Here is a 91,624-nt window from a genome sequence, read left to right on the forward strand (position 1 = left end):
TTTGCGGTGTCCACAGATCCGGTATTCGCCACACATTCCTGTGGGAGCGGGCTTGCTCGCGAAAGCGTTGTGTCAGTCGACATCAATGCTGGCTGACCTGACGCCATCGCGAGCAAGCTCGCTCCCACAGTGGTTTTGTGCAAGATGCAGAGTTTGTATCCGGGCTCAGTCCGGGCGCACGACCTTGCCAGTAGCCAAGTCACGAATCACACTGGGGTTCTTGCGCCCGCCCAGGTTGCCGCCCAGCACCAGATCGATCTGCCCGCGGAAATACTGCTCGACGCGAATCCGCGTGCGCGCCGCCGGGCGCCCTTGGGGGTTGGCCGAGGTGGACACCAGCGGCCCGACCAATGAGCACAAATCGCGCACGGTGGGATGATCGCTGACCCGCAGCGCGACGGTGTCGTGCACGCCGGTGATCCATTCCGGCAGCAGGTTCTGGTGCGGCACCAGCCAGGTATTGGGCCCCGGCCAGGTGCTGGCCATGCGGTCCATCCAGGTTTCGGGGAAGTCTTCGAACAGGAAGTCGAACTGGTGGATGTTGTCAGCCACCAGGATCAGGCCTTTGTCGGGCAGCCGCGATTTGATCGCCAGCAGGCGCTCCACCGCCTCCTCGTTCCACGGGTCACAACCCAGGCCCCAGACCGCTTCGGTTGGATAGGCAATCACCGCCCCGGCGCGAATTTCTCGCGCGGCTTGTTGCACACGCCAACTGTTGACCATGAAAGATTCTCCCGCAACGCAAATAAGGCTGTGGGCAGTTTACCGATCTTCCCCATAAAACCTAGCGTGCAAACCAGCGCCCGTTGTCACAGGTGGCGCGTCCTTCCATTTCCAGCTCGGTCAACGCCGCCAACACTTTGGGCAAGCCCCAGCCGCTGGCGTCGGCCAAGGCCTCGCTGCTCAACGGCGCGGCATGCAGCAGGCGCAGCAGCGGATGGGTCACCGGCTCAGGCGTTGCGGCCAGCGGCAACCGCTGCCAACCGCGCAACGCTTCGAGGATGTGCTCGACGGTTTCCACCAGCGCCGCACCGTCGCGGATCAACTGATGGCAGCCCCGGGCTCCGGGGTGATGGATCGATCCAGGAATGGCATACACCTCGCGGCCCTGTTCCGCCGCCAGTCGGGCGGTGATCAGCGAGCCGCTGGCGACACTGGCTTCCACCACCAGCACCCCCAGGGACAAGCCGCTGATGATCCGGTTGCGGCGCGGAAAGTTGCTGGCGTGGGGCGGCGCGTCCAACGGGAACTCCGACAGCACCGCGCTGCCTTGGGCAATCATCGCGTCTGCCAGCCGACGATTGCGCTGTGGATAAAAATTTTCCAGGCCGGTGCCCAACACGCCGACGGTGCGCCCGCCAACGTCCAGCGCCGCCTGATGGGCCGCCGCATCGATGCCCAACGCCAGGCCGCTGGTGATGACAAAACCGGCCCCGGCCAGGCTGCGGGAAAACGCCGCCGCAATGTCCATGCCCGGCCGCGATGCCCGGCGACTGCCGACCATCGCCAGTTGGGGTTTTTCCAGGATCGAGGTGTCGCCAGCGACGAACAGCAGCGGCGGCGCGTCGCTGATCTGTGCCAGCAGCGCCGGGTAGTCGGGTTGGTCCCACATCAGTAAATGCTGGCCCGCACGCTCTAGCCAGGCCAATGCATGGGCGGCGCCGTCACGCACATCCGGGTTGCGTCGCGCCTCGGCGCAGGCGATGGGCAGGCCCAGCGCTCGCCAGGCACTGGCCGGTGCACTGATAGCTTTGGAGGCCGAGCCGAAGGCCTCCATCAGGGTCATGAAACGCTTGGGACCGAGTTCCGGCAAGCGGTGAAGGCGTAGCCGAGCTTCCAGTTCCGCAGGGGAAACCGGAGCAGATTCAGGTAGTGACATGCGATCATCCTTGACCGTTATAAGCCCCGTACAAACGGGAACAAGCTGTGGATAACTCTGTTGGTAACTTGTGAGACCCGTTATGGGTTACGGACCTTGTCGAGCACCGACAGCGAGCGCGAGGCGTACAGCACCAGGCCGTAGCTGAGCTTGTCGTAAGTGCGGAACACCATCAGCAGGCCGGCCCGTTCATCGGGGATTTTCACCGGCTCGCCGGTGATGCGGTCGCGCACGGTTTCACCGGTCTTCATCACCGCCAGCACGTTGCCTTCGATCAGCCCATCGCGACGGCCCTTGTTCAGGGTAACCACGTCCAGCGCGCCGATCTGGGTCACGCCCCGGGGCACGTCCAGGATCAACCCGTTGATGTCCGTTTTTGGCGCGCTGGGCATGAAGGTCGAGTTGATCGAGCGCTCTTCGCCGCTGAACAGGCGATCACCCAGGCGCACTTCCTGGGTGGTGCGTTGCAGGGCCAGGGTGGTGACATCGCCCTCGGTGGCGACCACTTCGCCGCCGCCGATGTCGTCGGCGTTGATGCCTAGAAATTCCTTGGTCTCTGGGTCGGTGTAGACCTTGCCCTGGCGGAAGATGCCATAGGCCGACTGGTTCGAGTCGAATGTGCCACGGGCAAAGACCCGATCCCCCATGCCACTGAGCACCCGCTCGGCATTGCCGGCGACGACGTAGGGCGCCTTGTCGAAATCCTCAGGCGTGTCGACGATGCGGTTGCTCAGCAGGAAGCTGTTGATGGCTTGCAGCGGAATGCTCGGGATGGCGTCGGCCACCGGCGAACTGCGAATGCGCGGCGACAGCTTGATGGTGCCCCGCGAGGCGCCGCGATTGAGGGTCAGGCGCGGCTGGCCGTTGACGTAGACCAGCGACAGGGTATCGCCCGGATAGATCAGGTTGGGGTTTTCGATCTGCGGGTTGGCCTGCCAGAGTTCCGGCCATTTCCACGGCTCGCGCAGGTATTTGCCGGCAATGTCCCACAATGTGTCCCCCGTCACCACCGTGTATTGCTGGGGAAAACCTTCCCGAAGTTGCACTTGCCCATGCGCGATACCGGCCGAAGCCAGGAGCAGCAGGGCGAGTAGTGATTTCCTCATGCGGTGAATCCCTTTATTATGTGCGTTCGCGTAAAACGCCAGAGCCCCCGTGGCTCGCTGCCCTGTGGAGCTGTTTTCCCAAGGGCAACGTTTTACAACGGTAGCCTGCATCCCAAGACACGCCAGGCCAGCCACCCGACTTTACCTCACACGTGCATTTATCAAGCTTATGGCCATTTTGAACATTCTCGAATTTCCGGACCCGCGCCTGCGCACTATCGCCAAACCGGTGGCCGTAGTGGACGACGAAGTGCGTCAGTTGGTCGATGACATGTTTGAAACAATGTATGAGGCGCCAGGCATCGGCCTCGCCGCGACCCAGGTCAACGTGCACAAGCGTATCGTCGTGATGGACCTTTCCGAAGACCGCAGCGAGCCGCGGGTGTTCATCAACCCCGAGTTCGAAACCCTGACCGACGAGATGGACCAGTACCAGGAAGGCTGTCTTTCGGTGCCAGGCTTCTATGAAAACGTCGACCGTCCGCAGAAGGTCAAGATCAAGGCCCTGGACCGTGACGGCCAGCCTTATGAACTGATCGCCGAAGGCTTGCTGGCGGTGTGCATCCAACACGAGTGCGACCACCTCAACGGCAAGCTGTTCGTGGATTACCTGTCTACCCTCAAGCGTGACCGGATCAAGAAAAAACTGGAAAAACTTCATCGCCAGAATGCTTGATGCCCTCTCTTCAAAGGCTTGCCGCGGCAAGCCTTTTTCTTTTTGCGACTGCTTTGTAATTGAGAGCTTCCCATGACTGAGCCCCTGCGCATCGTCTTTGCCGGCACTCCCGAATTTGCCGCCGAACACCTCAAGGCCCTGCTGGCCAGCCCCCACGACATCGTCGCGGTCTACACCCAGCCGGACCGGCCGGCCGGTCGCGGGCAAAAACTGATGCCCAGCCCGGTCAAGCAGCTTGCCCTGGAACACGGTATACAGGTGTTGCAGCCGCCGACCCTGCGGGACGCGCAGGCCCAGGCCGAACTGGCGGCGCTGCAGCCGGACTTGATGGTGGTGGTCGCCTACGGCCTGATCCTGCCCCAAGTGGTGCTGGATATCCCGCGCCTGGGCTGCATCAACAGCCATGCCTCGCTGCTGCCGCGCTGGCGCGGTGCCGCGCCGATCCAGCGTGCGGTGGAAGCCGGTGATGCCGAGAGCGGCGTGACGGTGATGCGCATGGAAGCCGGCCTGGACACCGGGCCGATGCTGCTCAAGGTCAGCACCCCCATCAGCGCCGAAGACACCGGTGGCAGCCTGCACGACCGCCTCGCGCTGATCGGCCCGCCCGCTGTGGTCGAGGCCATTGCAGGCCTGGCTGCCGGTACGCTGGAAGGCGACGTGCAGGATGACAACCTTGCCACTTACGCCCACAAACTGAACAAGGACGAAGCCCGCATCGACTGGAGCCGCCCGGCCATCGAGCTGGAGCGCCTGGTGCGCGCCTTCAACCCGTGGCCGATCTGCCACAGCACCTTGAACGGTGAAGCCCTGAAAGTGCTGGCGGCCAGTCATGCTGAAGGGAAGGGCGCACCGGGTGAAATCCTCAGCGCCAGCAAGGACGGCCTCGTCGTTGCCTGCGGTGAGCAAGCGTTGTGTTTGACCCGTCTGCAATTGCCCGGTGGCAAGGCGCTGAGCTTCAGCGACCTGTTCAACAGCCGCCGTGAGAAATTTGCCGTCGGCACCGTCCTCGGCCAAGCGACGGACGCCTCATGAACCCGCGTCTGGCCGCCGCCAAGGCACTCGCCGCGGTACTCAGTGGGAAAGCCTCGCTGAACAGTTCCCTGCCGACCCAACTGGACAAGGTGGAAGACCGTGATCGCGGTTTCACCCAGGACCTGGCGTTCGGCACCGCTCGCTGGCAGCCGCGGCTATCGGCCCTGGCGGCCAAGCTGTTGCAGAAGCCGTTCAAGGCCGCCGATGCCGACGTCGAAGCGCTGCTGCTGGTGGGGCTCTATCAACTGCTCTACACCCGCGTCCCGGCCCACGCCGCTATCGGCGAAACCGTGGGCTGCGCCGACAAGTTGAAAAAGCCCTGGGCCAAAGCCCTGCTCAATGCCGTGCTGCGCCGCGCCCAACGGGAAAGCGAAGCCCTGCTGGCTGAGCTGGAACACGACCCGGTGGTGCGCACCGCCCACCCACGCTGGTTGCAGAAATCCCTGAAGGCCTTCTGGCCCGAGCAATGGGAAGCCATCTGCGCCGCCAACAACGCCCACCCGCCGATGATCCTGCGGGTCAATCGCCGCCACCATACCCGCGATGCCTACCTGGCGTTGCTGGGCGAGGCGGGCATCCCGGCCATCCCGTGCCAGTACAGCCGCGACGGCATCGTGCTGGAAACCCCGGGCGACGTACGAGCACTGCCGGGCTTTGCCGACGGTTGGATCAGCGTTCAGGACGAAGCCGCCCAACTGGCCGCCGACCTGCTGGAGCTGGCGCCCGGGCAACGGGTACTGGACGCCTGCTGCGCGCCGGGCGGCAAAACCTGCCACATCCTTGAGGTCGAGCCGAAGCTGGCCGGCGTGGTGGCAGTGGACCTGGAGGCCAAGCGCCTGGTGCGGGTGAAGGAGAACCTCGAACGTCTGGGTCTGGAGGCCGAGCTGATCGCCGCCGACGGCCGCGACACCGCAACCTGGTGGGACGGCAAACCGTTCCAGCGCATCCTCCTGGACGCGCCGTGCTCGGCCACCGGGGTGATCCGTCGGCATCCGGACATCAAGCTCACCCGTCAGCCGGACGACATCGCCGCACTGGCCACATTGCAGGGCGAATTGCTCGATGCCCTGTGGCAGACCCTGGAAGTGGGCGGCATGCTGCTCTACGCCACCTGTTCGACCTTGCCCACCGAGAACACCGAAGTGATCGAGGCCTTCCTCGCCCGTACCCCGGGCGCCCGGGAACTGGAGATCGCCAGCCAGGCCGGGCTGAAGCAGCCCCATGGTCGCCAGTTGCTGGCCCAGGAAGGCGGGCACGACGGCTTCTACTACGCCAAGCTGATCAAGATCGCCGCCGCACGCGGTTAAGACCGATTCGATAGGAGTGACTGGATGAAAATCATCATCCTCGGCGCAGGGCAGGTCGGCGGTTCGCTGGCGGAACATCTGGCCAGCGAGGCCAACGACATCACCGTGGTCGACACCGACGGCGAACGCCTGCGCGACCTCGGCGACCGTCTCGACATCCGTACTGTACAAGGCCGGGGCTCTTTGCCTACGGTGCTGCGCCAGGCCGGTGCCGACGATGCCGACATGCTGGTGGCCGTGACCAACAGCGACGAAACCAACATGGTCGCCTGCCAGGTCGCCCACACCCTGTTCCACACCCCGACCAAAATCGCCCGGGTGCGCGAGGCCGCCTACCTGACCCGCGCCGACCTGTTCGACAACGAAGCGATCCCGGTGGACGTGCTGATCAGCCCCGAGCAGGTGGTGACCAACTACATCAAGCGCCTGATCGAGCACCCCGGCGCCCTGCAGGTGATCGACTTCGCCGAAGGCAAGGCGCAACTGGTGGCGGTCAAGGCCTACTACGGCGGGCCGCTGGTGGGCCAGCAACTGCGCCAATTGCGCGAACACATGCCGAACGTGGAAACCCGGGTCGCGGCGATTTTCCGCCGGGACCGGCCGATCCTGCCCCAGGGCGATACGGTGATCGAAGCGGACGACGAAGTATTTTTCATCGCCGCCAAGGCGAATATTCGCGCGGTGATGAGCGAAATGCGCCGCCTCGACGAGAATTACAAACGCATCGTCATCGCCGGTGGCGGGCAGATCGGCGAGCGCCTGGCCGAAGCCATCGAAAGCCGCTACCAGGTCAAGATCATCGAGATGAACCCGTCCCGCTGCCGCTACCTTTCGGACACCCTCGACAGCACCGTGGTGCTGCAGGGCAGTGCCTCGGACCGCGACCTGCTGCTGGAAGAAAACATCGCCGACGCCGACATCTTCCTGGCCCTGACCAACGACGACGAAGCCAACATCATGTCGTCGCTGTTGGCCAAGCGCCTGGGGGCGAAGAAGGTCATGACCATCATCAACAACCCGGCCTACGTCGACCTGATCCAGGGCGGCGACATCGACATCGCCATCAGCCCGCAACTGGCGACCATCGGCACCTTGCTGGCCCACGTGCGCCGCGGCGACATCGTCAGCGTCCACTCCCTGCGCCGCGGTGCGGCCGAAGCCATCGAGGCCATTGCCCACGGCGATGCCAAGTCCAGCAAAGTCATCGGCAAAGCCATCCGCGACATCGGTCTGCCGCCGGGCACCACCATCGGCGCGATCATCCGCGACGAAGAAGTCCTGATCGCCCACGACGACACCACGATCAAGACCGGCGACCATGTCATCCTGTTCCTGGTGGACAAGAAGCACATTCGCGACGTCGAGAAGCTGTTCCATGTGGGGTTGAGCTTCTTCTGATCTGGGATGTGCAGTGACAGAAAGGGCCTCATCGCGAGCAAGCTCGCTCCCACAAAGGGTTCAATGTCGTTCACAAGATTTGTGTTCACCCTAGATCCCCTGTGGGAGCGAGCTTGCTCGCGATAGCTATCTAGCAGCCAACTGATCAACCCCTGAGACAACAGATAAGGACGCCGCCATGCTCGACTCCCTGGAAAAAATGCTCGCCAAGGGTGTGGATAACGCCCTGCTACGCTTCGGCCTGGGCAAAGGCTACCTGGACCTCGGCGAATTCCCCCGTGCCGCCGAACACTTCCAACGCTGCGTCGAACTCGACCCGAAATACTCAGCCGCCTGGAAACTCCTGGGCAAAGCCCACCAAGGCCAAGGCGACCTACCGGCCGCCCGCCAAGCCTGGGAGCAAGGCCTCGAAGCCGCCCGCGCCCATGGTGACAAGCAGGCCGAAAAAGAAATGACCGTGTTCCTGAAGAAGCTGGATCGCCATTCCTGAATTCACACAAAAACCGCTTTTTGTGGCGAGGGAGCTTGCTCCCGCTTGAGTGCGAAGCACTCATATTCAATACCAGCCCCCCAAGCAACCGACACACAACGCCCTGTGGCGAGGGGATTCATTCCCGCTAGGCTGCGAAGCAGCTTCAAAACCCCAACTCATGGGCGATCCGAATTCACGTATTGACATATCGAAAAATCTCGATATCCTCGCCACATGGACCTACTCGAAATATTCAAAGCCCTCTCAAATCCGACACGTCTCCAAATCCTGAAAGGTTTGAAGGATCCGGCAAAGAACTTCCCCCCGCAGGATGAGGGTGACGTTCACACGGTCGGCGTCTGCGTCAGCAGTATTCAGGAAGGGATCGGCCTGTCGCAGTCAACGGTGTCCGGTTATCTGGCCACGTTGCAACGGGTGGGTCTGGTCGAAGTCAGGCGCATCGGCCAGTGGACCTATTACAAACGCAATGAAGCCACCATCAGTGCTCTCGCCGAGATCATTGGGAAAGACCTATAGCGTTTTTTTACCACAGGATATCGAGATATTCCGATATCCCTTTTTATCGATACGAGGATTTACTTATGAAAGCGATAATTCTTAAATCATTCGGCGGTCCTGAATCGTTCGAACTCCGCGACGTGCCCAAGCCCGTGCCGCAAGCGGGGCAAGTCCTGGTCCGGGTACACGCCACTTCCATCAACCCGCTGGATTACCAGGTTCGACGCGGCGACTATCCCGACCTGGTACCCCTGCCGGCCATCACCGGCCACGACATCTCCGGCGTGGTCGAAGCCGTCGGGCCCGGTGTGACCTCCTTCGCGCCTGGAGACGAAGTCTGGTACACCCCGCAAATATTTGAAGGGGCAGGCAGCTATGCCGAGTACCACGTCGCGGCCGAAAGCATTGTCGGGAATAAACCGCCCGAGCTGAGCCATCTTGAGGCCGCAAGCCTGACCCTGGTGGGCGGGACGGTGTGGGAAGCGCTGGTGGTGCGCGCGGCGCTCAGGGTCGGGGAGACCATTCTTGTCCACGGCGGCGCTGGAGGCGTCGGGCATGTCGCGATCCAAGTGGCGAAAGCCATGGGCGCCCGGGTGTTCACCACTGTGCGCGAAGCAAACACGGAGTTCGCCCGCAACTTGGGTGCCGACGTGATCATCGACTACGAGAAAGAAGATTATGTCGACGCTGTCCTTCGGGAAACCGCTGGCCACGGCGTGGATGTCGTATTCGACACCATCGGCGGCAACACACTGTCCCGCAGCCCCGACGTCCTCGCGCAACTGGGTCGCGTCGTCTCGATCGTGGACATCGCCCAGCCACAAAACCTCGTCCAGGCCTGGGGCAAGAACGCGAGCTATCACTTCGTGTTCACCCGACAAAACCGCGGCAAGCTCGATGAGCTGAGCGCATTGATCGCCCGCGGTCAGCTGCGCCCCCACGTCGGTGCCGTCTATTCGCTGGCTGACATTCCCCTGGCTCACGCCCGGTTGGAAAGCCCCAACAACGGTCTTCGAGGAAAAATCGCCATTGCCGTCGAGCCATCGCTCATTCCGTAAATGCGATCTTTTAGCCAACTCAGAGGTGCGTCATGGTTTATGAAATCGCTGTGCTTCCTGTTCGCAAAGAACGCATTGAAACGTTCCGACATGCATTTGCCGAAGTCGCTCCATTGCTCACACGAGCCAAGGGTTACGGCGGCCACATGCTGGCGCAAGGGATCGAAACCCCCGAGCAGTTCAACCTGATCGTGCGGTGGCAATCACTGGAAGACCACACACCGGGCTTTGAAGCGAGTGAAGACCATCGGCTGTTCATGATGGGGTTGGAGGAATATTTTTCGGAGGAGCCGAGGGTTTACCATGTTGAAGGGGGCAGCTTTTAGGGCTGACGAAGGGGGGCAGAAAATAAATCTGTTCCCCCTATTTTTTAGTAAAAATCATAATAAAGCGCCCACTCCCCAGTCTCGTTGTGCTTCCAGAACATCAGGCTCCCACTGTCTACCACGTTCAGATTGATCTTCGCGTCCGATGAGATCTGGAACACAAACTCGAAGCCTTCACCCGGATCAACACCCGACTGGCAAAACGAAGGGTAACCGCCGAACTTGTGCTCGTAGGTGTGGGTGACCAAGTCGTAATAGCTCTGTATCTCGCCCGCGCGTTCCAGCGTGAGGATTGCTTGCTCAAGATCCTCCGGGACACCACCGCCATCCCACAGTGGAAAGTCCTCCGGCACCGCTTGCGCTTTCAGCGGGAAGGGTTTGAGAAACGCACCTGCCACCGGCAAAGACTTGCGCACCAACACATCATCCGGCCCATATTCGCGGATGACCCAATTATTCCCCATGGGCTCAAAGTGCTCGGGGAACGGGTTTGAAATGAACACCGTCAATACACGAACTCCCGCCAGCAGCGGGCTGTGGACGGGCAGGGCAGGCAGGTAAAACTGCGCATAGGGGAGCAATGGTTGCCCCGCCTGGTTGGTGGGTACATCTTCATCAGGCCGGAACAGGAAGACGTTGCCCAGCCAGCTCTCTTCATCGGTACCGGCAGGACGAAAGCCGCCGGCAATGAGCTTCACGGCGGGGCGGGCCAGGCGTTGATTGATTTCCTGGATGTCCATGGCGATGTAAACCTCCTTTTTACTACAGGCATCAAGGCCGCAGATTGGCAGTGTACGAGAGTGGATAGCAGCGCTTTTCTGCCCGAGCTAGGCCACATTAGTGTGCTTCACGGAATAAGAGGGTGGGCCTTCCTCCACTCCCCCGGGCCAATGACTTTCCCGAGGGTTCCTAGCGTACCTGAGTGTCATCGATACCGGCTCGGCCAGTGGTAAGGAAACGATAGAGCCTGAGGGCAAGGCTGCAAAGCCGGCGGATTCTGGTGCAGTTGTAGGCAAAGGCGCAAGGATAGGTGGCTTGGAGGCGCGGTGCTCAGGTCCTGGCTTGGCCCACAGAAGGTGGGGAAGCAGGAGCAAGCATTCATGCGAATGCTTTTGAAGGGGTGAATCTGAAATAATTCTGTCCCCTTATTTGGGTCCCTTATTTGGTCCCTTACTTGCCCTTATTTGGACGGACCATAGGTCACCATAAACGAAGGAGTCTTTTTAGTGAGCCACCATAACAACGATTTGAGGGCCGATTTCGTAGAGGCGCTCAAGGAAGTCTCGACGTTGATGTCCATCGCATACGAACAGCTTGGCCCGGTACCGGACGACCATGCATTGGCTCAGGCAGGTCTAGAGAATGGCGCTGAGATTGTCTGGGATTATGTCGATCACAACGAGGCCGGAGTAGCGTTCGAACACCTGCTCTACATGATCAATGAGCCTCCGCTTGTTGTGTCTGACGAGTGCACGAGTGTTTTAACCCGGATCGCAAAGACCCTACAGATGCCAGTTACGGTGCACGGTAAAAGCATTTTTCCCTGATTTTCTCTCTGAGCCTGTAAGAGGTGTTAACCGAGGTCATGACACTTGTCGAAGGCGATTTTATAAAGTTGACCCGCGTCGATTCTACAAAGGCTCTGTACGTTGATTGGATAAATGTTCGTGATGCAATGCCAGGAGATATAGCAGCCGTCAAAGAAATCTTTAATACGGATTCCGGACTTATCGTCCATCTATCATGCGAGCCCCGATCGGGCTTTCAAGAATGGTGCGCCACATTTCATGAGGCAGATCTGACCTATGAATTATTGCGCCGAGCAGACCCAATCACTCCCCAGCCTCACCCCCCAACCGACTCCGCCGCAACGACATAATCTGCGGAATCTTCTCCTCGATCCAATTCACCATCACCTCAAGATGCTCCGCCGCCTCCCGACCCAACGGCGTCAAGCGGTACTCCACATGCGGCGGCACCACCGGTAACGACTTGCGGTTGACCAACCCATCCGCCTCAAGCTCCTGCAACGTCTGCGAAAGCATCTTCTCGCTGACCCCGCCGATCTTGCGGCGCAGCTCGCTGAAGCGGTGCATCCCGCCCAGCAGGATGACCAGCACCAACACGCCCCAGCGGCTAGTCATGTGCTTGAGGACTTCACGAGAAGGGCAGTCGGCGCTCAGTACATCGCCGCGTCGGAGAGCGGCGCTAAACGGCTCGGAAATTTCGGTGGTGATGTCCACGATACTTACCTTTATGTATGTACTTACAAAAAGTTACTTAGGACCCTAGGATGACTTCACCTCCTTTTCCCATCAAGGTATTTGTCATGATCGCCATCACCGGAGCCTCCGGCCAACTGGGCCGTCTCGTTATCCAATCCCTGCTTGAACGCGTGCCAGCCGAGCAAATCGTCGCCCTGGTCAGAGACCCCGGCAAAGTCCAGGACCTGGCCGCCCGGGGCGTGGTGGTACGCACCGCCGACTACAACCAACCGGCCACATTGACTGCCGCGCTCAAAGGCGTCGATAAACTGCTGTTGATCTCCTCCAATGAACTGGGCAGCCGCGTCGCCCAACACCGCGCGGTGATCGATGCCGCCAAGGCCGCGGGTGTCACGCTCCTGGCCTACACCAGCGTCCTGCACGCCGATACCTCCACCTTGGGCTTGGCCGCTGAACATCGCGATACCGAAGCCGCGTTGAAAGCGTCGGGCGTGCCCCACGTATTACTGCGCAACGGTTGGTACACCGAAAACTACCTGGCGAACGTACCGAGCGCCGTGGAACATGGCGTCCTGCTCGGCAGCGCCGGCGAGGGCCGCATCAGCTCCGCGCCCCGTGCCGACTACGCCCAAGCCGCAGCGGTGGTGCTAACCACTGAAGGGCAGGCGGGCAAAGTCTATGAACTGGCGGGGGATAGCAGCTACACCTTGACTGAGCTGGCTGCGTTGATCAGCGAGAAAACCGGTAAGCCGGTGGTTTATCAGAATTTGCCGCAGGCTGAGTTTGAGGGGGTGTTGGTCAGTGTGGGATTGCCGGCGGGGTTGGCGGCGTTACTGGCGGATTCTGATGCGGCGGCGGCGAAAGGGGCGTTGTTTGATGAGAGTGGGGTGTTGGGGCGGTTGATTGGGCGGGGGACTACGTCGGTTGCGGAGTCTTTAGGTTAAGCAGATAGTCGCTGTGCTTCAGCGCTTGCGCCCGGTTTTCGCTGCTGCAACCGACACTGCCGAGGTGGTTTTTCGAATACTGCACCGACCTCACGCTGCGATTGGTCGAGTTGCGCATGCCAGATCTGCTTTTCTGAAAGCAGATCCGATTAGTCCTTTTTGCGTCGGCTAGCACCTAGCTTAGCTGCTGCCCCGGGCAAAACTGCACGTTTCCCTGGTGCTGGTCACAGTTTGGGCTTTACTCACGCAGATGAGGTGGCAAGGTTGATCGGGAGGCATCTGCGGGATGCTTGGCGCTATTGCGTCAGGAAGAAGGGAGCCAGATGCATTTGAAAACTGCGTCTGTCCCCGTTTCTCGAAATACCACCCCTTTTCTCTATAAAAAAACTGTAGTGATGTCATATTGACATATTCGGAGCTGCGTGCAGATAATCTGATCACTCTGCACATCGCTGGTTCATCAGCATCTATGGGACGCGGAACTTAAAAATCTAAAGGAGTAGGTAATGACAACTTCTGCAAAGCCAACAATCAAAGCGACCAAAGAAGAATTCGAGAATCGAATATTTGAATTGGCCGCTCCCCTCCTAGAAAAGCTCTACAATTCTTACACCAGAATTCCAGACCAAAAAGATAGCCCTGACGCCGCGATTCTCCTATCCAAGCCACCCAAGCGCTTTGGTATAAAGGCTTCAGTGAAAATAGGCATTGAGATAACTTCGGTTGATCCCCATTGGTATCTTGCTTACGCCAACGATAAAAAATACGGAGCTGAGTTGGTAAGTGAGCAGAGTTCGCGAACGTTCGACCAAGGCATTGTAGATGATAACCCTACCAAAAAAGTAGATGTACCGATTCCGCAAAACTTCATATTTGACGGAGTTATAGGGAAAGCTGAAAAATTTGAATCGTATAAGTCGAAATCAAAATTTGATGAAACAATCCTGATATGCTTCAGTGATGTGATTTGGGTAAGAAACGAAATTTTCAAATATGGCCTCTCTGCCTGGACCGATTACCTGTTAAGTCAAGTAAATTTCCCATTTGACAAGGTCATTTTTGTAAGCCCTGCAGATTATGATCCCCTCCCAGTCCAGGTGTACGATAAAAAAGTTAAAAAGAACAAGCAGCCGTCCCCTTATCAATACCCGGACGCAACAATAACGTGTATTCAGGGGCAGCCACTGCTTACCGGTGTCGATTACAAGTTGGATGAAAAGTTTTCAGGCGATCCGCTCATCTCGCCACGGGTAACACCGCCTAAATAGCAGTATATATAAGGCGCACAGAAAAGGTGGGACAGGTTTATAGTTAAATTAACATGCCTGCTTTTCTAGGAGTTAATCAATGGGGTTCGGGAGTTTACCAGTGAGCGAGATGGAAGTTAACGACGGTATCGATATTCCTGACGAAGAAAAGGAAGACTTTTACAGCGATGACGATTTATTTGACATCTCTTCGTGGGGGGCTGACCTAAGTTTTAGGGAGCTAATTGCACGGTATGATGACGATGAGTTGGTAAAGCCCGAACTCCAGAGAAATTATGTATGGGATAAGGCCGAAGCTTCTAGATTTATAGATTCAGTATTACTTGGTCTTCCGGTTCCAAGTATATTTCTTGCAAAAACTAACGACGAAAAGCTGTTAATAATAGATGGCTATCAGAGGCTCATGACCGTGAGGGACTTCGTAAAAGGAGTTTTCTCGAAGGACGGCACTGTGTTCAAACTATCCAGAAGTGGAAAGATACACGAGCGCTGGATGGGTAAGGCATTTGTAGAACTTTCCCCTGAAGATCAACGAAAGATAAGAAATACTACGATTCACGCGATAATTTTCATGCAAAAACACCCATCAGAGGGTGACACAAGTCTTTTTCAAGTATTTGAACGAATAAACTCTAGCGGTAGATCATTACTTCCACAGGAAATAAGGAACTGTGTTTACCAAGGGCCGATGAATACTTTGTTGTTTGAACTGAACAAATATGAAAAATGGAGGCAGCTTTGGGGCAAACCACTCCCTGATTCTCGGATGAGAGATCTCGAAGTTATCCTAAGGTTTTTTGCTCTTTCCTCCAATAAAATACAACATGACGAAAATGCACCCGCTAGAATTTCTTTAAAGCAGTTCCTGAATCAGTTTATGGATTCGGTAAATGATGAAAGCTATTGCTCTGATTTTAGAACTAGGTTCAAAGCATCTGTCGATTACATTCATGAAAACTTGGGTGTAACCGCTTTTCACAATATTTCACCTTCGGATGAGACTCGGCTGGTTCCTAATTTTAGTCCCACAATATTTGATTCCATAATGATATCTGTTGATATGGGGATACAAGGTCAAATTGTAGGTAAGTATAAGAAGGGGATCAATGATAGGCGCATGAGCCTGTTACGAGACGCAGACTATCAGCGTCTGCTTTCTCACGAGACAATGCGTGTCCCCAATATTCGGGCCAGGGTATATCACATGTATTACTCGCTATTCGACGGTGAGACTCATGCGGAATAGAGAAGTTGCTGATTCGATACAGTCGTGCGTTGACGAACTTGAGGGTATTAGAGCATTTATAGTTGGTAATGGCGAGGAGGCAAGACCGACTCCTTTTTTGAAAAGATACGCGGTCATGAGAGCGACAGGCTGCATTGAGGTAGGATTTAAACAAATCATTGCTGATCGAGTCGATCAGAATAGTGAAGCGCATGTTAAAAATTTTATAAAGCGAAAAGTTAGGGATAGCTCCACAAATCCGAAGCTTGGCGCTATTGAAAATATGTTGTCAGAGTTTGATGACAGATGGCGAGGGCGATTTGACGAACTCATAGGGCTTGCAGATAAGCCGAAGTTAAGAGGTGCCTTGACTTGCTTGGTTGATGCTCGTAACGAGTTTGCGCATGGTGGGACTCCGGAGCTGGACATACTTAATATTATACAAAATTTTAATGATTCTATAGAGGTATTGAAGGCGCTAGATAATTGCGTGTCGTACGATTACGAATAGCTATAGATGAACGCCGCGATCAATGAGAGTAAATTAAGGACAGACCACGATTTTGAGTTCACTTCGGTCCGTCTCATAATCGTAGTCTGCCCCCCGCTTTCCCAGCTCAGCGGTGCGATGCGTCATCTTCCTAAACCTTCAAACCAAGACGTAGGCACTAGAAGTAGCTGTTCTGATTTACGGGTTTTTGGTGTTTTTTTCTGTTGTGCTTTTTTTGACTTTAGTTTTGCCAGCAGCCTTGGTTTTCTTTTTAAGCTTGTTTGTCGCAGCCTTCTGGGCAACTGCGGCACGGTATGCTGCAGATTCAGGGATGTGCAGGAGTTTAATCCCGTATCCGTATGAGGTTATAGTTTTTCCGCAATTTTGCAGCGTTACTTTACTAAAAAATGGAATATCTAGATTAGAGGACTTCTCCCCATCAATTATTGCATATACGATATCGTTTCCTTTAGCCTCAAATTTCTCTGATAGCGCAGGGAAGCCTTGTTTTTCAAGCTGTTTATTTACATCCTTAACGAACTGAGATTCACGGACTAAAAGCGTAGACGCAACTAAGCCTTGAGCAAACAAGTGGCTCAGATTAGAAGAGCCTCGCCCTCTCTTCACGTGGATGAATTCACCTCTCTCGCCACCGTCTTGCTTCTTGTAGATATCACAGACCTCAATCTTGTCATAGCTGCCGCCAAATTTAATTAGTTGCCGATCAAGCATCGCATGTGTGGAGGACGCCTGAGCGCATACATATTCATTGTATTCTCCTTCGTCGGAGTGATCGTACTCCACAAAAGGAACAGTAAAAGCTTTCTTGTCAAAATCAGAGTAGTACTTCTCAACAGATGCTTGGAAAGACCCTTCTACACCAAACCAGCTCCCAGCATGTAAGATAAACAATTTCGTCTTATGCTTTATCTCAGCATAAATGCACTTGAAAGCGTTAAATTTCGCCGCCGGCCGCCCATCAGTATGAATCATATGTATATCACGACGTTTAACAGTATCTAGCGTCGCATCACTTCGAAAAGTTTCGAGAAATTTTTCAAGATACAGAATTTCCTGTATATCCGTACCTTCGGCTTCTGCCCGATAGGAAAACCCAGCTACGTTGCTCCAGTCGACGATGTCGGGGATTGCAAGCCACATATTATGCTTTTCGGAAGATATCAGTGCGCTCCAAAGCAACGCCTCTAGTTCTTCAATGACATCTTTGTCCTTTGCAGGAATTAAATTTTCGACCCAAGAGAACTCACTATTATGACCGTCGGCACTTTGGGCCAAATAGTCCCTAGAAGCAGATCTATCAAGCACCGCTGTAAAGAAATTCTTTAGCCCTGCTAATTCGGCAGGAACTGAGGCCTTAAAGGAGTCAATCCCCGCGATTAAGGGTCCAAGAACATCAGAGTATTCAGGTTTTGTAAATCCTACTAGTCCCCTTAGCAGATCCTGCTCAGCATTAATCATATAGTCAGAGACTGAGGATGCCTTTATAGTTTGCATCCGGCTTATTCTTGGTGACGCATCAAAAGTCTGTCGATCAATTGAGGCAATTCTATCTGGCGAAACGCTATTCAGCACAACCCTTATGCCGAATCTATCTTCTATCAATCGCGGCTCAATCATGTGTCGCCCATGCCCAAAGGCGACCGCGAACTGTCTTGAGTTATGAATCACTATGAGAAGAGCAGACACACTTTTATTTGTCCAGCTCCTAGTTTTTACGCTCTCATTCAACCCTTGGGCAATGAATTCGAGCCAATCAGGTGTAGTTTCAAGTATTGGCTTCCGAATGAAGAGAGTACCGTAGATCCCTTCGGGGCCGAGGAGGTGCTTTTCGGTCTGGATTTTTCGGGGCTTACCGCCTGACCCTATTGGGCTAGCAATTACGTCTTTATCGTCCCACGGGATTCCATTGTTTTCTTTCAGCAAATAGACGTTTAGCGGTATCTTTTTCCCGGTCCCTTTTATGCTCATCGCTCCTCCTAAGCGCAGCTATGATCGCTGCTTGGCTAACAGATGCTGAAGATGGCCCATTGCTATCCATTGCAGAGTAGCCCAGGTCTCTGCTGTTTGCAGCCTTTCGCTAGATAGGATTATGGGGAGTTAGGGAGAGAGGTCGTGGCCGGACGAGTTCTTATCTAGATTTCACTCGTCCGCATCTATGAATGCACCAAAAACCCGACGCAAGACGTCGGGTTCCTCGTTATGAAATAAACACTATTGGCGCGGTTCTACGTTATCCAACACCCGATTCGCCAACAACGAACTCAGCTCAATCAACTGCTGAATTCCTTGCGCCACATGACGCCTTGATCCATCCAAATCAAACGCCAGATCACTCACCATGGCATCAGCCGAAGCCAGCGTCTCACTGAGATTAGCGAGCAAGCATTCGTTATCGAGGCCTTTCACGACGGTGAATAGCTGACCCGGTTTGGGGTCGTCTTGAGATTTTTCCGATTTCGGTAGCAAGTAGTGATCGAGCACGCGTTTGGTGGTTTCGTCTTGCTGCTTGGCTTTGGATTTTGCGGATTGTGCGGTGGAGTCTTTTTCTGGAGGGTTCGGAGTTATTTTGAACATTTGGGACTTCCTTCAGTAGGGCCGCAACCGTCTCGCTACTAAACGAAAGGAGGCAGCTGTGCGCAAGTTAGTAGACCGGTGAAGTCACCAAACCCGGCGCGCCCGAAGGCGCCATGCGCACAGCCACCATCAAGTGCAGGCGAAGGCCTGACTGGATGACACTCATGCAACCGAAGATGACTAACCGGGCTACTAAACCCGACCACTGATTGGCAGTGGCAGGAAAACAATAGAACCCCGGGACAAGGCGCACAAGCGGGCGGATTCTGGCGTAGTTGTAGGCAAAGGCGCAAGGATGCGTGGGTTGGTGGTGGGGTGTGGGTTGGGGCTGTAGGAGTATGGCGCGCCGGCGATACAGGCGGTTCGTTTTCTCTGGAATCGCGTCGTTTTCATCGCGAGCAAGCTCGCTCCCACAGAGAATGGCAGCAGGATCAAACGCCCCCGCCAGACCACACATCCTTGCGCCTTTGCCTACAACTAAACCGGAACCGGCCTGATTGTGCGCCTCGCCCCCGAGCCCTATCGTTTTGTCGTCACCTCCCATCGTATTCGCCACATGAAACGACCGCGTATTAGCGACTTTAAACATCAGATGTTCCGTTCGACCGCAATGCAACTCGCCAAAGAGTATTTGTTGGATGATCCGTGGGTACTGGCGGAGAAGGGAATTGATGCTGGACGGATAAGGTACGAGCCGATAACGCAAGTGGCATTGGATCAATGCTATTTATGGGGCTCAGAGGCCCAGCTTTATCCATGGGAAGATATACCTAGCTGGAAGAGTCGTGACGGGAAAGCGTTTGACCTTTCTCTGTGGTATGACCATGAACTATGTGGACTTTGCTTTGCGACTCCAAAATCAAGCATCTTGTCCATCAAGGTAGTCCTTCTAGAGGGTAAGCCTGACGTTACTCATCCTTTGAAGGGTGAGGTTGCCGGTTTAGTCTTGATCGCGATCAGCCGATACGCGCGGATGCTGAAGCTTCGCGAGATTGAGATTTTTGAGCCTGACCCTGGGGCCGTCCAGTGGTACCGGCATCTGGGTTTCGATTTCGATGATCAGCGGCGCCTTGTCATAGCGGTAGACGAGGCATAACATCAAACCCAATTCTATTGCCGAGTTTTCCATGAAAACTTCAAAGCGTACTCCAAAGCCGTTGCTTGCTGCCCGGTACCAGGCAGAGGCCCGCCGTCTGGCTGGTTGCCCGTCCAGCATCGAGCGCCAGTTCTTGTCGGTCAGCCTCGCCAAAGGTAAGGAGCTTGAACCCGTTGGCCGAATGGCCGGTGTCAAAAGCTGAGCTTTTGTCGACACAAAAAAACCGCCACATGGGCGGTTTTTTTGGTTCTTGCTATGAGTAAAGCTAAATCTACCGAGCCGCCGCCGCGTTGTGCCATGTAGATCGCATTCAGCCTTTTGGGGGGCTGCTGCGCAGCCCTGCGGGAGCAAGCTCCCTCGCCACAAGGGACTTCCTCGCCACAAGGAATCGGCATGGCTTAGCTGAGCGGTGTGCCTCTGGAGGCGCTATTTACGCTTCAGCATCTCCGGCAACTGCGCCACCAGCTTCTGATTATTCAACGGCGCACGAATAAACCCACGCTGGGTGCCGTCCGGGCCAATTACTGCAAGGTTGCCACTGTGATCAACCGTGTAATTGGGCTTGCTGGTATCCGCCGGAATAAACGGAATGCTCACCGCATTCGCCAGTTTCTGCAGGTCTTCAACCGATGAAGCCGTCAGCCCTATGAACTGCGGATCAAAGTACCCCAGATACTGCTTCAGCTGCTTGGGCGTGTCGCGGTTCGGGTCGACGCTGACCAGTACGATCTGCAACTTATCCACAGCTTCCTTCGGCAACTCGCTTTTGATCTGGCGCAGTTGGGCGAGGGTGGTGGGGCAGATGTCCGGGCAGAAGGTGTAGCCGAAGAACAGCAGGCTCCATTTGTCTTTCAATCCGTCCATCACTACGGGCTGGCCGTCCTGGTCGGTCATTTTCACGTCCGGCAGGTTGCGGCTCTGGGGCAGTAGGATGATGCCGGCGTCGATCAGTGCGGTCGGGTCGCCCTGGCCTTTGCCGGACAGCACCTTGTTGATGGTCAGGCCGAGGATCAACGCGATCACGGCCACGAGGATGAAGACGGTTTTCTGGGTTCGAGTCATAGGCTCAACAGTAAGTAATGATCTACAAGCAGGGCGATGAACAGCAGGAACAAGTAATAGATAGAGTACTTGAAGGTGTTGATCGCCGCGTGCGGCCGAGTGCCACGGTACAACACCACGGCCCATTGCAGGAACCTGGCACCCAGTACGAGCGCGCAAACAAGATAGAGCATCCCGCTCATATGGATCACGAACGGCATCAGGCTCACCGCCAGCAGCACCAGGGTGTAGAGCAGGATATGGATTTTGGTGTAGTGCTCGCCGTGGGTCACCGGCAGCATCGGGATGTCGGCCTTGGCGTATTCCTCTTTGCGGTGGATGGCCAGGGCCCAGAAATGTGGTGGGGTCCAGGCGAAGATGATCAGCACCAGCAGCAGCGGTTCGGCGCTGACATGCCCGGTGGCCGCCACCCAGCCCAGCAATGGCGGTGCCGCGCCGGCGAGGCCGCCGATGACGATGTTCTGTGGCGTTGCGCGCTTGAGGAAGCCGGTGTAGACCACCGCATAACCCAGGAGTGAGGCGAGGGTCAGCCAGGCCGTCAGTGGGTTGGTGAAGGCCAGCAGCAAGGCCTGGCCGATCACCGCCAAGGTCAGGGCGAAGGTCAGTGCGGCGGCGGGGGAGATGCGCCCTTCGGCCAGTGGCCGTTTGTGGGTGCGGGCCATGACGGCGTCGATGCGTCGGTCCACCACATGGTTGACTGCCGCCGCGCCGCCAGCACACAGGGCGATGCCCAGATTGCCGAACACCAGCACCGTCCACGGCACGCCGGCGCGGGTGGCGAGGAACATGCCCACCAGCGAGGTGATCAGCATCAGCACCACCACTTTTGGCTTGGTCAGCTCCAGGTAATCGCGCCAGATCGCTTGGCTGTGGCGTTCACCGGTCAAGGTTGCCATGGCATCTCTCCTTTTATAGTTATGGGGCTGACGCCGTGTTTATGCGGGTTGAACCGCCAGCGCAGTGGGACCTGATGCTTGACCCGGACCAGGCTGGTACGGGCGTGATAGTTGACCAATACCAGGGTCAGCAGCAACGCGGCGCCCCCGGCGTTGTGGGCGACGGCCACCGGCAACGGCAGGTGGAACAGCACGTTGCTGATGCCCAGGGTGATTTGCGCGCCTAGTGCAATCAGCACCAGGCCGGCCAGGCGGGTCATGCCGACGGTTTTCAATTGCCAGGCCAGGCCCAGCAGCACCACCGTCACCAGCAACGCGCCGATGCGGTGGGTCAGGTGGATGGCGGTGCGGGCGTCGCTGTCCAGTTGCCCGCCCAGGTAGTTGGGGCCGATGTGTTGGGTCAGGTGAAAGCCGTTGGCAAAGTCGGCCGGTGGCAGCCATTGGCCGTGGCAGGTGGGGAAGTCGATGCAGGCCACGGCGGCGTAGTTGGAACTGACCCAACCGCCGAGGGCGATCTGGCCGATCACCAGCAGCAGCCCGGCGGTGGCCCAGTGTTGCAGGCGCTTGGGCACGGTCAGCGCCGGCAGCACGCCGGACAGTCGTAAGGTCAGCAGGAACAACAGGCTCAACGTCGCGAAGCCGCCCAGCAAATGCCCGGTGACCACTTGGGGCCAGAGCTTGAGGGTCACGGTCCACATGCCGAACGCCGCTTGCGCGAAGACCACCGCCAGCAGGAACAGCGGCAATTTCAATGGCTGACCCGGGCGGTGGCGGTTCATCCAGGACCGCGCCGCCAACGCTACGATCATCAAGCCCAGGCCCCCGGCGAAGTAGCGATGGACCATCTCGTTCCAGCCCTTGTGGGCTTCCACCGGGGTGTCGGGAAAGTGCAGCTCGGCATGGGCCAGTTGGGCTTCGCTCTTGGGCACGCTGATGAACCCGTAGCAACCGGGCCAGTCCGGGCAACCCAGGCCAGCATGGGTCAGCCGGGTGTAGGCGCCCAGCAATACGACGATCAGTGCCAGCAGCGTGGCGAACAGCGCGAGGCGAAATCCTGGTTTGGCCATGTCGATGCCCTCATCCGATGTTCGACAGTTTCAGCAAGTGGCGCAGGTCGTTGAGCAGGTCCTTGCCCTTGACCCGGGCGTCGTAGCGCAGCACCAGGTTGCTGTGGGGGTCGATGATCCACAGTTGGGCGCCGCCGGAGCCCTGGGCGCCTTTCTGATAGGCCGGCAGGTCCAGTGGGTAGCGTTGAAGTTGCGGGTATTCGCGTTGCAGTTGAGCGTCGTACTCGGCGTCCAACGGTTGCGCCACCGCCAGGGCATGGCTGGCGCGAGAGGCTTCGCGGCCCAGGCTGATCTGGACTTGCCGGGCCAGGTACACCAGTTGCCGGCAATCCACCGAGCATTCCTGTGGCGCCGTGACCAGGATCTGCCAGCGCTGCTCGTCGGCCTGCACGCCAATCTCGGCGCGGGTCTGGCCGGTGCCGATCAGTTCGCCGTGGTAGCTGCGGCTGTCGGGCACCCAGAACTGGAATTTGTACATGCCGGTGGCCAGGATCATCGGGCCGATCACCCCGAGCACGATCAGCAGCAATTGCACGCGGCCCTTGCGACGGTTGTGTGCCGCGGGCGCCTCAGACGTGTTGGTTGGATTCATGGTGCTTCCCATGGTGTCTCCCTGCGTTGTGCCATCCGAGATAAAGAAAAAGGCCGAACAGGGCCGCCGCCATGGCGAACCACTGCACGGCATAACCGAGGTGTTTTTCCGGCCCCATGGCCACGACGGGCCAATCGGTCCTGTAGGCGCCGGGGCCGCTTTGTTGGCGCAATTCATAGGCGAAGCCGCTGCGGCCCAGGTCGGCCCAGAGCTTGTCCGGCTCGATGGCGGTGACCAGTCGCGGCCAGGGAGCGCCGGCCGGGTCGGCGTGGAGCTGGAACGTCGCGCCGGGGGCGACATAGACCCAGGCCTGGAGGCTGACGGGTTGTTCCGGCGTGTTGAAGACCGGCGGGGTGCGTCGGTCCGGCCAGGGCAGCCAGCCGCGATTGACCAGCAGCCAGAGCCCGGTCCGGTGGTCGAGGAACGGTTGCAGCAACTCGACGCCGACCTTGCCGTCGTGTTGGCGGTTGTCCAGCAGGATGCTGTGCTCGGCGTCGAACTGGCCCTGCAGCGTGACCGCTCGAAAGGCCGGGTCGGTGGTGTGTGCCAGCTCGGTGCTGTCCAGCGGCGGCGCCACGCGGCGCTCGGCGTAAGTGTCCATGAGCACACGTTTCTGTTCGCCCCGGCTCAGTTGCCAGAACCCCAGGCACACCATCACCGGCACCAGAACGGCGACCACCAGCGACGGCAGGATGCCCGGCCGAAAGTGTTTCATGGCGCCGTCCGAAAGCCGTCGAACGGGATAGCTATACTCACGTGCATTGCGTCCCCCGGAGTGTCCCTAATGCTAAAAGCAGCCATCGTCCTGATGCTGATTGCCACGATTGCCAGCCTGTTCAGCGGTCTGTTTTTTCTGGTCAAGGACGACAGCAGTTCCAATCGCCTGGTCATCGCCTTGGCGATTCGGGTCGCCTTGGCCGCTGTTACCGTCGGCTTGATCGCCTGGGGCTTTTTCAGCGGCCAGTTGGTGTCCCAAGCACCCTGGTAACGGCTGCCTCAGAGGATGTAGACGAAGAAGAACAAGCCGATCCACACCACATCGACAAAGTGCCAGTACCAGCTCGCCGCCTCGAAGCCGAACTGATGCTCGTTGTCGAAATGCCCGCGCATGATGCGCATCAGCATGACGAACAGGATGATCGTGCCGATGGTGACGTGGGCGCCGTGGAACCCGGTGAGCATGAAGAACGTCGCGCCGTAGATGCCCGAACCCAACGTCAGGCCCAGCTCTTTATAGGCGTGGATGTATTCCTCGGCCTGGAAGCCCAGGAAGGCGCAACCCAGCAGCACGGTGATCGCCAGCCAGATTTTCAGCGCGCCGCGATGGCCTTTTTTCAAGGCATGGTGGGCGATGGTTACCGTGACGCTGGAGCTGACCAGCAGGATGGTGTTGAGCAGCGGCAGGCCCCAGGGGCTGATCACATCCTTGGGCGGTGGGAAGAGCTTGGGGTCGGGGTTGTTCAACAACGGCCAGACGTATTCGAAGTTCGGCCAGAGCATCTCCGACAAACCCTTGCTGCCTTCACCGGCCAACCCCGGCGCCGAGATCGTGCGCACATAGAACAGCGCACCGAAGAACGCGATGAAGAACATCACCTCGGAAAAGATGAACCAGCTCATGCCCCAGCGGAACGAGCGGTCGAGCTGGGCGCTGTACAGCCCGGCGCGACTTTCCTTGATCACCGCGCCGAACCAGCCGAACAGCATGTAGGCCACCAGCAGGCCGCCGACGAAAAAGATCAGCGGGCCGTGGGAGTCCGGCCGGGCGGCCTTCAAGTCGTTGAACCAGGTGGCCAGGCCATACACCGTGACGAACATCCCGACCGTGGCGATGATCGGCCATTTGCTCTGGGCCGGAACGTAATAGTGTTCGTGAGTTGCCATTTATTGTTCTCCTTATCGGGCACGCTATCGGTCAGTGTTTAAAGCCACCGGTGGATGACGAGCGGTGATGTCGAACAGCGTGTAGGACAGCGTCAGATGCTTCACTTCCTTGGGCATGTCCCGGTCGACGATGAAGCGCATGGGCATTTCGATGCGTTCGCCGGGTTGCAGCACTTGCTGGGTAAAACAAAAACATTCGGTCTTGTGGAAATACGCCGCCGCGTTGCTCGGCGCGATGCTCGGCACCGCCTGGGCACTCATTGGCCGGTTGGTGGGGTTGTGGACGACAAAGACCATCTCGTTCACCGCCCCCGGCCGGACCACCAGTTCATCGCCCTTGGGGTAGAAGTCCCAGGGCATGTCCACCGAATTGGTCGACAGGAACTGCACGCGAACCTGGCGCGATTCATCGACGGTCTGCTCGCCTTCGTATTGCCCGGCGGTCTTGCCGTTGATGCCGAACGCCTTGCACATCACGTCGTAGATCGGCACCAGGGCAAACCCGAAGATGAACATGGCTACCACCACCAGCAGCAGGCGGGTGACCAGTTTCTTCATCGAAATCGAATCAGCCATGGATGCGGCTCCTTGCACTGAACCCTGTGGGAGCGGGCTTGCTCGCGAAGAACGATGACGCGGTGTTTCTGTTAGACCGCGTCGTCTGATTCGCGAGCAAGCCCGCTCCCACACAGGTCCTCTGTGTCATCTCATTTCACTTCCGGCGGCGTGGTAAAGGTGTGATACGGCGCCGGCGACGGCACGCTCCACTCCAGCCCTTCGGCCCCATCCCACGGCTTGGCCGGTGCCGGCTCGCCACCACGGATGGTCTTGATCACGATGAACAGGAAGAAGATCTGCGTGGTGCCGAACATGAACGCGCCGATGGACGAGACCATGTTGAAGTCGGCGAACTGCAGGTTGTAGTCGGGAATCCGCCGGGGCATGCCCGCCAGGCCGACGAAGTGCATCGGGAAGAACGCCATGTTCATCCCAATGAAGGACAGCCAGAAGTGCAGTTTGCCGAGGGTTTCGTCGTACATGTGGCCGGTCCATTTCGGCAGCCAGTAGTAGGCCGAGGCGAAGATCCCGAAGATCGCGCCGGGCACCAGCACATAGTGGAAGTGCGCCACCACGAAGTAGGTGTCCTGGTACTGGAAGTCCGCCGGGGCGATGGCCAGCATCAGCCCGGAGAAACCACCGATGGAGAACAGGATCACGAACGCCACGGCAAACAGCATCGGCGTCTCGAAGGTCAGCGAGCCTTGCCACATGGTGCTGGCCCAGTTGAACACCTTCACCCCGGTGGGCACGGCGATCAGCAGGGTGGCGTACATGAAGAACAGCTCGCCCACCAGCGGAATGCCCACCACGAACATGTGGTGCGCCCAGACGATGAACGACAGGAACGCAATCGCGGCCGTGGCGTAGACCATCGAGGTGTAGCCGAACAACGGCTTGCGCGAGAAGGCCGGGATGATCGAGCTGACGGCACCGAAGGCCGGCAGGATCATGATGTACACCTCGGGGTGGCCGAAGAACCAGAACACGTGCTGGAACAGCACCGGGTCGCCACCGCCGGCGGCACTGAAGAAGCTGGTGCCGAAGTGAATGTCCATCAGCATCATCGTCACGCAGCCGGCCAGCACCGGCATCACTGCGATCAGCAGGAACGCGGTGATCAGCCAGGTCCAGACGAACAGTGGCATTTTCATCAGGGTCATGCCGGGGGCGCGCAGGTTGAGGATGGTGGCGACCACGTTGATCGCGCCCATGATCGAACTGATGCCCATCAGGTGGATGGCAAAGATGAAGAACGTCACGCTTTCCGGCGCATAGGTGGTGGACAGCGGTGCGTAGAAGGTCCAGCCGAAGTTCGGCCCGCCCCCCGGTGTGAACAGCGTCGACACCAGCATCAGGAACGCGGCGGGCAACAGCCAGAAGCTGAAGTTGTTCATCCGTGGCAGGGCCATGTCCGGCGCGCCGATCATCAGCGGGATCATCCAGTTGGCGAGGCCGACGAACGCCGGCATCACCGCGCCGAAGACCATCACCAGGCCATGCATGGTGGTCATCTGGTTGAAGAATTCCGGCTGCACGATCTGCAGGCCGGGCTGGAACAGCTCGGCGCGGATCACCATGGCGAACGAGCCGCCCAGCAGGAACATCGAGAAGGCGAACCACAGGTACAGCGTGCCGATATCTTTGTGGTTGGTGGTCAGCACCCAGCGCATCAGGCCCTTGGCGGGGCCGTGGGCGTGGTCGGCGCCGGCATGACCGTGGTCATCGATCACAGCACTCATGTCCTGTCTCCTTCGAACGAGTGGGCTGGACGGTGCGGGGCGGTAAGCCCCGACCGGTTACGGGAACACACGTCAGGCCGGCTCATTGGCTTTCCGCCTGTTTGAGTTCCAGCACTTCTTTCGGCGTCACCATGTCGCCCTTGTTGTTGCCCCAGGCGTTGCGTTCATAGGTCACGACCGCGGCGATATCGACTTCCGACAACTGTTTGCCGAACGCGGCCATGGAGGTGCCGGGTTTGCCGTGGAAGACAATGTTCAGGTGATCCTTGATCGGCCCGGTGGCGATTTTCGAACCCTTGAGCGCCGGGAACATCGGTGGCAGGCCTTGTCCTTCGGCCTGGTGACAGGCCACGCAGGTGGTGTGGTAGACCTTGTCGCCACGTTCCTTGAGTTCTTCGAGCGTCCATTCCTTGCTGGTCAGCTCCTTGAGCTGGGCGGCTTCGGCCTTGCGTTCGCCCAGCCATTTCTCGTAGTCGGGCTTGCTCTTGACCTCCACCACGATCGGCATGAAACCATGGTCCTTGCCACACAGCTCGGCGCATTGGCCGCGGTACAGGCCGGGCTTGTCGACACGGGTCCAGGCTTCGTTGACGAACCCGGGGATCGCATCGCGCTTGACCGCGAAGGCCGGCACCCACCAGGAGTGGATCACGTCGGCGGAGGTCACCAGGAAGCGCACCTTGGCATCGACCGGCAGCACCAGCGGCTTGTCGACCTCCAGCAGGTAATGCTCGCCCTTGGCGCTCTGGTTATGGATCTGTTCGGCGGGGGTCGCCAGGTTGCTGAAGAACTCGACGTCCTGGCCCAGGTACTTGTAGTGCCACTTCCATTGATAGCCAGTGATCTGGATATCGATGTCCGACTCGCTGGAGTCGTACATCTTGATCAGGGTGGCGGTGGCGGGAATCGCCATCAGCACCAGGATCAGGAAGGGCACGATGGTCCAGAGGATTTCAACGCGGGTGTTTTCGTGGAAGTGCGCGGCATTCTGGCCGGTTGAGCGGCGGTGCATCATCATCGACCAGAACATGGCGCCGAAGACGATGATGCCGATGACCACACAGATCCAGAAGATGGTCATGTGCAGGTCGAACACTGCGTTGCTGATCTGTGTCGCTCCAGGCGCCATATTCACAGTCCAGGCCGCTTGTGCCTGGCTGAAAATCGACCACAACAGGAGGCCCATCCATACGTGTGGATGTCGCGTCATTGCGGGTTCCCCTTATCGTTCTTGTTATCCCGTAGGCGTAAAGCCTGCGGCAAGGGATCGGCTACTTCAGACTACCAACTTGAACCGCCGCGCCTTGCTGCACATGCAATCGGGTGTCATCAGCTAACTCCATTCCAAACCGAGTATAGACAGCACCTGCAACCTCGCAACGCGATGGCGTAAATCGTTTGAAACAGCCGGGGCTTGCGCTAGAGCCCACGAATGGAGAAGGATGCGAACTAAGTGATGGCAAACCGATATAACTGTGGCGCAGCAAGGATGAGGCGGTTATGAAAAATAGGTCTTAGGAGTGTTTTTGGGCCAGCTAAGTTATGTCTTCCCTATTTCTTTGCCTTTGTTTCCTGGAGTTGTCATGAACACCGCCGCATTGCGCGAGCAGATCCAAAAAGCCCAACAACATGAAGCTGAGACCGGTCAGTTGACTCGTCAGTTGACGGCCCAACTGCCGAACCTGCACCGAGCCATTCAATTGCCGGACGCGAACGCCAACGACGTCCTGGCGCGTTTTGTCGCCGCCTACATTGATGAGGTACCCGACCTGCTGGATGCAGCCAATGATGTCGCCAGGGAGGCGGGTATCGAGTCGCAGATCAAACCGGTACTGAAGATTGCCGAACAGTACTTCCTCCAGCCGCCGACCATCATGGCTGGGCATGTCGGGCTCGACAGCCTTCTGGACGAAGCCTACCTGGCGCATCGGTTCGTCGAAGAGGTCAACGACCTGTACATCAAGCATTTCGGCCAGCCATTGATCCCCTTGGACATGACGGTCGCCAACCTGATCGCCCACCAGTTGATCGGTGAGGCATTTGCCAACCAACTCGATGAAGTGGTCCATCACACGTTCGATGAGATGCTCAACGACGAGACGTTTGCATTGGAGTCGGTAGAAACCTACCGCGAGAAGCTCAGCAGCCCGGAAACCGGCGCGGCCTGGAAGCGCTGGCCGTGCATGTCCCGTCGTCTGGGCGTGGGGCTGGAGCTGGATCAGCCGGCGGCTTGATCCGGCTGAAACACATAACCCCTGTGGGAGCGGGCTTGCTCGCGAAAGCGATGTATCAGCTAACGAAAGAGTTGCCTGACACTACGCCTTCGCGAGCAAGCCCGCTCCCACATTGAATCCGGCTGGTTCATAAAATAGATGTCCAGCAACAATCCTCTGTGGGAGCGAGCTTGCTCGCGATTGCATTGGACCAGCAACATCGCAGTTGGCTGATACACCGCTATCGCGAGCAAGCTCGCTCCCACAGGGTTTCCTGGGTGTCAGGCAGAAGCCGCGCCAACCCCCACGGTCGTGCGCAACCGCCCCTCCAACCTACGCTTGAGCCCGCGGGATTCGATCAGCAGCTTCGAACCCTTGCTGGCATTCGCCCTGCCCCATTCTTCCAGCAACTCCAGGCACGAGTGGTCGATGTAGCTCAGGTTGTTGAGCGGCACGTGCACGGTCGCGCCGGTCGGTATGGTGCCCAGTACCTGGGTCAATGCCGGCACCTTGAGGAAGGTGGCCGCCCCGACCAATCGCAGTTCCATCTCGCCTTCCTGAGGCAGGTCGATCAGGCTGATTTTCAGACGCGAGGCTTTCCAGGCCAGTTTCGCCAGGGTCAGGCCGAAGCCGATCAGCACACCGGTCAGCAGGTCGGTGAAGATGATCGCCAGGGCCGTTGCGGCGTAGGTAAACATCGGCATCCGGCCATAACGGCCCAGGCTGCGAAACGCCTTGAGGTCCACCAGTTTGAAACCGGTGTACACCAGCACACCTGCCAGGCTCGCCACCGGAATGCTTTGCAGCACGCTGGACAGCAACAATACGAACAGCAGCAACCACAGGCCGTGGAAAATCGTCGACATCCGTGTGGTAGCCCCGGCCTGGACGTTGGCCGAGCTGCGCACGATCACGCCGGTCATCGGCAGGGCGCCGAGCAGGCCGCAGAGCATGTTGCCGATACCTTGGGCCGACAGTTCCCGGTCGAAGTCCGCACGTTCACCGCTGTGCATGCGATCGACGGCGGCCGCTGACAGCAGGGTTTCGGCGCTGGCGATGAAAGCCACCGCGAATGCGGCGATCAGCAGCGTCGGGTCGGCCAGGTTCAGCAGGTCCGCCGGGCGCAGCCAATCAATGGCTTCGGCCATGTTCTCCGGCACTTCCACACGCTTGACCTGCAAGGCCAGCACCAGGCTGGCGACGGTCGCCAGGCCGACACCCAGCAAGGCGCCAGGAATGAAGCGCAGACGGTGGGGGCGAAACTTTTCCCACAGCCACATCACCGCAATCGTCGACAGACCGAGCAGACCCGCCTGCCAGCCGAAAGACGGCAAGGCCTGGGCCACCGCCGCCGGGAACGCCGCCAGGTTATCCAGCCCGGAGGGCTTGGGCGCGGCGTCGAGCATCACATGGACCTGGGACAGTATGATCAGCACGCCAATACCCGCGAGCATGCCGTACACCACGGCAGGCGCGGTGACCCGGAACCAGCAGCCCAGGCGAAAACGCCCGGCCAACAATTGCAGCAGACCGGCCAGCAGCAGGATCGGCCCGAGCATTGCCACGCCATGCTGGCGCACCAGTTCGAAGACCAAAACCGCCAAGCCGGCGGCCGGGCCACTGACTTGCAGCTTCGAGCCGGCCAGGAAACCCACCACCAAACCACCGATGATGCCGGTAATCAGGCCCTTGGCCGGCGGCAGGCCAGAGGCGATGGCGATGCCCATGCACAAAGGCAGGGCCACCAGAAACACAACCACCGAAGCCAACAGCTCCCGTGGCAGAACAGCTTTTAATTGAGCAGCACGCATGGCAACTCTCCCGAAGTTTTCTTCAGGCATGGCGAAGCCCTACCGCGCAAATGGCGGCAAGGCTTGAACCACACAAGTTTAAGAGTGGTTAGAAGCGCGCTTTGGGCGTCGCCACCGGTATCGGATGGCTGCCATCGAGCGGCAGGAAACGTCCCTGGTCCGCGTCAAAGGCTTTGATCTCGCTGGTCTCGATGTTGTACACCCAGCCATGGATGAACAACTGACCGCTGGCCATGCGCGACGCTACCGAGGGATGCGTTCGCAAATGCTGCAGCTGTGCGATCACGTTCTCTTCGGTGAGAATGGGCATGGTCTGTTTTTCGTCGCCGCACGGACAGTTGTCATGGACCATGGTCTTGGCCACTTCGGCGTGGCGCAGCCAGGCCTTGACCGTGGGCATTTTTTCCAGGGTGTCGGGGTTGAGCACGGCACGCATGGCGCCGCAGTCGGAATGGCCGCAGACAATGATGTGTTGCACACCGAGGGCCAGCACGGCGTATTCGATGGCGGTGGAGACGCCGCCGTTCATCTGCCCGTAAGGCGGCACGACGTTGCCAACGTTACGGGTCACGAACAGGTCGCCGGGGGAGCTATGGGTGATCAACTCGGGCACGATGCGCGAATCGGCGCAGGTGATGAACATCGCCCGGGGGGCTTGGGCGGTGGCGAGTTTCTTGAAGAGTTCTTCCTGTTGCGGAAAGATCTCGTGATGGAAATGCAAAAAGCCGTCAACAATATGCTGCAGCGCTGCATCGGCGGTTTCCGCCTCGGGTTGGGCTGAAGCCGACGCAGCCAACGGCTGTTTATCCTTGTCACTCATGATTCATCCTCTTTTGACGGTATGACGCCAGTGGCTGGTTAAAATACGTCCAGGTCGGGGTGTTCGACCTGTCAGTCACTCGCTGAACAAGGTAGCGGCCGAAACTTAACTCAAACTGAAATCGAAGGCTCTAGGACAATGATTCCAGGGGTGGCGAAACGCTGGCGCAGATCATGTCCAGAGCCGTTCCAGGTTCAACTTTAATCAAATCAACGACATCTGTCGGCCCGGCGGACAGAAGGCATCGCAGTCAAGATTATATCCGTCGCGGCGCTCCAGCCCCAGGCGCTTGAGTGCCTTGGCAAATCGCTGGGCCAGCAGGTCGGCGAACGGGCCTTCGCCGCGCATCCGCGCACCGAAGCGGCTGTCATACAGTTCGCCACCGCGGCTCTGGCGCACCAGGCTCAGCACGTGGGCAGCGCGTTGCGGGTAATGCGCCTGCAACCATTGCTCAAACAGCGGCGCGACTTCCAGCGGCAGGCGCAGCATGACGTAGGCGGCATTCTGCGCGCCGGCGGCGTGGGCTTCGGCCAGCAGGCTCTCGATCTCGCTGTCGTTGATCATCGGGATCATCGGTGCGCACAGCACCCCCACGGCAATCCCCGCCTCGCGCATGACCTTGATCGCCCGCAGCCGAGCCTTGGGTGCCGCCGCGCGGGGTTCGAGAATGCGCTTGAGTTCATCGTCCAGGGTGGTGAGGCTGATCATCACGTGCACCAGACGTTGTTGCGCCAGCTCGGTCAGCAGGTCCAGGTCGCGCAGGATCAGCGAACCCTTGGTGACGATGGTCACCGGATGCCGATAACGCAGCAGCACCTCGAGAATCCGGCGGGTTATGCGGTGTTCGCGTTCGATAGGCTGATAGGGATCGGTGTTGGACCCCAGCGCGATCGGTGCGCATTGATAGCCGCGCCGGGACAATTGCTCTTCCAGCACATCGGCGGCATTGGTCTTGGCGATCAGCTTCGTTTCGAAATCCAGCCCCGGCGACAGGTCCCAATAGGCATGGCTGGGTCGTGCATAGCAGTAGATGCAGCCGTGTTCGCAGCCTCGGTACGGGTTGATCGAGCGGTCGAACGGGATATCGGACGAGGTGTTGCGGGTAATGATGGTCTTCGCCGTTTCGATACGCACTTCGGTGCCCTGGGTCTGCGGGACTTCCTGATACCAGCCGTCATCTTCGACCACCGAGCGGCTCGGGGCGAAGCGGTTATGCGGGTTGGTCGCGGTGCCGCGGCCGCGCGGTGGAAGAATGGCTGGCATGGGAATACTCCGAAAGCTGTATGTGCATACAGTATTCGCTGTATTCGATTAAGGCCAGTGCCATTCAGCAGCCCAAATACTGGATCGGCGTTCACAACGCTTTGACGTTCTCCTCACAGGCTTTTAACCGCAGCGAGCCGAGACTGAGCCTCTCGTGTTTCTTCACTTTCGGTCGTTCATGCATGCTCAAGTTCTGCTCCCGTTCGCTGCTCTGCCTGGCCTTGCTCACCGGGCTGGCCGAAGCGCCCGCCCAAGCGGCCGATTCCCCTGAGACGAGGCCTGCTGAATGGGCGCAGCCGGTGGAAAAGGACTACAACCTCTTCCAGATGTCCCCCACGCTCTACCGCAGCTCCCTGCCGGACGGCGGGGCGGTGCCTTTGCTGACGAAGCTCAGGATCGGCACGGTCATCACCTTCCTGCCGGAGTCGGACAAGCGCTGGCTGTCCACCCCCGGCATCGAGCAGGTGCAGTTGCCCTATCGCACCAATCACGTCGATGACAGCGACATACTCAGGGCCTTGCGCGCCGTCCAGGCAGCCGAAGCCAAGGGGCCGGTGCTGATGCACTGCAAGCACGGCTCGGACCGCACCGGGCTGGTGGCCGCCATGTACCGGGTGGTGGTCCAGGGCTGGAGCAAGGAAGACGCCCTGAACGAGATGACCGAAGGTGGCTTCGGTGACAGTCATCATTTCAAGGACGGGGTGCGCTACATGATGCAGGCCGACATCGACAAACTCCGCACGGCATTGGCGAACGGCGATTGCAGCACCAGCGTCTTTGCCCTTTGCTCCCTGGAAAGTTGGGTCAATTCAACGACGCCGGCGCAGCACCTCGACCCCCAGGTGGCGCTGCCGCAGCGTTGATCGGCGGCGTGCCGGTAAAGGTGGCGATGGATTCGGACAACGGTCGCAAGTCCCCCGGGGCAAAAATGGTTTCGCGCAGTGCCCGGCCTGTTGCCGGGTTGAACAGTCCGTCACGCTGGAATCGCTGGAACACACTGGCGGCCAGTGCCTTCGACCAGGCATAGGCGTAGATCCGCGCGCCATAGCCGGTCACCAGGTAGTCCAGGCCATTGGGCCAGCGCTCGTTCGCGGACACCGGCAAATGCCCCACCTGTGCACTGGCTTGATCGAACACCTGCTGGACGGTTCGCCCGTCGCCGTGGGTGCGGTGCAGCTCGATATCGAATAACGCGTTGCGCAACAGGACAGCGGTTTCCCAACTGGCCTGGGTGGTAGCAAAGGCCAACACTTGACCGGCGACCTTGTCAGGCATCGTCGCCCCGGTTTGATAGTGCCTGGAGACTCGCACCAGGCATTGCCTGGAGAAGCACCATTGTTCGAACAACACCCCGGCGAACTCGGCGGTATCGCGGGACAGGCCAGAGATGCCCGACAGGTCACGGTATTCGGCGCGGGTCAGGACATGCTGCAGGCAATGGCCGAACTCATGGAAAAGAATACGCAGTTGCAGATGATCGAGCAGGACCGGGTCCGCCCCTACGCTGCGCGGCAGCCAGCCATGCAGCGTCGCAATGGGGTGTCGCGGGCGTCCCTCGGCGGTGATGTGGCGGCTGCGCAGGGTGGTGGTATTGGGGTAGCCGTCTCGGCTTGCATCCGAAAACGGATCGAAATAGAGGTAGCCGATGACCGCTCCCCATTCGCTGATTTCGAAAAGGCGCACATCCGGGTGCCAGGTCGCCACGTCATGTCGCTCGGCGAAGCTCACCCCGAACAGCTCAGTCGCCATCAGCAGTAGCTGTGCGAAGGTGGACTCCAAGGGGAACCAGACGCTCAGCGCTTGCTTGGAGAGGCCCGCTGCCTGCTGGCGAAGTTGATTCGCCAGGTAGGGGTAGTCCCACGGCTGGAGTTCGTTGAAACCCTGTTGCGTGGCGAAGGCCTTGAGCTGGCGCGCGTCCCGCTCGAAAACGCCGTGCTGTCGTTTGAGTTGGGCCCCCAGGAAAGCCAGGACTTCTTCGGTGGACACGGCTTGCTCGGGCTCAATCGCCATTTGAGCGAAATCCGAATAGCCCAGGGCGGTGGCGTACCGATGACGGTCTTCCAACAACTGCCTGAGTATGTCGCTGTTGTCGAAATGGCCCGCCTGGGGGCCCTGATCCGATGCGCGGGTGCTGTAGGCCTCGTACATTTGCTGACGGAGGGCGCGGTTGTCGGCGTATTGAATGACGACGCCAAACGATTCCTCGCTGAGCGTCAGCAACCATCCCGTGCGCCCGGCATCGCGTGCCCGCTGGGCCATCTGTTGTTTGAAGCGCGACGGCAGGCCGCTCAGCGGGGCTTCATCGTCAAACGCTTTACTCCAGGCCTGATTGGCCATGTGCAGGTTCTCCAGGAATAACCCCTGGAGTTCGTCGATGCGCAACTTCAACAGATTCAGGTCAGCCGACAGGTGCCCTGCCGACCTGTTCTGGTGAAACTGGCCGAGGATTTTTTTCAGGACCCGTTTGCGAGCCGGGGCGAAATGCTCGGCGATCTGACTGTCTGCCAGGCGCTGGTAAAGCGTGAACAGCGTGGGGTGTTGTTTGAGTTCAACCTGGAAGTCATGCAGCCGTTCAGTGCACTCCAGGGAAGCTTGCGCCCAGGCCGCCCCTGGCCTGGTCGTGGTCAGGAGATGCAGCAGGTAGCCGAAACCCTCCAGGCGCCCATGGATTTCGTCCATGGCCAGCACCAGGTCATCCCAGGTGGGAAAGGGGGTCTGGGTCTTGATGATGTCGGCCACTTGAGCGCGACTTTCCACCAGGATCCGGTCGAGGGCCGGCGAGAAATGCCGGGCCTGGATGTGGGCAAACGGGGGCAGGTCATAGGCCTGCAACAGCGGATTGTCATCGTCGAGCATGGGAACCTTCCTGTCAGTCAGTACTGGCTGGACAGTCTGTGAAGGAAGGGCCCGGGCCCGGCGGTAAATATGTATCGCTTCCGGGCCGGGCGGCCCGGAAGATGATGCCGCAGATGTCAGTCGGTCTTTTTCTTCAACTTGGGGTTGGGGAAAAACTGCACCGCCTGGACCTTGGCGTCCGGCACCTTGGGCGCCAGGGTGTTCACACGGGTGCCCAATTCCTTGGGCACCGACAGGCCTTGCTCGTTGAGCGTGTCGGAATAACCGCAGGCCACGCATTCGCGGTGCGGCACGCCGTCTTCGTTCCACATCATCAACTTGTCCGGCTCACTGCACGCCGGGCAGACCGCCCCGGCGATGAAGCGTCGTTTGGTAATCACAGGCCCCTCACTCATGCTGCCGCGTCCTTGGTCAGGCCGCTATGGCGCAAGAGTGCGTCAATCGACGGTTCACGGCCACGGAAGTCGACGAACAGCACCATCGGTTCCTGGGAGCCGCCACGGGCCAGGATCGCCTCGCGGAAGGCACGACCGGTGGCTGCGTTGAGCACGCCGTCCTCTTCGAACTTGGAGAACGCATCGGCCGACAGCACTTCCGCCCACTTGTAGCTGTAATAGCCCGCCGCATACCCGCCAGCGAAGATGTGGGCGAAGCTGTTGGGGAAACGGTTGTAGGCCGGCGGACGCATGACCGACACTTCGTCGCGCACGCCTTCGAGCACTTGCAGCACGCTGCGGCCGTCGCCGTGGGTGGCGTGCAGCTCGAAGTCGAACAGCGAGAACTCCAGTTGGCGAACCATCATCAGGCCGGACTGGAAGTTTTTCGCCGCGAGCATTTTTTCCAGCAGGTCCTGGGGCAACGGCTCGCCGGTTTCATAGTGGCCGGAAATCAGCGCCAGGCCTTCGGGCTCCCAGCACCAGTTCTCCATGAACTGGCTCGGCAGTTCCACCGCATCCCAGGCCACGCCGTTGATGCCGGACACGCCAGCGTGTTCGACGCGGGTCAGCAGGTGATGCAGGCCATGGCCGAACTCGTGGAACAGGGTGGTGACTTCATCGTGGGTCAATAGCGCCGGCTTGCCGCTGTCGGCCGGGGTGAAGTTGCACACCAGGTTCGCGACGGGGCTTTGCAGGACGCCTTCGAAGGTGCGACGACGGTCGCGGGCGCCGTCCATCCAGGCGCCGCCACGCTTGTTGGCGCGGGCATAGAGGTCGAAGAAGAAGCGGCCGACGTGTTGGCCGTTCTCCTTGATTTCGAACAGGCGCACGTCTGGGTGCCAGCTGTCGAAGCCTTTCAGTTCGGCGATCTCGATGCCGTAGAGGCGTTGCACGATGGCGAACAGGCCGCCCAGCACTTTGTCGATCGGGAAGTACGCGCGCAGGGCTTCCTGGGCCACGCTGTAACGCTGCTGGCGCAGTTTTTCACCGTAGAAACCGCTGTCCCAGCTTTGCAGGTCGGGGCAGCCCTGTTCGGCGGCGAAGGCTTTGAGCTGTTCCAGATCCAAGGCGGCGAACGGTTTGCTGCGCTTGGCCAGGTCACGCAGGAAACTGAGGACCTGATCGCTGGATTCGGCCATCTTGGTCGCCAGGCTCAACTCGGCGAAGTTGGCGAAACCGAGCAATTGGGCCAGCTCCTGGCGCAGGTCGAGGATCTGTTCCATCACCGGGCCGTTGTCGTTCTGGCCGGCGTTCGGGCCCTGGTCCGAGGCGCGGGTGCAGTAGGCGGCGTAGACTTCTTCACGCAGGGCGCGGTCTTCGGCGTAGGTCATCACCGCGTAGTAGCTGGGGAATTCCAGGTTGATCAGCCAGCCGTCCAGCTCTTTGGCCTGGGCGGCCGCGGCCATTTGCGCCTTGGCCGAATCGGTCAGGCCGGCGAGGGCAGCCTCGTCGGTGACGTGCTTGGTCCAGGCCTGGGTCGCGTCCAGCAGTTGATTGGAGAAGCGGCTGCCCAGCTCGGACAGTTTGCTCTGCACCTCGGCGTAGCGCTTCTGCTGCTCGGGCGGCAGGTCGATGCCCGACAGGCGGAAATCACGCAGGGAATGTTCCAGGATGGTTTTCTGCGCCACGTCGAAACCGGCGGCCTCCGGGCTGTTCGCCAGGGCTTCGAACGCCTGGAACAGCTCGCGGTTCTGGCCCAGTTCGGTGGAGTAGGCACTCAGCGCCGGCAGGCAGGCCTCGTAGGCTTCGCGCAGTTCCGGGCTGTTGCGCACGGCGTTCAAATGACTGACCGGGCTCCAGGCGGCGCCCAGGCGATCATTGAGCTCGTCCATCGCCAATACCAGGCCGGCCCAGGTAGGCTGCTGGACTTGGGTCTTGAGGATTTCGGCAATGGCCGCACGGTTATCAGCCAGGATCTGCTCGATGGCCGGTTGCACGTGCTCGGCACGGATCGCCGAGAATGGCGGCAGGTCATAGGGCTGCAAAAGAGGGTTGTTCACGCTCACGGTCGACACCTTGGCTGGAAGAAACATCGCCCCATCTTAATTACAATCGGCGTTCACCGCAGCTAGCAGCGCCTATCACCGGATAAGAGAGAGCCTATCGTGACCCTTCGCACGTACCAGAACCACAGCCCGCGGCTCGCCCGTGGCGCTTTTGTCGACAGCACCGCGGTGGTGATCGGCGACGTCGAAATCGGCGAAGACAGCTCCGTCTGGCCGCTGACGGTCATTCGCGGCGACATGCACCGCATCCGTATCGGTGCGCGGACCAGTGTCCAGGATGGTTGCGTGCTGCACATCACCCACGCCGGGCCTTTCAATCCGGATGGCTTCCCATTGCTGATCGGCGACGACGTGACCATCGCCCACAAGGTCATGCTCCATGGTTGCTCGGTGGGCAGCCGGATCCTGATCGGCATGGGCAGCATCGTCATGGACGGCGCGGTGGTGGAAGACGACGTCATCATCGGCGCCGGCAGCCTGGTACCGCCGGGCAAACGGCTGGAGAGCGGCTTTTTGTACGTGGGCAGTCCGGTGAAGCAGGTTCGGCCGCTGACGGACAAGGAACGCGCATTTTTCACCTACAGCGCGGCGAACTACGTGAAGCTCAAGGACCTGCATCTGGCCGAAGGTTACGACCAGGCCTGAATCGTCCCGCCATTGCCCAGGAAATTTCATGCATTACCAAACCGTACTCTTCGACCTCGACGGCACCCTCACCGACCCGCGCGAGGGCATCACCCGTTCGATCCAGTTCGCCCTGAGCAAATTGGGCATCGACGAGCCCGACCTCACCCGCCTCGAGCACTTCATCGGCCCGCCGCTGTTGCAGGCCTTCATGCAGTTCTACGACTTCGACGAAGCCAAGGCCTGGGAAGCGGTGAATTTCTACCGTGAGCGCTTCAAGGTCACCGGCCTTTATGAGAACCGGGTCTTCGACGGCGTGATGCCGCTGCTGGAAACCTTGGGCGGCCAAGGGCGCCAGTTGTACATCGCCACTTCCAAACCCTGGGTCTTCGCCCGGGAAATCGCCCGCCACTTCGACTTCGCCCGGCACTTCAAGGTGATCTACGGTAGCGAACTGGACGGCACCCGTACCAACAAGGTCGAGCTGATCGCCCACCTGCTGGCCGAAGAGGGTCTCGATCCAGCCAGCACCCTGATGATCGGCGACCGCAAACACGACCTGATCGGCGCCCACAGCAATGGCCTGGATGCGGCAGCGGTCGGGTATGGGTTTGGCAGCCACGAAGAACTCAGCACCGAGCGCCCGGCGTATCACTTCCAGACGGTGGAAGCGTTGCATCAGGCGTTTTTGCGGCGCTGACCGGGTCGTCATCGCCAGCGAGCTCGCTCCCACAGGGGGGCTGCTCGCAACATGTGTGAACAGTGGCAATCCTCTGTGGGAGCGAACTTGCTCGCGATGGCCGCAGCACAGACACCCCCGGCTTCAAGGTGTAGCGGTGTCCCAGTCCAAACGGGACTCGTTGCCTACCAGAGCGGTGATTCAGGCCCTGAACTGGCTGGGCGCCACGCCGCTCCAGCGCACGAAGGCATGGCGGAAGCTGGCGGTTTCGCTGAAGCCCAGTCGTTCGGCGATTCGATAGATCGGCAATTGGTCTTCGCAGAGCATCTGCTTGGCCCGCTCGAAGCGCAGTTCGTCCAGCAGTTCCTGGTAGCTGCAGCCCAGGTCCTTGAGGTGGCGGCGCAAGGTGCGCGCCGAGCAGTTCATCTGTTCGGCCAGGCCCTCCAGGCCGGGGGCGGCGTCCAGTTGGGTGTCGAGCAACTGGCGGATCCGCCCAAGCCAGGCTTGGCGTCCGGTGAATTCGGTGTTCTGCCGGCGACAGCGTTCGGCCATGGCGTGATGGGTGATGGGGTCGGCCAGGGGCAAGGGTTGGTCGAGCCAGTGATGGTCGAAGGCGAAAGCGTTATCGCTGCTGTCGAAGCGTACCGGGCAGTCGAAGAGCGCGGTGTAGCGCGCCTGGTAGTCGGGCGCCGGGTGTTCGAAGCGCGCAGCGTGCAACGGCAGTGCATGGCCGAGGAGGTCGTTGCAGATCACCTTTAGCGAAACCATGCAGAACTCGGCGTTGAACACCGCCAGGGCCGGGCTCTCCCGATAGTCGTTGGCGCTGAACCAGATGTGCTCGCCATCGTCGTCCAGATTCAGCTCGAAGAGTGTTCCCAACAGCGCCGGGTAGCGCAGTGCCAGGCGCAAAGCGTCACCTAAGGTGGCACTGGTGAGCAGGGCATAGCCGAGCATGCCGTAGGACGAAACGTGCATGCGCAGGCCCAATTCCAGGCCAATGTCGCGCTTGAGGGCCACTGCGTTGGCGCAGACCTGCATCTCCTGGTTGGTGGTGATGCGCGTATCGGCCCGGCTCAGGTCCGCCGCGCTGATGCCGCTGCCGGCCAACAAGGCATCGCTGGGCAAGCCTTCGCTTTTGAAGGTGCTCAGTACCAGTGAGACGGCGTTGAGGGTGGTGAGGTGGGAATGAAGCATGTCCGTTTCCAGCCTGGGGAAGCTGGAAACGGAGCAAGTTATATGCCGGATGAAAGTCGGAAGCTCGCTCCCACAGGGATTGCCGGGTATCAGATAAGCTCGCCGCACAGGTCCAGCTCTACCAACCGCCGAACCTCCTGCACCGGCAGGCCAGCGCCGATCAACGCCTGCAATTTGCCAAACGCGGCCTCGCGGGTCATGCCGCCGCCGGACAGCACGCCGACACCGCGCAAGCGGCTACCGGCTTCATACACGTCCAGCTCGACGCCACCTTCGTGGCATTGGGTCACCGCCACGACCACCACGCCGCTGTCCCGCGCCCGCTCGAGGCTGGCGAGGAAGGCCGGGTTGTCGCTCGGCCCGGTGCCGCTGCCGTAGCATTCCAGTACCAGGCCCTGGATACCGCTGCCCAGCAGGCCATCGAGGATCTGCGCACTGATGCCGGGAAACAGCGGCAGCGCTGCGATGTTCGCCAATTGCTTGGGCTGGTTGTAGTTCAGCTGCGCTGGCAGGGCCGGCGCCGGGGTGCCGCCGCCCTGGCGTTCCAGGCGCTTGAACGGATGACGACCGAAGCTGCGCACCTTCGCGCAACGGGTCGGCGCCAGCAGCTCACCGTGGAAGTACAAGTGCACGCCCGGCGCGAGGCCCTGGCCGAGGGCGACCAGGGCGCCGCTGAGGTTTTCCCAGGCGTCGCTGTCGGTCACGCCGGCTGGCAGCATCGAGCCGGTAAAGCAGACCCGGGCATGCAGGCCCAGCAGTTGGAAGCTCATCGCCGCCGCGCTGTAGGCCAGGGTGTCGGTACCATGCAGGATCAGCACGCTGTCGCAGCCCTGCACGTCCACGGCATCGACCACCGCTTCGCGCAATTGCTGCCAATAGGCCGGGGTCATGTTGGCGCTGTCGATCAACGGCGACATTTCCCGGAAGCGCCATTGCGGCACGACGAGTTCGGGTTGGCTGTGCAGGTAATCGCGCATCCGTGCTTCGAAACCGGATGCCGGGGCCAGGCCGTGGGCGCTGGCCTGCATGCCGATGGTGCCGCCGGTATAGAGCACCATGACGTGCTGGGCGGCAGGGTAGGTCGAGGAATTCATGGTTGTTCTCCGAGGACGAAAACGGCAGCTTGGGTCAGCCGCCACAACATAAGGCCGAGCATGACGCCGACCTTAGGTTGTGTCACGCCGGACGCAGGGGATGCGTCCGGTTTTTTCCAGACAGCTTGTTACCGATCAGCGTTGCGCTGCGGTCACGCCAGCCGAAGCGGCGTCAGGCTGGGCAACAGGCGCCGACGGGTTGGCAGGCCAGGCCTTGCGGTCCAGATCCAGGTCCGGGAACTTGCTGGAGTCGAAGACCGGAACCTTGATGCCGGCCGAACGCTGGTCATCGTAGTCGCGCAGGATGCGCATGCCGACCTTGAACAGCAGGAACAGCGCGATCAGGTTCACGAACGCCAGCAGGGTCATGGTGATGTCGGCGAAAGCGAACACGGTGCCGAGGTTTTCGATGGCGCCCCAAAAAATCAGGACCAGGACCAGCGCGCGGTAGCCCATCAGGACCTTGCGATTGTCACCGATCATGAAGCGCAGGTTGTTCTCGCCCAGATAGTAGTTGTAGAGGATCGAGGTGAACACGAACAACGACAGGGCCACGGAGATGAATATCCGGCCCCAGTCACCCACGACGGCTGCCAGGGAGTTCTGGGTCAGGGCAATGCCGTCGCCTTCGAAGCCCGGGGTGTAGAAACCCGACAGCAGGATCAGCAACGCGGTGCAGGTGCAGATCACGAAGGTGTCCAGGAACACGCTGAACGCCTGGACCACGCCCTGGGCGACCGGGTGCTCGACCGACGCGACGGCGGCGACGTTAGGCGCACTGCCCAGGCCGGCTTCGTTGGCGAATACGCCACGCTTGACGCCCATGACGATGGCGCTGCCGATCAGGCCGCCGAAAGCCTGGTCCAGACCAAAGGCGCTCTTGACGATGGTCGCCAGCATGCCCGGGACATGTTCGAACTGCAGCACGATCACATAGAGGGTCACGGCGATGTACGCCAGGGTCTTGACCGGTACCAGCAGGTCGGCAACCTTGGCGATGCGCTTGATTCCGCCGATGAACACCAGGCCCAGCAGCACCGCCAGGCCGAGGCCGGTGTAGGTGGTGTCGAAGCCGAAAGCGTTGTTCAGGGAATGGGTCACCGCGTGGGCTTGCAGGCCGTTGAAGGCGAAGCCGAAGGTGACCAGCAGCAGGAACGCCATGATCATGCCCAACCAGCGTTTCTGCAGGCCGTGCTGGATGTAATAGGACGGGCCGCCACGGTACTGGCCTTCGGAGTCGCAGCGCTTGTAGAGCTGGCCGAGGGAGCACTCGAAGAAGCTGCTGGACATACCGACCAGGGCGGTTACCCACATCCAGAACACCGCACCGGGGCCGCCGAGGGTCACGGCGATGCCGACACCGGCGATGTTGCCCGCGCCGACACGGCCGGCCAGGCTGAGCATCAGGGCCTGGAAGGAACTGAGCTGGTCAGTGCTGCTTTTCAGGCTGTCACGGAACACCGTGAACATGTGGAAGAAGTGACGGAACTGGACGAAACGCGAGCGGATCGTGAAGTAGCCACCGAGCCCGACAATGAGCACGATCAGCACTTTCCCTGATAGGAAGTCGTTGATGACTTCGAGCATGAGTATTCCTCGCTGTTTTTTGTTTAAGCAAATGCTGGCCATTTGGAAACATCGCGTTACACCGGTCGGCGCGCGGCCCGACAGATGAGGCGAGTTTCGTCCCGGTCCATTTTCGCGGGTTTGTTATTAGTTCGGTTTTCGCATGTTTAAGGGTCTCGTTGCGGACGACCGCTCATGCGAAGAGGGGCGGCACTATACCTATCAGTGCGGTGCCCGTCTGCACAGTTGTGGTGCGTCCGACGAAACGGACCCTTTGGAACACCTGGCCTTACGGTCAGGTTCTTGTGGGGGCGAGCCTGCTCGCGTTGGTTGGCGACACGGTTTACAACGGGCAGCGTGTCGTCGTTTATTGCGAGCAGGTTCCTTCCCACAGGTTCGGTCATCCCTGGCTGCTATCAATTAAAAAAAGGGCTTGGGGAAGATCCCCAAGCCCTCAAAAGGTGAGAGGTGTCTAGTCCCTCGACCTGGTGAGCGGTGGCCGTGTCGATCACGCTTTGAGCGGGACCAGACGCGGAGCAATCATGTTTTCCGGGCGCAGGATGTCGTCGAGCATGGCGTCGTTGAGCAAGCCTTCTTCGCGCACCAGTTCCAGCACGCCGCGGCCACTTTCCAGGGCAACACGGGCGATGCGGGTGGCGTTTTCATAGCCGATGTACGGGTTCAGGGCGGTGACCAGGCCGATCGAGTGCTCGACCAGTTCGCGGCAGCGCGCTTCGTTGGCGGTGATGCCGACGATGCAGTGCTCGCGCAGCATGTCCATGGCCCGTTGCAGCAGGCGGATCGAGTCGAAGATCTTGAAAGCGATCAGCGGCTCCATCACGTTCAGTTGCAGTTGGCCGCCTTCGGCCGCGATGGTCAGGGCCAGGTCGTTGCCGATGATTTGGAACGCCACCTGGTTGACCGCTTCCGGGATCACCGGGTTGACCTTGCCGGGCATGATCGAGCTGCCTGGCTGGCGGGCCGGCAGGTTGATTTCGTTGATGCCGGTGCGTGGGCCGCTGGACAGCAGGCGCAGGTCGTTGCAGATCTTCGACAGCTTGACCGCGGTGCGCTTGAGCATGCCGGAGAACAGCACGAAGGCGCCCATGTCGGAGGTGGCTTCGATCAAGTCGGCGGCCGGAACCAGCGGTTGGCCACTTATGGTCGCCAGGCGCTGTACGGCCAGGGCCTGGTAGCGCGGGTCGGCGTTGATGCCGGTGCCGATGGCGGTGCCGCCCAGGTTCACTTCGGTGAGCAGTTCAGGCGCCAGGGTTTTCAGGCGCGCCAGGTCTTCGCTCAGGGTGGTGGCGAAGGCGCGGAATTCCTGGCCGAGGGTCATCGGCACGGCATCCTGCAGTTGGGTGCGGCCCATTTTCAGGACGTGGCTGAACTCCTCACCCTTGGCGGCGAACGCCTGGATCAGGCTGTCGAGGCTGGCCAGCAAGGCGTCGTGACCCAGCAGCAGACCCAGGCGGATCGCGGTCGGGTAGGCGTCGTTGGTGGACTGCGCCATGTTCACGTCGTTGTTGGGGTGCAGGTACTGGTACTCGCCTTTCTGGTGACCCATGGCCTCCAGCGCGATGTTGGCGATGACTTCGTTGGCATTCATGTTGGTCGACGTGCCGGCGCCGCCCTGGATCATGTCCACCACGAACTCTTCGTGGAAGTCGCCGCGGATCAATCGTGCACAGGCTTCGCTGATGGCGGCGTGCTTGGCTTCGCTGAGCTGCCCCAGTTCGCGGTTGGCGTCGGCGGCGGCTTGTTTGACCATTGCCAGACCGACCACCAGCTTGGGGTAATGCGAGATCGGGACGCCGGAGAGACGGAAGTTGTTTACCGCTCGTAGGGTCTGGATGCCGTAATACGCTTGCGCTGGTACTTCGAGTACGCCAAGCAGGTCTTTTTCTGTGCGGAATGATGCAGCGGAGGACATGACGGAAATCATCTCGATAAGGACCCGGTCTGAGCCGGAACGCTGTGGATCCTAGGCTCTGGGGAAAAATAGGGCCAATGCTGTTAAACACTGGCCTATGCATATTCGGCATAATGCCGGTGTGACGCCGAGGGTGCGGCGAACGTGTGACCTGTTTTGGTGCGTGTAGGGGAGGACGTGATGAATCTTGAAAGCAAGTGGCTCGAGGACTTCAGTGCCCTGGCCGCGACCCGCAGTTTCTCCCAGGCCGCCGAGCGGCGTTTCGTGACGCAACCGGCATTCAGCCGACGCATTCGCAGCCTTGAGGCTGCGCTGGGGCTGACCCTGGTCAACCGCTCCCGTACGCCCGTCGAGCTGACGGCGGCGGGGCAGTTGTTCCTGGTGACGGCGCGTACGGTGGTGGAGCAATTGGGCGAAGTGCTGCGCCATTTGCATCACCTGGAAGGCGGCCAGGGCGAAGTCATCCAAGTGGCCGCCGCCCACTCCCTGGCGCTGGGCTTCTTCCCACGCTGGATCGCGCAACTGCGCAACGAAGGAATGAACATCGCCACGCGGCTGGTGGCGACCAACGTCGGCGACGCCGTCCACGCCCTGCGTGAAGGTGGCTGCGATTTGATGCTGGCCTTCTACGATCCGGATTCGGCCATGCAGATGGACCCGGAGATCTTCCCGTCACTGCACCTGGGCCAGACCGAGATGCTCCCGGTGTGCGCCGCCGATGCCAATGGCAACCCGCTGTTCGACCTTGAAGGCGAGTCGAGCGTGCCGCTGTTGGCCTACAGCGCCGGGGCGTTCCTGGGGCGTTCGGTCAACCAGTTGCTGCGCCAGCGGGCGCTGCGGTTCACCACGATCTACGAGACGGCCATGGCCGACAGCCTGAAAAGCATGGCCCTGGAAGGCCTGGGCATCGCCTGGGTGCCGCACCTGAGCGTACGCGCCGAATTGGCCCGGGGCGAACTGGTGATCTGCGGTGGCACACAATGGCACGTGCCCCTGGAGATCCGCCTGTACCGCTGCGCCCTGGTGCGCAAGGCCAATGTGCGGTTGCTGTGGCGCAAGCTCGAAGGCGGCGCGGCGCAGGGTGTGGCCGGGGTCTGACAATAACGGACCCCCCCCTGTGGGAGCGGGCTTGCTCGCGAATGCGGAGTGTCAGTCATGTAGGTGGCGACTGACACTCCGCATTCGCGAGCAAGCCCGCTCCCACAGGGGATTTGCGTTGTTCCCTCGCTGACCTGCGAGTCAATAAAACCGCCACTTCAGCCCAAATGACAGATGGTCGGCGAAAGTGCGTTTAACGCACCATTTTCGGTATACTGCCCGGCCTTCGGTCGGTTCGCCCGGCCATCATTCGTACAACAAGCCACGCCGGTTTCCTGCGTGGCTTGTTGTTTTTTGACGCGCCTGCGGGCGCCCAGAGAGAAGAGGCACGACGATGAGTGCACTGGTTGGCGTGATCATGGGCTCCAAGTCCGATTGGTCCACCCTTAGCCACACCGCCGATATGCTGGAAAAGCTCGGCATCCCTTACGAGGTGAAAGTGGTCTCTGCCCACCGTACCCCGGACCTGCTGTTCCAGTACGCCGAAGAGGCCGAGGCACGTGGCATCGAGGTGATCATCGCCGGTGCCGGTGGCGCGGCCCACTTGCCGGGCATGTGCGCGGCCAAGACCCACCTGCCGGTGCTGGGCGTGCCGGTGCAGTCGTCGATGCTCTCGGGCGTCGACTCGTTGCTGTCGATCGTGCAGATGCCGGCCGGTATCCCGGTCGCGACCCTGGCCATCGGCAAGGCCGGCGCGATCAACGCGGCCCTGCTGTCGGCGAGCATCCTGGGCGCCAAGCATCCACAGTTCCATACCGTGCTGAAAAAATTCCGCGCTGAGCAGACAGACAGCGTCCTGGACAATCCAGACCCACGCATTGCCTGAGGTTGTTGACGAATGAAGATCGGTGTAATCGGTGGCGGCCAGTTGGGTCGCATGTTGGCCCTGGCAGGTACGCCGCTGGGGATGAACTTCGCTTTCCTGGACCCGGCGCCTGACGCCTGCGCCGCGGCGCTGGGTGAACACCTGCGGGCCGACTACGGCGACCAGGATCACCTGCGCCAATTGGCCGATGAAGTCGATCTGGTGACCTTCGAATTCGAAAGCGTCCCGGCCGAAACCGTGGCGTTCCTGTCCCAGTTCGTCCCGGTCTACCCGAGCGCCGAAGCCTTGCGGATCGCCCGTGACCGCTGGTTCGAAAAGAACATGTTCAAGGACCTGGGCATCCCCACGCCGGCCTTCGCCGACATCCAGTCCCAGGCCGACCTGGACGCCGCGGTTGCCGCCATCGGCCTGCCCGCCGTGCTCAAGACCCGTACCCTGGGTTACGACGGCAAGGGCCAGAAAGTCCTGCGCAAGCCTGAAGACGTGGTCGGTACGTTTGCCGAGCTTGGCAGCGTGGCCTGCCTGCTGGAAGGTTTCGTGCCGTTCACCGGGGAAGTCTCGCTGATTGCCGTGCGTGCCCGCGACGGTGAAATCCGCTTCTATCCGCTGGTGCACAACACCCACAAGGACGGCATCCTCAAGCTGTCCGTCGCCAGCACCGATCATCCGTTGCAGGCCCTGGCCGAGGACTACTCCAGCCGGGTGCTCAAGCAACTGGACTATGTCGGCGTGATGGCGTTCGAGTTCTTCGAAGTGGACGGCGGCCTCAAGGCCAACGAAATCGCCCCGCGGGTGCACAACTCTGGGCACTGGACCACCGAGGGCGCCGAGTGCAGCCAGTTCGAAAACCACCTGCGGGCGGTGGCCGGGCTGCCGCTGGGGTCGACCGCCAAGGTCGGTGAAAGCGCGATGCTCAATTTCATCGGCAAGGTCCCGGACAGCGACAAGGTCCTGGCGATTGCCGACTGCCATTTGCATCACTATGGCAAGGCGTTCAAGGTCGGGCGCAAGGTCGGTCACGCCAACTTGCGCTGCGCCGACCGGGCCACGCTGGCCCAGCAGATCATCAAGGTCGAGACGCTGATCGCCGAGCAATAATCTGGAACGATGGTGGAACCATTCGTCGGCTAATCTTTCTCATGGCTAAGTGCCAAAGCCTGACCGGGCTTTGGCTTAGCGACTCAATGAGAGAGGAAATGCCATGGGAATCATCGGAACCATCTTTATCGGCTTGATCGTAGGCCTGCTGGCGCGCTTCCTGAAACCGGGCGATGACAGCATGGGCTGGATCATGACCATCCTGCTCGGTATCGGCGGTTCGTTGGCAGCCACTTACGGCGGCCAGGCCCTGGGCATCTACCAGGCCGGTCAAGGCGCAGGTTTCATCGGTGCCCTGGTGGGCGCGATCGTGTTGCTGGTGATCTACGGCCTGATCAAAAGAAACTGATCCAAATGCAGCAAGGCCCTCTCCGCGTAGCGAGCAGAGGGGGCTAGAATGCTCGGCGTTTCACTCTTCATTCATTGCCGAGCCCTTTCATGCGCCGTCTAGTATTGACCCTTCTTCTGCTGGGCAGTGGCCTGGCCCATGCCGCCGAGCTGCCGGAAACCGACTGGCTCGAATTGATGCCCAAGTCGGACCAGAAAGCCCTCGAGGCCATGCCCGAGATCGATCACAACTCCCCGGAAGCCAACGGCACCTTCACCGAAAAAGGCGGCCTGAAACAAAGCAAGGGCTTGCCGGCGGTGATGTACTCGACCAAGACCGTGGCGGCGATGAACGACAAGCACATCCGCATCGGCGGTTACCCGGTGCCGCTGGAAACCGACGCGAAGGGCCGCAGTACGCTGTTTTTCCTGGTGCCCTACCCTGGCGCCTGCATCCACGTCCCGCCACCGCCGCCTAACCAACTGGTGCTGGTGCGCTATCCCAAGGGGCTGAAGCTCGACGACATCTACACGCCACTCTGGGTGACGGGCACGCTGAAGATCGAAAAGGTCGACAACGACCTGGCGAGTGCGGCGTATGCGCTGGACGCGGAGAAGGTCAGGGTGGTGCAGGAGGCGGATTTGTAACCGGCTGGTTGGCTTGACCTGCAAATCTTGTGGGAGCGGGCTTGCTCGCGAATGCGGTGGATCAGTTGGCGCTTAGGTTGACTGACCCACCGCATTCGCGAGCAAGCCCGCTCCCACAGGTTTTTTGTGTTGGCTCAGAGCGGCTTGCTGCGGATGCTCACGCCAAGGGTATGGCTGGCCTCGGGCAACAACGTCACCACATCGTCCATCACATTCGCCGTCTCGATGCACAACATGCGCTGCCAGCCATCGTCGGCCATGTCGCTGAAGGCCTTGGCGCGTTCGGTCCAGGGATTCCAGATCACCGCCGAGCGCGAACCGCTGCAGGTCAGTTCGATCCGTCGTGCCCAGTGCGGGTCGATGATGCTCAGCGTCGGCGGGGTATCGAGGTAGATGCGGTCGGTCTCGCTGGCAAACTTCAGGTCGCCGGCCTGGGTGTGGGTGTTCCAGTCGTCCAGGGTCTCGATGTAGCTCAAGCCATCCACCCCTTCGACTTGCACGTTGCGCACGTCGCTCACGGCGAAGTAGCTGTGCAGCGCCTGGCTGAGGCTGACGGTTTCGCTGCCACGGTTATGGCTGGTGAGGCGGATGTGCAATTGCTCGTCCATCACGATGGTCAGCGTCAGGTCCACTTGGTGAGGCCAGCCCGAGAGGCCGTTTTCAGGGTAGGGCAGCACGAATTCCACCTTGAGGCTTTCGCCTTCGGTTTCGATGCCCTTCAACTCCCAATCCATCGCCCGTACCAGGCCGTGGGCCGTGGCCGGGTCATTGGTCACGCGCATGGCCTGTACGCTGTCGGGGTTGCGGGTCAGGTTGCCGAACCACGGCCAGCACACCGGCACGCCCGCGCGGATGCTTTTGCCGGCCTTGAACGTGGCCTGGTCGTTGAGCCAGATCAGTGGCGGCTGGCCGTCCACTTGATAACTGAGGATGTGCGCGCCTTGCTGGGCCACCAGCAACTCGGCCTGACCGTGACGGATACGCCAGGCGTTCAGTTCATCCAGTTTGACCGCTTCGACATTGGGCGTAGGCATGTTGCAAATCTCGCTCGGGAACAGGGACTGCAATGGACCGCAAAACGGCCGTCGTGTTTAACGGGCGCGCGGCGGAACCGAGCGAGTACGACCGCTGCCGTCGATGGCGACAAAGACAAAGACCGCTTCGGTCACCTTGCGCCATTCACTGGACAGCGGGTCGTCGCTCCAGACCTCGACCATCATCTGGATCGAGCTGCGGCCGATTTCCAGCGCCTGGGTATAGAACGACAGCTGCGCACCCACCGCCACGGGCACCAGGAACGCCATGCGATCGATCGCCACGGTGGCCACGCGTCCGCCGGCCACTTTGCTGGCCATGGCGGTGCCGGCCAGGTCCATCTGGGACACCAGCCAGCCACCGAAAATATCGCCGAAGCCGTTGGTCTCGCGAGGGAGCGCGGTGATTTGCAGGGCCAGGTCGCCTTGCGGGATTGGATCTTCTTGTTCGAGCTCTATCATGCCGGGGGGGCCTCTGACCCGTAACGCTGTCTGGTACTTCAGGTGAATAGCCGTCTTTGAAAAAAACGATTCAGCCCGAACATACTGCGTTCGTCACGTTTTTTGTAAAGGCGTGCCAAAGGGAAACTCTGCGAAACCGGCTGGTTCTGGTACTACGCCACCAACGACGTTTTCGCACAGCAACCCCTTACAGAGTACTGCAAGGTTGCGAGTATATCGGGCGATAGACGTCGAGACGACCACTCGGTTCTGATTTCGACTATCAAATACGCGCCTCTATGTGCTTTTTCGAACAATTTGCTATCGTGCCGGACTTGCCCAGGCCCCAACCCGTGTCGCCAGGGTTGCAGAATCGACTATAAGAGAAGCCCTTGCCATGACCACTGCGCCTTCGAGCACGGCGACGCCCGCACAACCAGCACGTCCACTGACCCGCAACGATTACAAGACCCTGTCGCTTTCAGCGTTGGGCGGTGCGCTGGAGTTCTACGATTTCATCATTTTCGTGTTCTTTGCCACCGTGGTCGGCAAATTGTTCTTTCCTGCCGAAATGCCTGAGTGGCTGCGTCTGATGCAGACCTTCGGCATTTTTGCCGCCGGTTACCTGGCCCGGCCGCTGGGCGGGATCATCATGGCCCACTTCGGCGACCTGCTGGGGCGCAAGAAAATGTTCACCCTGAGCATTTTCATGATGGCTGTGCCGACCCTGATCATGGGCCTGTTGCCCACCTATGCGCAGATCGGCATGTGGGCGCCCATCCTGCTGTTGCTGATGCGGGTAATCCAAGGCGCGGCCATCGGCGGGGAAGTGCCGGGCGCCTGGGTATTCGTTTCCGAACACGTTCCGGCGCGCCACATCGGCTATGCCTGCGGCACCCTGACTTGTGGCCTGACGGCGGGGATCTTGTTGGGCTCGTTGGTCGCCACGGCCATCAATAGCCTTTATACGCCGGTGGAAGTGGCCGATTACGCCTGGCGGATTCCGTTCCTGCTGGGTGGCGTGTTCGGGCTGTTTTCGGTGTACCTGCGGCGCTGGCTGCACGAAACCCCGGTGTTCGCTGAGCTGCAACTGCGCAAGGCCCTGGCCGAGGAAGTGCCGCTGCGGGCCGTGTTGCGTGATCATCGCGGTGCCATCGCCATTTCCATGCTGCTGACCTGGCTGCTGTCGGCCGGCGTCATCGTGGTCATCCTGATGACGCCGACCGTGCTGCAGACGGTGTACCACTTCAGCCCGACCATCGCATTGCAGGCCAACAGCCTGGCGATCGTGTTCCTGAGTTTCGGTTGCATCGGTGCGGGTGTGCTGGCCGACCGTTTCGGTGCCGGTCGGGTGTTTGTCTTCGGCAGCGGTTTGCTGATGATCACGTTCTGGACCTTCTACCATTGCCTGTTCGACCACCCCGAGTGGCTGTTTCCGCTCTATGCCTTGAGTGGCTTGCTGGTGGGCACCATCGGCGCGGTGCCCTATGTCATGGTCAATGCCTTCCCGGCCGTGGTGCGCTTCAGCGGCCTGTCGTTTTCCTACAACCTGGCCTACGCGATCTTCGGCGGGTTGACGCCGATGATCGTGACCTTGCTGTTGAAAGAGAGCCCGATGGGGCCGGCGTATTACGTGGCGATCATTTGCGGGGTAGGTATTGCGGTGGGCGGTTATCTCTGGAAGAAGGGGCGCTAGGTCCGAATCTTTCGCTGACTGCACGGGCTTCATCGCGAGCAAGCTCGCTCCCACAGAGGGCTGCGTTCACCGCAAATCCCCTGTGGGAGCGAGCTTGCTCGCGATTGGTGCTGCATGAATCATCCTGTAAAACTCAATGCTGGCCTTTCATCCAATTGTCATATTTCAGCCATAGAGTGTTCACACGGCTTACCAATACTTGGCCGACTTAACACACCTATCTGCTAGGAGTAAGGCATGAAACTGAAGCGTTTGATGGCGGCAATGACATTTGTCGCTGCTGGCGTTGCGACTGCCAACGCGGTTGCCGCTGTTGACCCTGCGATCCCGAGCTACACCAAGACCACTGGTGTGTCGGGTAACCTCTCCAGCGTCGGCTCCGATACCCTGGCCAACCTGATGACCTTGTGGGCCGAGAACTACAAGAAAGAATACCCGAACGTAAACATCCAGATTCAGGCCGCCGGTTCCTCCACCGCGCCGCCCGCGCTCACCGAAGGCACCGCCAACCTGGGCCCGATGAGCCGCAAGATGAAGGACAACGAACTGCAGGCCTTCGAACAGAAGTACGGCTACAAGCCAACCGCTATCCCGGTTGCCGTGGACGCCCTGGCCGTATTCGTGCACAAGGACAACCCGATCAAGCACCTGACCATGGCTCAGGTCGACGCCATTTTCTCCTCGACTCGCCTGTGCGGCGCCAAGGCTGACGTCAAGACCTGGGGCGACCTGGGCGTGACCGGGGACCTGGCCAACAAGCCGGTCCAACTGTTCGGTCGTAACTCGGTATCCGGCACCTACGGCTACTTCAAGGAAGAAGCCTTGTGCAAAGGCGACTACAAGCCAAACGTCAACGAACAGCCGGGTTCGGCTTCGGTTGTGCAGTCGATCAGCAGCTCGCTTAACGGCATCGGCTACTCGGGTATCGGCTACAAGACCGCCAGCGTGAAAACCGTTGCCCTGGCCAAGAAAGAAGGCGGCGAGTTCATTGAAGACACCGAAGAAAACGCCCTGAACGGCAAGTACCCGCTGTCGCGTTTCCTCTACGTCTACGTCAACAAGGCCCCGAACAAGCCTCTGGCCCCGCTGGAAGCCGAGTTCGTGAAGCTGATCCTGTCCAAGCAAGGCCAGGAAGTCGTGGTCAAGGACGGCTACATCCCGGTACCTGCCAAAGTCGCCGCCAAGGCACTGGCTGACCTGGGTCTGCAGGAAGGCGGCAACGTCGCCAAGCAGTAAGACCTGAGCCCGGGCCAACGCCCGGGCTCTCTGTGGGAGCGGGCTTGCTCGCGAATGCGGTGGATCAGTCGGCATCCATGTCGAATGTGCTGGCCCCTTCGCGAGCAAGCCCGCTCCCACAGACACGAATTTTCCGTCCGCTGCCGCTTCTAGCTGGCGGCGGATTTGTTGCGTCACTTCACTGTCATCTTTCTGTCATACAGGATCGCTAGGGTGTGCGCATGAATGATCTGGCCAACTCCACAATGACTACGACTTCCCCTCCCAAGCGCATTGACTTCAATACGCCTGAGTTGCAACGCAAGCGCCGCATCCGCGCGCTCAAGGATCGCCTGACCCGCTGGTACGTGCTGGTCGGCGGCCTCGCCGTCCTGGCGGCCATTACGCTGATTTTCTTCTTCCTGGCCTACGTGGTGCTGCCCTTGTTCCAGGGCGCGGACCTGACCGCCAAGGACTCGATCACCCCGGCGTGGATGCAAGACGCCGGCAAACCGCTGATGATCTCTATCGAAGAACAGAACCAGGTCGCCATGCGGGTTTCCGACAAGGGCCAGGCGCTGTTTTTCGACATTGGCAGTGGCGCCGAGCTGCGCCGCGTCGACCTGCCGATCCCGGCCGGTGCCAGCGTGACCGCCATTGGTGAGGACCAGCCCGGCAGCCCATTGGTGGCGATCGGTCTGTCCAACGGCCAAGCCTTGGTGTTCCGTCACACTTATAAGGTCACCTACCCGGACGGCAAGAAAACCATCTCGCCCGCCGTCGAATACCCTTACGGTGAGTCGCCGATCGCCTTGAACGAACAGGGCGCGGCCCTGGAGCATGTCAGCCTCAACGCCACGGATTCGACCCTGCTGTTGGCCGGCTCCAGTGGCGCCCAGCTGCAAGTGCTGTCGCTCACCAGCGAAGAAAACATGATGACCGGTGAAGTCACCAGCGAGCAGACCCGTATCGACCTGCCGCAGATGACCGAGCCGGTGAAGCACATCTTCGTCGACCCGCGCCAGCAATGGCTGTATGTGGTCAACGGGCGTGCCCAGGCCGATGTGTTCAGCCTGCGGGACAAGAGCCTCAACGGCCGTTACAAACTGCTGGAAAACGCCGACGCCCAAGTCACCGCCGCCACCCAGTTGGTGGGCGGGATTTCGCTGATCATCGGCGACTCCAAAGGCGGCCTGGCCCAATGGTTCATGGCCCGGGATCCAGACGGTGAGCTGCGTTTCAAACAGATTCGTACCTTCCAGATGAGCAGCGCGCCTATCGTCGAGATCAGCGCCGAAGAGCGTCGCAAAGGCTTCGTGGCGCTCGACGCCGCCGGCAAGCTGGGAGTGTTCCACAGTACCGCCCACCGCACCCTGCTGGTGGACCAGGTGGTCGACGGCCAGGGCCTGTTCGGCATGTCGCCACGGGCCAACCGCCTGATCGTCGAACAGGGCGGCAAGCTGCAACCGTTGACGCTGGACAACCCGCACCCGGAAGTGTCGTGGAGCGCGTTGTGGAGCAAGGTCTGGTACGAAAACTACGACGAACCTAAGTATGTCTGGCAATCGACCGCCGCCAACACCGACTTCGAACCCAAGCTGAGCCTCTCGCCGCTGACCTTCGGTACCCTGAAGGCGGCGTTCTACGCGATGCTGCTGGCCGCGCCGCTGGCGGTTGCCGCAGCGATCTACACCGCCTACTTCATGGCCCCGGGCATGCGCCGCAAGGTCAAGCCGGTGATCGAGTTGATGGAGGCGATGCCGACGGTGATCCTCGGTTTCTTCGCCGGCCTGTTCCTGGCGCCGTATGTCGAAGGGCACCTGCCGGGTATCTTCAGCCTGCTGATGTTGCTGCCGATCGGCATCCTGGTCACCGGTTTCGCCTTCAGCCGCCTGCCGGAATCCATTCGCTTGAGAGTGCCGGACGGCTGGGAAAGCGCCTTGCTGATCCCGGTCATCCTGGTCGTAGGCTGGCTCTCGCTGTACATGAGCCCGTACATGGAAACCTGGTTCTTCGGCGGCGACATGCGCATGTGGATTTCCCATGACCTGGGCATCACCTACGACCAGCGCAACGCCCTGGTGGTTGGCCTGGCGATGGGCTTCGCGGTGATCCCGAACATCTATTCCATCGCCGAAGACGCCGTGTTCAGCGTGCCGCGCGGCCTGACCCTGGGCTCCCTGGCCCTCGGTGCCACGCCGTGGCAGACCATGACCCGCGTGGTGATCCTCACCGCCAGCCCGGGCATCTTCTCGGCGCTGATGATCGGCATGGGCCGTGCGGTGGGCGAGACCATGATCGTGCTGATGGCCACCGGTAACACGCCGGTCATGGAAATGAACCTGTTCGAAGGCCTGCGCACCCTGGCGGCCAACGTGGCGGTGGAAATGCCCGAGTCGGAAGTCGGCGGCAGCCACTACCGCGTGCTGTTCCTGTCGGCCCTGGTGTTGCTGTTGTTCACCTTCGTCATGAACACCCTCGCCGAGCTGATCCGTCAGCGTCTGCGCAAGAAATATTCGTCGCTTTAAGAAAGGTAGAAGTCTGTGAAACAGAACTCCCTGAAAGGATGGTTCAAGAGCGGCGCCCCCGGCGTCTGGATCAGCGGTGGCGCGGTGTCCATCGCGGTCATCATGACCATTGGCCTGCTGGCGGTGATCGCTGTGCGCGGCCTGGGCCACTTCTGGCCGGCGGACCTGATCCACGCCAACTACAACGTGCCGGGCATGCCTGCGCACCTGGTGGTCGGCGAAGTGGTGCAGAAAGAAGAAGTACCTCGCGAGCGCCTGAAGAGCGCCGGCCTGCCGGTGCCGGACGAAGGCCCCGAGTTCATGACCCGCGAACTGATCAAGGTCGGCAACCGAGACCTGAACGGCACGGACTTCACCTGGATCGTCGGCGATTGGCTGACCAACCAGACCACGCCGCCGGAACTGATGGCCATCGAGCGTCGTGAGTGGGGCAACTTCTACGGTTACCTGGTCAACGTCAAGGAAGGCGGCAAGGTCATCGCCGAGGGCGAAGCGGCCTGGCCGCAGTTGCAGGCTCGCGTACAGCGGGTCAACCAGTTGGCCGCCGAACTCAAGACCCTGGAAAAAGTCGACATCGGCGCCATCAACGCCGGCCTGGAGCGTATCCGCCTGCACGGTCGCAAGCTGGAGCTGGACGGCAAACTCGATGCTTCGGCCCAGGCCGACCTGGAAAGCGAGCGCGCCGAACTCAACGCCCGTTACAAGGACATCGAAGCGCGCCTGGCCGACCTTCACGCTCAATTCAACCGCGACAGCCTGACGGCCCGCGATGCCAACGGCAAGGAAGTGGAGATCGAAATCGGCAAAGTGGTGCACGCCTACCAGCCAAACGGCATGGGCACGTTCACCAAGCTGGGTTTCTACTTCAGCAAGGTCTGGGAATTCCTCAGCGATGACCCCCGTGAAGCCAACACCGAAGGCGGCATCTTCCCGGCGATTTTCGGCACCGTGATGATGACCCTGATCATGGCGATGATCGTGACACCGTTCGGCGTGCTGGCGGCGGTCTACCTGCGTGAATACGCCCGCCAGGGCCCGATGACCCGCCTGATCCGCATCGCGGTGAACAACCTCGCGGGCGTTCCAGCGATTGTTTACGGCGTGTTCGGCCTGGGCTTCTTCGTCTACGTGCTGGGTGGTTCGGTCGACCGCTTGTTCTTCCCCGAGGCCTTGCCGGCACCGACCTTCGGCACCCCGGGCTTGCTCTGGGCGTCCCTGACCCTGGCGCTGCTGGCGGTGCCGGTGGTGATCGTGGCCACCGAAGAAGGCCTGGCGCGAATCCCGCGTACCGTGCGCGAAGGCTCCCTGGCCCTCGGCGCGACCAAGGCCGAGACCCTGTGGAAAATCGTCCTGCCCATGGCCAGCCCGGCGATGATGACCGGGATGATCCTCGCCGTGGCCCGTGCCGCGGGTGAAGTGGCACCGTTGATGCTGGTGGGCGTGGTGAAACTGGCCCCGTCGCTGCCGCTGGACGGCAATTACCCGTACCTGCACCTGGACCAGAAGATCATGCACCTGGGCTTCCATATCTATGACGTCGGTTTCCAGAGCCCGAACGTCGAAGCGGCGCGACCGCTGGTCTATGCCACAGCGCTGCTGCTGGTGCTGGTGATCGCCACGCTCAACCTGTCGGCGGTGTGGATCCGTAACCACCTGCGCGAGAAGTACAAGGCACTGGATAGTTAATGGTCTGTGGGAGCGAGCTTGCTCGCGAAGCTTCTGGCGGCCTCGAGGGCCCCTTCGCGAGCAAGCTCGCTCCCACACTGATCGGCGTTCACTGGAATTTCATGGGGCCGCCACAAGGGCGTTCCGAACCGAATTTGTTAGCACAGGGAGCCTCCCATGCAACACGAAGCACATACACACGGCATCAACATGTCGGCCTTGGGCCGCGACAAGCAGAGCCTGGATCTGGCGCAGGAAACCGTCGCCATCGAAGTACCCGGCCTGAACCTGTTCTACGGCGAGAAGCAGGCGCTGTATGACGTCAGCCTGAATATCCCGAAACAGCGCGTCACCGCGTTCATCGGTCCATCGGGCTGCGGCAAGTCAACCTTGCTGCGCACCTTCAACCGCATGAATGACTTGGTGGACGGCTGCCGCGTCGAAGGTGAAATCAACCTCTACGGCAACAACATCTACCGCAAGGGCGAAGACGTGGCCGAGCTGCGCCGTCGCGTTGGCATGGTGTTCCAGAAGCCGAACCCGTTCCCGAAAACCATCTACGAGAATGTGGTCTACGGCTTGCGCATCCAGGGCATCAACAAGAAGCGCATTCTCGACGAAGCCGTGGAATGGGCCCTCAAGGGCGCGGCCCTGTGGGATGAGGTCAAGGACCGTCTGCATGAGTCGGCCCTCGGCCTGTCCGGCGGCCAGCAGCAACGTCTGGTGATCGCCCGCACCATCGCCGTGGAACCGGAAGTGCTGCTGCTCGACGAACCCTGCTCGGCCCTCGACCCGATCTCGACGCTGAAAGTCGAAGAGCTGATCTACGAGCTCAAGTCCAAGTTCACCATCGTCATCGTGACCCACAACATGCAACAGGCGGCGCGGGTTTCCGACTACACCGCGTTCATGTACATGGGCAAACTGGTGGAATTCGGCGATACCGATACGCTGTTCACCAATCCGGCGAAGAAACAGACCGAAGACTACATCACTGGTCGTTACGGCTAGTCGAGGCAGCTGTATAGCCGCACTGGGCTATCAGGATCAACATTTAACTGCTTGAAGCTTGCAGCTTGAAGCTTGCAACTTTCGCGGAGCGAACAAGATGATTTCGAAGGAAGGCCTTACTCACCATATTTCCGCACAGTTCAACGCCGAGCTGGAGGAAGTGCGCAGTCACTTGCTGGCCATGGGCGGGCTGGTGGAAAAGCAAGTCAACGACGCGGTGACCGCACTGATCGAGGCCGACTCCGGCCTGGCCCAGCAGGTGCGCGAAATCGATGACCAGATCAACCAGATGGAACGCAACATCGACGAGGAGTGCCTGCGTATCCTGGCCCGTCGTCAGCCGGCTGCGTCCGACTTGCGCCTGATCATCAGCATCTCCAAGTCGGTGATCGACCTTGAGCGGATCGGCGACGAAGCCACCAAGATCGCCCGTCGCGCCATTCAGTTGTGCGAAGAAGGCGAGGCGCCGCGCGGTTATGTCGAGGTTCGTCACATCGGCGACCAGGTGCGCAACATGGTCCGCGATGCGCTGGACGCCTTTGCCCGCTTCGACGCCGACCTGGCGTTGTCGGTGGCCCAGTACGACAAGATCATCGACCGCGAATACAAGACCGCCTTGCGCGAGCTGGCGACCTACATGATGGAAGACCCGCGCTCCATCTCCCGGGTGTTGAGCATTATCTGGGTGCTGCGTTCTCTGGAGCGGATCGGCGATCATGCGCGCAACATCTCGGAACTTGTCATCTACCTCGTGCGCGGCACCGATGTGCGCCACATGGGGCTCAAGCGGATGAAGGAAGAAGTTGAGGGCACCCCGTCCGAAACCGCTAATGTTCCGGGCGAAACTGACGATAAGTAAGATTGCCAAGAAAAGCGCCCGGCCTTTTGGTCGGGTTTTTTTTTGGATTTTTTTTAATCGAAAGCAGCGCCCCGCGAACGAAAAGTCCCGGCGTGACTGACGGTTTTTTTGGCAATATGCCATCAGTAAAAGCGGTATGCTTGCCGGGATTTTTTAGAGGTGTATCTGGATGAGTAAGGTCAGTGTGTTGGTCGTGGACGATGCTTCGTTCATTCGTGACCTGGTGAAGAAGTGCCTGCGCAACTACTTCCCGGGCGTGCGTATCGAAGACGCGGTGAACGGCAAGAAAGCCCAGGCCCTGCTGGCTCGCGAGGCATTCGACCTGGTGCTGTGCGATTGGGAAATGCCGGAGATGTCCGGCCTGGAACTGCTGACCTGGTGCCGCCAGCAGGACACCCTCAAGGGCATGCCCTTCGTGATGGTTACCAGCCGCGGCGACAAGGAAAACGTGGTCCAGGCAATCCAGGCCGGCGTTTCCGGCTACGTCAGCAAGCCCTTCACCAACGAACAATTGCTGACCAAGGTCAAGCAGGCCCTGCACAAGGTCGGCAAGCTCGACACGCTGATGAACAGTGCCCCGACCAAGATGAACTCGGCGTTCGGTAATGATTCCCTCAGCGCCCTGACGGGCAATAAGGCTCCGGTTGCGGCTGTTGCTTCGGCGCCTGCGGCGAACCCGTTTGCCAAGCCGGCCGCCGCAGCCGCAGCCGCCCCGGCCCGTGGACTGCTCAACAGCCCTCCAGTCAAGGCACCGGCAGCTGCCGCTCCGACGACCAACCGTGGCCAAGGCCAGTTGCGCCTGTCCAGCGGCACCCAGCAATGCGTGATCAAGGCTCTGAGCCTCAAGGAAGCGCTGTTGGTGGTCAAGCGCACCGACGCCCTGCCACAAGTGCTCGAAAGCGCGGTGCTGGACATGGAGCAGGGCGACAATGCCGAAACCGCTCGTCTCAACGGCTACCTGCACGCCATCGTCGCCCATGAGCAAACGCCCGACAGCGAATGGCTGCAACTGACGTTCCGCTTCGTCGACAAAGACCCGCAGAAACTCGATTACATCTCCCGCCTGATCGCCCGCGGCACCGCGCAGAAACACTTCGTGCCGGGCGCCTGATCCGGCGGCGCCTTTGAGGCCGCTATCGCGAGCGAGCTCGCTCCCACACTCGATCTTCAGTGTTCACTGGATCGAGTGTGGAGCGAGCTTGCTCGCGATGGGGCCATAAGATCCAACACCGATCGCTGATCCAATTTTGAAACATCCGTCGACTACGCTGGTCCATCCCAGCTGCTAGGCTGCTGTGCAGGCCTTCATTTTCGACAGAACCTTTGCCCATGCTCGTACCCCTGCTGTTTGCCTGTGGTCTTGTCTTGGCCTCCACCTCGGCCGTGGCCATGACGATCTACAAATCCACCGATGCCAATGGCGTGGTGTCCTATAGCGACCGCCCCAGCAAGGGCGCCCAGGTGTTCGTGTTCCGCGACCGCATGGTCGAGCGCCTGGAGCGCCAGGTGTTCCTGGATATCAAGAAACAGAACGGCGCGGACGCGGTGTTCGTGCGCAACGATCTGTATGCACCGGTGGAGATCGAGTTGAGTTTCGCCGGGCTGCGCAACGTCAGCGGCGCGCCGAGCCGGCCGATTCGTCGAGTGCTGCCGGCGCGCAGCAACCTGCGCCTGGCGCTGCTCACGGCCACCCGGCCAGGCAGGCCGCTGGTCTATACCCCAAGGTTCGAATATTCCCTGGGCGACCCTGCAGGCGCCGCCGAGGCCTATCGGTACCCGCTGCCTTGGCGCGGAGGGCCGTTCCGGCTGAGCCAAGGGGCCAACGGCCAATACAGCCATTACGGTCCGAAAAACCGCTACGCCATGGACATCGCCATGCCCGTGGGTACGCCGATCATCGCCGCGCGGGGTGGCGTGGTCATCAAGACCGAAAACGAGCAGACCGGTCGCGGGGACGATCCTGCGGGCAACTTCGTGCGGGTGCTGCACGATGACGGCACCATGGGCGTCTACCTGCACCTGCAGAAGGGCTCGGTGAGCGTACGGGAAGGGCAGCGGGTCGGGGTGGGCACGCCGTTGGCGTTATCGGGCAATACCGGCAACAGCTCAGGCCCGCACCTGCATTTCGTGGTGCAGCGCAATACCGGGTTGGGGCTGGTGTCGATTCCCTACCAGTTCAATCAACCGGTGGGTGACTTGCCCAACTTTGCGTTGGGCAAGCAGTAACCTCTGCACAAGCGAAGGAGCTTTTGTGGCGAGGGTAGTCGCCGGAAAGCGGCTGACACTCAATCGAGCATCAACACCTTCGCCAGGATGATCTTCGGCCCTTTCATCTTCTTGATGATGATCCGCAGGCCTTCGACTTCCAGTACTTCTTCCTCTTCCGGCACGCGCTTGAGGGTTTCATAGACCAAGCCGGCCAGGGTTTCGGCTTCGATGTGGTCCAAGTCGATCCCCAGCAGGCGCTCGACCTTGAACAGTGGCGTGTCGCCGCGTACCAGCAGCTTGCCCGGCTGGTAGGCCAGGATGCCGCGTTCGGCCTTGCGGTGTTCGTCCTGGATGTCGCCCACCAGCACTTCCAACACGTCTTCCATGGTCAGGTAGCCGATGATGTTGCCGTCGGCTTCCTCGACCAGGGCGAAATGCGAGCCGCCCTTGCGGAACTGCTCCAGCAACTGCGACAGCGGCATGTGCCGCGACACCCGCTCCAGCGGCCGGGTCAGTTCGGCCAGGTTGAACGACTCGGGAATGTGATCCAGGGCCGCCAGTTCCAGCAGCAGGTCCTTGATGTGCAGCAGGCCGACAAACTCCTGGCGCTCGCTGTCATACACCGGATAACGGCTGAACTTGTGGCGCCGGAACATCGCCAGGATTTCCTTGAGCGGCGCGTTGAACTCCAGCGTCACCAGGTCTTCCCGGGAGTTGGCCCAGTCCACCACTTCCAGCTCGCCCATTTCCACGGCCGAGGCCAGCACGCGCATGCCTTGGTCGCTCGGGTCCTGGCCACGGCTGGAGTGCAGGATCAGTTTCAGTTCTTCGCGGCTGTAATGGTGTTCGTGATGGGGCCCGGGTTCGCCTTGGCCGGCGATGCGCAAGATGGCGTTGGCACTGGCGTTGAGCAGGTAGATCGCCGGGTACATGGCCCAGTAGAACAGGTACAGCGGCACGGCGGTCCACAGCGACAGCAGCTCGGGTTTGCGAATGGCCCAGGATTTGGGCGCCAGTTCACCGACCACGATGTGCAGGTACGAAATGATGAAGAATGCGGTGAAGAACGACACGCCCTTGATCACTTCTGGCGACTGTACGCCGACCGCGCCCAGCAACGGCTCGAGGATGTGGGCGAACGCCGGCTCGCCAACCCAGCCCAGTCCCAGGGACGCCAGGGTGATACCCAGTTGGCATGCAGACAGGTAAGCGTCGAGCTGGCTGTGGACGGTGCGCAGGATGTGTCCGCGCCAGCCGTTCTGCTCGGCAATGGCTTCGACCCGGGTCGAACGCAGCTTGACCATGGCGAATTCGGCCGCAACGAAAAAACCGTTGAGCAAAACCAGGATCAGAGCGAAAAGAATCATGCCGAATTCGGCGAAGAGTGTGACGAGGGACAAGCCAGGGGAAGGGTCCATGATGGGGTTTTGCGGGTTCCGAATAGTCGTAGGAATTGGAAATGGGCGCCCGAAAAGGCAGGCGCAAGTCAGTCAATGTAGCGGCTGACTCGGCGATTGCCTAGGGGGCGTGCTCAATCAGCGGGGCGGTCGAGGCGTGCGCGAACCACCTGGGCCGGGGCGAAATGGCAGGTAAACGTGCTGCCATGGCCGGGTACGCTGCTGATTTCCATGCGGGCGCGATGGCGCAGCAGGACGTGTTTGACGATGGCCAGGCCCAGCCCGGTGCCTCCCGTGTTGGAGTTGCGGCTGGAGTCGACGCGGTAGAAGCGTTCGGTCAGGCGCGGCAGGTGCTTGCTGTCGATACCGATGCCCGAATCGCGCACGCTCAGGTGCGCGCCTTGCTCATCGCCCCACCAGCGCACGTGGATCCGACCTTGCTCCGGTGTGTACTTGACCGCGTTGAACACCAGGTTGGAAAACGCGCTGCGCAATTCCGCCTCGCTGCCTTTGAGCTGCACGGTCGGGTCGGCTTCCAGGGTAATGGTCTGCTGCTTGGGGCCGGACAGTTCCTGCGCATCCTCGGCAATGGTTTGCAGCAGGTCGTCGATGGGCACGGGTTGGTTGTCCGACGGGTAATCGGTGGCTTCCAGCTTCGCCAGCAGCAACAAGTCGTTGAGCAGGGTCTGCATGCGCCCGCTTTGTTGGTGCATCTGCTGCAAGGCCCGGCTCCAGCGCGGGTTCACCTCCTCGACGTTGTCGAGCAGGGTTTCCAGGTAACCGCAGATCACCGTCAACGGCGTGCGCAGTTCGTGGGAAACGTTGGCGATGAAATCCTTGCGCATCTGTTCCAGCTGATGGATCCGCGTGACATCGCGCACCAGCATCAAGTGCTCGTTGTTGCCGTAGCGGGTGATGTACAACTGGATGCGCAACCGATCGTTGGTGGGCGAAGGGATTTCCAGCGGCTCGGCGTAGTTGGCTTGCTCGAAATATTCCTTGAAGCGCGGATGACGCACCAGGTTGGTCACCGGCTGGCCGCTGTCCTGGGGCGTCTTGAGGCCCAGCAGGGTCTCGGCGGCGCGGTTCCACCACTCCAGGTTGCCGTCGCTGTCGAGCATGATCACCGCGTCTTTCAGCGCGGCGGTGGACTCCTGGACTCGGTCGATCACCGCCTGCAGGCGTCCGCGAACGCGCTGGTCGCGCCGTTGCAGGTGGTAGATGCTGTCGAACACCTCACCCCACAGGCCATAGCCGTCGGGCGGGGCTTCGTCGGGTTGGTGCAGACGCAGCCATTCATGCAGGCGCAGCAATTGCTTGAGGGTCCAGGCCAGGTACAGCCCCAGCCCGGCGGCCAGGCTCCAGCCGTAGTAACCGCTGATCAGGCCGATCAGCAAACAGCCGGTCACCAACAACAACATGTGGCGAATCAGGGTGCCATGCCAGTTTTGATTCACGTGACGCGCGTCCTTGTCAGCTTGTCGGGCGGTAAGGGCTCGGATCAGGCCTTGGTCGAAAAACGATAACCGGTGCCGCGCACGGTTTGTACCAGATTCTCATAAGCATCGCCGAGGGCCTTGCGCAGGCGCCGGATGTGCACGTCCACGGTGCGTTCCTCGACGTAGACGTTGCCGCCCCAGACCTGGTCCAACAATTGGCCGCGGGTGTAGGCACGTTCCTGGTGAGTCATGAAGAATTGCAGCAGGCGGTATTCGGTCGGGCCCATCTCGGCGGGTTTGCCGTCGATGGTCACGCGGTGGCTTATCGGGTCGAGCAGCAGGCCACCGACTTCAATCGGCGCTTCGCCATCGGTCGGCCCGGCGCGGCGCAGCACGGCTTTCAGACGCGCCACCAGTTCCCGTGGCGAGAACGGCTTGGTGATGTAGTCGTCGGCGCCGACTTCCAGGCCCTGGATCTTGTTGTCCTCTTCGCCCTTGGCGGTGAGCATGATGATCGGGATATCACCGGTCAGCTCGTCGCGCTTGAGGCGTCGCGCCAGTTCGATACCTGACGTGCCGGGAAGCATCCAGTCCAGCAGGATCAGGTCGGGCTTGCGGTCGACGATGATGGCATGGGCCTGTTGAGAGTTTTCTGCTTCCATGCAGTCATAGCCGGCCATCTCCAACGCAACGGCGATCATCTCGCGGATGGGTGCCTCGTCGTCGACGATCAGAATGCTCCTGCCAACCATTGGGTAATCCTCTTGTCATTTAACTGTCTTGCGCCGCATTAGATAACGGAATTATTGCAGTCGTGTGACAGTTATTTCATGGCCCGGCAGCGAGGGGGATCCTGGGCTACGCTTTTCAGTCCGAATCCTGACAACCACACAAGAAGGTTTCCATGAAACAAATGACTGTTTCTTTCAAAGCTCTATTGATGGCTGCTGCCCTGACGCTGCCTGGATTGGCGATGGCAGCCGATCCTGCGATGGAGAAGGACGGCATGTTCACCGATCATAAGGGCATGACGCTTTACACCTTCGCCAAGGACTCGGCCGGCAAGTCGGCGTGCAATGACAAATGTGCGGCCAATTGGCCGCCGCTGATGGCTGAGGCGGGTGATAAATCCATGGGTGACTGGACCGTGATCAAGCGGGATGATGGCTCAATGCAGTGGGCCTATCAGGGCATGCCGCTGTATACCTTCGTGATGGACAAGAAGGCCGGAGACATGACCGGCGACGGTAAAATGGATGGCGCCTGGAAAGTTGCCAAGGCCAAGTAATGGCTAAACCCGTGTGGGAGCGAGCTTGCTCGCGAAGGCGTCTGTCAGCCGACATCATCCTTGAATGGCTTACCGCTATCGCGAGCAAGCTTGCTCCCACAGGTTTTGGAATCACCTCAGGGCGTAATCCAGCACAATCCCCACGAAAATCGCCAGTCCGGCCCAATGGTTGTGCAGGAACGCCTGGAAGCAGCGCATCCGGTCCCTGCCACGGGTGTACCAGAACTCCCAGGCAAAGCACGCGGCAGCGGCCACCAGCCCCAGGTGGAACCAGCCACCCAGCTGGAATTTCGACCCGGCCAGCAGCAGGCAGCCCAAGGCCAGGCCTTGCAGCGTCAGGATGATCACCCGGTCGGCATCGCCAAACAGGATCGCCGTGGATTTCACGCCGATGCGCAAGTCATCGTCCCGGTCAGTCATTGCGTAATAGGTGTCGTAGCCCACCGTCCACAGCAGGTTGGCGATGTACAGCAACCACGCGGCCGCCGGCAGATGCCCGGTTTCGGCAGTGAACGCCATCGGCATGCCCCAGGAGAATGCCGCCCCCAGCACCACTTGCGGGTAGTAGGTATAGCGCTTCATGAACGGGTAGCTGAACGCCAGCGCCAGGCCCCCGAGGGACAACAGGATGGTCGGTGCATTGGTGCAAAGCACCAGCAGGAAGCTCACGCTCATCAGCACGGCGAAGAACACCAGCGCCTCTTTCGAACTGATCTTGCCGCTCACCAGCGGGCGCTGCTCGGTGCGTTTGACGTGGCCGTCGACCTTGCGGTCGGCCCAGTCATTGATCACACAGCCGCCGGCGCGGGTCAGCACCACGCCAAGGACGAAAATCACCACGTTAGCGATGGACGGCGCGCCTTCACCGGCAATCCACAACGCCCACAGTGTCGGCCACAGCAGCAGGTAGATGCCGATGGGCTTGTCCATACGGGTCAGTTGCACGAAGTCCCACGCCCGTGGATTCAGGCGATTCAAGGATTTGAGCAGTTGCACGTACATCAAACAATCTCCGAATAGGCGCGGGCGACGGTCCACAAGCGTGGCAGGAAGATTTCCGCCACCAGCACGCTCAACGCACCGCGATCGAAACGTGAACGGCGACCCCACAACCCGCTGGCGCGGACCTCTTGCGGCAATCCGGCCTCGGGGTAGTGGCAAACCTCGATGGCCCGGCGCTGGAACGCCTGGTCGCAAAACAGCAATTCGCCCAGGGAGCGGCTGCCCAGTTCGTCCATTTGCAACCCGTCACCCTGCAAGGCGCTGCGCGCCGCCACACTGCGGGCGAACACCCAAGGCTGGTCGCGGCCGCGCAGATACACTTCGCGTACCCAGCCCTCGCTACCCTCGGCCAGGTCCAGGGCGGCACATTCGTCGGCACGCAAGGACTGCCAGCCTTCGAACAGCGGCGTCACGCTGAAATGGCCGTCCGACAGGCGCGTGAGGCGCCGGGTCAGGGAGCCTTCGTCGAACAGCCAGTCGAGTACACCCGCATCGGGGCGGGGCGACAGCAGGTGCTGGGGCAGCCATTGGAGTGTAGGAAATATCGAATTTGTATGCGGCACAGAGGTCTTGAATGGCAGCAAATGAGGCCGCGAGCTTACCATGTCGGTCGCGGGTTTTGACGGGCCCGGCCGGCTGCCCTGCTGATCGTGCTTGCATCTGTCGCAACCGATCAGTACAAAACGGCCCTGAGCCGGAAAATACCGGCCAAGGCCTGACATCTTGAGGAAGTATTGGAATGAAGAAGTGGCAATGTATCGTCTGCGGCCTGATCTACAACGAAGCTGACGGCTGGCCTGACGATGGCATCGCGCCCGGCACCCGCTGGGAGGATGTACCGGCAGACTGGCTGTGCCCGGATTGCGGCGTCGGCAAAATGGATTTCGAGATGATCGAAATCAACTGATCGTTTCATCAAATGGAGAGCAGCATGAGCGCACCTGTCGTCATCGTCGGTACAGGCCTGGCCGGTTATAACCTGGCCCGGGAGTTTCGCAAGCTCGACAGCGAAACCCCGTTGCTGCTGATCACCGCGGACGACGGTCGCTCGTATTCCAAGCCGATGCTCTCCACAGGCTTTGGCAAGAACAAAGACGCCGACGGCCTGAGCATGGCCGAGCCGGGGGCCATGGCCGAGCAACTCAAGGCCGAAGTGCGCACCCATACCCGCATCAGCGGCATCGATCCGGGCCACAAACGGCTGTGGATCGGCGAAGAGGCGGTGAACTACCGCGACCTGATCCTGGCCTGGGGCGCCGAGACCGTGCGCGTGCCGGTACAGGGCGATGGAGCGGACTTGATCTTCCCCATCAACGACCTGGAGGACTACGCACGCTTCAGGGCCGCGGCGGCAGGCAAGCGTCGGGTGTTGCTGCTGGGTGCTGGCCTGATTGGCTGCGAGTTCGCCAACGACCTCAGCCTGGGTGGCTACGAAGTACAACTGGTGGCACCGTGCGAGCAGGTCATGCCGACGCTGCTGCATCCGGCCGCTGCGGCAGCGGTCCAGGCCGGGCTGGAAAGCCTCGGTGCGCGCTTCCACTTGGGCCCTGTGCTCAACCGCTTGCAGAAGGTCGCCGACGGGCTGGAGGCGCATCTTTCCGACGGCCAGGTGATCGCCTGTGACCTGGTGGTCTCGGCCATCGGCCTGCGTCCCCGTATCGACCTGGCAGCCGCGGCCGGCCTGGTGGTCAACCGTGGCGTCGTGGTCGACCGTCACTTGAAGACCTCCCACGCCAATATCTACGCCCTGGGCGACTGCGCCGAGGTCGACGGCCTGAACCTGCTGTATGTCATGCCGCTGATGAGCTGCGCCCGGGCCCTGGCCCAAACCCTGGCTGACAACCCGACTGCCGTCAGCTACGGCCCCATGCCGATCACCGTAAAAACCCCGGTGTGCCCCTTGGTGGTGTCGCCGCCACCGCGAGGCCGCGAGGGCGTGTGGAGCGTCGAAGGGCAGGGGGCGGACATCAAGGCGCTGTGCCGCGACGCTCAAGGCAACCTGTTGGGCTACGCCCTGACAGGCACGGCGGTGATGGAGAAACTGGGGCTGAACAAGGAGCTTCCGGCCCTGCTGGCGTAAATACTGGTCGTTCTGTCGCAAAAACCCTACTTTTGGTCCCACAAAGGTCGCCCGGACACTGGCGCCGTTTTCGGCACCGTGCCATCCTCACTTCCGTCTGCCGCAGAGTAGAGCCTGCGGCGCCTTAGGGGCTGTTCCAAAGAGAACAGCACGGACATAACAACAAAAAAACCGTCAAAGGGGCTTCATTCATGCGTAAACCAGAACTCGCCGCCGCTATCGCGGAAAAAGCAGACCTCACCAAAGAACAAGCCAACCGCGTCCTCAACGCCGTCCTGGAAGAAATCACCGGCGCCCTGCACCGCAAGGACAGCGTTACCCTGGTGGGCTTCGGCACTTTCCTGCAACGCCACCGCGGCGCCCGCACTGGCAAAAACCCACAGACCGGTGAGCCGGTGAAGATCAAGGCCAGCAACACCGTTGCCTTCAAACCAGGCAAGTCCTTGAAAGAAAGCGTCAACCCATAATTGCTACGAGTACCTCGGCCGGGGGAAGAAAGCGGCAATCAAAAGGGCATACCGATGAATCGGTATGCCCTTTTTTGTGCGGGGTTGCTGGCTGTGGCCAGGCATCCAATGTATGGAGCTTGCTCGCCATAGCGGTGGATCAGCTTGCGTCAATGGTGTCGGTACTGTCGTCATCGCGAGCAAGCTCGCTCCCACACTTGTTCGTCGCTGTGCATGCCATCAGGCTTGACGCAGTTCCAATGTGGGAGCGAGCTTGCTCGCGATGACATGCGCCTAGTCAGCGGAAGTCTTCGGCTGCGCCAAGACCTTCAAGGCCGCTTTGCGCGCTTCGATCGGCAATTCGCCCAGCTTTTCCACCGCCGCATAAAAGGCAGCCCAATCACCGCCCTCCCGCCTGAACAGCGCCGCAAACGCCGGCACCCACTGGTCGTACAGCCCGAACGGCAATAATCGCGCATTGTTCAGTGGCGCGTAGACCCAGGCGTCGTAGCGTTTGTCGCCTGCCCACTGGGTGTCGCGCATTTGCACATAATCGGCACGCAGGCGCTCGAACTCCGCCGCTTTGCGTTGGCGCATCTGTTCGGCCGTCAGGGGCTGGACGTAGAGGGTTTCCAGGCGCTGGCGGGTGTCGAGGATCAGTTGGATGAATTGGTCGCGCTGGCGCACCTGCTTGCCGTTATCCGGCGCCAGCCCACGACTGGCACGCCATTGCCGGGTGCCTTCCTGTTCAACGAAGGTGGCGAAGGACTCATTGAATTCGGTGTCGTCCTGCACATAAAACCGCTGGTGCGCCAGTTCATGAAAGATCAGCGTCGCCAGGCGTTCGTCGCCCCAGTGCATCATCGAGCTCAGGATCGGATCGTTGAACCAGCCCAGCGTCGAATAGGCCTCTACACCGCCAATCGCCACGTCCATGCCCTGCAAGCGCTGCAGCGCGGCCTCGCCACGGGCCGCGCCCTGGCTGTAATAACCGCGATAAGCCACGCAACCGGCAATGGGAAAGCAATGATTCTGCGGCGCCAGGGAAAACTCTGGCGTGGCGAAGACATTCCAGACGACGAATGGCCGGCCAATGTCGGCGTACAGGCGATAGCTTCGATTGTCCGGTAAATGCAGGTGATCGCTGGCAAACGCCCGTGCCTCGCGCGCCTGGGCCAGGTGTGCCTTGAGTCGGGTATCGCGAGCGGGGTCGGCAATGACCTGGTCGATAGGCTCCCGGGCCTGCAACAACCGCAGTTGCCCGCCGACGAGCTGGCTGTAATAACCGGCGCTACTGCAACCGTTCAGTAACAAAAGCAGGAGGCCTGGAAACAAAATCTGGAAAACACGGTCGAGTAACCGACGGCTTGAACGCGGCCTGATCAATTGGAATCACCCTGGGAAGTCTGCCCACAAGACTATCTCGCTTGCCTGGAGCTTCGCTATGCGCGTGTTGATGCTGACGAGTGGCCTGTTGCTGCTGACCGGTTGTGCCGGCTTGCCTGACCCGGATCCATCCCAAGCGTGGATCGACCTGGGAAACCAGCAGGACACCGCGCTACAAGCGCTGGAAGTCGATGACAAGATGTCCATTGACCGACGTTATTTCGAAGTGCAACCCGGCAGCCATGAGCTAACGGTGCGTTATCAATTTGCCGTCGAGCCCGGCAACATCGGCCCGGATGCCGAGCCGCTGTGGCGCGATTGCCGGTTGAACCTGAAATTCAAGGACTTCAACGCCGGCCAGCGTTACCAGCTACAGGCCGGTAGCATTGGTTTCCGACCATGGGCCAAGCTGTACGATCAGCAGCGCAAAGTGGTGGGGCAAGGTACGCCGGCGGGCTGCCAACAAACGTGATTGGCGCTATGCTCAGTGTCCGGTTTTAAGGAAACTCACGATGCGCTTATCCCTGCTGTTACTGGCCCTGGTTTCCATGAGCGGTTGTGCAACGAGCCCGCTGCCCCAGGTCGACCCGAACATGGCGTGGGTTGATTTCGCGACCCCCATGCCGGGCGGCAAAATGCTGATGGCTGAAAGCCTGGACGGCCAGCGATTGCGAGACGGACGGATCTTTCAGGTTTCCCCGGGCAGCCACGAATTGAAAGTGCGCTTCGACTTCGAAGTGTTCAGTGGCGGTGGCCTGGGCATGCAAGCCGAACCGCAAGAACGGCTGTGCTACATGCTCGTGCGTTACGACCATTTCGAAGCCGGCCAACGCTATCGGCTGGAGGCTCGCAACCTGGCATTCACACCCAGCGCCCGGCTCTATGACGCCAAGCGTCAAATCGTGGCCGAAGAGCGACAAGTCAACTGCGTTCCGTAGGACGCCCTAGCGGTCGTTCTTCTGGTAAATGATTTTCTTGGTGCCGTTTTCGCAAGTGCCCACTACCATGTTCTGGTCGTGGACTTCGTCATTCGTGACGATTTCCAGTGTGTAAGACGACACGTTATTTGCCTGGATCTTCGCTTCGATTTCCGCTTTCAGCTCTTCACAGGATTTGGGGGCGGCAAGGGCTGATGCAGCGAATGCGCAGCCGATGACCATCAGGGCTGATCGTTTCATGTTCGAATTCCTCATGGCAGCGCGCACTGCCTGTGCGCTGAAACTGCGGGCTTCATTCGATCATAATTGTGCCAGGGTAAACAGCTCGACCGCCTTCAATAAAATCGCAGCCTTCGGCAGCGCCAGCGAAGGCTGCGATCCTTTCATGCGTCAGCTCACCAGCGTTGCATCCAGGGTGATCTGAGCGTTCAGCACCTTGGAAACCGGACACCCTTCCTTGGCCTTCTTGCTCAGCTCGTCGAATTGCGCCTGGCTGGCACCGGGGATTTTCGCCTTGAGCACCAGCTTGACCGCCGTGATCGCAAAACCGCCCTCGACCTGGTCCAGGGTCACTTCGGCGTTGGTGTCGATGCTGTCGGCCTTGAGCCCGGCATCGCCGAGGATCATCGAAAAGGCCATGGAAAAGCAGCCGGCATGGGCCGCGCCGATCAACTCCTCGGGGTTGGTCCCCTTACCGCCTTCGAATCGTGCCTTGAAGCCATAGGGCGCTTCGCGCAACACACCGGTTTCCGTGGAGATGGAGCCGATACCGGTTTTCAGGTCACCTTCCCAATGAGCCGATGCTTTCTTGATGATAGCCATGTCTGCCTCCTGAAGATTCGGCGCGAAAGCCGCGCCTGTGTGTTTTTTAGCTGTCTGGGTTGTGAGGATAGACCGTCCGTAAAAGTTCACCCTGTCGATTAGCCGACGAATTTAGTAGGAAATTTCGTCGCTGCTATTGAAACTCGGGTATATGCCCACATTGCATGGAACACACCTATAGAAACGGCAGGCTTTTGCCCATAGGAAAAGCCCGGAACGCCGTTGGAGATCCCGGCCCATGAAACAGCTGTCCGACGTGAAATTCTCAACCCTCGATCTGGTGCCTGTCCGCGCCGATGGCAATGCCGCCCAGTCCTTGCGCAACTCGCTGGACCTGGCGCAGCACGTGGAAAAATACGGCTACACCCGCTTCTGGGTAGCCGAGCACCACAACATGGACGGTATCGCCAGTTCAGCGACGGCGGTGCTGCTGGGTTATCTGGCGGGAGGCACTTCGACCATTCGCGTCGGTTCCGGCGGTGTCATGCTGCCCAATCACGCACCGTTGATCATTGCCGAACAGTTCGGCACGCTGGAAAGCCTTTACCCGGGTCGAATCGATTTGGGGCTGGGACGTGCACCAGGCTCCGACCAGATGACCGCCCGGGCGCTGCGTCGCGAGCGTTCCGGCAGCGCGGACGATTTTCCCGAGGACGTGGCCGAACTGATGCGCTATCTCGGCCCGCGTACCCCGGATCAACGCATCATCGCCATGCCAGGCACCGGGACCAACGTGCCGGTATGGCTGCTGGGTTCGAGCCTGTTCAGTGCGCAATTGGCCGGTGAGCGCGGTTTGCCCTACGCATTCGCCTCCCATTTCGCACCGCGCTTTATGCACGAGGCGATTCGCATCTACCGTAACCACTTCAAGCCGTCGGCGGTGCTCGACAAGCCTTATGTGATGCTCGGCGTGCCGCTGGTAGCGGCGGATACCGATGAACAGGCCGAATACCTGGCAACGTCGGTGTACCAGCGGATCCTGGCGCTGATGCGTGGCCAGAGTCTGGTGCAGCGTCCGCCGGTGGAAACCATGAACGGTCTGTGGTTGCCCCATGAGAAAGAGGCGGTTGGCGATTTCCTGGGCCTGGCCATGGTCGGCGGCCCGCAGAAGATTCGCGCCAAGCTGCAAGTATTGATCGAGCAAACCCAGGCCGATGAGCTGATTTTCACCAGTGACCTGTACGAACACGCCGATCGTTTACACTCCTACGAGTTGCTGGCGCAGGTCATGAAAGGCTGAATGACGCCCATGAAAAAGCCGACGCAATGCGTCGGCTTTGATGTTCGAAAGAATCACTTTTTATAGATGATTTCTTTCGTACCGCCCTCACAGGTGCCGACGACTTTTCCGCCAGTCGCTGCGCCTTTATCGACGATTTCCAGCGAATAACCTGACACGCCCTTGGCGTCCAGCTTCGCTGCGATTTCGCTTTTCAGCTCTTCGCAGGGCATACCGGCCGCAAACGCACCACCGGCAAGGCTCAGCAAACCCAGGGCCACCATCAACTTTTTCATCGCTCGCACTCCTTGGTCGGATCAAATAGGGCAGGTATTGGAAAACGTAATGCGCAGACCATAGCGCATCGCCACTCCCTATGGCACTCCGCCAGCGTGCAAGTTCAAAAGAACCTCAGCTATTGGCTATCCGGAACCCGACTTTGATGGTCACCTGAAAGTGCGCGGCCCGGCCATTTTCGATGTGGCCGCGGGTTTCCGTCACTTCGAACCATTCCAGATGCTTGAGGCTTTTGCTGGCCTCGGCCAAGGCGTTGTTGATGGCGTCTTCAATGCTGGTGGGAGACGAGCCGACCAGCTCGACTTTTTTGTAAGTGTGATGATCACTCATGGGGATTCTCCTCGGTTGTGTTTAACAGCCTAGCAGCGATTTTTCGCCTTACGTGTGTCGTCGTTCGCGCGCTGAAGTTCAGATTTACTGCACTTTCAGAAACGACCGGAGTCCCAATTCACACACGCCACTCAACCACTGCAGGAGAGAGCCACCATGGCCAGCAATTCGTTACGCAAAGCCTCGTTGCAAAGCATGGAAGCGGAGATCGAGAGTCTGCTCAAGTCGTTGGAAAGCCTGAAGGACGACGCTTCGGACGAGTCGCGTAAGACCCTCAAGTCGCTCAAGGCCAATGCCGAGAACGCGCTGAAACATTCTCGTCATCTGCTCAGCGACGCCTATGAAGAAGTCAAGGTGAAAACCCGTGAGACCGGGATCGCCACACGCGACTACGCGCAGGAACACCCATGGACCACGGCCGGTGTCGCGGTCGGTGCGTTGGGTCTGCTGGCTGCTTACCTGCTGTGCAAGCGCGGTGACTGAGTCGGTTGGCTCAGCTCATGCCTGAGCCACTGGGCCAATTGCCGAGCGCGCCCGTCTGCGGCGCGCTTGGGCAGCCACAACGCCAGTCGCGCCGCGGTTTCATCGAAGCCCCACGGCGCGACCAGGCGACCGGCGCGTACGTCCTCGGCCACCAGCGGCTCGGGCGCGATCGCCACGCCTAGCCCCGCTACGGCGGCCTCCAGCAAATAATACAAATGCTCGAATCCTTGCCCGAACTTCAGTGCCTGGGGTTCCAGGGCGTTTTGTCGTGCCCAGGTCGGCCAAGCCTGAGGGCGGGACGTGGTGTGCAGCAACGGCTCGTCCAGCAGCGCGCTGGCCGGTGCAGCTTGCAAGCGGGCGAATCCGGCGTAGTGAGGGCTCATCACCGGGCCGATCCGCTCGCTCACCAGTTCGTACACCTGCATGTCGGCTGGCCACGGCGGCTCGGCGAATACCAGCAAGGCATCCAGCCCCGGTCGCCTGGGGTCCAGGTCGCCTTCGCCAGCGGACAAGTGCAGGCGCAAATCCGGCAGCTCGGCGTTGAGCCTGCCCAGGCGCGGAATGAACCAGCGTGCCAGCAGGCTTCCCGAGCAGCCCAGGACAAACGGGGCATCTGCCGTACTTTGCATCAGCTCCGCGCAAACACCGCGCAACCGCTCGAACGCATCGGCGCTGACGTCCCGCAGGCGCAAGCCGGCATCTGTGAGTTTCAGGCCGCGCCCGTCCTTGATGAACAAGCTGACGCCCAAATGCTCTTCCAGCACCTTCAGCTGTCGACTCACGGCCCCATGGGTGACATGCAACTGTTCGGCCGCCTGGCTTACGCTGTTCAGACGGGCAGTAGCCTCGAAGGCGCGCAAGGCGTTGAGAGGAGGAAGATCGTGGCTCATTTTATCTGTGAGTTTTCCTGACAGGTTGTGGCGATCTTATCGGTTTTCACTGGGGGATGTCAGGGGTAGAGTGAGCCTCATAGTCTTTCAACGCATTTGCCTGGAGCGCCCGATGACCCAGCCTACGACCTCTTTCAACCTGCGCAGCGGCCCCGACGCCAACGGCCTGTTCGGTGCATTCGGCGGCCGCTATGTGGCCGAGACCCTGATGCCGCTGATCCTTGATCTGGCCCGTGAATACGAAGTGGCGAAGGAAGATCCGGCCTTCATTGAGGAATTGGCCTACTTCCAACGTGACTACGTCGGTCGCCCAAGCCCGCTCTACTTCGCCGAGCGCCTGACCGAATATTGCGGCGGCGCCAAGATCTACCTCAAGCGTGAAGAGCTGAACCACACCGGTGCGCACAAGATCAACAACTGCATCGGCCAGATCTTGCTGGCGCGACGCATGGGCAAGAAACGCATCATCGCCGAGACCGGCGCCGGCATGCACGGCGTGGCCACCGCCACCGTGGCCGCGCGTTTCGGCCTGGATTGCGTGATCTACATGGGCACCACCGACATCGAGCGCCAGCAGGCCAACGTGTTCCGCATGAAGCTGCTGGGTGCCGAAGTGATCCCGGTGGTCGCCGGTACCGGCACGCTGAAGGACGCAATGAACGAGGCCCTGCGCGACTGGGTCACCAACGTCGACAGCACGTTCTACCTGATCGGCACCGTGGCTGGCCCGCATCCGTATCCGGCCATGGTGCGCGACTTCCAGGCCGTGATCGGCAAGGAAACCCGCGATCAACTGCAAGCCCAGGAAGGTCGCCTGCCGGATAGCCTGGTGGCATGCATCGGCGGCGGCTCCAACGCCATGGGCCTGTTCCACCCGTTCCTGGACGACAAGAGTGTCGAGATCATCGGCGTCGAAGCCGCCGGTTATGGCATCGAGACCGGTAAGCATGCGGCGAGCCTGAACGGTGGCGTTCCGGGTGTACTGCACGGCAACCGCACCTTCCTGTTGCAGGACGACGACGGCCAGATCATCGATGCCCATTCGATTTCCGCGGGTCTCGACTACCCCGGTATCGGCCCGGAACATGCCTGGTTGCACGACATTGGTCGCGTCCAGTACACCTCGGTGACCGACGCCGAAGCCCTGGAAGCCTTTCACAAATGCTGTCGCTTGGAAGGGATCATTCCTGCACTGGAAAGCGCCCATGCCCTGGCGGAAGTGTTCAAGCGCGCACCCAACCTGCCGAAAGATCACCTGATGGTGGTCAACCTGTCCGGCCGCGGCGACAAAGACATGCAAACCGTGATGCACCACATGGAACAGTCCCAGCAGGAGAAACACTGATGAGCCGCCTGCAAACCCGTTTTGCCGAACTCAAGGAACAGAACCGCGCCGCCCTGGTCACTTTCGTCACGGCCGGCGACCCGAACTACGACACGTCGCTGGCGATTCTCAAGGGGCTGCCGGCGGCCGGTGCCGACGTGATCGAGTTGGGCATGCCGTTCACTGACCCGATGGCCGACGGCCCGGCGATCCAGTTGGCGAATATTCGTGCCTTGGGCGCCCAGCAGAACCTGGCGAAAACCCTGCAGATGGTTCGCGAGTTCCGTAAGGACAATACCCAGACGCCGCTGGTGCTGATGGGCTACTTCAACCCGATCCACCGTTATGGCGTGCAGCGTTTCATCGGCGAAGCGCTGGATTGCGGTGTCGATGGCCTGATCGTTGTGGACATGCCGCCCGAGCACAACAGCGAACTGTGCGAACCGGCCCAGGCGGCTGGCCTGGATTTCATCCGCCTTACGACGCCGACCACCGACGATGTGCGTTTGCCGACGGTGCTTAACGGCAGTTCGGGTTTTGTGTACTACGTGTCGGTGGCGGGCGTGACCGGTGCCGGTGCCGCAACGCTGGAGCATGTGGAAGAGGCCGTGGCGCGTCTGCGTCGCCATACCGATCTGCCCATCAGCATTGGTTTCGGTATTCGTACGCCGGAGCAGGCTGCCGCTATCGCACGATTGGCCGATGGGGTGGTGGTGGGCTCGGCGCTGATCGACCATATCGCCAGCGCCGAAACGTCGGAACAGGCAATTGATGGGGTGTTGAGCTTGTGTGCCGCCTTGGCCGATGGTGTGCGCAAGGCGCGTCTCAGCTGATTTGATTCAACTGACAGCCACAAAAAAGGGTTCAGAACCGGGTTCTGAACCCTTTTTTATTCCACCAGGAGCAGTGTTGGAGCTGCTCTTTGCAGGGTCAAGGCAACTCCAACCCGCCTCCGGCCTTGTGCAGTTTGCGCAGGTGCTCGCCGATCTCTTTCACATTGGCCTCGCTCGCTGCAATTTCAGCCGCGCGGCCAGGCTCGAGCAATGCCCGGACTTCCTTGTCCAGGTCGCCTGTCAGTGTTTGCAGTTGTTTCTGCCGTAAGCTGCTTTCCGATTCCAAGCGTTGCCACTCGCTGGGTTGCGGCAAGCCGTAGCCGCTGCTGCCCAACAGTTCGGCCGGACGGCTCAGGAAACCGCTGTTGGCGAGGATCTGCTGCAGCGTCGCATTAGCCCTTTCCATCCCACCGTTCTGCAATTCACGGGCGCCGAGGTAGCGCTGTTTGACTTCATCCTGCGCCAACAACAATTGTCGGCGATAACTGGCTTGTTCCAGCAGCAACAACGCCGCGCTGGTACGCAGGTCGGCCTGTTCGAACCAGACGCGGCGTTCGGCGGCGTCCAGGGCCAGCCAGTCTTCCACCGTTTGTTGCTTGATCGGCAGATATTTCTTCAGCACATCGAACATCGCCTGGTATCGCTCGCGGAATGAGTCGAAGCGGTAGCCCAGCCGCAAGGCTTCCCTGGGATCATCCAGCACGCTGGTATCCGCCAGGCCCCGGCCCTTGAGTACCTCCAGCAGGCCGTTGGGCATGATGCTGTCCAGGCCCTTGAGTTGCTCGTTATTGCTGCCGCTGCGCAATAGTTTCAAGCTCTCCACGGCGCAGTTATTGGACAGGAAGTAATAGTTGCCGTCGTAGCTCCAGTGCATTTCGGCTGCGTGCTCGACCGTTTCCTCGATCTCGGTGCGCGACAGGTTCAGCGGCACCGATGCCAGGCTGCGCAGTTCGGTCTTGGTGTATTCATCGATCACCTGGGCCAACGGCAATACAAACAGGCGCGACGGGTATTTGCCGACCAGCCCGTCCCAGCTCGACAACTGCACATCGCCCACGAAGGCGCGGTATGACAGCACCAGGTGTTGGTCCAGATCCAGTCGGCAGTCCGGGCCACGTGGGCGGCCCGGTGCGCAGATCACCAGCCGGAGCATGCTGTGGCCCCAGCGGCTCACCCAGTTCTGATTGGCCTCGGCCAGCAGGTAATCGATGGCATAGACCCGTTCTGGATCGACCTTGCCCAGCGGTGTCTTGGCGAAGTCGTTTCCGGCGTTGAGGAAGGCGAACGATTGGGCGCAGGTGTCCTTGGCGGCGGGGGCCCATCCGAAGTGTTCCTGGTAATAGCGATATAGGGCGGGGCGTCGGCAGGCATAGCTGGAGTCCAGGAGAAAGTACTCCATGTTGACCGCGACGAACTCCTTGGGGCTGCTCGTTTCATAGAGATCCGGGCTGCGGGCGACCTGGCGGTTGTGCTGTTCCCGTTCACCGCGACGGCCGACGTATTGTGGCCAGCCGGCGAGGTCCAACAAACGAGGATCATCGCTGAGGGTGAAGCGGCGGTCGTTCTGGCCCCGGCATTCATCGGGAAGACCGATCAACCCGGCGCTGCTGTTGCGTCGAGTGCAACGCTGGATCAGTGCGCGCTCGGCCTCTGGCCATAGACGCGAGCGGTCATAGATGTGGGTCAGTTCGTGCAGGACCGTGGCGAGCATTTCCCTGCGCACGGTGCCGTGGGGGCGATGGGTCTTTTGCGTCGCGGCGCTGCCGTCGACAAGGCTGTCGAGCAGGTTGCTATTGAGGTCCAGTTGCGACACCAGCGAGGCCTGGCCGTAGGCATTGGCGGGCATCTGGTCGGTCCAGCCGACATCGATGCGCCGGTCCAGCCGCTCAATGAAGCGCGGCGGCAGGGCCTGCATGGCTTCATCGAGCAGCGCCTGGCTGGCCTGCTGTTGCGCCGGGCTCAACCCGTCGACGTTGAGGTGCAATTGCAGGCCGGCCTGGGCCATGCTGCCCGTGAGCAGCAAGACCCCGGCCGCCAGCCAGGCGGCGAACCGCCTCACAATGCGAGGATGGCTTCGGCGAGAACCTGGTCACTGGCGTCGCGGGCTTCCGGCACGCGGGTGCGCAAGGTGTCGAAGGCGGCCTCGAGATGAGCACCACGAATTTCACCATTGCTGGCGACAAAACTGGCTGCATCGTCATGGGCTTCGCGGACGATTTTCGAATCACGGATGGACGTGGTGGTGTCGGAAGTGAAATCGATCGTGCGCTGGGAAGCGCGAACGATGATGTTACTGGTGGCTACCAGGGTATGTGCCTGGGCCACATCGGCCAACACCAGCAGGCCTAAGGCGGCAGCAATCAGCGGGCTACGCATGGAACGACTCCGGAAAAATAAGGATAACTATTGGACGAGAATTGCCTGTGCCAGTTCAAGGTCGCTGACGTGAAGTTTTGGTTGGGTCCGGCGCAGGTAATCCAGGGCCGATTCCAGTTGTGCACCTCGCAGTTTCCCGTCGCTGGCGACGAATGCCGCAGCGTCATCGTGAGCGGCGACGATCAGTTTATGGTCGAAGGGCGCGGAGGTCACCATGCTCGTGGCATAGCCGCTGACCACCACTTGCTGGGTGGACACATCGAAGGCATGGGCCGGAGCAGACCAGCAAGAAACGATGAAGAAAGACGCGATGAACAGATCTGAGTAGAAACGCATGGGACTCGACGGTTGATGGCGAGTTTGAAGGCTAGCGCAAACCTGCGGGCCAGAGCCAGCGCTGAAACATCGGAACACCATTTGGTGCCCGATGTTTCATGTTGCATCAGATCACCAGGATGGCCTGGGCCAATTGCGCATCGGTGGCATTGAGCTGCGGTGCCTGCTGGCGGATGTAATCCAGGGCACTTTCCAGTTTCACACCACGGATGGCGCCTTCGCTGGCTACGAAGCTGGCGGCGTCATCACGGGCGGCTTGAACGATTTTGTTGTCACGCAGGGATGAGGTTGCATCGGAGGTCACGTCGGAGGTGGCCTTGAGTGCTCCGACGATGGAGTCGGTGGTGACGATGAAGCTGCTGGCGTTGGAATGGGCGGCTACGGCCAGCAGGGCAACGGTGCTGAGCAGGCGAAGACGGATCATGATGAAACTCCTTGAATGATGGGGTGATGCCGGTGCGTGTAGCTGGAAGAGGAGACGCATGCTCGACTCGCTTCGCCACGTTCGCTTCGATATTAGGGCAGGAACGCGTTGGCTGACAGCCCTTGCGACAGTCATTGACTGCAGGGTGTCGGCTTACTGTACTGGTACATTTTATGTATTGTTTAAACTGTTATGGCTCCAAGGCTTTCGTCAAAATCAGGCCCGGAAACGACAAGACCCGTCGCGGTTACCCGCGACGGGTCTTGTGTGTTCAATTCGGTGCTGGCGGTGGACCCGGTGGGTCAGGGCCAGCGACGCTGAGTTAGCGCCAGAACGGCTTGCTCAGCTCTTCGTAGCGTTGTGCTTCGCTGATACCGGCATCAGCCAGCAGGCGCGAATCCAGACGAGCCAGTTGGTGACGGCTGGCGATGCGGCGCTGCCACAACATCAGGTTGGCGATAACGCGAAGAGGCAGGGAAGCCTGGTTTTTTTCAGCTTTGTCTTCGAAAAACAGCTCGGAACTGAGTGTACGTTCCATGGTTGACATCCTTCCGCTTGTGGCGGGATTAGGTAGTGGTTTGACTGGTGCCCATGATCCTCTCGTTTGGCGAGTCTCTCTAGATACAGTTCACCTGTATTGTGAGAGACCAGTTAACTGTTAAAGAGCGGTGTACTGGTCGATATTGAGGCAACTGTACCTGTCTGCACAATATTAGTGCGTTTTTGCATGATGCTGGATGTTTTGTGGGAAAAGACTGTAAGAAAACACCGGTACAGCAGTACAGTTTTTGCCGGTTTAGGCGCGTGTGAGGGCCCTCAACCAAAACTGTATTTGCGATAGCGGTGATCCAGCTGTATCAGACGGCCAACATGCATCCGGTTTCTTCGAGGTTCAGGTGCCAACTCAGTGCGTCGCGCAGAATATGCGGGGTATGTCCGCCCACGGCGCACGCGGCGTCGAAATACTCATTCAAGGCCTGGCGGTAGGTGGGGTGCACGCAATTGTCGATGATCACTCGCGCGCGTTCCCTTGGCGCCAGGCCCCGCAGGTCGGCCAGACCGATCTCGGTCACCAGGATGTCGACGTCATGTTCGGTATGGTCCACATGGCTGACCATCGGCACGACACTGGAAATGGCCCCACCCTTGGCAATCGACTTGGTGACGAAAATCGCCAGGTGAGCATTGCGGGCGAAATCCCCCGAGCCGCCGATGCCATTCATCATCCGCGTGCCGCAGACATGAGTGGAGTTGACGTTGCCGTATAGGTCGAACTCCAGTGCGGTATTGATAGCAATGATGCCCAGGCGACGTACGACCTCGGGATGGTTGGAGATTTCCTGTGGGCGCAGGACCAGTTTGTCCTTGTACCTTTCCAGGTTTCCAAACACGTCGGCATTACGTCGACCCGACAGCGTGATCGAACTGCCGGAGGCGAAACTCAGCTTGCCGGCGTCGATCAGGTCAAATGTCGAGTCCTGCAAAACCTCGGAATACATGGTCAGGTCTTCGAACGGGGAATCGATCAGTCCGCACATCACGGCATTGGCGATGTTGCCGATCCCAGCCTGCAACGGCCCTAGCTTGTTGGTCATGCGTCCGGCCGAAACCTCCTGCTTGAAGAAATCGATCAGGTGATCCGCAATGGCCTGGGTGTCGCTGTCCGGTGGCGCGACGGTCGAAGGCGAGTCCCCTTGGTTGGTAATGACAATGGCGACGATTTTTTCCGGCGGGATCGCAATGGCGGGGCTGCCAATACGGTCGTCGACTTTCACCAGAGGGATAGGTGTACGGGTGGGGCGATAGGTCGGGATATAGATGTCGTGCAGCCCTTCCAGATTCGGGTTGTGAGCCAGATTGATTTCGATGATCACTTGTCGGGCGAAAATGGCGAAGCTGGCTGAGTTACCCACCGATGTGGTGGGTACGATATGTCCTTGCTCGGTAATGGCCACGGCTTCGATCACGGCGATATCGGGCAGTTTGAGCTGGCCGTTGCGCAGTTGCTCGACAGTTTCCGAGAGATGTTGATCGATGAACATCACCTCGCCTGCGTTGATCGCCTTGCGCAGCGTGCTGTCGACTTGGAACGGCATGCGCCGCGCAAGTACACCGGCTTCGGTGAGCTCCTTGTCGAGGTCATTGCCCAGGCTTGCACCGGTCATCAGGCTGATCTTCAACGGGGTGATCTTGGCGCGTTCAGCCAGGGCGTGGGGCACTGCTTTCGCTTCTCCGGCGCGGGTAAAGCCGCTCATGCCGACGGTCATGCCGTCCTGAATCAACAAGGCTGCGTCGGCAGCGCTCATCACTTTATTCAATAACGAAGGCAAGCGGATGCGATCACGGTACATAGGTGGTTATCTCGGGCTGGAAAGCAAGATGCGCAGTCTAGTGAATTAGCGCTGTGCCCGACCCGCTACAAAGGTCGCATTTCAGGCGTCTATTACGGGCGTTTCGGACAAAACATCATTACCGGATCGGTAATATTTTGCCTTGATGCAAATCAAAACGCCCCGACAGGTCGGGGCGTTTTGGGTGAAGCGGCGAAGGTTATTCCACCGCTTTGACCATGTCTTCGATGACCTTCTTGGCGTCACCGAACACCATCATGGTCTTGTCGAGATAGAACAGCTCGTTGTCCAGGCCCGCATAGCCGCTGGCCATCGAGCGTTTGTTGACAATGATGGTCTTGGCCTTGAACGCTTCGAGGATCGGCATGCCGGCAATCGGCGACTTCGGATCGTTCTTCGCCGCGGGGTTGACCACGTCGTTGGCGCCCAGCACCAGCACCACGTCGGCCTGGCCGAACTCGGAGTTGATGTCCTCCATCTCGAACACCTGATCGTAAGGCACTTCGGCCTCGGCCAGCAGGACGTTCATGTGCCCGGGCATGCGACCGGCCACCGGGTGGATCGCGTATTTGACGGTCACCCCGTGGTGGGTCAACTTCTCGGTCAGCTCTTTAAGCGCGTGCTGCGCCCGGGCCACCGCCAGGCCATAGCCTGGCACGATGATCACCGTATCGGCGTTGGTCAGCAGGAAAGTGGCATCGTCTGCAGAGCCGGACTTCACCGGACGGGCTTCTTTGGAGCCTGCCGGGCCAGCAGCATCTGCTGTGTTGCCGAAACCGCCGAGCAGTACGTTGAAGAACGAACGGTTCATCGCCTTGCACATGATGTACGAGAGGATCGCACCGCTCGAGCCCACCAGCGAACCGGCAATGATCAGCATCGAGTTGTTTAGCGAGAAGCCGATACCCGCTGCGGCCCAGCCGGAATAGCTGTTGAGCATCGACACCACCACCGGCATGTCCGCGCCGCCGATCGGGATGATGATCAGCACACCCAGGATAAAGGCCAGGGCCAGCATCAAGGCGAACGCGCCGAGGTTGCCAGTGAACATGAAGGTCAGGCCCAGGCCCAGCGTGGCAAGGCCCAGGATCAGGTTGAGCTTGTGCTGGCCACCGAACTGTACCGGTGCGCCCTGGAACAGGCGGAACTTGTACTTGCCCGAAAGCTTGCCGAACGCGATCACCGAACCGGAGAAGGTGATTGCACCAATGGCCGCGCCGAGGAACAGTTCCAGACGGTTACCGGCTGGAATCGAATCACCCAATTGCTTGACGATACCCAGGGACTGCGGCTCGACGACAGCGGCAATCGCGATGAACACCGCCGCCAGGCCGATCATGCTGTGCATGAACGCCACCAGCTCAGGCATCTTGGTCATCTCGACACGCTTGGCCATGATCGAACCGGCGGTACCGCCAACCAGCAGGCCGACGATGACGTAGCCGATACCGGCGGTAGCCAGCTCAGCACCGAGCTTATAAATGAGGCCCACGGTAGTGAGCACCGCCAACGCCATGCCAAGCATCCCAAACAGGTTGCCTCGGCGGGAGGTGGTGGGGTGCGACAGGCCTTTGAGGGCCTGGATGAAGCAGATCGACGCGATCAGGTAGAGCGTCGTTACCAGGTTCATGCTCATTACTTGGGCGCCTCTTCTTTTACGGCTTTCGGGGCTTTTTTCTTGAACATCTCAAGCATGCGGCGCGTCACGAGGAAGCCACCGAAGACGTTCACCGCGGCCAGGGCCACGGCGAGGGTGCCCATGGTCTTGCCCAAAGGGGTCACGGTCAGGGCGGCGGCGAGCATGGCGCCGACGATCACGATCGCCGAAATGGCGTTGGTCACCGCCATCAACGGCGTGTGCAGCGCGGGCGTTACGTTCCAGACCACGTGGTAACCGACATAAATCGCCAGCACGAAGATGATCAGGTTGTAGATACCGGGGGAGATGAGCTCTTCCATTGTCTGAATCCCTGCTTAGGCGTTTTTGCGGATGACTTGGCCGTCGCGGCACATCAGGCACGCGGCGACGATGTCGTCTTCCAGGTTCACGTCGAACTGACCTTCCTTGGTGAAGACCAGCTTCAGGAAGTCCAGCAGGTTACGGGCGTACAGCGCCGAAGCGTCGGCCGCGACTTCACCGGCCAGGTTGGTCGGGCCGCAAATGGTCACGCCATTCTCGATCACGACCTGATCAGCCACGGTCAGCGGGCAGTTACCGCCCTGGGCTGCCGCGAGGTCGATGACCACCGAGCCGGGTTTCATCTGCGCGACAGTTTCGGCGCTCAGCAACGTCGGCGCCTTGCGGCCCGGAATCAGTGCGGTGGTGATAACGATGTCAGCCTGTTTGGCGCGCTCGTGCACGGCTTGGGCCTGGCGCTGCATCCAGCTGGCCGGCATCGGCCGGGCGTAACCGCCGACGCCGACGGCGCATTCACGTTCTTCGTCGGTCTCGTAAGGCACATCGACGAACTTCGCGCCGAGGGACTCGATTTGCTCCTTGACCGCCGGCCGCACATCCGAAGCCTCGATCACAGCGCCCAGGCGCTTGGCCGTGGCAATCGCCTGCAGCCCGGCCACGCCTGCGCCGAGAATCAGCACGCGCGCGGCTTTCACGGTACCCGCGGCAGTCATCAGCATCGGCATGAAGCGCGGATAGTAGTGAGCGGCCAGCAACACGGCTTTGTAACCGGCGATGTTCGCTTGGGACGACAGCACATCCAGGCTCTGGGCGCGGGAAGTACGTGGCGCGGCTTCAAGGGCGAAAGCGGTAATGCCGCGCTCGGCAAGCTTGGCGATGGTTTCGTTGTTGAACGGATTGAGCATGCCCACCAGAACGGTGCCGCTCTTGATCAGCGTCAGTTCGCTGTCGCTTGGGGCCACGACCTTGAGAATCAGCTCGGCCCCGAATGCATCACTGGCGCTGCCAATGGTTGCGCCCGCTGCCTCATAGGCACTGTCAATAACGCTGGCCTTGATACCGGCGCCGCTTTGGACAGTGACTTTATGGCCTTGGCCGATCAACTTCTTGATGGTTTCCGGGGTAGCAGCAACCCGTGTTTCACCCGTTTGGGTTTCGAGGGGAACACCAATGTGCACGTCAAATCTCCTGCGTGATCTTATTGAGTAAACCCAGGCACTTCGGATGGTGCGGCTGGGGCGGCCGATCAGCACGATCCCGCCAAACCAGGCGGGGCGCGGCATTTTGCAGGCGAAAATTCAGCCCTTCAAGGGATTATGACGGGTGACGGAAAATTAACTACAAGTCACCCTGTGACCGAATGTCGCAATTATCGATCGACAGCCCTTGTGGGCCGCGCTTTCCAAGGATTCAGGTTCAAATTGACAATTTTTCCCATTGGCCAGATGAATGAGCGCTGATGCGTTGCGCGATATGGCTCGAAGCCATGTATTTAGACGCTTTGGAGACTACTGCACGAACTTGATAACAGATTGACTGAATGCGACATAAACTTATATCTGTAGCGACTTTTGTTAGTTGACTACCTAGGTTGGTTTTTATTTTTTCCTTATCAATCAAGAAGATAACTATTGGCTTGTTTCACGAGCCAGTCACGAAAAGCTCGAAGGGAGGCGGATTCGACCTTTCGCTCTGGAATCATCAGGTAGTAGGCCTTGATGCTCGACAGCGCATTACGGTTGGCCACGACCAGTCGTTTCTCTGCCAATTCGCGTTGAATCAAAAAGGGCGGAATCAGCGCGATACCCATGTCGTGCATAGCCGCTTGGGCGAGCATGGAGAATAGTTCATAACGCGGCCCTGTCAGGTCCCGCGCAATATTCAAGTTCTGGGCGTTGAACCACTGGCGCCACGCATACGGACGCGTGGTCTGCTGGAGCAAGGGCAGTTCGGAGATCGCCTCTGGTGTCAGGCCCTTGCGACCGTCTAGCAGGGCGGGGCTGCATACCGGCATCGGATTTTCGCCCATCAGCTTGTGGGATTCGGTACCGGACCAGTCCGCATCGCCAAAATAGATGGCGGCGTCAAACTCGGTATCGGCAAAGAGAAAGGGGCGCGTGCGGTTGGTCAGGTTGACGGTGACTTCCGGGTGCTGCTGCTGGAAGTCCTTGAGACGTGGCAGCAACCATTGGGTGCCGAAGGTCGGCACCACGGCCAGTTCGATTACGTTCGCACCGGTGTGCCCCATCACTGAAAGTGTGTCGCGCTCGACGGCATCCAGTTGGGTGGCAACGCGTCGGCTGTAGGAAAGACCTGCTTCGGTCAGTTTGACGCCGCGGCGCGAGCGTCGGAAAAGCTCCACGCTGAGGAAGTCCTCCAGGCTGGCAATCTGTCGGCAGATAGCGCCTTGCGTGAGAGAAAGCTCCTGCGCTGCCTTGGTGAAGCTTTCATGGCGCGCGGCAGCCTCGAAACTGACCAGCGCGGCGGTGCTGGGGATTTTACGGCGCATGTACGTAAGCCTCACTCAATGCCTATGTAAACGGGGTTCGTAGCGTTTACGGAGTGAGAAATTAGCACAGATTAGTGCGTAATCCTCGTTTGCCCTTGTAGGAAACCGCGCCTAGGATCAATCCACGATTTTCATTTAATTGGCGAGGACTCTTTCATGGCCGGTAAAGCGAGCTTCAACTGGATCGATCCGTTGTTGCTGGATCAGCAGCTCACCGAAGAAGAACGCATGATCCGCGACACTGCCGAGCAGTTCGCCCAGCAGAAGCTCGCTCCGCGAGTGTTGGAAGCGTTCCGTCATGAGAAAACCGACCCGGCGATTTTCCGCGAGATGGGTGAAGTCGGCCTGCTGGGGGCAACCATTCCTGAACAGTACGGCGGCAGTGGGTTGAACTATGTCAGCTATGGCCTGATCGCTCGTGAGGTAGAACGGGTCGATTCCGGTTATCGCTCGATGATGAGCGTGCAATCTTCGCTGGTCATGGTGCCGATCAACGAATTCGGGACTGAGGCGCAGAAACAGAAGTATTTGCCGAAGCTGGCGTCCGGTGAATGGATCGGCTGCTTTGGTCTGACTGAGCCGAACCATGGTTCCGACCCGGGTGCGATGATCACTCGTGCGCGCAAAGTGGAAGGCGGCTACAGCCTGACGGGCAGCAAGATGTGGATCACCAACAGCCCGATCGCTGACGTATTTGTCGTCTGGGGTAAGGACGACGCCGGTGATATCCGCGGCTTCGTTCTCGAAAAAGGCTGGAAGGGGCTTAGTGCGCCGGCCATTCATGGCAAGGTCGGGCTGCGCGCCTCGATCACTGGCGAAATCGTCATGGACAACGTATTCGTTCCGGAGGAGAACATCTTCCCGGATGTCCGTGGCCTGAAGGGCCCGTTTACTTGTCTGAACTCGGCGCGCTACGGCATCTCCTGGGGCGCCCTGGGAGCCGCTGAATTCTGCTGGCATACCGCACGCCAGTACACGCTGGACCGCCAGCAGTTTGGTCGTCCGCTCGCTGCGAATCAGTTGATCCAGAAGAAACTGGCCGATATGCAAACTGAAATCACGCTGGCCCTGCAGGGATGCCTTCGTCTGGGGCGTATGAAAGATGAGGGGACGGCGGCGGTCGAGATTACCTCTATCATGAAGCGCAACTCCTGCGGCAAGTCCCTGGATATTGCCCGCATGGCGCGGGACATGCTGGGCGGCAACGGTATTTCCGATGAGTTCGGCATTGCGCGTCATCTGGTGAACCTGGAAGTCGTGAACACCTATGAAGGCACGCACGATGTGCATGCGCTGATTTTGGGGCGTGCGCAAACCGGTATCCAGGCGTTCTACTAATTGGAGAACCGTCATGGGCGCGCTTTCGCATCTGCGGGTATTGGATTTATCGAGGGTATTGGCTGGGCCGTGGGCCGGACAGATCCTGGCTGACCTGGGGGCAGATGTCATCAAGGTCGAGCGTCCCGGCAATGGTGACGATACGCGCGCCTGGGGGCCGCCCTTCCTGAAGGATGCCCGAGGCGAGAACACGACCGAGGCGGCTTATTATCTTTCAGCCAATCGCAACAAACAGTCGGTGACCATCGACTTCACGCGGCCGGAGGGGCAGCGGCTGGTACGAGAGCTGGCGGCCAAGTCCGACATCCTGATCGAGAACTTCAAGGTGGGCGGCCTGGCGGCGTATGGCTTGGATTATGACTCGCTAAAGTCGATCAATCCGCAATTGATCTATTGCTCGATAACCGGGTTTGGCCAGACCGGTCCTTACGCCAAGCGCGCCGGGTATGACTTCATGATCCAGGGGCTGGGGGGCTTGATGAGCCTGACTGGTCGCCCTGAAGGCGATGAGGGCGCGGGGCCGGTGAAGGTGGGGGTCGCGCTGACGGATATCCTCACGGGGCTGTATTCGACCGCTGCCATTCTGGCGGCGTTGGCCCATCGTGATCATGCCGGTGGCGGGCAGCACATCGATATGGCCCTGCTGGATGTTCAAGTGGCTTGCCTGGCCAACCAGGCGATGAACTACCTGACCACGGGCAATGCGCCAAAGCGGCTGGGTAATGCTCATCCGAACATCGTGCCTTATCAGGATTTTCCTACGGCTGATGGCGATTTCATCCTGACGGTAGGTAATGACGGCCAGTTCCGAAAGTTCGCTGAGGTTGCTGGTCAACCGCAGTGGGCTGATGATCCGCGTTTTGCCACTAACAAGGTACGGGTGGCGAACCGGGCGGTATTGATTCCGTTGATTCGCCAGGCGACGGTGTTCAAGACCACCGCTGAATGGGTGACTCAGTTGGAGCAGGCTGGTGTGCCGTGTGGGCCCATCAACGACCTGGCCCAGGTGTTTGCCGATCCTCAGGTACAGGCTCGTGGGTTGGCGATGGAATTGCCTCACCTGCTGGCCGGTAAAGTGCCACAGGTGGCCAGTCCGATTCGACTGTCCGAAACGCCGGTGGAGTATCGCCATGCGCCTCCTTTATTAGGAGAGCATACGTTGGAGGTGCTGCAGCGAGTGTTGGGGTTGGACGAGGCTGCGGTGCTGGCGTTCAGAGAGGCTGGGGTCCTGTGAGTCTTCTCTTCTATATAGAGGAGGGTGGTTAAAGGGCAAAAGCCAACAGGTTAGTCGGTGCTGCGCAACTTATTGATAGAAAAGCGAAATTAAGGGTTGACGGCAGATTCTGGAAGTCTATAATTCGCCCCACTTCCGGCGCAGTCGAAACGGAAAACTCCTTGAGATTCAACGAGTTAAGTAGGTTTCGAAGGTGCAGGGCTTCAGTTCATCGAAGTCCGGAAGGAGCAGGTAGGGCGGTGTTGTTTGGCTCTATCGGCGGTTCGATCTTCTCGGTCGAAAGCGGTGAAAAAGAGGTGTTGACAGCAGCGAGTAACGCTGTAGAATTCGCCTCCCGCTAACGAGAGATCGGAAGCGCAAGTGGTTGAAGTTGTTGAGGTTTCCGAAGCGAAACTTT

At 60.1% G+C, this 91,624-nt stretch carries 93 protein-coding genes; 44 read left to right on the plus strand and 49 right to left on the minus strand.

The genetic code is table 11. The features are described 5' to 3' along the window. Positions 1-165 precede the first annotated feature (165 nt). From BT125_RS24070 to BT125_RS24080, 3 genes are all read right to left on the minus strand, one after another. The gene (locus BT125_RS24070) at positions 166-723 is read right to left on the minus strand and encodes an L-threonylcarbamoyladenylate synthase type 1 TsaC (protein ID WP_014335849.1); all 558 of its coding nucleotides are present in this window, start codon (positions 721-723) and stop codon (positions 166-168) included. 61 nt (positions 724-784) lie between these two features. Continuing rightward, complete coding sequence (dprA, locus tag BT125_RS24075) at positions 785-1,879, minus strand: DNA-processing protein DprA (RefSeq protein ID WP_072411112.1); 1,095 nt, start codon at positions 1,877-1,879, stop codon at positions 785-787. Between the two features lie 80 nt (positions 1,880-1,959). Beyond that, the gene (locus BT125_RS24080) at positions 1,960-2,985 is read right to left on the minus strand and encodes a LysM peptidoglycan-binding domain-containing protein (RefSeq protein ID WP_072411114.1); all 1,026 of its coding nucleotides are present in this window, start codon (positions 2,983-2,985) and stop codon (positions 1,960-1,962) included. A gap of 169 nt (positions 2,986-3,154) precedes the next feature. Here BT125_RS24080 and def point away from each other — a divergent pair, with 169 nt between their 5' ends. From def to BT125_RS24120, 8 genes are all read left to right on the plus strand, one after another. Continuing rightward, on the plus strand, positions 3,155-3,661 hold the full coding sequence (gene def, locus BT125_RS24085) for a peptide deformylase (protein ID WP_003196300.1): 507 nt from the start codon (positions 3,155-3,157) through the stop codon (positions 3,659-3,661). A gap of 72 nt (positions 3,662-3,733) precedes the next feature. Next, on the plus strand, positions 3,734-4,693 hold the full coding sequence (gene fmt / locus BT125_RS24090; protein WP_072411116.1) for a methionyl-tRNA formyltransferase: 960 nt from the start codon (positions 3,734-3,736) through the stop codon (positions 4,691-4,693). Then, entirely contained in the window at positions 4,690-6,000 is a 1,311-nt protein-coding gene (gene rsmB / locus BT125_RS24095) for a 16S rRNA (cytosine(967)-C(5))-methyltransferase RsmB (RefSeq protein WP_072411118.1), read from the plus strand. Before fmt ends, rsmB begins: the two co-directional genes overlap by 4 nt. Positions 6,001-6,024: 24 nt before the next feature. Continuing rightward, positions 6,025-7,398: a Trk system potassium transporter TrkA gene (trkA, locus tag BT125_RS24100; protein WP_072411120.1), complete on the plus strand. Its 1,374-nt coding sequence runs from the start codon at positions 6,025-6,027 to the stop codon at positions 7,396-7,398. A 178-nt stretch (positions 7,399-7,576) separates the two neighbouring features. Continuing rightward, positions 7,577-7,888 carry a tetratricopeptide repeat protein gene (locus BT125_RS24105; protein ID WP_072411121.1) on the plus strand — a complete coding sequence of 104 codons (312 nt, stop codon included), beginning with the start codon at positions 7,577-7,579 and terminating at the stop codon, positions 7,886-7,888. A gap of 216 nt (positions 7,889-8,104) precedes the next feature. Beyond that, the gene (locus tag BT125_RS24110; protein ID WP_003177098.1) at positions 8,105-8,407 is read left to right on the plus strand and encodes an ArsR/SmtB family transcription factor; all 303 of its coding nucleotides are present in this window, start codon (positions 8,105-8,107) and stop codon (positions 8,405-8,407) included. A 65-nt stretch (positions 8,408-8,472) separates the two neighbouring features. Next, a complete protein-coding gene (locus BT125_RS24115; RefSeq protein WP_072411122.1) occupies positions 8,473-9,447 on the plus strand; it encodes a zinc-dependent alcohol dehydrogenase family protein in 975 nt (324 codons plus the stop codon). 32 nt (positions 9,448-9,479) lie between these two features. Continuing rightward, a complete protein-coding gene (locus BT125_RS24120) occupies positions 9,480-9,773 on the plus strand; it encodes an antibiotic biosynthesis monooxygenase family protein (RefSeq protein ID WP_072411123.1) in 294 nt (97 codons plus the stop codon). A 44-nt stretch (positions 9,774-9,817) separates the two neighbouring features. Here BT125_RS24120 and BT125_RS24125 read toward each other — a convergent pair whose 3' ends face one another. Continuing rightward, the gene (locus tag BT125_RS24125; RefSeq protein ID WP_072411124.1) at positions 9,818-10,513 is read right to left on the minus strand and encodes a DUF1963 domain-containing protein; all 696 of its coding nucleotides are present in this window, start codon (positions 10,511-10,513) and stop codon (positions 9,818-9,820) included. Positions 10,514-10,999: 486 nt separating this feature from the next. Here BT125_RS24125 and BT125_RS24130 point away from each other — a divergent pair, with 486 nt between their 5' ends. Then, positions 11,000-11,320, plus strand: a complete 321-nt coding sequence (locus BT125_RS24130; RefSeq protein WP_072411125.1) for a hypothetical protein — start codon at positions 11,000-11,002, stop codon at positions 11,318-11,320. Between the two features lie 285 nt (positions 11,321-11,605). Here the strand turns inward: BT125_RS24130 and BT125_RS24140 are convergent, their stop codons facing one another. Then, positions 11,606-12,016: a winged helix-turn-helix transcriptional regulator gene (locus BT125_RS24140; RefSeq protein ID WP_072411127.1), complete on the minus strand. Its 411-nt coding sequence runs from the start codon at positions 12,014-12,016 to the stop codon at positions 11,606-11,608. 86 nt (positions 12,017-12,102) lie between these two features. On the opposite strand from BT125_RS24140, the gene BT125_RS24145 reads away from it, so the two are divergent. The 4 genes from BT125_RS24145 to BT125_RS24165 all read left to right on the plus strand — a co-directional run bounded on the left by BT125_RS24145 (position 12,103) and on the right by BT125_RS24165 (position 15,946). Then, positions 12,103-12,942: an SDR family oxidoreductase gene (locus BT125_RS24145; protein WP_072411128.1), complete on the plus strand. Its 840-nt coding sequence runs from the start codon at positions 12,103-12,105 to the stop codon at positions 12,940-12,942. Between the two features lie 506 nt (positions 12,943-13,448). Further along, positions 13,449-14,210 carry a hypothetical protein gene (locus tag BT125_RS24155; RefSeq protein WP_072411129.1) on the plus strand — a complete coding sequence of 254 codons (762 nt, stop codon included), beginning with the start codon at positions 13,449-13,451 and terminating at the stop codon, positions 14,208-14,210. 79 nt (positions 14,211-14,289) lie between these two features. After that, the gene (locus BT125_RS24160; protein WP_072411130.1) at positions 14,290-15,456 is read left to right on the plus strand and encodes a DUF262 domain-containing protein; all 1,167 of its coding nucleotides are present in this window, start codon (positions 14,290-14,292) and stop codon (positions 15,454-15,456) included. Next, positions 15,446-15,946, plus strand: coding sequence for a HEPN domain-containing protein (locus BT125_RS24165; protein ID WP_072411131.1), 501 nt, complete (start codon positions 15,446-15,448; stop codon positions 15,944-15,946). Before BT125_RS24160 ends, BT125_RS24165 begins: the two co-directional genes overlap by 11 nt. A gap of 177 nt (positions 15,947-16,123) precedes the next feature. On the opposite strand, the gene BT125_RS24170 is transcribed toward BT125_RS24165, so the two are convergent. Next, entirely contained in the window at positions 16,124-17,914 is a 1,791-nt protein-coding gene (locus tag BT125_RS24170) for a TIGR04141 family sporadically distributed protein (protein ID WP_072411132.1), read from the minus strand. 243 nt (positions 17,915-18,157) lie between these two features. Then, positions 18,158-18,520 carry a DUF6124 family protein gene (locus tag BT125_RS24175; protein WP_072411144.1) on the minus strand — a complete coding sequence of 121 codons (363 nt, stop codon included), beginning with the start codon at positions 18,518-18,520 and terminating at the stop codon, positions 18,158-18,160. Positions 18,521-19,076: 556 nt separating this feature from the next. Between BT125_RS24175 and BT125_RS24185 the strand changes: the two genes are divergently transcribed. After that, positions 19,077-19,616 carry an N-acetyltransferase gene (locus BT125_RS24185; RefSeq protein WP_072411149.1) on the plus strand — a complete coding sequence of 180 codons (540 nt, stop codon included), beginning with the start codon at positions 19,077-19,079 and terminating at the stop codon, positions 19,614-19,616. Positions 19,617-20,042: 426 nt separating this feature from the next. Here BT125_RS24185 and BT125_RS24190 read toward each other — a convergent pair whose 3' ends face one another. From BT125_RS24190 to BT125_RS24210, 5 genes are read right to left on the minus strand one after another with little or no spacing between them, the layout of a single operon-like run. Beyond that, on the minus strand, positions 20,043-20,678 hold the full coding sequence (locus BT125_RS24190; protein ID WP_072411152.1) for an SCO family protein: 636 nt from the start codon (positions 20,676-20,678) through the stop codon (positions 20,043-20,045). Continuing rightward, the gene (gene cyoE / locus BT125_RS24195; RefSeq protein WP_072411154.1) at positions 20,675-21,574 is read right to left on the minus strand and encodes a heme o synthase; all 900 of its coding nucleotides are present in this window, start codon (positions 21,572-21,574) and stop codon (positions 20,675-20,677) included. The genes BT125_RS24190 and cyoE overlap by 4 nt, the downstream gene beginning before the upstream one ends. After that, a complete protein-coding gene (locus BT125_RS24200; RefSeq protein ID WP_072411156.1) occupies positions 21,562-22,641 on the minus strand; it encodes a COX15/CtaA family protein in 1,080 nt (359 codons plus the stop codon). The genes cyoE and BT125_RS24200 overlap by 13 nt, the downstream gene beginning before the upstream one ends. Before the next feature lie 10 nt (positions 22,642-22,651). Further along, positions 22,652-23,245, minus strand: a complete 594-nt coding sequence (locus BT125_RS24205; protein ID WP_072411158.1) for a hypothetical protein — start codon at positions 23,243-23,245, stop codon at positions 22,652-22,654. After that, positions 23,211-23,948, minus strand: a complete 738-nt coding sequence (locus tag BT125_RS24210; RefSeq protein ID WP_072411160.1) for an SURF1 family protein — start codon at positions 23,946-23,948, stop codon at positions 23,211-23,213. The genes BT125_RS24205 and BT125_RS24210 overlap by 35 nt, the downstream gene beginning before the upstream one ends. 69 nt (positions 23,949-24,017) lie before the next feature. On the opposite strand from BT125_RS24210, the gene BT125_RS24215 reads away from it, so the two are divergent. Next, complete coding sequence (locus tag BT125_RS24215; RefSeq protein ID WP_072411163.1) at positions 24,018-24,221, plus strand: twin transmembrane helix small protein; 204 nt, start codon at positions 24,018-24,020, stop codon at positions 24,219-24,221. 8 nt (positions 24,222-24,229) lie between these two features. Here BT125_RS24215 and BT125_RS24220 read toward each other — a convergent pair whose 3' ends face one another. The 4 genes from BT125_RS24220 to coxB form a co-directional block, all read right to left on the minus strand. Beyond that, positions 24,230-25,117, minus strand: a complete 888-nt coding sequence (locus tag BT125_RS24220) for a cytochrome c oxidase subunit 3 (RefSeq protein WP_072411165.1) — start codon at positions 25,115-25,117, stop codon at positions 24,230-24,232. 24 nt (positions 25,118-25,141) lie between these two features. Continuing rightward, positions 25,142-25,693, minus strand: a complete 552-nt coding sequence (locus BT125_RS24225; RefSeq protein ID WP_072411167.1) for a cytochrome c oxidase assembly protein — start codon at positions 25,691-25,693, stop codon at positions 25,142-25,144. Between the two features lie 131 nt (positions 25,694-25,824). After that, positions 25,825-27,417: a cytochrome c oxidase subunit I gene (ctaD, locus tag BT125_RS24230; RefSeq protein ID WP_072411169.1), complete on the minus strand. Its 1,593-nt coding sequence runs from the start codon at positions 27,415-27,417 to the stop codon at positions 25,825-25,827. Between the two features lie 82 nt (positions 27,418-27,499). Continuing rightward, positions 27,500-28,627, minus strand: coding sequence for a cytochrome c oxidase subunit II (gene coxB / locus BT125_RS24235; protein WP_072411171.1), 1,128 nt, complete (start codon positions 28,625-28,627; stop codon positions 27,500-27,502). A gap of 373 nt (positions 28,628-29,000) precedes the next feature. Between coxB and BT125_RS24240 the strand changes: the two genes are divergently transcribed. Next, on the plus strand, positions 29,001-29,651 hold the full coding sequence (locus BT125_RS24240) for a hypothetical protein (protein WP_025211149.1): 651 nt from the start codon (positions 29,001-29,003) through the stop codon (positions 29,649-29,651). Between the two features lie 260 nt (positions 29,652-29,911). Here the strand turns inward: BT125_RS24240 and BT125_RS24245 are convergent, their stop codons facing one another. From BT125_RS24245 to BT125_RS24255, 3 genes are all read right to left on the minus strand, one after another. After that, positions 29,912-31,441 carry a SulP family inorganic anion transporter gene (locus tag BT125_RS24245; RefSeq protein ID WP_072411173.1) on the minus strand — a complete coding sequence of 510 codons (1,530 nt, stop codon included), beginning with the start codon at positions 31,439-31,441 and terminating at the stop codon, positions 29,912-29,914. Positions 31,442-31,529: 88 nt separating this feature from the next. Further along, a complete protein-coding gene (locus tag BT125_RS24250) occupies positions 31,530-32,261 on the minus strand; it encodes a carbonic anhydrase (RefSeq protein WP_060739823.1) in 732 nt (243 codons plus the stop codon). A gap of 204 nt (positions 32,262-32,465) precedes the next feature. Beyond that, complete coding sequence (locus BT125_RS24255; protein ID WP_072411174.1) at positions 32,466-33,524, minus strand: PA0069 family radical SAM protein; 1,059 nt, start codon at positions 33,522-33,524, stop codon at positions 32,466-32,468. A 182-nt stretch (positions 33,525-33,706) separates the two neighbouring features. On the opposite strand from BT125_RS24255, the gene BT125_RS24260 reads away from it, so the two are divergent. Further along, positions 33,707-34,387: a phosphatase domain-containing protein gene (locus BT125_RS24260; protein ID WP_072411176.1), complete on the plus strand. Its 681-nt coding sequence runs from the start codon at positions 33,707-33,709 to the stop codon at positions 34,385-34,387. Here the strand turns inward: BT125_RS24260 and BT125_RS24265 are convergent. The 3 genes from BT125_RS24265 to prlC form a co-directional block, all read right to left on the minus strand. After that, positions 34,329-36,380 carry a M3 family metallopeptidase gene (locus BT125_RS24265; RefSeq protein WP_072411178.1) on the minus strand — a complete coding sequence of 684 codons (2,052 nt, stop codon included), beginning with the start codon at positions 36,378-36,380 and terminating at the stop codon, positions 34,329-34,331. The genes BT125_RS24260 and BT125_RS24265 overlap by 59 nt on opposite strands. A gap of 116 nt (positions 36,381-36,496) precedes the next feature. After that, the gene (locus tag BT125_RS24270; RefSeq protein WP_072411180.1) at positions 36,497-36,775 is read right to left on the minus strand and encodes a YheV family putative zinc ribbon protein; all 279 of its coding nucleotides are present in this window, start codon (positions 36,773-36,775) and stop codon (positions 36,497-36,499) included. Then, complete coding sequence (gene prlC / locus BT125_RS24275) at positions 36,772-38,850, minus strand: oligopeptidase A (RefSeq protein ID WP_170866868.1); 2,079 nt, start codon at positions 38,848-38,850, stop codon at positions 36,772-36,774. Before prlC ends, BT125_RS24270 begins: the two co-directional genes overlap by 4 nt. A gap of 72 nt (positions 38,851-38,922) precedes the next feature. Here prlC and BT125_RS24280 point away from each other — a divergent pair, with 72 nt between their 5' ends. Further along, complete coding sequence (locus BT125_RS24280) at positions 38,923-39,468, plus strand: gamma carbonic anhydrase family protein (protein WP_060739819.1); 546 nt, start codon at positions 38,923-38,925, stop codon at positions 39,466-39,468. A 28-nt stretch (positions 39,469-39,496) separates the two neighbouring features. Then, entirely contained in the window at positions 39,497-40,147 is a 651-nt protein-coding gene (locus BT125_RS24285) for an HAD family hydrolase (protein ID WP_060739818.1), read from the plus strand. 180 nt (positions 40,148-40,327) lie between these two features. Here the strand turns inward: BT125_RS24285 and BT125_RS24290 are convergent, their stop codons facing one another. From BT125_RS24290 to aspA, 4 genes are all read right to left on the minus strand, one after another. After that, entirely contained in the window at positions 40,328-41,320 is a 993-nt protein-coding gene (locus tag BT125_RS24290; protein ID WP_072411182.1) for an AraC family transcriptional regulator, read from the minus strand. 89 nt (positions 41,321-41,409) lie between these two features. Then, entirely contained in the window at positions 41,410-42,414 is a 1,005-nt protein-coding gene (locus tag BT125_RS24295) for an asparaginase (protein ID WP_072411184.1), read from the minus strand. 135 nt (positions 42,415-42,549) lie between these two features. Next, positions 42,550-44,001, minus strand: coding sequence for an alanine/glycine:cation symporter family protein (locus tag BT125_RS24300; protein ID WP_072411186.1), 1,452 nt, complete (start codon positions 43,999-44,001; stop codon positions 42,550-42,552). Between the two features lie 487 nt (positions 44,002-44,488). Then, positions 44,489-45,913, minus strand: coding sequence for an aspartate ammonia-lyase (gene aspA, locus BT125_RS24305; RefSeq protein ID WP_072411188.1), 1,425 nt, complete (start codon positions 45,911-45,913; stop codon positions 44,489-44,491). A gap of 180 nt (positions 45,914-46,093) precedes the next feature. Here aspA and BT125_RS24310 point away from each other — a divergent pair, with 180 nt between their 5' ends. The 5 genes from BT125_RS24310 to BT125_RS24330 all read left to right on the plus strand — a co-directional run bounded on the left by BT125_RS24310 (position 46,094) and on the right by BT125_RS24330 (position 49,910). Then, positions 46,094-47,011 carry a LysR substrate-binding domain-containing protein gene (locus BT125_RS24310; RefSeq protein ID WP_072411190.1) on the plus strand — a complete coding sequence of 306 codons (918 nt, stop codon included), beginning with the start codon at positions 46,094-46,096 and terminating at the stop codon, positions 47,009-47,011. Between the two features lie 334 nt (positions 47,012-47,345). After that, a complete protein-coding gene (gene purE / locus BT125_RS24315) occupies positions 47,346-47,837 on the plus strand; it encodes a 5-(carboxyamino)imidazole ribonucleotide mutase (protein ID WP_003196369.1) in 492 nt (163 codons plus the stop codon). A gap of 12 nt (positions 47,838-47,849) precedes the next feature. Then, positions 47,850-48,935, plus strand: a complete 1,086-nt coding sequence (locus BT125_RS24320; protein ID WP_060739813.1) for a 5-(carboxyamino)imidazole ribonucleotide synthase — start codon at positions 47,850-47,852, stop codon at positions 48,933-48,935. 103 nt (positions 48,936-49,038) lie between these two features. Then, positions 49,039-49,284: a GlsB/YeaQ/YmgE family stress response membrane protein gene (locus BT125_RS24325; protein ID WP_003187057.1), complete on the plus strand. Its 246-nt coding sequence runs from the start codon at positions 49,039-49,041 to the stop codon at positions 49,282-49,284. Positions 49,285-49,373: 89 nt separating this feature from the next. After that, complete coding sequence (locus tag BT125_RS24330; RefSeq protein ID WP_072411192.1) at positions 49,374-49,910, plus strand: DUF3299 domain-containing protein; 537 nt, start codon at positions 49,374-49,376, stop codon at positions 49,908-49,910. 134 nt (positions 49,911-50,044) lie between these two features. Here BT125_RS24330 and BT125_RS24335 read toward each other — a convergent pair whose 3' ends face one another. Continuing rightward, positions 50,045-50,944 carry a D-hexose-6-phosphate mutarotase gene (locus BT125_RS24335; RefSeq protein ID WP_072411194.1) on the minus strand — a complete coding sequence of 300 codons (900 nt, stop codon included), beginning with the start codon at positions 50,942-50,944 and terminating at the stop codon, positions 50,045-50,047. 57 nt (positions 50,945-51,001) lie between these two features. Then, a complete protein-coding gene (locus BT125_RS24340; protein WP_003177184.1) occupies positions 51,002-51,406 on the minus strand; it encodes an acyl-CoA thioesterase in 405 nt (134 codons plus the stop codon). 376 nt (positions 51,407-51,782) lie between these two features. On the opposite strand from BT125_RS24340, the gene BT125_RS24345 reads away from it, so the two are divergent. From BT125_RS24345 to BT125_RS24380, 8 genes are all read left to right on the plus strand, one after another. After that, positions 51,783-53,081, plus strand: coding sequence for an MFS transporter (locus tag BT125_RS24345; protein WP_072411196.1), 1,299 nt, complete (start codon positions 51,783-51,785; stop codon positions 53,079-53,081). A gap of 237 nt (positions 53,082-53,318) precedes the next feature. After that, on the plus strand, positions 53,319-54,317 hold the full coding sequence (locus BT125_RS24350; RefSeq protein ID WP_053127032.1) for a phosphate ABC transporter substrate-binding protein PstS: 999 nt from the start codon (positions 53,319-53,321) through the stop codon (positions 54,315-54,317). Positions 54,318-54,790: 473 nt separating this feature from the next. After that, the gene (locus BT125_RS24355; protein WP_170866869.1) at positions 54,791-56,824 is read left to right on the plus strand and encodes an ABC transporter permease subunit; all 2,034 of its coding nucleotides are present in this window, start codon (positions 54,791-54,793) and stop codon (positions 56,822-56,824) included. 15 nt (positions 56,825-56,839) lie between these two features. Continuing rightward, a complete protein-coding gene (gene pstA, locus BT125_RS24360; protein ID WP_060739810.1) occupies positions 56,840-58,510 on the plus strand; it encodes a phosphate ABC transporter permease PstA in 1,671 nt (556 codons plus the stop codon). Between the two features lie 156 nt (positions 58,511-58,666). Beyond that, positions 58,667-59,500 (plus strand): phosphate ABC transporter ATP-binding protein PstB, encoded by an 834-nt coding sequence (gene pstB / locus BT125_RS24365; RefSeq protein ID WP_072411200.1) that lies wholly within the window; start codon positions 58,667-58,669, stop codon positions 59,498-59,500. A 97-nt stretch (positions 59,501-59,597) separates the two neighbouring features. Further along, positions 59,598-60,359, plus strand: coding sequence for a phosphate signaling complex protein PhoU (gene phoU, locus BT125_RS24370; RefSeq protein ID WP_030139132.1), 762 nt, complete (start codon positions 59,598-59,600; stop codon positions 60,357-60,359). A gap of 169 nt (positions 60,360-60,528) precedes the next feature. Then, positions 60,529-61,470 carry a response regulator gene (locus BT125_RS24375; RefSeq protein ID WP_072411201.1) on the plus strand — a complete coding sequence of 314 codons (942 nt, stop codon included), beginning with the start codon at positions 60,529-60,531 and terminating at the stop codon, positions 61,468-61,470. Positions 61,471-61,688: 218 nt separating this feature from the next. Continuing rightward, positions 61,689-62,585: a peptidoglycan DD-metalloendopeptidase family protein gene (locus BT125_RS24380; RefSeq protein WP_060739807.1), complete on the plus strand. Its 897-nt coding sequence runs from the start codon at positions 61,689-61,691 to the stop codon at positions 62,583-62,585. 59 nt (positions 62,586-62,644) lie between these two features. Here the strand turns inward: BT125_RS24380 and BT125_RS24385 are convergent, their stop codons facing one another. The 3 genes from BT125_RS24385 to phoB all read right to left on the minus strand — a co-directional run bounded on the left by BT125_RS24385 (position 62,645) and on the right by phoB (position 66,155). Continuing rightward, a complete protein-coding gene (locus tag BT125_RS24385) occupies positions 62,645-63,985 on the minus strand; it encodes a hemolysin family protein (RefSeq protein WP_014335895.1) in 1,341 nt (446 codons plus the stop codon). Between the two features lie 113 nt (positions 63,986-64,098). Next, positions 64,099-65,385: a phosphate regulon sensor histidine kinase PhoR gene (gene phoR, locus BT125_RS24390; RefSeq protein ID WP_256573828.1), complete on the minus strand. Its 1,287-nt coding sequence runs from the start codon at positions 65,383-65,385 to the stop codon at positions 64,099-64,101. A gap of 80 nt (positions 65,386-65,465) precedes the next feature. Then, entirely contained in the window at positions 65,466-66,155 is a 690-nt protein-coding gene (phoB, locus tag BT125_RS24395; RefSeq protein WP_003177195.1) for a phosphate regulon transcriptional regulator PhoB, read from the minus strand. A gap of 152 nt (positions 66,156-66,307) precedes the next feature. Here phoB and BT125_RS24400 point away from each other — a divergent pair, with 152 nt between their 5' ends. Continuing rightward, positions 66,308-66,691, plus strand: a complete 384-nt coding sequence (locus BT125_RS24400) for a COG4315 family predicted lipoprotein (RefSeq protein ID WP_072411205.1) — start codon at positions 66,308-66,310, stop codon at positions 66,689-66,691. Between the two features lie 111 nt (positions 66,692-66,802). Here BT125_RS24400 and ubiA read toward each other — a convergent pair whose 3' ends face one another. Both ubiA and BT125_RS24410 read right to left on the minus strand, forming a co-directional pair. Further along, a complete protein-coding gene (gene ubiA, locus BT125_RS24405) occupies positions 66,803-67,693 on the minus strand; it encodes a 4-hydroxybenzoate octaprenyltransferase (RefSeq protein WP_072411207.1) in 891 nt (296 codons plus the stop codon). After that, on the minus strand, positions 67,693-68,256 hold the full coding sequence (locus BT125_RS24410) for a chorismate--pyruvate lyase family protein (protein WP_072411247.1): 564 nt from the start codon (positions 68,254-68,256) through the stop codon (positions 67,693-67,695). The genes ubiA and BT125_RS24410 overlap by 1 nt, the downstream gene beginning before the upstream one ends. Before the next feature lie 176 nt (positions 68,257-68,432). On the opposite strand from BT125_RS24410, the gene BT125_RS24415 reads away from it, so the two are divergent. The 3 genes from BT125_RS24415 to BT125_RS24425 all read left to right on the plus strand — a co-directional run bounded on the left by BT125_RS24415 (position 68,433) and on the right by BT125_RS24425 (position 70,240). Then, positions 68,433-68,600, plus strand: coding sequence for a rubredoxin (locus BT125_RS24415; protein WP_003177199.1), 168 nt, complete (start codon positions 68,433-68,435; stop codon positions 68,598-68,600). A 24-nt stretch (positions 68,601-68,624) separates the two neighbouring features. Further along, positions 68,625-69,773 carry an NAD(P)/FAD-dependent oxidoreductase gene (locus BT125_RS24420; RefSeq protein WP_072411209.1) on the plus strand — a complete coding sequence of 383 codons (1,149 nt, stop codon included), beginning with the start codon at positions 68,625-68,627 and terminating at the stop codon, positions 69,771-69,773. Between the two features lie 191 nt (positions 69,774-69,964). Next, positions 69,965-70,240: an HU family DNA-binding protein gene (locus tag BT125_RS24425; RefSeq protein ID WP_060739802.1), complete on the plus strand. Its 276-nt coding sequence runs from the start codon at positions 69,965-69,967 to the stop codon at positions 70,238-70,240. A 273-nt stretch (positions 70,241-70,513) separates the two neighbouring features. Here BT125_RS24425 and BT125_RS24430 read toward each other — a convergent pair whose 3' ends face one another. Next, positions 70,514-71,605, minus strand: coding sequence for an aminopeptidase (locus BT125_RS24430; RefSeq protein ID WP_072411211.1), 1,092 nt, complete (start codon positions 71,603-71,605; stop codon positions 70,514-70,516). A gap of 58 nt (positions 71,606-71,663) precedes the next feature. Between BT125_RS24430 and BT125_RS24435 the strand changes: the two genes are divergently transcribed. Both BT125_RS24435 and BT125_RS24440 read left to right on the plus strand, forming a co-directional pair. Next, positions 71,664-72,077: a PA0061/PA0062 family lipoprotein gene (locus tag BT125_RS24435; protein ID WP_060739800.1), complete on the plus strand. Its 414-nt coding sequence runs from the start codon at positions 71,664-71,666 to the stop codon at positions 72,075-72,077. A 40-nt stretch (positions 72,078-72,117) separates the two neighbouring features. Further along, complete coding sequence (locus BT125_RS24440; protein ID WP_060739799.1) at positions 72,118-72,543, plus strand: PA0061/PA0062 family lipoprotein; 426 nt, start codon at positions 72,118-72,120, stop codon at positions 72,541-72,543. Positions 72,544-72,549: 6 nt separating this feature from the next. Here the strand turns inward: BT125_RS24440 and BT125_RS24445 are convergent, their stop codons facing one another. Together BT125_RS24445 and BT125_RS24450 are read right to left on the minus strand one after the other, a co-directional pair. Further along, a complete protein-coding gene (locus BT125_RS24445; protein ID WP_072411214.1) occupies positions 72,550-72,783 on the minus strand; it encodes a DUF1161 domain-containing protein in 234 nt (77 codons plus the stop codon). Positions 72,784-72,933: 150 nt separating this feature from the next. Then, complete coding sequence (locus BT125_RS24450) at positions 72,934-73,365, minus strand: OsmC family protein (RefSeq protein ID WP_072411216.1); 432 nt, start codon at positions 73,363-73,365, stop codon at positions 72,934-72,936. Positions 73,366-73,603: 238 nt separating this feature from the next. Between BT125_RS24450 and BT125_RS24455 the strand changes: the two genes are divergently transcribed. Continuing rightward, on the plus strand, positions 73,604-74,605 hold the full coding sequence (locus BT125_RS24455) for an LLM class flavin-dependent oxidoreductase (protein ID WP_072411218.1): 1,002 nt from the start codon (positions 73,604-73,606) through the stop codon (positions 74,603-74,605). 53 nt (positions 74,606-74,658) lie between these two features. On the opposite strand, the gene BT125_RS24460 is transcribed toward BT125_RS24455, so the two are convergent. Next, a complete protein-coding gene (locus BT125_RS24460; RefSeq protein ID WP_072411220.1) occupies positions 74,659-74,880 on the minus strand; it encodes a DUF1161 domain-containing protein in 222 nt (73 codons plus the stop codon). A gap of 115 nt (positions 74,881-74,995) precedes the next feature. Beyond that, positions 74,996-75,211, minus strand: a complete 216-nt coding sequence (locus tag BT125_RS24465; RefSeq protein ID WP_003177209.1) for a dodecin — start codon at positions 75,209-75,211, stop codon at positions 74,996-74,998. Between the two features lie 156 nt (positions 75,212-75,367). Here BT125_RS24465 and BT125_RS24470 point away from each other — a divergent pair, with 156 nt between their 5' ends. Next, a complete protein-coding gene (locus BT125_RS24470) occupies positions 75,368-75,694 on the plus strand; it encodes an ElaB/YgaM/YqjD family protein (RefSeq protein ID WP_003196426.1) in 327 nt (108 codons plus the stop codon). On the opposite strand, the gene BT125_RS24475 is transcribed toward BT125_RS24470, so the two are convergent. Beyond that, positions 75,667-76,584 carry a LysR family transcriptional regulator gene (locus BT125_RS24475; protein WP_072411222.1) on the minus strand — a complete coding sequence of 306 codons (918 nt, stop codon included), beginning with the start codon at positions 76,582-76,584 and terminating at the stop codon, positions 75,667-75,669. The two genes, BT125_RS24470 and BT125_RS24475, sit on opposite strands and share 28 nt — an antisense overlap. A 112-nt stretch (positions 76,585-76,696) precedes the next feature. On the opposite strand from BT125_RS24475, the gene trpB reads away from it, so the two are divergent. Together trpB and trpA are read left to right on the plus strand one after the other, a co-directional pair. After that, on the plus strand, positions 76,697-77,929 hold the full coding sequence (gene trpB / locus BT125_RS24480; protein ID WP_072411224.1) for a tryptophan synthase subunit beta: 1,233 nt from the start codon (positions 76,697-76,699) through the stop codon (positions 77,927-77,929). Further along, positions 77,929-78,741 (plus strand): tryptophan synthase subunit alpha, encoded by an 813-nt coding sequence (gene trpA, locus BT125_RS24485; RefSeq protein ID WP_072411226.1) that lies wholly within the window; start codon positions 77,929-77,931, stop codon positions 78,739-78,741. Before trpB ends, trpA begins: the two co-directional genes overlap by 1 nt. Positions 78,742-78,838: 97 nt before the next feature. Here trpA and BT125_RS24490 read toward each other — a convergent pair whose 3' ends face one another. The 10 genes from BT125_RS24490 to BT125_RS24535 form a co-directional block, all read right to left on the minus strand. Then, on the minus strand, positions 78,839-80,800 hold the full coding sequence (locus tag BT125_RS24490) for a DUF7844 domain-containing protein (RefSeq protein ID WP_072411228.1): 1,962 nt from the start codon (positions 80,798-80,800) through the stop codon (positions 78,839-78,841). Further along, positions 80,797-81,117, minus strand: a complete 321-nt coding sequence (locus BT125_RS24495; protein ID WP_003187020.1) for a DUF2388 domain-containing protein — start codon at positions 81,115-81,117, stop codon at positions 80,797-80,799. The genes BT125_RS24490 and BT125_RS24495 overlap by 4 nt, the downstream gene beginning before the upstream one ends. Before the next feature lie 27 nt (positions 81,118-81,144). Next, on the minus strand, positions 81,145-81,453 hold the full coding sequence (locus BT125_RS24500; RefSeq protein WP_072411230.1) for a DUF2388 domain-containing protein: 309 nt from the start codon (positions 81,451-81,453) through the stop codon (positions 81,145-81,147). Positions 81,454-81,559: 106 nt separating this feature from the next. Then, entirely contained in the window at positions 81,560-81,877 is a 318-nt protein-coding gene (locus BT125_RS24505; RefSeq protein WP_072411231.1) for a DUF2388 domain-containing protein, read from the minus strand. Positions 81,878-82,199: 322 nt separating this feature from the next. Beyond that, positions 82,200-82,415 carry a DUF1127 domain-containing protein gene (locus BT125_RS24510; protein ID WP_003187014.1) on the minus strand — a complete coding sequence of 72 codons (216 nt, stop codon included), beginning with the start codon at positions 82,413-82,415 and terminating at the stop codon, positions 82,200-82,202. A gap of 319 nt (positions 82,416-82,734) precedes the next feature. Then, entirely contained in the window at positions 82,735-84,228 is a 1,494-nt protein-coding gene (locus tag BT125_RS24515) for an acetyl-CoA hydrolase/transferase family protein (RefSeq protein ID WP_072411234.1), read from the minus strand. 199 nt (positions 84,229-84,427) lie between these two features. Further along, entirely contained in the window at positions 84,428-85,864 is a 1,437-nt protein-coding gene (locus BT125_RS24520; RefSeq protein WP_072411236.1) for an NAD(P)(+) transhydrogenase (Re/Si-specific) subunit beta, read from the minus strand. Next, positions 85,864-86,187: an NAD(P) transhydrogenase subunit alpha part 2 gene (locus BT125_RS24525; protein WP_003187010.1), complete on the minus strand. Its 324-nt coding sequence runs from the start codon at positions 86,185-86,187 to the stop codon at positions 85,864-85,866. The genes BT125_RS24520 and BT125_RS24525 overlap by 1 nt, the downstream gene beginning before the upstream one ends. Positions 86,188-86,202: 15 nt before the next feature. Beyond that, on the minus strand, positions 86,203-87,324 hold the full coding sequence (locus BT125_RS24530) for a Re/Si-specific NAD(P)(+) transhydrogenase subunit alpha (RefSeq protein ID WP_072411239.1): 1,122 nt from the start codon (positions 87,322-87,324) through the stop codon (positions 86,203-86,205). Between the two features lie 434 nt (positions 87,325-87,758). Continuing rightward, a complete protein-coding gene (locus BT125_RS24535; RefSeq protein WP_072411241.1) occupies positions 87,759-88,655 on the minus strand; it encodes a LysR family transcriptional regulator in 897 nt (298 codons plus the stop codon). 156 nt (positions 88,656-88,811) lie between these two features. Between BT125_RS24535 and BT125_RS24540 the strand changes: the two genes are divergently transcribed. After that, positions 88,812-89,993 (plus strand): acyl-CoA dehydrogenase, encoded by a 1,182-nt coding sequence (locus BT125_RS24540; RefSeq protein ID WP_014335919.1) that lies wholly within the window; start codon positions 88,812-88,814, stop codon positions 89,991-89,993. 13 nt (positions 89,994-90,006) lie between these two features. Continuing rightward, positions 90,007-91,227, plus strand: a complete 1,221-nt coding sequence (locus BT125_RS24545; RefSeq protein WP_072411243.1) for a CaiB/BaiF CoA transferase family protein — start codon at positions 90,007-90,009, stop codon at positions 91,225-91,227. Positions 91,228-91,624 lie beyond the last annotated feature (397 nt).

Source organism: Pseudomonas sp. NFACC04-2, from assembly GCF_900119265.1.
Lineage (GTDB): Bacteria > Pseudomonadota > Gammaproteobacteria > Pseudomonadales > Pseudomonadaceae > Aquipseudomonas > Aquipseudomonas fluorescens_AA.

Coding starts and splice junctions, on each gene's coding strand:
- BT125_RS24460 (WP_072411220.1), bottom strand. CDS start 74,880: ATGAAAAAGTTGATGGTGGCCCTGGGTTTGCTGAGCCTTGCCGGTGGT.
- BT125_RS24170 (WP_072411132.1), bottom strand. CDS start 17,914: ATGAGCATAAAAGGGACCGGGAAAAAGATACCGCTAAACGTCTATTTG.
- BT125_RS24070 (WP_014335849.1), bottom strand. CDS start 723: ATGGTCAACAGTTGGCGTGTGCAACAAGCCGCGCGAGAAATTCGCGCC.
- BT125_RS24260 (WP_072411176.1), top strand. CDS start 33,707: ATGCTCAAGTTCTGCTCCCGTTCGCTGCTCTGCCTGGCCTTGCTCACC.
- BT125_RS24385 (WP_014335895.1), bottom strand. CDS start 63,985: ATGGACCCTTCCCCTGGCTTGTCCCTCGTCACACTCTTCGCCGAATTC.
- BT125_RS24210 (WP_072411160.1), bottom strand. CDS start 23,948: ATGAAACACTTTCGGCCGGGCATCCTGCCGTCGCTGGTGGTCGCCGTT.
- BT125_RS24265 (WP_072411178.1), bottom strand. CDS start 36,380: ATGCTCGACGATGACAATCCGCTGTTGCAGGCCTATGACCTGCCCCCG.
- BT125_RS24505 (WP_072411231.1), bottom strand. CDS start 81,877: ATGATCCGTCTTCGCCTGCTCAGCACCGTTGCCCTGCTGGCCGTAGCC.
- BT125_RS24290 (WP_072411182.1), bottom strand. CDS start 41,320: ATGCTTCATTCCCACCTCACCACCCTCAACGCCGTCTCACTGGTACTG.
- pstB (WP_072411200.1), top strand. CDS start 58,667: ATGCAACACGAAGCACATACACACGGCATCAACATGTCGGCCTTGGGC.
- ubiA (WP_072411207.1), bottom strand. CDS start 67,693: ATGTACGTGCAACTGCTCAAATCCTTGAATCGCCTGAATCCACGGGCG.
- BT125_RS24545 (WP_072411243.1), top strand. CDS start 90,007: ATGGGCGCGCTTTCGCATCTGCGGGTATTGGATTTATCGAGGGTATTG.
- BT125_RS24185 (WP_072411149.1), top strand. CDS start 19,077: ATGAAACGACCGCGTATTAGCGACTTTAAACATCAGATGTTCCGTTCG.
- BT125_RS24535 (WP_072411241.1), bottom strand. CDS start 88,655: ATGCGCCGTAAAATCCCCAGCACCGCCGCGCTGGTCAGTTTCGAGGCT.
- BT125_RS24125 (WP_072411124.1), bottom strand. CDS start 10,513: ATGGACATCCAGGAAATCAATCAACGCCTGGCCCGCCCCGCCGTGAAG.
- BT125_RS24110 (WP_003177098.1), top strand. CDS start 8,105: ATGGACCTACTCGAAATATTCAAAGCCCTCTCAAATCCGACACGTCTC.
- BT125_RS24295 (WP_072411184.1), bottom strand. CDS start 42,414: ATGAATTCCTCGACCTACCCTGCCGCCCAGCACGTCATGGTGCTCTAT.
- BT125_RS24425 (WP_060739802.1), top strand. CDS start 69,965: ATGCGTAAACCAGAACTCGCCGCCGCTATCGCGGAAAAAGCAGACCTC.
- BT125_RS24205 (WP_072411158.1), bottom strand. CDS start 23,245: ATGGGAAGCACCATGAATCCAACCAACACGTCTGAGGCGCCCGCGGCA.
- BT125_RS24120 (WP_072411123.1), top strand. CDS start 9,480: ATGGTTTATGAAATCGCTGTGCTTCCTGTTCGCAAAGAACGCATTGAA.
- BT125_RS24320 (WP_060739813.1), top strand. CDS start 47,850: ATGAAGATCGGTGTAATCGGTGGCGGCCAGTTGGGTCGCATGTTGGCC.
- trpB (WP_072411224.1), top strand. CDS start 76,697: ATGACCCAGCCTACGACCTCTTTCAACCTGCGCAGCGGCCCCGACGCC.
- BT125_RS24220 (WP_072411165.1), bottom strand. CDS start 25,117: ATGGCAACTCACGAACACTATTACGTTCCGGCCCAGAGCAAATGGCCG.
- BT125_RS24165 (WP_072411131.1), top strand. CDS start 15,446: ATGCGGAATAGAGAAGTTGCTGATTCGATACAGTCGTGCGTTGACGAA.
- BT125_RS24335 (WP_072411194.1), bottom strand. CDS start 50,944: ATGCCTACGCCCAATGTCGAAGCGGTCAAACTGGATGAACTGAACGCC.
- BT125_RS24300 (WP_072411186.1), bottom strand. CDS start 44,001: ATGCTCGAAGTCATCAACGACTTCCTATCAGGGAAAGTGCTGATCGTG.
- phoR (WP_256573828.1), bottom strand. CDS start 65,385: ATGTTGTTGTTGGTGACCGGCTGTTTGCTGATCGGCCTGATCAGCGGT.
- purE (WP_003196369.1), top strand. CDS start 47,346: ATGAGTGCACTGGTTGGCGTGATCATGGGCTCCAAGTCCGATTGGTCC.
- BT125_RS24325 (WP_003187057.1), top strand. CDS start 49,039: ATGGGAATCATCGGAACCATCTTTATCGGCTTGATCGTAGGCCTGCTG.
- coxB (WP_072411171.1), bottom strand. CDS start 28,627: ATGACGCGACATCCACACGTATGGATGGGCCTCCTGTTGTGGTCGATT.
- BT125_RS24255 (WP_072411174.1), bottom strand. CDS start 33,524: ATGCCAGCCATTCTTCCACCGCGCGGCCGCGGCACCGCGACCAACCCG.
- dprA (WP_072411112.1), bottom strand. CDS start 1,879: ATGTCACTACCTGAATCTGCTCCGGTTTCCCCTGCGGAACTGGAAGCT.
- fmt (WP_072411116.1), top strand. CDS start 3,734: ATGACTGAGCCCCTGCGCATCGTCTTTGCCGGCACTCCCGAATTTGCC.
- BT125_RS24415 (WP_003177199.1), top strand. CDS start 68,433: ATGAAGAAGTGGCAATGTATCGTCTGCGGCCTGATCTACAACGAAGCT.
- BT125_RS24285 (WP_060739818.1), top strand. CDS start 39,497: ATGCATTACCAAACCGTACTCTTCGACCTCGACGGCACCCTCACCGAC.
- BT125_RS24540 (WP_014335919.1), top strand. CDS start 88,812: ATGGCCGGTAAAGCGAGCTTCAACTGGATCGATCCGTTGTTGCTGGAT.
- BT125_RS24340 (WP_003177184.1), bottom strand. CDS start 51,406: ATGATAGAGCTCGAACAAGAAGATCCAATCCCGCAAGGCGACCTGGCC.
- BT125_RS24115 (WP_072411122.1), top strand. CDS start 8,473: ATGAAAGCGATAATTCTTAAATCATTCGGCGGTCCTGAATCGTTCGAA.
- BT125_RS24200 (WP_072411156.1), bottom strand. CDS start 22,641: ATGGCCAAACCAGGATTTCGCCTCGCGCTGTTCGCCACGCTGCTGGCA.
- BT125_RS24270 (WP_072411180.1), bottom strand. CDS start 36,775: ATGAGTGAGGGGCCTGTGATTACCAAACGACGCTTCATCGCCGGGGCG.
- BT125_RS24355 (WP_170866869.1), top strand. CDS start 54,791: ATGCAAGACGCCGGCAAACCGCTGATGATCTCTATCGAAGAACAGAAC.
- BT125_RS24525 (WP_003187010.1), bottom strand. CDS start 86,187: ATGGAAGAGCTCATCTCCCCCGGTATCTACAACCTGATCATCTTCGTG.
- BT125_RS24500 (WP_072411230.1), bottom strand. CDS start 81,453: ATGCGTTTCTACTCAGATCTGTTCATCGCGTCTTTCTTCATCGTTTCT.
- BT125_RS24380 (WP_060739807.1), top strand. CDS start 61,689: ATGCTCGTACCCCTGCTGTTTGCCTGTGGTCTTGTCTTGGCCTCCACC.
- BT125_RS24420 (WP_072411209.1), top strand. CDS start 68,625: ATGAGCGCACCTGTCGTCATCGTCGGTACAGGCCTGGCCGGTTATAAC.
- BT125_RS24470 (WP_003196426.1), top strand. CDS start 75,368: ATGGCCAGCAATTCGTTACGCAAAGCCTCGTTGCAAAGCATGGAAGCG.
- BT125_RS24250 (WP_060739823.1), bottom strand. CDS start 32,261: ATGAGTGACAAGGATAAACAGCCGTTGGCTGCGTCGGCTTCAGCCCAA.
- BT125_RS24375 (WP_072411201.1), top strand. CDS start 60,529: ATGAGTAAGGTCAGTGTGTTGGTCGTGGACGATGCTTCGTTCATTCGT.
- BT125_RS24160 (WP_072411130.1), top strand. CDS start 14,290: ATGGGGTTCGGGAGTTTACCAGTGAGCGAGATGGAAGTTAACGACGGT.
- ctaD (WP_072411169.1), bottom strand. CDS start 27,417: ATGAGTGCTGTGATCGATGACCACGGTCATGCCGGCGCCGACCACGCC.
- phoU (WP_030139132.1), top strand. CDS start 59,598: ATGATTTCGAAGGAAGGCCTTACTCACCATATTTCCGCACAGTTCAAC.
- BT125_RS24245 (WP_072411173.1), bottom strand. CDS start 31,441: ATGCGTGCTGCTCAATTAAAAGCTGTTCTGCCACGGGAGCTGTTGGCT.
- def (WP_003196300.1), top strand. CDS start 3,155: ATGGCCATTTTGAACATTCTCGAATTTCCGGACCCGCGCCTGCGCACT.
- BT125_RS24515 (WP_072411234.1), bottom strand. CDS start 84,228: ATGTACCGTGATCGCATCCGCTTGCCTTCGTTATTGAATAAAGTGATG.
- BT125_RS24190 (WP_072411152.1), bottom strand. CDS start 20,678: ATGACTCGAACCCAGAAAACCGTCTTCATCCTCGTGGCCGTGATCGCG.
- BT125_RS24145 (WP_072411128.1), top strand. CDS start 12,103: ATGATCGCCATCACCGGAGCCTCCGGCCAACTGGGCCGTCTCGTTATC.
- BT125_RS24175 (WP_072411144.1), bottom strand. CDS start 18,520: ATGTTCAAAATAACTCCGAACCCTCCAGAAAAAGACTCCACCGCACAA.
- BT125_RS24475 (WP_072411222.1), bottom strand. CDS start 76,584: ATGAGCCACGATCTTCCTCCTCTCAACGCCTTGCGCGCCTTCGAGGCT.
- BT125_RS24450 (WP_072411216.1), bottom strand. CDS start 73,365: ATGGCTATCATCAAGAAAGCATCGGCTCATTGGGAAGGTGACCTGAAA.
- BT125_RS24495 (WP_003187020.1), bottom strand. CDS start 81,117: ATGCGTAGCCCGCTGATTGCTGCCGCCTTAGGCCTGCTGGTGTTGGCC.
- BT125_RS24080 (WP_072411114.1), bottom strand. CDS start 2,985: ATGAGGAAATCACTACTCGCCCTGCTGCTCCTGGCTTCGGCCGGTATC.
- BT125_RS24520 (WP_072411236.1), bottom strand. CDS start 85,864: ATGAGCATGAACCTGGTAACGACGCTCTACCTGATCGCGTCGATCTGC.
- BT125_RS24350 (WP_053127032.1), top strand. CDS start 53,319: ATGAAACTGAAGCGTTTGATGGCGGCAATGACATTTGTCGCTGCTGGC.
- BT125_RS24510 (WP_003187014.1), bottom strand. CDS start 82,415: ATGGAACGTACACTCAGTTCCGAGCTGTTTTTCGAAGACAAAGCTGAA.
- BT125_RS24310 (WP_072411190.1), top strand. CDS start 46,094: ATGAATCTTGAAAGCAAGTGGCTCGAGGACTTCAGTGCCCTGGCCGCG.
- BT125_RS24105 (WP_072411121.1), top strand. CDS start 7,577: ATGCTCGACTCCCTGGAAAAAATGCTCGCCAAGGGTGTGGATAACGCC.
- BT125_RS24215 (WP_072411163.1), top strand. CDS start 24,018: ATGCTAAAAGCAGCCATCGTCCTGATGCTGATTGCCACGATTGCCAGC.
- BT125_RS24440 (WP_060739799.1), top strand. CDS start 72,118: ATGCGCTTATCCCTGCTGTTACTGGCCCTGGTTTCCATGAGCGGTTGT.
- aspA (WP_072411188.1), bottom strand. CDS start 45,913: ATGTCCTCCGCTGCATCATTCCGCACAGAAAAAGACCTGCTTGGCGTA.
- BT125_RS24240 (WP_025211149.1), top strand. CDS start 29,001: ATGAACACCGCCGCATTGCGCGAGCAGATCCAAAAAGCCCAACAACAT.
- prlC (WP_170866868.1), bottom strand. CDS start 38,850: ATGTTTCTTCCAGCCAAGGTGTCGACCGTGAGCGTGAACAACCCTCTT.
- BT125_RS24155 (WP_072411129.1), top strand. CDS start 13,449: ATGACAACTTCTGCAAAGCCAACAATCAAAGCGACCAAAGAAGAATTC.
- rsmB (WP_072411118.1), top strand. CDS start 4,690: ATGAACCCGCGTCTGGCCGCCGCCAAGGCACTCGCCGCGGTACTCAGT.
- BT125_RS24225 (WP_072411167.1), bottom strand. CDS start 25,693: ATGGCTGATTCGATTTCGATGAAGAAACTGGTCACCCGCCTGCTGCTG.
- BT125_RS24400 (WP_072411205.1), top strand. CDS start 66,308: ATGAAACAAATGACTGTTTCTTTCAAAGCTCTATTGATGGCTGCTGCC.
- trkA (WP_072411120.1), top strand. CDS start 6,025: ATGAAAATCATCATCCTCGGCGCAGGGCAGGTCGGCGGTTCGCTGGCG.
- cyoE (WP_072411154.1), bottom strand. CDS start 21,574: ATGGCAACCTTGACCGGTGAACGCCACAGCCAAGCGATCTGGCGCGAT.
- BT125_RS24445 (WP_072411214.1), bottom strand. CDS start 72,783: ATGAAACGATCAGCCCTGATGGTCATCGGCTGCGCATTCGCTGCATCA.
- BT125_RS24330 (WP_072411192.1), top strand. CDS start 49,374: ATGCGCCGTCTAGTATTGACCCTTCTTCTGCTGGGCAGTGGCCTGGCC.
- BT125_RS24345 (WP_072411196.1), top strand. CDS start 51,783: ATGACCACTGCGCCTTCGAGCACGGCGACGCCCGCACAACCAGCACGT.
- BT125_RS24455 (WP_072411218.1), top strand. CDS start 73,604: ATGAAACAGCTGTCCGACGTGAAATTCTCAACCCTCGATCTGGTGCCT.
- trpA (WP_072411226.1), top strand. CDS start 77,929: ATGAGCCGCCTGCAAACCCGTTTTGCCGAACTCAAGGAACAGAACCGC.
- BT125_RS24435 (WP_060739800.1), top strand. CDS start 71,664: ATGCGCGTGTTGATGCTGACGAGTGGCCTGTTGCTGCTGACCGGTTGT.
- BT125_RS24465 (WP_003177209.1), bottom strand. CDS start 75,211: ATGAGTGATCATCACACTTACAAAAAAGTCGAGCTGGTCGGCTCGTCT.
- phoB (WP_003177195.1), bottom strand. CDS start 66,155: ATGGTTGGCAGGAGCATTCTGATCGTCGACGACGAGGCACCCATCCGC.